Annotated in this window: 105 protein-coding genes and 2 riboswitches (2 of these 107 running past the window's edge); of the genes, 55 read left to right on the forward strand and 50 right to left on the reverse strand. The window is 68.7% G+C overall.

The annotated features are described in order from the left end of the window. On the reverse strand, positions 1 to 75 hold the start of the coding sequence (locus ACFQ9K_RS18230) for a hypothetical protein (protein WP_378722299.1). 522 nt of this gene lie to the left of the window's left edge; 75 of the gene's 597 nt are visible here — the first part of the coding sequence; the start codon lies at positions 73 to 75; its stop codon lies beyond the left edge, outside the window. Positions 76 to 240: 165 nt separating this feature from the next. Between ACFQ9K_RS18230 and ACFQ9K_RS18235 the strand changes: the two genes are divergently transcribed. Together ACFQ9K_RS18235 and ACFQ9K_RS18240 are read left to right on the forward strand one after the other, a co-directional pair. Continuing rightward, entirely contained in the window at positions 241 to 1,479 is a 1,239-nt protein-coding gene (locus ACFQ9K_RS18235; RefSeq protein ID WP_378722298.1) for a sensor histidine kinase, read from the forward strand. Beyond that, positions 1,469 to 2,170 carry a response regulator gene (locus ACFQ9K_RS18240; RefSeq protein WP_378722297.1) on the forward strand — a complete coding sequence of 234 codons (702 nt, stop codon included), beginning with the start codon at positions 1,469 to 1,471 and terminating at the stop codon, positions 2,168 to 2,170. Before ACFQ9K_RS18235 ends, ACFQ9K_RS18240 begins: the two co-directional genes overlap by 11 nt. On the opposite strand, the gene ACFQ9K_RS18245 is transcribed toward ACFQ9K_RS18240, so the two are convergent. Then, a complete protein-coding gene (locus ACFQ9K_RS18245; protein WP_378722296.1) occupies positions 2,171 to 2,821 on the reverse strand; it encodes a hypothetical protein in 651 nt (216 codons plus the stop codon). It abuts the gene before it with no gap. A gap of 18 nt (positions 2,822 to 2,839) precedes the next feature. Here ACFQ9K_RS18245 and ACFQ9K_RS18250 point away from each other — a divergent pair, with 18 nt between their 5' ends. From ACFQ9K_RS18250 to ACFQ9K_RS18275, 6 genes are all read left to right on the forward strand, one after another. Further along, positions 2,840 to 3,085, forward strand: coding sequence for a hypothetical protein (locus ACFQ9K_RS18250; RefSeq protein ID WP_378722295.1), 246 nt, complete (start codon positions 2,840 to 2,842; stop codon positions 3,083 to 3,085). Between the two features lie 90 nt (positions 3,086 to 3,175). Continuing rightward, on the forward strand, positions 3,176 to 4,189 hold the full coding sequence (locus ACFQ9K_RS18255; protein WP_378722294.1) for an NAD(P)-dependent alcohol dehydrogenase: 1,014 nt from the start codon (positions 3,176 to 3,178) through the stop codon (positions 4,187 to 4,189). 99 nt (positions 4,190 to 4,288) lie between these two features. Then, on the forward strand, positions 4,289 to 4,675 hold the full coding sequence (locus ACFQ9K_RS18260) for a hypothetical protein (RefSeq protein ID WP_378722293.1): 387 nt from the start codon (positions 4,289 to 4,291) through the stop codon (positions 4,673 to 4,675). A gap of 147 nt (positions 4,676 to 4,822) precedes the next feature. After that, complete coding sequence (locus tag ACFQ9K_RS18265; protein WP_378722292.1) at positions 4,823 to 5,965, forward strand: alpha/beta hydrolase family protein; 1,143 nt, start codon at positions 4,823 to 4,825, stop codon at positions 5,963 to 5,965. 246 nt (positions 5,966 to 6,211) lie between these two features. Next, positions 6,212 to 7,045 carry an alpha/beta fold hydrolase gene (locus ACFQ9K_RS18270; protein WP_378722291.1) on the forward strand — a complete coding sequence of 278 codons (834 nt, stop codon included), beginning with the start codon at positions 6,212 to 6,214 and terminating at the stop codon, positions 7,043 to 7,045. 78 nt (positions 7,046 to 7,123) lie between these two features. Then, a complete protein-coding gene (locus tag ACFQ9K_RS18275) occupies positions 7,124 to 7,450 on the forward strand; it encodes a hypothetical protein (RefSeq protein ID WP_150401296.1) in 327 nt (108 codons plus the stop codon). A 42-nt stretch (positions 7,451 to 7,492) separates the two neighbouring features. On the opposite strand, the gene ACFQ9K_RS18280 is transcribed toward ACFQ9K_RS18275, so the two are convergent. Then, the gene (locus ACFQ9K_RS18280) at positions 7,493 to 8,086 is read right to left on the reverse strand and encodes a GNAT family N-acetyltransferase (RefSeq protein WP_378722290.1); all 594 of its coding nucleotides are present in this window, start codon (positions 8,084 to 8,086) and stop codon (positions 7,493 to 7,495) included. A gap of 77 nt (positions 8,087 to 8,163) precedes the next feature. Further along, on the reverse strand, positions 8,164 to 8,364 hold the full coding sequence (locus ACFQ9K_RS18285) for a DUF5988 family protein (protein ID WP_378722289.1): 201 nt from the start codon (positions 8,362 to 8,364) through the stop codon (positions 8,164 to 8,166). Between the two features lie 454 nt (positions 8,365 to 8,818). On the opposite strand from ACFQ9K_RS18285, the gene ACFQ9K_RS18290 reads away from it, so the two are divergent. From ACFQ9K_RS18290 to ACFQ9K_RS18300, 3 genes are all read left to right on the forward strand, one after another. Then, positions 8,819 to 9,622 carry an IclR family transcriptional regulator gene (locus ACFQ9K_RS18290; protein WP_378722288.1) on the forward strand — a complete coding sequence of 268 codons (804 nt, stop codon included), beginning with the start codon at positions 8,819 to 8,821 and terminating at the stop codon, positions 9,620 to 9,622. A 213-nt stretch (positions 9,623 to 9,835) separates the two neighbouring features. Continuing rightward, on the forward strand, positions 9,836 to 10,951 hold the full coding sequence (locus ACFQ9K_RS18295; RefSeq protein WP_378722287.1) for a fatty acid desaturase family protein: 1,116 nt from the start codon (positions 9,836 to 9,838) through the stop codon (positions 10,949 to 10,951). Positions 10,952 to 11,195: 244 nt separating this feature from the next. Further along, a complete protein-coding gene (locus tag ACFQ9K_RS18300) occupies positions 11,196 to 12,101 on the forward strand; it encodes a cutinase family protein (RefSeq protein WP_378722286.1) in 906 nt (301 codons plus the stop codon). 41 nt (positions 12,102 to 12,142) lie between these two features. Here the strand turns inward: ACFQ9K_RS18300 and ACFQ9K_RS18305 are convergent, their stop codons facing one another. Next, the gene (locus tag ACFQ9K_RS18305) at positions 12,143 to 12,868 is read right to left on the reverse strand and encodes a copper homeostasis protein CutC (RefSeq protein ID WP_378724727.1); all 726 of its coding nucleotides are present in this window, start codon (positions 12,866 to 12,868) and stop codon (positions 12,143 to 12,145) included. A gap of 67 nt (positions 12,869 to 12,935) precedes the next feature. Between ACFQ9K_RS18305 and ACFQ9K_RS18310 the strand changes: the two genes are divergently transcribed. Then, positions 12,936 to 13,982, forward strand: coding sequence for an alpha/beta hydrolase (locus tag ACFQ9K_RS18310; RefSeq protein ID WP_378724729.1), 1,047 nt, complete (start codon positions 12,936 to 12,938; stop codon positions 13,980 to 13,982). Between the two features lie 19 nt (positions 13,983 to 14,001). Here ACFQ9K_RS18310 and ACFQ9K_RS18315 read toward each other — a convergent pair whose 3' ends face one another. From ACFQ9K_RS18315 to ACFQ9K_RS18335, 5 genes are all read right to left on the reverse strand, one after another. After that, entirely contained in the window at positions 14,002 to 15,735 is a 1,734-nt protein-coding gene (locus tag ACFQ9K_RS18315) for an ABC transporter ATP-binding protein (RefSeq protein ID WP_378724731.1), read from the reverse strand. After that, a complete protein-coding gene (locus ACFQ9K_RS18320; RefSeq protein ID WP_378724734.1) occupies positions 15,732 to 17,378 on the reverse strand; it encodes an ABC transporter ATP-binding protein in 1,647 nt (548 codons plus the stop codon). Before ACFQ9K_RS18320 ends, ACFQ9K_RS18315 begins: the two co-directional genes overlap by 4 nt. A 73-nt stretch (positions 17,379 to 17,451) precedes the next feature. Next, entirely contained in the window at positions 17,452 to 18,582 is a 1,131-nt protein-coding gene (locus ACFQ9K_RS18325) for a diguanylate cyclase domain-containing protein (protein WP_378724736.1), read from the reverse strand. 87 nt (positions 18,583 to 18,669) lie between these two features. After that, a complete protein-coding gene (locus ACFQ9K_RS18330) occupies positions 18,670 to 20,130 on the reverse strand; it encodes an FAD-dependent oxidoreductase (RefSeq protein WP_378724739.1) in 1,461 nt (486 codons plus the stop codon). Positions 20,131 to 20,192: 62 nt separating this feature from the next. Next, a complete protein-coding gene (locus tag ACFQ9K_RS18335) occupies positions 20,193 to 21,356 on the reverse strand; it encodes an aminotransferase class V-fold PLP-dependent enzyme (protein ID WP_378724741.1) in 1,164 nt (387 codons plus the stop codon). Positions 21,357 to 21,591: 235 nt separating this feature from the next. On the opposite strand from ACFQ9K_RS18335, the gene ACFQ9K_RS18340 reads away from it, so the two are divergent. Continuing rightward, entirely contained in the window at positions 21,592 to 22,512 is a 921-nt protein-coding gene (locus ACFQ9K_RS18340) for a hypothetical protein (protein ID WP_378724743.1), read from the forward strand. Positions 22,513 to 22,526: 14 nt separating this feature from the next. On the opposite strand, the gene ACFQ9K_RS18345 is transcribed toward ACFQ9K_RS18340, so the two are convergent. After that, on the reverse strand, positions 22,527 to 23,465 hold the full coding sequence (locus ACFQ9K_RS18345; protein ID WP_378724745.1) for a LysR family transcriptional regulator: 939 nt from the start codon (positions 23,463 to 23,465) through the stop codon (positions 22,527 to 22,529). Between the two features lie 75 nt (positions 23,466 to 23,540). On the opposite strand from ACFQ9K_RS18345, the gene ACFQ9K_RS18350 reads away from it, so the two are divergent. Further along, the gene (locus ACFQ9K_RS18350; protein ID WP_378724747.1) at positions 23,541 to 25,055 is read left to right on the forward strand and encodes an MFS transporter; all 1,515 of its coding nucleotides are present in this window, start codon (positions 23,541 to 23,543) and stop codon (positions 25,053 to 25,055) included. An 11-nt stretch (positions 25,056 to 25,066) separates the two neighbouring features. Here ACFQ9K_RS18350 and ACFQ9K_RS18355 read toward each other — a convergent pair whose 3' ends face one another. The 9 genes from ACFQ9K_RS18355 to ACFQ9K_RS18395 form a co-directional block, all read right to left on the reverse strand. Then, complete coding sequence (locus tag ACFQ9K_RS18355) at positions 25,067 to 26,074, reverse strand: sugar phosphate isomerase/epimerase family protein (RefSeq protein WP_378724749.1); 1,008 nt, start codon at positions 26,072 to 26,074, stop codon at positions 25,067 to 25,069. After that, positions 26,071 to 27,234 (reverse strand): Gfo/Idh/MocA family protein, encoded by a 1,164-nt coding sequence (locus tag ACFQ9K_RS18360; protein ID WP_378983383.1) that lies wholly within the window; start codon positions 27,232 to 27,234, stop codon positions 26,071 to 26,073. The genes ACFQ9K_RS18355 and ACFQ9K_RS18360 overlap by 4 nt, the downstream gene beginning before the upstream one ends. 14 nt (positions 27,235 to 27,248) lie before the next feature. After that, complete coding sequence (locus ACFQ9K_RS18365; RefSeq protein ID WP_378725104.1) at positions 27,249 to 28,295, reverse strand: substrate-binding domain-containing protein; 1,047 nt, start codon at positions 28,293 to 28,295, stop codon at positions 27,249 to 27,251. 20 nt (positions 28,296 to 28,315) lie between these two features. Continuing rightward, complete coding sequence (locus tag ACFQ9K_RS18370; protein ID WP_378725101.1) at positions 28,316 to 29,389, reverse strand: ABC transporter permease; 1,074 nt, start codon at positions 29,387 to 29,389, stop codon at positions 28,316 to 28,318. Next, a complete protein-coding gene (locus tag ACFQ9K_RS18375) occupies positions 29,386 to 30,888 on the reverse strand; it encodes a sugar ABC transporter ATP-binding protein (protein ID WP_378725099.1) in 1,503 nt (500 codons plus the stop codon). The genes ACFQ9K_RS18370 and ACFQ9K_RS18375 overlap by 4 nt, the downstream gene beginning before the upstream one ends. A 21-nt stretch (positions 30,889 to 30,909) precedes the next feature. Continuing rightward, on the reverse strand, positions 30,910 to 32,094 hold the full coding sequence (locus ACFQ9K_RS18380) for an ROK family protein (protein ID WP_378725097.1): 1,185 nt from the start codon (positions 32,092 to 32,094) through the stop codon (positions 30,910 to 30,912). A 143-nt stretch (positions 32,095 to 32,237) separates the two neighbouring features. Next, positions 32,238 to 33,323, reverse strand: coding sequence for an S-(hydroxymethyl)mycothiol dehydrogenase (locus ACFQ9K_RS18385; RefSeq protein ID WP_378725095.1), 1,086 nt, complete (start codon positions 33,321 to 33,323; stop codon positions 32,238 to 32,240). A gap of 8 nt (positions 33,324 to 33,331) precedes the next feature. Then, positions 33,332 to 34,486: an NAD(P)/FAD-dependent oxidoreductase gene (locus tag ACFQ9K_RS18390; RefSeq protein WP_378725093.1), complete on the reverse strand. Its 1,155-nt coding sequence runs from the start codon at positions 34,484 to 34,486 to the stop codon at positions 33,332 to 33,334. Next, positions 34,483 to 34,833: a bifunctional 3-phenylpropionate/cinnamic acid dioxygenase ferredoxin subunit gene (locus ACFQ9K_RS18395; protein WP_378725091.1), complete on the reverse strand. Its 351-nt coding sequence runs from the start codon at positions 34,831 to 34,833 to the stop codon at positions 34,483 to 34,485. The genes ACFQ9K_RS18390 and ACFQ9K_RS18395 overlap by 4 nt, the downstream gene beginning before the upstream one ends. A 196-nt stretch (positions 34,834 to 35,029) precedes the next feature. Between ACFQ9K_RS18395 and ACFQ9K_RS18400 the strand changes: the two genes are divergently transcribed. The 10 genes from ACFQ9K_RS18400 (at position 35,030) to ACFQ9K_RS18445 (ending at position 50,119) form a co-directional block, all read left to right on the forward strand. Continuing rightward, on the forward strand, positions 35,030 to 37,477 hold the full coding sequence (locus ACFQ9K_RS18400; protein WP_378725089.1) for an FAD-dependent oxidoreductase: 2,448 nt from the start codon (positions 35,030 to 35,032) through the stop codon (positions 37,475 to 37,477). A gap of 4 nt (positions 37,478 to 37,481) precedes the next feature. Next, positions 37,482 to 38,645: an N-methyl-L-tryptophan oxidase gene (gene solA, locus ACFQ9K_RS18405; protein ID WP_378725086.1), complete on the forward strand. Its 1,164-nt coding sequence runs from the start codon at positions 37,482 to 37,484 to the stop codon at positions 38,643 to 38,645. Between the two features lie 43 nt (positions 38,646 to 38,688). After that, the gene (locus tag ACFQ9K_RS18410; protein ID WP_378725108.1) at positions 38,689 to 39,828 is read left to right on the forward strand and encodes an aromatic ring-hydroxylating dioxygenase subunit alpha; all 1,140 of its coding nucleotides are present in this window, start codon (positions 38,689 to 38,691) and stop codon (positions 39,826 to 39,828) included. A 6-nt stretch (positions 39,829 to 39,834) separates the two neighbouring features. Beyond that, positions 39,835 to 41,316 (forward strand): aldehyde dehydrogenase family protein, encoded by a 1,482-nt coding sequence (locus ACFQ9K_RS18415; protein ID WP_378983387.1) that lies wholly within the window; start codon positions 39,835 to 39,837, stop codon positions 41,314 to 41,316. 62 nt (positions 41,317 to 41,378) lie between these two features. Beyond that, positions 41,379 to 42,905, forward strand: coding sequence for an APC family permease (locus ACFQ9K_RS18420; RefSeq protein WP_378721437.1), 1,527 nt, complete (start codon positions 41,379 to 41,381; stop codon positions 42,903 to 42,905). Continuing rightward, positions 42,898 to 44,454, forward strand: coding sequence for a GMC family oxidoreductase (locus tag ACFQ9K_RS18425; RefSeq protein WP_378721436.1), 1,557 nt, complete (start codon positions 42,898 to 42,900; stop codon positions 44,452 to 44,454). The genes ACFQ9K_RS18420 and ACFQ9K_RS18425 overlap by 8 nt, the downstream gene beginning before the upstream one ends. Before the next feature lie 7 nt (positions 44,455 to 44,461). After that, a complete protein-coding gene (locus ACFQ9K_RS18430) occupies positions 44,462 to 46,324 on the forward strand; it encodes a putative nucleotidyltransferase substrate binding domain-containing protein (RefSeq protein ID WP_378721435.1) in 1,863 nt (620 codons plus the stop codon). Between the two features lie 12 nt (positions 46,325 to 46,336). Further along, positions 46,337 to 47,122 carry an IclR family transcriptional regulator gene (locus tag ACFQ9K_RS18435; RefSeq protein WP_378721433.1) on the forward strand — a complete coding sequence of 262 codons (786 nt, stop codon included), beginning with the start codon at positions 46,337 to 46,339 and terminating at the stop codon, positions 47,120 to 47,122. Between the two features lie 209 nt (positions 47,123 to 47,331). Beyond that, positions 47,332 to 47,425, forward strand: a riboswitch (glycine riboswitch). A gap of 31 nt (positions 47,426 to 47,456) precedes the next feature. Then, entirely contained in the window at positions 47,457 to 48,752 is a 1,296-nt protein-coding gene (gene glyA / locus ACFQ9K_RS18440; RefSeq protein WP_378721432.1) for a serine hydroxymethyltransferase, read from the forward strand. Beyond that, positions 48,749 to 50,119 carry an L-serine ammonia-lyase gene (locus ACFQ9K_RS18445; protein ID WP_378721431.1) on the forward strand — a complete coding sequence of 457 codons (1,371 nt, stop codon included), beginning with the start codon at positions 48,749 to 48,751 and terminating at the stop codon, positions 50,117 to 50,119. The genes glyA and ACFQ9K_RS18445 overlap by 4 nt, the downstream gene beginning before the upstream one ends. A 2-nt stretch (positions 50,120 to 50,121) precedes the next feature. On the opposite strand, the gene ACFQ9K_RS18450 is transcribed toward ACFQ9K_RS18445, so the two are convergent. The 3 genes from ACFQ9K_RS18450 to ACFQ9K_RS18460 all read right to left on the reverse strand — a co-directional run bounded on the left by ACFQ9K_RS18450 (position 50,122) and on the right by ACFQ9K_RS18460 (position 53,002). Then, entirely contained in the window at positions 50,122 to 51,198 is a 1,077-nt protein-coding gene (locus ACFQ9K_RS18450; protein WP_378721430.1) for a PQQ-dependent sugar dehydrogenase, read from the reverse strand. Between the two features lie 118 nt (positions 51,199 to 51,316). Then, the gene (locus tag ACFQ9K_RS18455) at positions 51,317 to 52,357 is read right to left on the reverse strand and encodes a medium chain dehydrogenase/reductase family protein (RefSeq protein WP_378721429.1); all 1,041 of its coding nucleotides are present in this window, start codon (positions 52,355 to 52,357) and stop codon (positions 51,317 to 51,319) included. A gap of 75 nt (positions 52,358 to 52,432) precedes the next feature. Further along, positions 52,433 to 53,002: a TetR/AcrR family transcriptional regulator gene (locus tag ACFQ9K_RS18460; protein ID WP_378721428.1), complete on the reverse strand. Its 570-nt coding sequence runs from the start codon at positions 53,000 to 53,002 to the stop codon at positions 52,433 to 52,435. Positions 53,003 to 53,102: 100 nt separating this feature from the next. Between ACFQ9K_RS18460 and ACFQ9K_RS18465 the strand changes: the two genes are divergently transcribed. From ACFQ9K_RS18465 to ACFQ9K_RS18500, 8 genes are all read left to right on the forward strand, one after another. Next, complete coding sequence (locus tag ACFQ9K_RS18465) at positions 53,103 to 53,837, forward strand: molybdopterin-dependent oxidoreductase (protein ID WP_378721427.1); 735 nt, start codon at positions 53,103 to 53,105, stop codon at positions 53,835 to 53,837. Then, a complete protein-coding gene (locus ACFQ9K_RS18470; RefSeq protein ID WP_378721426.1) occupies positions 53,821 to 54,432 on the forward strand; it encodes a cytochrome b/b6 domain-containing protein in 612 nt (203 codons plus the stop codon). Before ACFQ9K_RS18465 ends, ACFQ9K_RS18470 begins: the two co-directional genes overlap by 17 nt. 404 nt (positions 54,433 to 54,836) lie before the next feature. Next, positions 54,837 to 55,283 carry a hypothetical protein gene (locus tag ACFQ9K_RS18475; protein WP_378721424.1) on the forward strand — a complete coding sequence of 149 codons (447 nt, stop codon included), beginning with the start codon at positions 54,837 to 54,839 and terminating at the stop codon, positions 55,281 to 55,283. A 90-nt stretch (positions 55,284 to 55,373) separates the two neighbouring features. Next, complete coding sequence (locus ACFQ9K_RS18480) at positions 55,374 to 56,834, forward strand: cellulase family glycosylhydrolase (protein WP_378721423.1); 1,461 nt, start codon at positions 55,374 to 55,376, stop codon at positions 56,832 to 56,834. Positions 56,835 to 57,000: 166 nt separating this feature from the next. Further along, positions 57,001 to 57,381: a hypothetical protein gene (locus ACFQ9K_RS18485; protein WP_378721422.1), complete on the forward strand. Its 381-nt coding sequence runs from the start codon at positions 57,001 to 57,003 to the stop codon at positions 57,379 to 57,381. Positions 57,382 to 57,392: 11 nt separating this feature from the next. Then, positions 57,393 to 58,652 (forward strand): hypothetical protein, encoded by a 1,260-nt coding sequence (locus ACFQ9K_RS18490; RefSeq protein WP_378721421.1) that lies wholly within the window; start codon positions 57,393 to 57,395, stop codon positions 58,650 to 58,652. 170 nt (positions 58,653 to 58,822) lie between these two features. Continuing rightward, positions 58,823 to 60,073 (forward strand): cytochrome P450, encoded by a 1,251-nt coding sequence (locus ACFQ9K_RS18495; RefSeq protein ID WP_378721420.1) that lies wholly within the window; start codon positions 58,823 to 58,825, stop codon positions 60,071 to 60,073. Positions 60,074 to 60,113: 40 nt separating this feature from the next. After that, positions 60,114 to 61,283: a CaiB/BaiF CoA transferase family protein gene (locus tag ACFQ9K_RS18500; RefSeq protein ID WP_378721419.1), complete on the forward strand. Its 1,170-nt coding sequence runs from the start codon at positions 60,114 to 60,116 to the stop codon at positions 61,281 to 61,283. Here the strand turns inward: ACFQ9K_RS18500 and ACFQ9K_RS18505 are convergent. From ACFQ9K_RS18505 to ACFQ9K_RS18530, 6 genes are all read right to left on the reverse strand, one after another. Further along, positions 61,270 to 61,581, reverse strand: a complete 312-nt coding sequence (locus ACFQ9K_RS18505; protein ID WP_378721417.1) for a hypothetical protein — start codon at positions 61,579 to 61,581, stop codon at positions 61,270 to 61,272. The two genes, ACFQ9K_RS18500 and ACFQ9K_RS18505, sit on opposite strands and share 14 nt — an antisense overlap. Before the next feature lie 792 nt (positions 61,582 to 62,373). Beyond that, on the reverse strand, positions 62,374 to 63,915 hold the full coding sequence (locus ACFQ9K_RS18510) for a sugar porter family MFS transporter (protein WP_378721416.1): 1,542 nt from the start codon (positions 63,913 to 63,915) through the stop codon (positions 62,374 to 62,376). 187 nt (positions 63,916 to 64,102) lie between these two features. After that, entirely contained in the window at positions 64,103 to 65,539 is a 1,437-nt protein-coding gene (locus ACFQ9K_RS18515) for an MFS transporter (RefSeq protein ID WP_378721415.1), read from the reverse strand. Next, complete coding sequence (locus ACFQ9K_RS18520) at positions 65,536 to 66,255, reverse strand: tRNA-dependent cyclodipeptide synthase (protein WP_378721414.1); 720 nt, start codon at positions 66,253 to 66,255, stop codon at positions 65,536 to 65,538. The genes ACFQ9K_RS18515 and ACFQ9K_RS18520 overlap by 4 nt, the downstream gene beginning before the upstream one ends. Further along, the gene (locus ACFQ9K_RS18525) at positions 66,255 to 67,028 is read right to left on the reverse strand and encodes a 2OG-Fe(II) oxygenase (protein WP_378721413.1); all 774 of its coding nucleotides are present in this window, start codon (positions 67,026 to 67,028) and stop codon (positions 66,255 to 66,257) included. Before ACFQ9K_RS18525 ends, ACFQ9K_RS18520 begins: the two co-directional genes overlap by 1 nt. Before the next feature lie 152 nt (positions 67,029 to 67,180). Next, a riboswitch (SAM riboswitch) is annotated at positions 67,181 to 67,299 on the reverse strand. Between the two features lie 89 nt (positions 67,300 to 67,388). Next, positions 67,389 to 67,991, reverse strand: coding sequence for a hypothetical protein (locus ACFQ9K_RS18530; RefSeq protein ID WP_378721412.1), 603 nt, complete (start codon positions 67,989 to 67,991; stop codon positions 67,389 to 67,391). Between the two features lie 122 nt (positions 67,992 to 68,113). Between ACFQ9K_RS18530 and ACFQ9K_RS18535 the strand changes: the two genes are divergently transcribed. Then, complete coding sequence (locus ACFQ9K_RS18535) at positions 68,114 to 69,295, forward strand: acyl-CoA dehydrogenase family protein (RefSeq protein ID WP_378721411.1); 1,182 nt, start codon at positions 68,114 to 68,116, stop codon at positions 69,293 to 69,295. 15 nt (positions 69,296 to 69,310) lie between these two features. Here the strand turns inward: ACFQ9K_RS18535 and mgrA are convergent, their stop codons facing one another. Together mgrA and ACFQ9K_RS18545 are read right to left on the reverse strand one after the other, a co-directional pair. Beyond that, on the reverse strand, positions 69,311 to 70,354 hold the full coding sequence (gene mgrA / locus ACFQ9K_RS18540; protein WP_378721410.1) for an L-glyceraldehyde 3-phosphate reductase: 1,044 nt from the start codon (positions 70,352 to 70,354) through the stop codon (positions 69,311 to 69,313). 39 nt (positions 70,355 to 70,393) lie between these two features. Then, positions 70,394 to 70,987, reverse strand: coding sequence for a TetR/AcrR family transcriptional regulator (locus ACFQ9K_RS18545; RefSeq protein WP_378721409.1), 594 nt, complete (start codon positions 70,985 to 70,987; stop codon positions 70,394 to 70,396). A 91-nt stretch (positions 70,988 to 71,078) separates the two neighbouring features. Here ACFQ9K_RS18545 and ACFQ9K_RS18550 point away from each other — a divergent pair, with 91 nt between their 5' ends. The 3 genes from ACFQ9K_RS18550 to ACFQ9K_RS18560 all read left to right on the forward strand — a co-directional run bounded on the left by ACFQ9K_RS18550 (position 71,079) and on the right by ACFQ9K_RS18560 (position 75,024). Then, positions 71,079 to 71,774 carry an SDR family NAD(P)-dependent oxidoreductase gene (locus ACFQ9K_RS18550; protein WP_378721408.1) on the forward strand — a complete coding sequence of 232 codons (696 nt, stop codon included), beginning with the start codon at positions 71,079 to 71,081 and terminating at the stop codon, positions 71,772 to 71,774. 286 nt (positions 71,775 to 72,060) lie between these two features. Then, positions 72,061 to 73,020, forward strand: a complete 960-nt coding sequence (locus ACFQ9K_RS18555) for a M64 family metallopeptidase (RefSeq protein ID WP_378983390.1) — start codon at positions 72,061 to 72,063, stop codon at positions 73,018 to 73,020. An 87-nt stretch (positions 73,021 to 73,107) separates the two neighbouring features. Then, positions 73,108 to 75,024, forward strand: a complete 1,917-nt coding sequence (locus ACFQ9K_RS18560; RefSeq protein ID WP_378727181.1) for a Xaa-Pro dipeptidyl-peptidase — start codon at positions 73,108 to 73,110, stop codon at positions 75,022 to 75,024. Positions 75,025 to 75,080: 56 nt separating this feature from the next. On the opposite strand, the gene ACFQ9K_RS18565 is transcribed toward ACFQ9K_RS18560, so the two are convergent. The 4 genes from ACFQ9K_RS18565 to ACFQ9K_RS18580 form a co-directional block, all read right to left on the reverse strand. Continuing rightward, positions 75,081 to 75,791, reverse strand: a complete 711-nt coding sequence (locus tag ACFQ9K_RS18565; RefSeq protein WP_378716781.1) for an alpha/beta fold hydrolase — start codon at positions 75,789 to 75,791, stop codon at positions 75,081 to 75,083. Positions 75,792 to 75,809: 18 nt separating this feature from the next. Next, on the reverse strand, positions 75,810 to 76,775 hold the full coding sequence (locus ACFQ9K_RS18570; protein ID WP_378716780.1) for an alpha/beta hydrolase: 966 nt from the start codon (positions 76,773 to 76,775) through the stop codon (positions 75,810 to 75,812). 57 nt (positions 76,776 to 76,832) lie between these two features. After that, entirely contained in the window at positions 76,833 to 77,549 is a 717-nt protein-coding gene (locus ACFQ9K_RS18575) for an alpha/beta fold hydrolase (protein WP_378716779.1), read from the reverse strand. A 104-nt stretch (positions 77,550 to 77,653) separates the two neighbouring features. After that, a complete protein-coding gene (locus ACFQ9K_RS18580) occupies positions 77,654 to 78,661 on the reverse strand; it encodes a GlxA family transcriptional regulator (protein WP_378716777.1) in 1,008 nt (335 codons plus the stop codon). Positions 78,662 to 78,740: 79 nt separating this feature from the next. On the opposite strand from ACFQ9K_RS18580, the gene ACFQ9K_RS18585 reads away from it, so the two are divergent. Beyond that, the gene (locus tag ACFQ9K_RS18585; protein WP_378716776.1) at positions 78,741 to 79,349 is read left to right on the forward strand and encodes a TetR/AcrR family transcriptional regulator; all 609 of its coding nucleotides are present in this window, start codon (positions 78,741 to 78,743) and stop codon (positions 79,347 to 79,349) included. 13 nt (positions 79,350 to 79,362) lie between these two features. On the opposite strand, the gene ACFQ9K_RS18590 is transcribed toward ACFQ9K_RS18585, so the two are convergent. After that, on the reverse strand, positions 79,363 to 80,250 hold the full coding sequence (locus ACFQ9K_RS18590) for a helix-turn-helix domain-containing protein (RefSeq protein WP_378716775.1): 888 nt from the start codon (positions 80,248 to 80,250) through the stop codon (positions 79,363 to 79,365). A 381-nt stretch (positions 80,251 to 80,631) separates the two neighbouring features. Here ACFQ9K_RS18590 and ACFQ9K_RS18595 point away from each other — a divergent pair, with 381 nt between their 5' ends. Next, positions 80,632 to 81,810 carry a sensor histidine kinase gene (locus ACFQ9K_RS18595; protein ID WP_378716774.1) on the forward strand — a complete coding sequence of 393 codons (1,179 nt, stop codon included), beginning with the start codon at positions 80,632 to 80,634 and terminating at the stop codon, positions 81,808 to 81,810. Positions 81,811 to 81,813: 3 nt separating this feature from the next. Continuing rightward, on the forward strand, positions 81,814 to 82,467 hold the full coding sequence (locus tag ACFQ9K_RS18600) for a response regulator (RefSeq protein WP_378716772.1): 654 nt from the start codon (positions 81,814 to 81,816) through the stop codon (positions 82,465 to 82,467). Between the two features lies 1 nt (position 82,468). Here the strand turns inward: ACFQ9K_RS18600 and ACFQ9K_RS18605 are convergent, their stop codons facing one another. Beyond that, positions 82,469 to 84,007 carry an alpha/beta fold hydrolase gene (locus ACFQ9K_RS18605; protein WP_378716771.1) on the reverse strand — a complete coding sequence of 513 codons (1,539 nt, stop codon included), beginning with the start codon at positions 84,005 to 84,007 and terminating at the stop codon, positions 82,469 to 82,471. 291 nt (positions 84,008 to 84,298) lie between these two features. On the opposite strand from ACFQ9K_RS18605, the gene ACFQ9K_RS18610 reads away from it, so the two are divergent. Continuing rightward, complete coding sequence (locus ACFQ9K_RS18610) at positions 84,299 to 85,141, forward strand: S1/P1 nuclease (protein WP_378716769.1); 843 nt, start codon at positions 84,299 to 84,301, stop codon at positions 85,139 to 85,141. Positions 85,142 to 85,149: 8 nt separating this feature from the next. Here the strand turns inward: ACFQ9K_RS18610 and ACFQ9K_RS18615 are convergent, their stop codons facing one another. The 3 genes from ACFQ9K_RS18615 to ACFQ9K_RS18625 all read right to left on the reverse strand — a co-directional run bounded on the left by ACFQ9K_RS18615 (position 85,150) and on the right by ACFQ9K_RS18625 (position 88,166). Next, entirely contained in the window at positions 85,150 to 85,959 is an 810-nt protein-coding gene (locus ACFQ9K_RS18615) for a hypothetical protein (protein ID WP_378716768.1), read from the reverse strand. Positions 85,960 to 86,287: 328 nt separating this feature from the next. After that, a complete protein-coding gene (locus tag ACFQ9K_RS18620; protein WP_378716767.1) occupies positions 86,288 to 86,611 on the reverse strand; it encodes a hypothetical protein in 324 nt (107 codons plus the stop codon). An 82-nt stretch (positions 86,612 to 86,693) separates the two neighbouring features. Beyond that, positions 86,694 to 88,166 carry a M1 family metallopeptidase gene (locus ACFQ9K_RS18625; protein ID WP_378716765.1) on the reverse strand — a complete coding sequence of 491 codons (1,473 nt, stop codon included), beginning with the start codon at positions 88,164 to 88,166 and terminating at the stop codon, positions 86,694 to 86,696. A 347-nt stretch (positions 88,167 to 88,513) separates the two neighbouring features. Between ACFQ9K_RS18625 and ACFQ9K_RS18630 the strand changes: the two genes are divergently transcribed. Further along, entirely contained in the window at positions 88,514 to 89,347 is an 834-nt protein-coding gene (locus ACFQ9K_RS18630; RefSeq protein ID WP_378716764.1) for an NAD(P)H-binding protein, read from the forward strand. A gap of 61 nt (positions 89,348 to 89,408) precedes the next feature. Here the strand turns inward: ACFQ9K_RS18630 and ACFQ9K_RS18635 are convergent, their stop codons facing one another. Then, positions 89,409 to 89,945, reverse strand: coding sequence for a hypothetical protein (locus ACFQ9K_RS18635; protein WP_378716762.1), 537 nt, complete (start codon positions 89,943 to 89,945; stop codon positions 89,409 to 89,411). A gap of 239 nt (positions 89,946 to 90,184) precedes the next feature. After that, positions 90,185 to 91,087 carry a DUF1206 domain-containing protein gene (locus tag ACFQ9K_RS18640; protein WP_378716761.1) on the reverse strand — a complete coding sequence of 301 codons (903 nt, stop codon included), beginning with the start codon at positions 91,085 to 91,087 and terminating at the stop codon, positions 90,185 to 90,187. A 359-nt stretch (positions 91,088 to 91,446) separates the two neighbouring features. Here ACFQ9K_RS18640 and ACFQ9K_RS18645 point away from each other — a divergent pair, with 359 nt between their 5' ends. Together ACFQ9K_RS18645 and ACFQ9K_RS18650 are read left to right on the forward strand one after the other, a co-directional pair. Next, entirely contained in the window at positions 91,447 to 92,784 is a 1,338-nt protein-coding gene (locus ACFQ9K_RS18645; RefSeq protein WP_378716759.1) for a dicarboxylate/amino acid:cation symporter, read from the forward strand. An 85-nt stretch (positions 92,785 to 92,869) separates the two neighbouring features. Continuing rightward, positions 92,870 to 93,007: a hypothetical protein gene (locus ACFQ9K_RS18650; RefSeq protein ID WP_378716758.1), complete on the forward strand. Its 138-nt coding sequence runs from the start codon at positions 92,870 to 92,872 to the stop codon at positions 93,005 to 93,007. On the opposite strand, the gene ACFQ9K_RS18655 is transcribed toward ACFQ9K_RS18650, so the two are convergent. Then, positions 92,989 to 94,248, reverse strand: coding sequence for a PucR family transcriptional regulator (locus ACFQ9K_RS18655; RefSeq protein WP_378716756.1), 1,260 nt, complete (start codon positions 94,246 to 94,248; stop codon positions 92,989 to 92,991). The genes ACFQ9K_RS18650 and ACFQ9K_RS18655 overlap by 19 nt on opposite strands. A 197-nt stretch (positions 94,249 to 94,445) precedes the next feature. Between ACFQ9K_RS18655 and ACFQ9K_RS18660 the strand changes: the two genes are divergently transcribed. The 3 genes from ACFQ9K_RS18660 (at position 94,446) to ACFQ9K_RS18670 (ending at position 96,781) form a co-directional block, all read left to right on the forward strand. Continuing rightward, entirely contained in the window at positions 94,446 to 95,102 is a 657-nt protein-coding gene (locus tag ACFQ9K_RS18660) for an SRPBCC family protein (RefSeq protein ID WP_378716755.1), read from the forward strand. Then, complete coding sequence (locus ACFQ9K_RS18665) at positions 95,102 to 95,506, forward strand: ArsR/SmtB family transcription factor (RefSeq protein ID WP_378716754.1); 405 nt, start codon at positions 95,102 to 95,104, stop codon at positions 95,504 to 95,506. The genes ACFQ9K_RS18660 and ACFQ9K_RS18665 overlap by 1 nt, the downstream gene beginning before the upstream one ends. A gap of 717 nt (positions 95,507 to 96,223) precedes the next feature. Continuing rightward, positions 96,224 to 96,781 (forward strand): hypothetical protein, encoded by a 558-nt coding sequence (locus ACFQ9K_RS18670; protein WP_378716752.1) that lies wholly within the window; start codon positions 96,224 to 96,226, stop codon positions 96,779 to 96,781. 90 nt (positions 96,782 to 96,871) lie between these two features. On the opposite strand, the gene ACFQ9K_RS18675 is transcribed toward ACFQ9K_RS18670, so the two are convergent. Continuing rightward, entirely contained in the window at positions 96,872 to 97,849 is a 978-nt protein-coding gene (locus ACFQ9K_RS18675; RefSeq protein WP_378716750.1) for a DMT family transporter, read from the reverse strand. Between the two features lie 59 nt (positions 97,850 to 97,908). Between ACFQ9K_RS18675 and ACFQ9K_RS18680 the strand changes: the two genes are divergently transcribed. From ACFQ9K_RS18680 to ACFQ9K_RS18705, 6 genes are all read left to right on the forward strand, one after another. Then, positions 97,909 to 98,439: a CGNR zinc finger domain-containing protein gene (locus ACFQ9K_RS18680; protein ID WP_378716748.1), complete on the forward strand. Its 531-nt coding sequence runs from the start codon at positions 97,909 to 97,911 to the stop codon at positions 98,437 to 98,439. A gap of 176 nt (positions 98,440 to 98,615) precedes the next feature. Then, positions 98,616 to 99,827 carry a diguanylate cyclase domain-containing protein gene (locus ACFQ9K_RS18685; protein WP_378983393.1) on the forward strand — a complete coding sequence of 404 codons (1,212 nt, stop codon included), beginning with the start codon at positions 98,616 to 98,618 and terminating at the stop codon, positions 99,825 to 99,827. Positions 99,828 to 100,047: 220 nt separating this feature from the next. After that, positions 100,048 to 100,404 (forward strand): S26 family signal peptidase, encoded by a 357-nt coding sequence (locus ACFQ9K_RS18690; protein ID WP_378716746.1) that lies wholly within the window; start codon positions 100,048 to 100,050, stop codon positions 100,402 to 100,404. A 47-nt stretch (positions 100,405 to 100,451) separates the two neighbouring features. After that, positions 100,452 to 101,021, forward strand: a complete 570-nt coding sequence (locus ACFQ9K_RS18695) for a DUF664 domain-containing protein (RefSeq protein WP_378716744.1) — start codon at positions 100,452 to 100,454, stop codon at positions 101,019 to 101,021. Between the two features lie 77 nt (positions 101,022 to 101,098). Then, positions 101,099 to 101,395 carry an ArsR/SmtB family transcription factor gene (locus ACFQ9K_RS18700; protein ID WP_378716743.1) on the forward strand — a complete coding sequence of 99 codons (297 nt, stop codon included), beginning with the start codon at positions 101,099 to 101,101 and terminating at the stop codon, positions 101,393 to 101,395. A 19-nt stretch (positions 101,396 to 101,414) separates the two neighbouring features. Next, the gene (locus ACFQ9K_RS18705) at positions 101,415 to 102,428 is read left to right on the forward strand and encodes an LLM class flavin-dependent oxidoreductase (protein WP_378716742.1); all 1,014 of its coding nucleotides are present in this window, start codon (positions 101,415 to 101,417) and stop codon (positions 102,426 to 102,428) included. Here the strand turns inward: ACFQ9K_RS18705 and ACFQ9K_RS18710 are convergent. The 4 genes from ACFQ9K_RS18710 to ACFQ9K_RS18725 all read right to left on the reverse strand — a co-directional run bounded on the left by ACFQ9K_RS18710 (position 102,425) and on the right by ACFQ9K_RS18725 (position 106,021). Then, on the reverse strand, positions 102,425 to 103,567 hold the full coding sequence (locus ACFQ9K_RS18710) for a hypothetical protein (protein WP_378716740.1): 1,143 nt from the start codon (positions 103,565 to 103,567) through the stop codon (positions 102,425 to 102,427). The genes ACFQ9K_RS18705 and ACFQ9K_RS18710 overlap by 4 nt on opposite strands. A 62-nt stretch (positions 103,568 to 103,629) precedes the next feature. Continuing rightward, positions 103,630 to 104,415, reverse strand: coding sequence for a hypothetical protein (locus tag ACFQ9K_RS18715; RefSeq protein ID WP_378716738.1), 786 nt, complete (start codon positions 104,413 to 104,415; stop codon positions 103,630 to 103,632). Positions 104,416 to 104,664: 249 nt separating this feature from the next. Then, positions 104,665 to 105,414: a PP2C family protein-serine/threonine phosphatase gene (locus tag ACFQ9K_RS18720; RefSeq protein WP_378716736.1), complete on the reverse strand. Its 750-nt coding sequence runs from the start codon at positions 105,412 to 105,414 to the stop codon at positions 104,665 to 104,667. Between the two features lie 112 nt (positions 105,415 to 105,526). Beyond that, positions 105,527 to 106,021 (reverse strand): Lrp/AsnC family transcriptional regulator, encoded by a 495-nt coding sequence (locus tag ACFQ9K_RS18725; protein ID WP_378716734.1) that lies wholly within the window; start codon positions 106,019 to 106,021, stop codon positions 105,527 to 105,529. 70 nt (positions 106,022 to 106,091) lie between these two features. Here ACFQ9K_RS18725 and ACFQ9K_RS18730 point away from each other — a divergent pair, with 70 nt between their 5' ends. Continuing rightward, on the forward strand, positions 106,092 to 107,255 hold the full coding sequence (locus ACFQ9K_RS18730) for a MalY/PatB family protein (protein WP_378716733.1): 1,164 nt from the start codon (positions 106,092 to 106,094) through the stop codon (positions 107,253 to 107,255). A 9-nt stretch (positions 107,256 to 107,264) separates the two neighbouring features. On the opposite strand, the gene ACFQ9K_RS18735 is transcribed toward ACFQ9K_RS18730, so the two are convergent. Then, on the reverse strand, positions 107,265 to 108,731 hold the full coding sequence (locus ACFQ9K_RS18735; protein ID WP_378716732.1) for an FAD-dependent monooxygenase: 1,467 nt from the start codon (positions 108,729 to 108,731) through the stop codon (positions 107,265 to 107,267). Between the two features lie 247 nt (positions 108,732 to 108,978). Here ACFQ9K_RS18735 and ACFQ9K_RS18740 point away from each other — a divergent pair, with 247 nt between their 5' ends. Further along, positions 108,979 to 110,340, forward strand: coding sequence for a M20/M25/M40 family metallo-hydrolase (locus tag ACFQ9K_RS18740; protein ID WP_378716731.1), 1,362 nt, complete (start codon positions 108,979 to 108,981; stop codon positions 110,338 to 110,340). A 14-nt stretch (positions 110,341 to 110,354) separates the two neighbouring features. Then, a complete protein-coding gene (locus ACFQ9K_RS18745) occupies positions 110,355 to 110,897 on the forward strand; it encodes a YbhB/YbcL family Raf kinase inhibitor-like protein (RefSeq protein WP_378716730.1) in 543 nt (180 codons plus the stop codon). A 51-nt stretch (positions 110,898 to 110,948) separates the two neighbouring features. Here the strand turns inward: ACFQ9K_RS18745 and ACFQ9K_RS18750 are convergent, their stop codons facing one another. After that, positions 110,949 to 112,513 carry the 3' portion of an AMP-dependent synthetase/ligase gene (locus ACFQ9K_RS18750; RefSeq protein ID WP_378716728.1) on the reverse strand. The gene runs 268 nt beyond the window's last position, so only the last 1,565 of its 1,833 coding nucleotides appear in the window; its start codon lies off the right edge, out of view; it ends in the stop codon at positions 110,949 to 110,951.

Consider the following 112,513-nt stretch of genomic DNA (forward strand, 5'->3'; position numbering starts at 1 on the left):
TGGGCGGGATAGCCCGGACCAGAGGTGATCGGCGGCGCGGCCGCGTGCCCTGGATCCGGTGTCATAGGCGTTCATGACTCAACTGTCGCCCGCTGACCTGGGCATTGTCGTCATCCTCCGGCCGCTGACCGGCCGCCCGCTCCGGGTGGATGCCGTGGCCCCTGTCCGACTTGCGGATGATTCGCGCGCTCGACCTCGGGGCGATGTCTCGGCGCTATCGGGCCGATTACCGTCTGCGGTATGGCGTTTACTACCTTGCCGCCGGAACACACCGCGCGACCGTGGCATCAGCGACTGCCGGTCCTGCGCCACCGGCCGGGCGACGCCGGGCCGGACGCGATCGATATCGGGATCGCGGTCGCCTGCTTCGCGGTGTTCACGGTGCCGCTGCTGGCGGGGACGGTCAGCGGGATCGGCTCGTTGCCCGCCATCGCGATATTCGGTGCGGCCGCGGTGCTTCCGTTGATCTTCCGTCGGCGGTGGCCGCTGGCGGTGCTCGTGACGGTGGCGGTGGTGCTGTGCCTGGCCGCGCTGCTCGGCGTTCGATTCACCCCGTGGGTGAGCAATACCGGACCTGCGTTCGGCGTCGCCGTGCTCACGCTGGCGGATCGGCGAACGCGGCGCGAGTCGCTGCTCGCCACCGGGGCGGCGCTGGTCGCGCTGTACATCGTCGGATGGGTCGCCACCGACCTGCATCCCGATCAGGAACAGGACTTCGTGCAGCTGCTGATCGCGGTTCCGGCCTGGCTGATCGGGGACATGCTGCGCACCCGGCGCGACTACCGGAACAGTCTCGCCGCGCAGCAACGGCAGTGGGCCGCGGCGGAGGAGCGCCGGATTCGCGCCGAGGAGCGGTTGCGGGTATCGCGCGACGTGCACGATCTGATCTCGCACACGTTGAGCATGGTCGCGGTCCGCTCGGGCGTGGCCCGGCTGCTGCTCGACGAGCAGCCGGGGGAGGCGCGTCAGGCGCTGGGCGCGATCGAGACGGCGAGCCGGTCGGCGCTGAACGAGCTGCGCCGGGTACTAGCGCAGACCCGCGAACCGGAGCAGCGACTCGACCAGGACGAACCGGGGCTGGCCGAGGTCGCCGCCCTGATCGACGGGCTGCGGCACGACGGTCTGGTCGTGGAGTACCACGTCACCGGCGAACCGGTCGACTGTCCCGCGCTGTTGCAGACGACGGTCTATCGCATCGTGCAGGAGGCGCTCACCAACGTGATCAAGCACGCGCATACCGACCGCGCCCGGGTCGAGATCCGGCACGCGCCGCACGAGCTGACGGTGTCCGTCGCGGACGACGGACCGGTGGCCGAGGTGGCCGAGCGGCCGGACGGCAGCGGTTCCGGCCTCGGCCTGGTCGGGATGCGGGAGCGAGTGTCATTGTTCGGCGGGCGTTTCGAGGCGGGCCCGCGCGCCGAGGGCGGCTTCGCCGTCACCGCCTGCTTCCCGATCGACGAGGACGCCGATGTCAACTGAAAGTGCCACTCCCACAGGCGATCCGGATCCGATCCGGGTACTGATCGCCGATGACGAAGCGCTCGTCCGGGCCGGGTTCCGCGTACTCGTCGACTCCGCACCGGATCTCACCGTCCTCGGCGAGGCGGGCAACGGCGGCGAAGCGGTGCGGCTCACGCGTCAACTGCGGCCCGATGTGGTGCTGATGGACATCCGGATGCCGATCATGGACGGCCTGGAGGCGATGCGGCACATCGCGGCCGGCGGCGCGGCCGGCCCACATGTGCTGATCGTGACCACTTTCGACCAGGACGAGCACGTCTTCCAGGCGCTGCGCAGCGGGGCGAGCGGCTTCATCCTCAAGGACTCACCGCCCGAGGAGCTGCTGCACGCGATCCGGGTCGTCGCCAAGGGGGACGCACTGCTGACGCCGAGCATCACCCGCCGCATGATCAGCGCGTTCGCCCGCCAACCGTCGGCGCCGGCGTCGCCGCCGGGCGCGCTGTCCGCGCTGACCGATCGCGAGCGAGAAGTGTTCGAGCACATCGCTTCCGGGCGGTCGAACGCCGAGATCGCCGCGACGCTCTTCGTGAGCGTCGCGACAGTCAAGACCCACGTCGGGCGGCTGCTCACCAAACTCGAGGTCCGTGACCGCGCCCAATTGGTCGTTCTCGCTTACGAAACCGGCATCGTGGTGCCGGGCAACCATTGATCAGTCCGGCTTCGGCGGTGTCTGGACGGCGATCTCGTCGCCGAGTTCGAAACCATTGGACAGCCGCAACCGGTCGCCGCTCCAAAACCGGCCCGGGTCATACCAATTGGGGCTGCGGTCGTTCGGCAGCAGTCCCATCGATTGATAGGTCGCGGCCACGATTTCCGCGCAGTACGCCTGCTCCAACTCCCGGGCGGAGGGCCGGCGCGACTTGCGCGGCAGGCTCACCCGCCCGCGCAGCCAGCGTCCGGCGAGACCGGCGGTGGACGGGAACGGGGTGCCGTCGAGCCGCGCGATGGTGCGCAGCAGGTTGTCCTCCATCTCCCGGGTGGCAGGCCGGTTCAACTGCCGTAACCAGGCCCGCTGACCGTACCGGTGCGCCCACACGAGCACGGCGTCGCGCAGATTGTGCAGCTGGACGCCGCGATGCGTGGTGCCCGACCACATGTCGGTCAGCGAGTGGCCGAGCTCGGCGTGCCAGATCAGCGCGGGCATATCGTCGATCACCACCGACATGCCGACATGATTCACCGGACTGTTTGTGGTCATCCGAATCGCCCGGTCGGCCGCCGAATGGCCGCGGAACAGCCAGATGTCACCCGTTCGCGTCAGCTCGAGCGCTCGGTCGAGATTGATGCTCGTCCCCGTCATGGCCGTAGCCTATGCGGTATGAGGTGGTGGAAGGCAGTGGGATTGGCGGGTGCGGCCGGTGTGGTCGCCACCGGCGTGGTGGTCGTGCGTGCCGAGCGTCGCCGCCGCGCGTACACGCCGGAGCAGGTTCGCGAACAACTGCACGTGCGCTTCGCTCAGGCGACGGCGGCGGAGCAGGCCGTCGAAACCGCTGTTCCGGCAGCACAACCGGAGGGCGGGCTCGGTGCGCTGCTGCGGCGCCTGTTCCGGCGGTCGCGCCGCTGAACCGGCGCATTCGGCTGCGCGCGGGCGGTCTCCGGTGATCTGATCGATGCACCCGGCGCGCCGCCGAGCCGGGCTCCGGAAGGCGGTGACATGCGCGCAGCGGTCCTGGCGACGGTCGGGAAGATCGCGATCGTGGAACGACCGGTGCCCGAACCGGGCCCGGCCGAGGTGTTGATCCAGGTCGGCGCGGTCGGCGTGTGCGGTTCGGATGTGCACTACTACGAGCACGGCCGGATCGGCGGGCACGTGGTCGAGCAGCCGTTGGTGCTCGGCCATGAGGCGTCCGGCGTGGTGGTCGGGCTCGGTGCGCACGCACGCAAGCATGCGGTCGGACAACGGGTTTCGCTCGAGCCGGGCGTGCCGGACTTCACCTGTGTGCAGTGCCGGGCCGGACGCTACAACCTGTGCCCGGACATGCGGTTCTTCGGCACGCCGCCGATCGACGGCGCGTTCTGCGAATACGTGGTGCTGCACGAGGAATTCGCGCACGCGGTGCCGGATTCGCTGTCCGACGCGGCGGCCGCGCTGCTCGAGCCGCTGTCGGTCGGGGTGTGGGCCTGCCGGAAGGCGCGCGTCAGCGCGGGCGATCGAGTGCTGGTGAACGGCGCGGGGCCGATCGGGCTCGTGTGCGCGCAAACGGCGTCGGCGTTCGGAGCGGCCGAGGTCGTGATCACCGACGTGAATCCGCGTCGGCTGGCGCTGGCCCGCGAACTGGGGTGCACGCGCGCCGTGGACGTCGGTGTCACCGAGCTCGGTGACACCGGGTTCGAACCGAACGTCCTGCTGGAGTGCTCCGGACATCCGGCCGCGATCGGGGCCGCGGTGCGCACCGTGGCCAGGGCCGGGCGAGTCGTGCTCGTCGGCATGGGCGGCGACGATGTGCCGCTGCCCCTGCCCTATCTGCAAGAGCGCGAGCTGGAGCTCACCGGGACCTTCCGCTACGCCAACACCTGGCCTGCCGCGATCGCGCTGGCGGCAGGCGGGCACGTCGATCTCGACAGCCTGGTGACCGGCCGATTCGGGCTCGAGCAGGTGGCGGACGCGCTGACCAGCGGCCGCGCCGACCCCGGATCGATAAAGCCGATCGTGCTGCCCGGCAGGTGATCGCGGTCCGGTCCGAATGGCTTGGGCCGCAATCTTTCACGCCACGTAAAATGGCACGGCACGCCAGATCCGCACGTCGAATCGGAAGGAGCACAGGGGATGACCACCAACTCCGAACGCCTCGCGCGAGGCGCCGCGCTGGTCGCGGTGACCGGCGCGGCACTGATGATGGGCACCGGCAGCGCCGCGGCCGACGAATGGCCGTCGAACAACGGCGGGCTCTCGGTCTACGAGACCAAGGACTTCGCCGTCCCGAGCGATCCCGATTACTGGAATCCGCTCTCCGATCGTCACCGGCTGAGCTCACCGTTCGGCACCAGCACCCGCATCGTGTGCACCGGCTTCCACGGTGTCCAGCAGGACTGCTGGCAAGCCGACCTCGACGGCAACCCGCACAAGCTCAACCGCGCCCCGCTGGACGTGCCGTGGGCCGGTTCCGCGCAGACCGGGCGTTACGGGCCGATCCACTACGTGTACCCGGGCTGAGTCACCGCGAAAGCGGTGTCGCCGCCTGACGGTTCTTACGCGCCTTTGTCATCGGCCTGAGCTCGCTTTGCTGATGGTCGCGCAGCATGGGCGCGGAACACCCGTGGCGGACGTCGGCGGGTGCGTGACGGAAGAGGAGTTCGGAAGGTGCGCGTCTTCGCCGCAATCATGCTCGCGCTGGCACTGCCCGTGGCCGGCATCGCCGCCGCCGAGGCCGAGGCGCCGCAGGCGTCGTCCGGCTCGGCCGTGGCCTCGGTCATCCATTTGCCCGCGCCCACTGGGTCTTTCCCGGTCGGCCGGAACGTGCTGCACCTGGCCGACCCGGCCCGGCCGGATCCGTGGACGCCCGCACGGTCACGCGAGCTGATGGTCAGCATGTACTACCCGGCGCGGCACGGCGGTTCGCCCGCGCCGTACGCGACGGACCAGGAAAGCCGGCTCCTGCTCGACGGCGGCGGGATGATAGGTCTTCCCGCGGAGCTGCTGAGCCAGGCGGGTACCCACGCCGTGGTGGATGCCGCGCCGGTCGCGGGAACCTACCCGATGGTGGTGTTGTCGCCCGGGTTCACCGCGCCGCGATTCACCCTCACCGCGCTGAGCGAGGAACTCGCGAGCCGGGGGTACGTGGTCGCCGCGGTCGATCATGCCGGCGAGACGTTCGGGACCGAGTTCCCCGATGGCCGGATATCCCCGTGCGCTGCCTGCGACCAGGTGACCGACGCCGCCTCGCTGAAGCGCGTGGCCGACACCAGAGCGCGCGACGTCGCCTTCCTGCTCGACCGCCTCACCGGGCCCGCGCCGGCCTGGCCGCACGCGGGACTCATCGACACCGCGCGAATCGGCATGGCCGGCCACTCGATCGGCGGGGCGAGCGCCGCCGCCACGATGGCGGTCGACGCCAGGGTGCGGGCCGGCGTGGACATGGACGGCTCCTTCCCCGGCGTCATCCCGGCAGCGGGCCTGGGCGACCGTCCCTTCCTCATGCTCGGCGCCGACGGCGAGACCAGTCCCGGCGGCGATCCGTCGTGGGACGAGGCCTGGACCCGGCTGCACGGATGGAAGCGGTGGCTGACCATCGCCGGCGCGGACCACGATTCGTTCATCGACACCGGCGCGCTGGTGGAACAGCTCGGGGTGCCGAGTCCGACCACCCTGACCGGCGACCGCGCGGTCGAGCTGACGCGCACCGTGGCGGCCGCGTTCTTCGACCGCCACCTGCGGGCCATCGATGAACCGCTGCTGGACGACCCGGTACCCGCCTACCCGGAGATCCGATTCCACCATCCGTAGGCCCGCACGGCTCGGCATCGGCGCCGACGGTGGGTGCGCTACGGCACCGCCGCTGAGCTGCGCGTTCGGAAACCGTTCAGCGGACCTCGAGGCACCGGCGACATCATCTGTGCCGCGGGCCGGACGCCCGCGCGGCCATCCCCGGCCGGATCGATTTTCGACGAATCCCCGGTCGGGCAAACGGAATTGGATATCGGCGGCACGCGAGGTCCGACCGCTGCATCCACCACGAAAGGCATATCGACAATGAAGACCAAGCGCACTCGCGTCGGCCGCACCCTGCTCATCGGCATGGCGGTCGCGCTGAGCATGGCCGCGACCGCGTGCTCGGCCAAGGCCGACGACAACCCGGTCGCCGACCAGTCGTTCGAGAAGCCGTCGGTGCTGCTCGTGCACGGCGCGTTCGCCGACGGCTCGAGCTGGAGCAAGGTGGCCGAGAAGCTGCAGCGGGACGGCTACCGAGTCACCACCGCCGCGGTTCCGCTGCGCGGGCTGACCTACGACGCCGCCTACATCCGCGGCGTGCTGGACGGCATGCCCGGCAAGACCATCGTGGTCGGCCACTCCTACGGCGGCGCGGTCATCACCAATGCCGCGACCGGCTCGCCCAAGGCCGCCGGGCTGGTTTACATCGCCGCCTTCGCCCCCGACAAGGGCGAAAGCCTCGGTGAACTCGACGGGCGGTTCGGCGGGCCGGCCAGCAAGATCGCGGGGCCGCGCGAGTACCCGCTGCCCGACGGCAAGGGCAACGCGCCCGAACTGGTCATCGCGCAGGACAAGTTCGGCGAGTTCTTCGCCCAGGACCTGCCCGCCGCCGACGCCGCGGTGCTGGCGGCCGGGCAGCGGCCCATCGCGGTGGCCTCGTTCACCGAGCCGTCCGCCGAACCGGCCTGGAAGACGCTGCCGAGCTGGACCCTGGTGGCCACGGACGACAAGATGATCCCGCCCGCCGGGCAGCGCGAGATGGCCGCCCGGATCAAGGCCACGGTCGTCGAGCACGCGGGCAGCCACGCCATCGCGCTGTCGCAGCCGCAGGCGGTCGTCGACATCATCGAAACCGCGGCGGCCAAGGCCGCCTGATCGGCGCCGGGCTCGCCGATGTGGGCGGGCGATACCGGCCGGTTGTAATAGTCTGCCGGTATCACCGATAGTCAGGGCATGAAACGAGTACTCGCGTGCGTAGGTATCGGTGCCGCTGCTCTGCTGTTCGCTGCTCCGATCGCCTCCGCTGACCCCGACGCCGACGCCACGCTTGCCAACCGGCACGACTGGTCCGGTGAATTCATGTCGCAGAACAACCTGCGCCTGTCGTCGCGGATCGTGATCAGTCCGTACGGCACCAGCCGCCCGATCATGTGCAGCGGCGGGGACGGGCACTATTCGCTGTTCCCGTACGACTGCACGCAGAACGACGACAACGGTGTTCCGCACCAGCTGGATCGCGTCATCGCCCTCGGTGGCGGAGGCGTCTGGCTGTATCGCTGACCCGATCGAACCGGAGGTTCCGCCTGTCCGCAGGCGGAACCTTCATTCTGTCCGGGGGTGGTCGGGCCGATCCGGTGCGCCGAGGTCCCCGGGTAGCAGACTGAACAGCACGGAATCGCGGCGCCCGTGCTGTGCCCGCATATGGGAGCGCAGAACGCCCTCGCGGACGAACCCGGCCCGCTCGGCGACGCGCTGGGAGGCGAGGTTGTCCGGCGAGCAGGTCAGCTCCAGGCGGGCGATGCCGAGCGCGTCGAAGGCCCACTTCGCCAGCAGGCGAACGGTTCTGGTGGCCGCGCCACGGCCGCGGGCCGGTGGCGCGAGCCAGTAGCCGACGCCGGCGCGTTGCTGGTCGAGGTCGATGTCGTACACCGAGCAGCCGCCCCAGACGTGCCGCGGATCGGCGGCGTCGACGATGGCCAGGCTGAGTTTGCGGCCGTGCTCCCGATCCCGCGTCTCCTGCTCGAAGTGCTCGCGCACGCGCGCCTCGGTGACCGGCGCGCCGGACAGCAGCGAGAACCGGCGGAACTCCGGATCGGCGTATCCGGCCAGCCGTTGATGCAGGTCGGACGTGCGCCAAAGGCGCAGCGCGACAACGTTATCGCTGAGCGGTGGGTCGGGAATCGGTAGGTCGGGCATGATTCGAACGGTAGCCGCCATCGAGCTGCGCGCCCACCGGCCCCCGGTGCACACCTCGGACCGGTGCGGGTGGCCGCTCACTCGGCCGTCCTGGTGCGGAACGACCAGAGGAAGACCGGGAAGTAATTGCCGCCGAGTTCGACGTTGTAGCCGGTCGGATCGAAGTGTTCGTAGCCGCTGAGGCGGGGTACCTTGACCGGTGCGGAGACCTGGGTTTCGTCGATCCGCCAGAGTTCCGGCTCGCCGGAAGGTCCACCGACCAGGACGATTTCGATCATCTGTGACACCGTTATCACCTGACTTGCATTGTCGAGAAGGTCGGGAAGAACCGACTTCTCCGCGACTTTAAGTAGGCCCGCCGGGAGTATCGAAGCGTCCGTTCCGAACCATGGAACATCGGCGGGGCGAACGGAATTCGACTCGCCGCTCGTGAATTGCCACGAAATCGGCTATGCGGATGGATAAACCCTGGCGTACGGAACTCGAGGGTGCGACATTGGTTGTGTAGCTGCGGTTCAGCGCTTTGCACGGTGTACGTGCAAACCCCATGCGGAAGTGCCGTTTCGCGTAGTCCGTCACGTAAAGTCCGGATTCGCGGGCTCGGGAACAGGCCTTTCATAAGGGAGTTGCGGATGTTGAATCCATCGCGGTCACAAAGCCTGCTCAGCGGTATGTGCAATTATCGTGCGCGGCCGTGGAGTGCGGCTGTTCGCCGAGCGGAGATCCGGTTCGATGCCTGACTCGCCGGAGGCCGACAATCTGGTGAGCCGGGCGGCGCGGGTGCTGGATCTGCTGGGGGATCAGGCCACCCCGGTCGCGCTGTCGAATATCGCTCGATGGGCGGGAATACCGAAGACCACGGTGTGGCGGCTGCTCCGGATTCTGAGTGCGAACGGCCTGGTCGAGCGGCAAGACGTCGGGTACGTCGTCGGACCGCGGCTGGTGCACATCGCCGCGCTGCCGGAGGATCACGAACTGCTGCGCGCCTCGGCCGTGCCGTTCCTGGTCGATCTGCACGTGCGCACCGGGGCGATGGTGTCGCTCGGGGTGCTGGCCGGCTCGGAGGTGCGCTATCTCGAACGGATCTACGGGCACCTGGCGGCGCGGACGCCGTCCTACGGGCGTTCGTTCGCGCCCGCGCACTGCACGGCGATCGGCAAGATCCTGCTGGCCTACGCGCCGGACCGGCCGTTGGAGCTGGCCCGCCCCGGTGCGCTGATCCCGGTCACGCCGCGGTCGATCACCGATATCGACGAACTGAGCGCGCAGCTGCAGGTGGCGCGCGACCTCGGGATCGCGGTCAACGACGGGGAATTCGTGCGCGGTGTGCGCTGCGTCGCCTGCCCGGTGCTGGACGGGCACCGACGCAGGCCGATCGCGGCGGTGGCCATCGGCGACGCGGCCGCGAGCCTGGATGTGGACCGGGCGAGTAAGCAGATCCGGCAGACCGCCTTCGCGGTGTCGGTCGCGGTCCGGGCGGCGGCGAACAGCAGGCGCGGGCACGGCAGGCAGGACGCCATGAGCCGGAGTTGCTGACGCAGGCCGCGTCACCCCGGGCGGAATTGTCATACAGATGTGTCGCCGATCCGGACGGGTGTTCACCTGATCGTGGCCTTGCTGCCCGATGCTGGAGAGCGGCGGGTAGGCCGCCCGGCGCCGACTTCCGCTACCCGCCGTCATCGGCCGCGGCATGGCAGGCGACAGTTAGAGCCATCAGAACACCACTGCTAGCAGGATGCGTAGGCGCCCGTGGCAACAGCAAGATCCACCGGCTCGGCGGCACCGGGACGCACCGCGACGGCGAGCCCGGTCGCGGACGTGCTGGACCTGGTTCCGGCCGAACAGAGCGTCGCGCGATCGGCGCCGAGCCGCCCGCCGAAACGGGGCAGTGAGTACGCGGTGCTGTTGCGCCGGGTGCGGGCCGCCGGACTGCTGGACCGGCAATCGCGGTACTACCTCGCGAAGACGGCGATCGTGGCCGGCGCGTTCGTCGCGGGGTGGGCGGCGTTCGTCCTACTCGGCGATTCCTGGTGGCAGCTGGTCGTCGCGGTGTTCCTGGCCGCGGTGTTCGCCCAGTTCGCCTTTCTCGGGCACGACGCGGGGCATCGGCAGATCTTCGGCACCCGGCGGGCCAACTACCTGTACGGGTTGCTCGCGGGCAATCTCGCGATCGGGCTGAGCATCGGCTGGTGGACCAGCAATCACAATCGGCATCACGCGCACCCGAACACCGAGGGCGCCGATCCGGACATCATGGGCATCCTCGCCCACTCCGATGGCCGGGCGCGCACCGGTAAGGGATTCCGGCGCTTCATCTTCCGGCACCAGGGCTGGCTGTTCTTCCCGATGCTGCTGCTGGAGGCGGGCAGCCTGCACTTCTCCAGTGTGCGGGCGGTGGTCGCCTGGCCGATCCCCCACCGGGTCTGGGAGGGCGTGCTGCTCGGCGCGCACTTCGCCGGATACCTCGCCGCGGTGTTCCTGGTGCTCTCGCCGGGGAACGCGGTGCTGTTCATCCTGGTTCAGCAGGGGCTGTTCGGGTTCTACATGGGGTGCACGTTCGCGCCGAACCACAAGGGGATGGCGGTGCTGGCCGCGGACGACGCCACCGACTTCCTGCGCAGACAGGTGCTCACCTCGCGCAATGTGCGGGGCAGCCTGCTGGTCGATACCGCGCTCGGCGGCCTGAACTACCAGATCGAGCATCATCTGTTCCCGTCGATGCCGCGGTCCAATCTGCGCCGGGCGCAACCGATCGTGATGCAGTTCTGCGCCGAGATCGGGGTGCCGTATTGCCAGACCGGGTTGTTCGACTCGTATTCCCAAGCGCTGCAACATCTGCACGGCGTCGGCAAAGCGACCCGATAGGTGTTGCGTATAGCTGCGCGACAGATCCGAAATCTGGGCGTTGGCCCCGAATACACCTCGCGTACTGTCGGAACCGCTGGCGCTGGGCGGACTTTCTGGGGACACTGTTCCCATCTGCGGGGGACGTTCCCGACGGCAACACGAAAAATATCCACCTGAAGAAAAGACAGTCAACGGCGCTCAAACGGACACCGAGCGCCATCGCCGACCGGGCTTCGGTCCGGCAGTGAACACGGAGTACACGATGTTATCGCGATGGAAGAACACCGCCGCATGCGCGGCAGCGATGGTCACGGCCGCCCTACCGGTCGGTGTCGCGTCGACCGCGCAGGCCGCCCCGCAGGACTGCCCCGAGATGTATGTGGTCGCGGTGCCCGGCACCTGGGAGACCTCCAACTCCGATCCGGGCAAGGGGATGCTCGCCGGGGTCGCCGACAACCTGCCGGGCAACGTCCGGACCGACTACGTCGTCTACCCGGCGACCGCGTTCCCGTGGGAGGGCGATGTCTACGGCCGGTCCAAGGGCGAGGCCATCGACCATGCGCGCGGCCTGATCTCCACCATGGCGCAGCACTGCGACACCACCAAGTTCGCGCTGCTGGGTTACAGCCAGGGCGCCGACGCCGCCGGTGACCTGGCCGCCGAGATCGGCACCGGGCTCGGCGTGGTGTCGCCGAACCGGGTCGCCCTGGTCGGGCTCATCTCCGACCCGCGCCGCTCGCCGACCGACACCCTGATCGGCCCGCCCGTCGCGGGCGCGGGCGCGGGTGGCCCGCGCATCGGCGGCTTCGGCTGGCTCAGCCCGCAGACCTACACGTTCTGCGCCGCGGGCGACCTGTACTGCGCGACCCCCGACGGCGACTTCGCCGCGCGGTTCGCCGGCCTCTTCGCCCAGATGTCGAACCCGAACCCGGCGCTGTTCGGCAGCTACCAGCAGCAGGCCAACTCGCTCATCGCCGACGCCCTGGCGGCCGGCGGGCTCGGCCTGTTGGCCGACCAGCTCAACAACTCGGCCTACGAGGAGCGCAAGCGTCAGGTCGACGACTTCCTGAAGTCCGGCATCCACCAGAGCTACCCCGGTTACCCCATCGGCGGCGGCGCCACCCCGCTGACCTGGTTGCGGCAGCGCCTGATCGAGGCGTCCCGCTGAGCCTGCGGTCCGGCGGTCCCGCGGCCGCCGGACCGCACCGCTCAGTCCCGGCCGCGGACCAGTTCGCACAGCGCGGCGGCCGCCACGGGATCGGTGTCGAAACGGTCGAAGCCCTGCGGCACACCGACTCCCGCGAACAGGTCCGCGGCGCCGGGCACCGGCATGCGGAGCGCGGCGTGCACCGCTGACACTCCGGTCGCGTCGATCAGCTCGCCGACGTTCGACGGCCGGATGCCGCCGCCCGCCATCACCTCGATCGACCCGGCGGCCTGCCGCACCAGATCCTTGATCACCGTCGCGCCTGCCAGCGCGGAGCGTTGCCTGCCCGAGGTCAGCACGCGCGCGAACCCGAACGCGACCGCCTGGTCCAGCGTCCGCGGCGAGGACGCGCTGACGTCGATCGCCCGGTGCAGTGTGACTTCCAGGCCCTGTGCCGCTTCCAGGAAGGCCGCGTTGATCGGATCGAGCGCCCCGGCCGAATCGAGCGCGCCGACCACGACCCCGTCCGCGCCCGCCGCGCGGGCCGCCTGGATATCGCGGACCATCACCGAAATCTCCTCGGCCGAGTAGCGGAAGTCCCCGGCCCGCGGTCGAATCAACACGTGCACTTGAGTTTTCACCGTCAACGCCACCGCCCGCTCGATCAGCGCGACACTCGGCGTCAACCCCCCGTCGGACAGGCCGGCACACAGCTCGATCCGATCCGCCCCCACCTCCTCGGCGACCCGAACCCCACCGACCGACTCGACACAGATCTCCACACGCACAGCAGCGAGTATCCACGTTCTCGCGCAACGCTGTTACCCGGCGCCCGGCGCGGCTAACGTAGGACGAATGTTGCCCTGGTCTGCCGAGCTTGCCGGACGTCTCGACGAACATGTCTTCGACAGCACGCTGCTGCGCGGCAATCCGTTGAACGACCCGCACGAACGCCCGCTATGGGTATATGTGCCACCGGGTTACGACGACGACGGCGACCGGCGGTATCCCTCGGTCTACGTGATCCAGGGCTACACCGGGCAGGTCACGATGTGGCGGAACCGGTCGGCGTTCCGGGTGCCGTTCCCGGAGGCCGCCGACGAGGTGTTCGCGGCGGGTGCGGCGCCACCGGCGATCGTGGTCTACGTCGACGCCTGGACCGCTTACGGCGGTAGCCAATTCGTCGACTCCCGCGGCACCGGTCCCTACCACTCGTACCTCTGCAACGAGATCATCCCCTGGGTGGACGCGCACTACCGCACGGTCGCCGACCGCGACCACCGCGCCATCATGGGCAAGAGCAGTGGCGGCTTCGGCGCCATGATCACCCCGATGCTCCGTCCAGACCTGTTCGGCGCCTTCGCGACCCACGCCGGAGACGCGCTCTACGAGTACAGCTACCTCCCCGAATTCCCGGTCGCCGTGCGCCATCTGCGCGCCTACGACGGCGATGTCGAACGCTGGTGGGCGGAGTTCCGGAACCGGGTGGCGTTCACCAAACCCGAGGACATGGACCTCATCTCGCTCTACGCGGTCGCGGCCTGCTTCTCCCCGGCCGCGGACGGCCGTCCCGAACTGCCCTTCGACACCCGCACCGGCGTGCTGAAACCCGAGGTGTGGCAACGCTGGCTGGACTGGGACCCGGTCCGCATGGTGCCGGCGCACGCCGAGGCCATGCGCTCGATGCGGGCGATCTGGATCGACGGCGGCACCAAGGACGAGTGGTATCTGGACATCGGCGGCGAAGCCTTCCAGCAGGCGCTGCTCGACGTCGGCGTCGGAGCGGACGTGATCAACTTCGAACTGTTCGACGCCGGCCACGGCGGCATCGATTACCGCTACCCGATGTCACTGGCCTGGCTGGCCAAGCACCTGGATTCGCCGGTAACGCAAAGCCGCTGAGCGGCAGCGCGTTTGGACGCTATCCCTGCCACGAACGCCACAGCGCCGCATAGGTGCCCTCGCGCGCGACCAGGTCGGCATGGGTGCCGAGTTCGATGATCCGCCCCGCGTCCAGCACCGCGACCCGGTCCGCATCGTATGCCGTCTGCAGCCGGTGCGCGATCGCGATCACCGTGCGTCCGTCGAGGACCACGCCCAGCGCTCGCTCGGTGGCTCGCGCCGACGTCGGGTCCAGCTGCGCGGTGGCCTCGTCGAGCACGACGGTATGCGGATCGGCGAGGACCACGCGGGCCAGCGAAAGCTGTTGTGCCTGTGCGCCGTCGAGGCGGTGGTCGTTGCCTTCGAGCATGGTGTCGAGACCGTTCGGCAGATCCTCGGCCCAGTCCGCGCCCACCGCGGCGAGCGCGGCGCGCAGCTGGGGGTCGGTCGCGTTCGGCTCGGCGAGGAGCAGGTTTGCGCGCACGGTGTCGTTGAAGACGTGCTGTTCCTGCGTGACCAGGACGACGTGGTGGCGCAGGCGCTCCGCGTCCAGGGCCGAGATCGGCACGCCCCCGAGGTGTACCGCCCCGGTCCGTGGCGCGTCGACGCCCGCGATCAGCCTGGCGAGCGTGGACTTGCCCGCGCCGGAGGTGCCGACGACGGCGAGCCGTTCACCCGGCCGGATATCGAGGTCGACGCCGTGCAGCACATCGCCGCGGTCGTACGCGTACCGCACATCGGCCAGCTGGATCCGATTGTCCGCGGGTTCCGCCGAGACGGCCGGCCTCGTCGTCGGCGCGGCGGCCAGACCTTCCACCCGGGCGTAGGACGCGACGGCCGTCTGCACGCCGTCCACCCACAGCATGACCGTGTCCAGCGGATCGACCAGCTGTCGCAGATACAGCGCGGCCGCGACGACGGTGCCGAGGCTGACCGCCCCTCGACCGTGCAGCGCGCCGCCGATCAGCAGCACCGTGACCAGTGGGAGGACGTACGAGACGTCCAGTGCCGGAAACAGTACCGTGCGTAGCCGCAGGGTCGCCAATCGTGCCCGGCGAGCCGTGGTGATGGCGGAAGCGGTTGTCGCACTGTGCCGGTCGGCCAGGCCGAGTGCCTCGATCGTGCGTGCCCCGGCGGCGCTGGTCGCGATGAGTTCGGCGAGCTGTGCACCGCTGGCTGCCTCGGTGAGATACGCGGCGCGCGATCTGCGTAGATACCAGCGCAGGACGATGGTACTGACGAACAGGCAACTGAGACTGGACAATCCGAGAAGCGGGTGCAGGGCCAGCACCGCGCCGATGAGGAACACGCACTGGATGGCGGCGACGAAAACGTCCGGCGCGGCGGTCCGGAGCATGGCCGCGATGGTCGGCGCGTCGGTGCTGCCCCGCGCGATCAGGTCGCCGCCGGAAACCCGCTCCACGACCGCGGCGGGTAACGCGAGCACGCGCCCGAGAAAACGTTCGCGAATGCGTGCCGCGGCCCGCGCACCGAATCGGTAGCCGACGTATCGCGCGTACCGGGTGAGCACGATCTGCGCGACCGTGCAGGCGAGGATGGCCAGGGCCAAGCGGTCCACGGCGGCTGTCCCCGGATGCCCCGTGCCGACGGCATCCACGATCCGGCCGAGCAGCCACGGGCCGGCCAGACCGGCGGCCACCGCGAGCGCATTGAGCACCAGGACTGCGGTGAATGCCGGTGCGTCCATACGGATCTCGTTCGCCGCGGCACGGCGGATCTGCGCGGCGTCCGCCACCGGCAGCGGGGCGGTCATCGACGTGCTCTCGCGTCGGCGCCGCGGGACACGAGGGCGCGGTAGCCTGGCTCGCTCCGGAGCAGATCGTGGTGGCTGCCGGTCGCCGCGACAACGCCGTCGACCAGGTAGATCACGGCGTCCACGTGGTCGAGCACGAGCGGGGAAGTCGTGGTGACAACCGTGGTCCGACCTCGTCGTGCCGCACCGAGCCGGGTCGCGATGGCGGCCTCGGTGTGTGCGTCCACGGCCGACGTCGGCTCCACCGCCAGCAGTATCTCGGGCTCGGCGTAGACGGCCCGGGCGAGCCGGAGCCGTTGGCGCTGCCCGCCGGAGAGATTGCGGCCCCCGGGATCGATCGTCGCGGCGAGTCCGTCGGGCAGCGCGTCGACCACGTCCGTCGCGACCGCGACGCGCAACGCGTCGCGTATCCGGTCGTCGTCGGGCTCGTGCCGGCCGGCGACGACGTCGCGGACGCTGCCGGTGAACAGGTAGGCGTCGTTGTCCGCGACCAGGATTCGGCGTCGGAGCTGATCGGGGACGATGGCGTCGACGCGGATTCCACCCCACGTGGCGTCCGACTCGAGGAACCCGCCGAGCCGGTCGATGATCGCCGCGCTCGCGGCCGGTCGATCGCCGACCAGCGCGGTCGACACCCCGGGACGTACCTCGACGCCGGAGGCGGGATCGCGCAGCATCGACGCCGTGGCCGGGGCATCGACCGTGCCGGAGTCGATCGGCTTCTCCGGCGAGATCGACAGCAACCGCGTGACTCGCCGGGCGGCCACCCTGGCGCGGGCGATGTCTCCCGCGCCCTCGATGAAGAAGGACACCGGAAAGACCAGCATCGCGGTGTACCCGTAGACGGCGACCAGGTCGCCGACCGTGATCGAGCCCGCGGCCGCCATCCGCGCGCCCAACCAGATGACGATCGCGAGAAAGGCCGCGGGCAACCCGGTGGCGAGCGCGTCCACCCAGCTCGTGGCGACCCCGACCCGGTATCCCTGGGTGACGAGCGCCCGCGAATCATGGTGGTAGCGAGCGGCGTACACGGATTTGCCGCCGATGCCGTTCAGCACCCGGAGACCGTTGAACACGTCGACCAGCCGGGTGGTCAGTGCGCCCTGCTGCTCGCGGTGGCCGGCCCCGGCTCGCTCGATGCGGCGCAGCAGCGGGCCTACGGTGAGCGCCAGGATCGGCACGCCCGCCAGCACCACCACCGCGAGCGGCGGCGAGATGGCGAACATGACGACCGCGACGACGACATAGCCGATCGCGGCGCCGATGCCGGGCCCCGTCACCGTGAGCGACTGCGCGATCACCTGCGCGTCACCGCTGCCGATCGCCACGATCTCGCCCGCGCCGATCCGGCGCGAAAGGTCGGCGCCGAGCCGGACGCAATGCTCGACGGTGGCCGACACGGTCTGCAAGGACGCCTCCATCCGGATCTTCGACATGGTCCGATGGCGGGCGATGCTCAGCGCCGCGTTCACCACCCCGATGCCGAACAACGCTGCCGCCCAACCGGACAACGCCACCATGTCGTTGTTCGCCAGGCCGTCGTCGATGGCGCGCGAGAGCAGATAGGGCGGCACCGTGAGGGCCAGCATCCACAGGCTGCCCAGCGTCGCCCCGAGCAGCACCCGCCGGGGTTGGCTGATCACCAGCCAGAGCAGAAAACGGTTGGGGCCGGAGCTTTCTCGTGGTCCGGGCGCAGCGGCGAGCGGGGGCACACCTTCACGATAGGTGGCGAAGATCGTGCAATGGCGGGATCGCGTCCTCGGGGTCGGCGATCACCACATTGTTGCCGCCCAATTGCTTCGCGCGATACATGGCCGAGTCCGAGCTGCGGAACAGCAGCCGCGGGGTCATTGTCGGGTGCGGTTCGCACTGCGGGCCGGGTGCGAATTCCGCCGCGCCGACGCTGGCGGTGATGGTGCTCGGCAGGCCGGGCATCGTCTCGATCGCGTGCCGGAATCGTTCGGCGACGGCGGCGATATCCGCGCCGTGCAGCCTGCCGATGACCATGAACTCTTCGCCACCGGTGCGCACGACGATGGCGTCGGGTGGCGCCGCCGCCCGCAATTGTTCGGCGGTCCGGATCAGCACCTGGTCGCCGAACGAGTGGCCGAAGGTGTCGTTGACGGTTTTGAACCGGTCCAGGTCCAGGGTGACGACGTAGACGCGATCGCGGCGGCGTGGACCGAAATACCGCGGCAGGTGCGAGTCGAGGCCGCGCCGGTTGAGCAGCTTGGTCAGCGGGTCGGACAGCGCGTCCACCCGCAGCAGCCAGCTACAGAACTGCACGACGGGCAGCACCACCCCGGTCACCGCGATCACCACCAGCACAACCACGATGCCGAGCGCGACGTCGCCCTTCCCGTGCCCGGTGCCGGTCGGCACGCCGAGCACCATCATCGCCGACAACCCGAAGACCGAGAGCACGGACCAGCCGACGTGCAGCGCCAGCACCGGCGGCCCGTGGAAGATCGTGATGTACCCGCCGGTCGTCACCAGCAGCACGCAGCCCATCGCGCCCAGCAGCCGGTCCTGGATCATCACGTTGTTGGCGGTGATGGCGAGGTCGACGGCGGCCACCCACAGCAGCGATTCGCGCTCGCTCGGCCACGGCAGCGCCCACCAGCGCACGGTCCACACCCCGGCCATCACGATCACGACCACCGCCTGCGCGTGCCCGGCGTGACCTGGCTGCCCGGCCTTCGAGATCAGGGCCATCATCGTGATGAACCCCAGGACGATGCCGCCCGCGCCGACCATGAACTTCAACGCGCCGAGCGCGGAGCGGGATTCGAGCGTCTCGATGAGCCAGCGATAATCGACCCGGTATCGCCACCAGGCACGAACCATCGCTCGACTGTTGGTCACCGATTCACCGCCTCGGGCCGGCATGCTCCGGATACCTGACTGTAACCAACAGTAACTGAAAGTTTGCCCTCAGGGCGTGGCCCCGGTGGCGAACCACTGCGGGATGGCGTCGCGGACGAACGAGCTGATGCATTCGGCGGTCGGACCGGAGAGGATCTCGCCGACGAAGTGGATGCCGTGCCGCCCCTGGATCTCGGCCACCCGCTCGAACCAGCCGTCGCGGACCGCGGCCGCGCTCGGGTAGGCGGGCCACTCGGCGATGGTCTCGGCGATCAGTTCGGGGTCGTCGAAGAGGAACAGGCTCTCCCTGGCGAGCGACCAGGCCTGCGCGTCGGAGATCGAGGTGTCGGAATTGCTGAAGCAGACCCAGTACGGTCCCGGGTTCTGCTTGTTCGCGGCGGTGATCCGGTGCATGGCCTGCTCGGGATCGGTGTCGGTATAGCTGCCGTACGGGTCGATCACCCAGAAGCCCAAGGGCTCAACGGAATCCGCGCGGCGAGGGAAGGCGACGCGCTCCTCGTGCGCTCGGATCAGGTAGCTGCGCGTCCAGGCGCGCGGGCAGTTCCGCTCGGCGAACAGTTCGTGAATGTCGCCCGCGGGGAACATCTGTCGAATCTGCGCGGGGCGCGCGGTCACCACCACGTGCGAATAGAGCGCGCTGCGCTGCGCGCCGTCCGCCGAGTAGGTGACCCGAACCCCTTGCGGCGGAACGGGTTCGATGTGCGTTACCCGGCTGTTCACCGTGACGGTGAGCCGGTGGTCGTCGGCGATTCGGCGCAGAAAACTGACGAACCCCCCGCGAAAGCTCAGGCTCACCGGACGTCGGGAACCCAGCTGTGCGACCAGTGACGGCGGCATCCTGGCGAGCAGGGACTGCTTCTGGGCCGAATGAAGCGAGAGAACGAGTTTGGCGAGTTGCGAGACGTGTCCGGAGATGTTCGCGTTGATGTTGATGATGGTCTCGGCGGGCTGGCGCGGCCTGCGCATGTTGGCGTAGATCGCCAGCCCCTGCAGCACCTCGCCGACCAGCGGTGCGTGGCGGGCCCGGTAGGTCTCCCAGGTCTCGCCGGGGACGCGGTCGAACATCAATCCGTGCTGCCCGGGCGCGTGCCGTTGCCTGGCCGCTCGTTCGATGATGTTCCAGGCCTCGACCAGCTGATCGGTCGCCTGCTCCGCGGTGAGACTCTGGAACAGCGGCAGGAGGTGCGGCGGCACGGCAGGCTTCGGTGTGCCGGAGTCGGACCTTCCGACGAAGTAGAGCGACTCGGTCTTCGTCGGTACCGGATGGTTGCGCAGCAGCTCGTCGATCGCGGTGCCCGCCATATCCGCGCCGAAGGACTGCTGGATGACCAGGTGTGATTGGAAATCGAAGACGTCACCGTCGACTTCCACCGTCTGGCAGTAACCGCCGAGCCGCGGTCCGGCCTCGAGCAGGTCGATGTGCTCGAACCCGAGCTCGCGCAGCTTCGCGGCGGCCAGGATGCCGCTCTGGCCGGCGCCGACTACGCACAGGGGTGCCGCGAGATCCATGAGGACTCCTACGGGGGGATAGTCATGAGTATGCGGCACCCGGCGCCCTCGGTTCGGCGGTTTCAGCCGCGGATCAGCCGCGCCACCGCGGCGATGAGGCGATCGATGTCGGCTTCGGTGTTGTAACCGTGCGGCGAGATGCGCAGCCCGCCGGCGCGCGCGGACACCGCGATGCCTTCGGCCTGTAACTGCTTGGCCAGCAGGGGGATCGGCGGGCCGTCGAGGTGCACGGCGACGATCCCGGAGCGGCCCTCCGCGGAGCGGTCCGACAGCACGGTCGCGCCGATCGAGGTGAGGCCCGCGCAGATCCGATCGCAGAGGCGATCGACGTGCGCCCAGATCGCCGGCACGCCCGCGTCGAGCAGCAAATCGATGGACGCGCCGAGCGCGGCGATGCCGGTGACGTTCGGCATCCCGCCTTCCAGACGTCGTGCGGTGTCGTCGAATACCAGGTCGAGGTTGTCCCATTCCTCGCGGTGTGCGACCGAGTTCCAGCCGGGTTCCAGCGGGCGCAACAACTCCAGCCGGGAGCCGCGCACGTACAGGACGCCGCTGCCCTCCGGGCCGAGCAGCCACTTGTGGCCGTCCGCCATGGCGAAATCGACACCCCAGTCGGCCAATTCGGCCGGGATCGCGCCGAGTCCTTGAATCACGTCCGCGCACAACAGGGTTCCGGCCGCGGCGCACGCGCGACCCAGCGCGGCGAGATCGACGCGCCAGCCGCGGCCGAACTGCACCCAGCTGGTGACAACCAGCTTCGGCGGCGGTCCGGCCTGGATCCGATCGATGAACGCCTCGGTGGTGAGTTTTCCGCTCGGGGCTTCTGGTCGCACGCGGTCGACGATGACGCCTCGATCGGCCAGGGCCAGCCACGGGTAGAGCGTCGACGGGAACTCCAGATCCGGCACGACCACCCGGTCGCCGGGGGACCAGTCGAGGCCGTTGGCGATCATTCCGAGTCCGGTCGTGGTGTTCTTGACGAACGCGACGTCACGCGCGGGCACGCCCAGCAGCCGGGCGGCCGACCCGCGCACGCGTTCGATGTCGGCGCTGTGTGCCGCGTAGGTGAACTCGCCGTCCAGCGAAACCTCGGTCGCGCGGCGCAGCATCGCATCCACCGACGGCTGCGGCATCGGGCAGATTCCGGCGTGATTCAGATACGCCCATCGGCGCGCGGCCGGAAAGTGTTCGCGGGCAAGGGGAGTGGTGTCGGCCGTCGTGGGCATCGCGTTACCTCCGAATCAAGCGGACATCATGTCCACTTATAACTGCCTGAAGGCTACGGCCTAAGTGGTCAATCCGTCCACTTATTCAGGTACGGAGTTCGCGGCGGCGACGGTTCGGGTGATCTTCGTAACTCGTTCGGCGTCGCGGAGATGCCGGTCGGCGGGACAGGAGTGAGCGGGCGTTATCTTCGGTCGTGACGAAAACGATGAGTTCGAGGTCGATGGGGGAAGTCGCGTGCTGATTGGTCTGTTCGCCGCGTTCCTCGCGTGTGCCGGGTACGGGGTGGCCTCGGTGTTGCAGGCGTACGCGGCGCGTCGGTCGGCCGCGGCGGCGCAGGCGCGGGGTGCCGAGGGGCAGCTGACCGAGACCGGTGCGCCCACCGTCGCGTCCACGGTCGCGGCGGTGCTGACCTCGTGGTTCATCATCGGCAGCGTGCTCGATGTGGTGGGGTTCGCCGGGAACGCCGTGTCGGCGCGGCTGATTCCGCTGTTTCTCTCCCAGACGATCATGAGCGCGAATCTGATCATCACCGCGGTGCTGGGGATCTTCGTGCTCGGCATCCGCTTGCACGCGCGCGACTGGGTGGCGATCTGCACGGTGATCGTCGCGCTGGCCGCGCTGGGCGCCGCCGCGGGGAACGAGGGCGGCGGCAGCGACGATCCGGTGCTGCACTGGGGCGTGCTGATCGCGTCGGTGGTGCTGTTCGCGGGCAGTCAGCTGGTGGTGCGCCGGCTGGGTTCGCGGGCAGCGGTGGCCGCGGGGTTGGCGGCCGGAATCCTCTTCGGGGCGTTGGCGATCGCGGTACGGATCGTGCAGGGAATCGATCCGTTGAACGTGGCCACCCTGCTCGCCGATCCGGCCGCCTGGACGATCGCGATCGCCGGGATCGGCGGGTTCTATCTCCATACCGTCGCGCTGCAACTGGGTTCGGTGAACGGGGCGACCGCGGCGCTGGTGGTCGGCGAGACGGTCATTCCGGGAATCGTCGGCGTGCTGGTGCTCGGCGACACCTCGCGGCCCGGTCTCGGGTGGCTGGCCGGGTTGGGTTTCGTGCTTGCCATCGGCGGCGCGGTCGCGGTGGCGGTGTTCGGCAACCTGGCGCAGCTCGAGCCCGCTGACGCGGACGAATTGGCACCGCAGCCGCACCGCCTGTGACCCGCGCACGCGGGTCAGCGCGGCAAGTCCGGTTGCGGGAGAACGGAACCGGTGCGGTTGACCTCGAGTGCGTCGCGGATCGTCGCGCGTAGCCAGCGCTGGGCCGGGTCGGCGTCGAGCCGGGCGTGCCAGAGCAGCCGGACCTCGATGTCGGGCAGGCCGGCGATGGGAAACCAGCGGAGACCGAGCGCCGCGCCGTACTGCTCGGCCAGGCGGCGCGGGGCAAGGCCCACATAGTGGCTCGTGGAGACCAGGAGTGCGGCCACGGCGGCGGTGGGCACCACCGCGGCCACCCGGCGTTGCAGGCCCGCGGCGTCGAGCACGTCGTCGAGGGGGCCGCGCGCACGACCGCGGCGGGAGGCCGAGACGTGGGGGTAGGCGCACAACTGGGCCAACGTGGGACGGCGGTGTTTGCCCAGCGGGCTGTCGGCGCGGACGATGCCGACGATGGGTTCGCGGTAGAGCGGTGCGTCGCGGATGTCGGGCGCGGTGACATCGGTGGCGCCGATATCGAGATCGACCGAACCGTCGCGCAGGGCTTCGACGCTCTCGCTGCCCTCCGCGACGAACCGCAGCGTCACGCCGGGGGCGACCGCGGCCGAGGCTTCGGCGGCGGCCGCGGCGAGCGTCACGGCCACGCCGTCGTTGATCCGAATCGTGAAGGTGCGCTTCAGTTCGGCGACGCTGACCTCGCGGTCGGCACTGATCAAGGCCGACGCCTCGTCGAGCAGCGAGCGCACCCGCGGTGCGGTGCGCAGCGCGAACGGGGTCGGCGCCATCCCGCGGCCGGCCCGGACCAGGATCGGATCGTGCATCGCGCGCCGCAATCGGCCCAGCGCCCGGCTGGTCGCCGGGATCGACAGGTGCAGGCGTTCGGCCGCGGCGGTGACGCTGCCGTCCTGGAGCAGCGCGTCGAACACGCGAAGCAGGTTCAGGTCGAGCTGTTCGGGCATAGTTGCATCGTACGCAAATGACTGTTGTTGAAGTTGCGTGGCGTGGAATCCATCCGACTCCATAACGTCGTGACCATGCCATTCAATGTCTTGACCCGTGAACGACCGCCCGCCTCGCCGCAGCGCCCGCCTCGACCGGTCGGCCAACGCGGACTGCTCGCCGTCATGTGTGCCTGTGTCGTGGTCGCCGTCGGGATGGTCGCCGCGATCAATCTCGCCGTCCCGTTGCTCGCCGCGAGCGGACTGCACCCGTCCGCCTCGACGCTGGTGTGGATCGTTGACACCTACGTCATCTTCTTCGCCTGCCTGGTGATTCCCGGCGGCGCCGCGGGAGATCGCTTCGGGCGCAAAGGCGTTCTGCTGGCCGGTCTCGGGCTGTTCGCGGCGGGCGCGCTGCTGTCGGCGGTCGCCCCGAATGTCGCTGTGCTGCTGGTCAGTCGCGCGATCACCGGGGTCGGCGCGGCCGCCGTGCTGCCCAATACGCTTGCCGTGCTGCTGCATGCGGTGCCCGCCGAACGCAAGGGCGCGACGATCGCGGCCTGGGCCTCGATGACCGGTATCGGCGGCGTCGTCGGCAATGTCGGTGGCGGAGCGATTCTTTCGGGTGGCTCGTGGCGCTGGTTGTTCATCGCCGCCGTGCCGATTTCCCTGGTGCTCGCGGTGCTGGTCGGGCGGATCGCACCGGTGTCGCCGCGCCACGATCGCGCCCTCGACCTGCCCGGCGCGGTGTTGTTCGTCGCGGCGTCGGTGGCGTTGCTGCTCGGCATCGTCCAGGGGCCGGAATCGGGCTGGGGGAGTCCGGTCGTCGTCGGTGGATTCGTTTGTGCCGCAGTGCTGTTCGCGGTCTGGACGGTGGTCGAGCTGAACGTCGAACACCCGCTGCTCGATCCGCGCCTGTTCAAGGTCGCCGGCCTGCGCAGCGCGTGCCTGGGGATGACGGCGATCTTCTTCGGCATGTTCGCGCTGTTCTACGTCAACGCGTCGTTCCTTCAGTACGGCAAGGGCTTCAGCGTCCTGCGCACCGGCCTCGGCATCATCCCGCTGACCGTCCCGATCATCCTCGGCGCCCGCCACGTCGGCCGCCTGTCCCAGCGCATCGGCCTCGACGCCACCATCGCCCTGGCCTTCGCGTTCGTCGGCGGCGGGCTGCTCGGCCTGTCCACCAGCGACGCGCGAACGCCCTACGTCGAGTACGCCGCCTGGCTCGTCGTCACCGGAATCGGTGTGACCCTGGCCCTTCCGACCCTCTCGGGTGCCATCTCCGGTTCGCTCCCGCACGCGCAGGCCGGCGTGGGCGCCGGATTACAAGCCACTACCCGCGAATTCGGCAGCGCCCTCGGCGTCGCCGTGATCAGCACCATCCTCACCGCCCGCTTCATCGCCGCATTGCCCACCGACATCCGAACCGCCCACGACCCGCACACCGTGGCCCAGGCCGTGGCCGCCACCCCCGACCGCACCAACGACATCGTCACCGCGTTCATCTCCGGCGCCGACCTCGCCCTACGCATGATCGGCAGCACCGTCCTCATCCTCGGCGCGCTGGTCGTGGGCCAGTCGCTGCTGTCCCGGCGGGGGCGGACCCGATGATTCGACACCGGTCACCAATCGGTGCTGAACGCCGCGTCGAACGAGGTGGTCGGTGGGGTGGTGGCGTTGTGGTGGCGGATGAAGGCGAGGGCTTCGGGTGCGCCGGCCAGGCGGTCCATGCCCGCGTCTTCCCATTCGATGGAGACGGGGCCGGTGTAGTGGATGGCGTTGAGGGCGCGGAAGCAGTCCTCCCAGGGGACGTCGCCGCGGCCGGTGGAGACGAAGTCCCAGCCGCGGCGCAGGTCGGCCCAGGGGAGATGGGAGGCGAGGCGGCCGCGGCGGCCGTCGCCGCAGCGGACCTTGGTGTCCTTGCAGTCGACGTGATAGATGCGATCGGCGAAGTCGAGGATGAAGGTGACCGGGTCCAGGTCCTGCCAGATGAAATGGGAAGGGTCCCAGTTCAAGCCGAAGGCCGGGCGGTGATCGATGGCGGCGAGGGCGCGCACGGTGGTCCAGTAGTCGTAGGCGATCTCGCTGGGGTGCACCTCATGGGCGAACCGGACGCCCTCGGCGTCGAACACGTCGAGGATCGGGTGCCAGCGTTCGGCGAAATCCTGGTAACCGCGTTCGATGACCGCCGCCGGGACGGGCGGGAACATGGCGACGGTGTGCCAGATGCTCGATCCGGTGAAGCCGACGATCGTATCGACGCCGAGTTGAGCGGCGGCCCTTGCGGTATCGGCCATTTCGGCGGCGGCCCGCCGGCGCACGCCTTCCGGTTCGCCGTCGCCCCAGATGCGCTGCGGCACAATCGCCCGGTGCCGTTCGTCGATCGGATGGTCGCAGACGGCTTGGCCGACAAGGTGGTTCGACAGGGCGAACACCCGTAGCCCATGCCGTTCGAGGGTCTGTTGTTTGCGTTTGGCGTAGCCGGGATCGGCGAGCGCCTTGTCCACCTCGAAATGGTCGCCCGAACAGGCGATTTCGAGCCCGTCATAGCCCCAGTCGGCGGCCAGCCGGCACACCTGTTCGAACGGTAGATCCGCCCACTGCCCGGTGAACAGCGTGATCGGCCTCATGGTTGTCCTCCTCCGATAGCGGTCCAGCGCCCGTCGTCGGCCGCGCTCGCCTCGACCGCCGCCAGTACCCGCTGCACCGCGAGCCCGTCGGCGAAGCCGGGACTCGGATCCTTGCCCGCCGCGATCGCGATGACCAGGTCGGCGACCTGGTTGGTGAAGGTGTGGTCGTAGCCGAGCCCGTGCCCGGGCGGCCACCAGGCTCCGGCGTACGGGTGCTGCGGTTCGGTCACCAGGATGCGCCGGAAACCGGCGGTCTCCGGGTCCTCGGTGTGATCGTGGAACCACAGCTCGTTCATCGATTCGAGATCGAAGGCCACGCTGCCGTGGGTTCCGTTGAGCTCCAGGCGAAGTGCGTTCTTGCGTCCGGCGGCGACCCTGGTCGCCTCGAACGAGGCCAGCCCGCCGCCGGAGAGCCGGCCGAGGAACAGGGCGGCATCGTCGACCGTGACCTGCCCGCTGCCCGCGCCGTCGGGCAGCGGGCGCTCGGTGACGAACGTGTCCAGCAACGCCGACACTCCCGTCAACGACTCGCCGGTGACGAACTGCGTGGCGTCGATGATGTGCGCGCCGATGTCACCCAGCGCCCCCGACCCGGCCCGTCGCCGATCGAGCCGCCAGCTCAGCGGAGCCGCCGGATCGGCGAGCCAATCCTGCAGATACACCGCTCGCACATGCCGCACGGTGCCGATCCGCCCCTGCGCCACCAGATTCCGGGCCAGCGCCAGCGCGGGCACGCGCCGATAGCTGAATCCCACCATCGACCGTACCCCGCGCCGGGCGGCCTGCTCGGCGGCGGCGGCCATCGCCTCCGCCTCGGCCACGGTGTTGGCCAGCGGCTTCTCACACAGCACGTGCTTGCCCGCATGCAGTGCGGCGACGGCGATTTCGGCGTGGCTGTCGCCCGGCGTGCAGATATCGATCAGATCGACGTCGTCGCGATCGAGCAACCGCTTCCACTCACCGACGGCACTGGCCCAGCCGAGCCGGTCGGCGGCGGCCGTCGCCCGGCCGATGTCGCGGCCCGCGAGCACCACCGGCACCGGCCGCCACGGCAGATCGAAGAACGCGTCCACACTGCGCCAGGCCTGCGAATGGGCGCGCCCCATGAAGGCGTGGCCGACCATTCCGATGCCGAGGGTGCGGCGGTCTGTCGAGGTCATGGGACTCCGATCGGTTAATAGCCGTTCGCCAGGTACTGTGCGGCGTTGTCCTTGGTGACCACGGCCGAGAACGTCGTGATCTTCGCGGGCACATCGTGTTCGGCGAGATCGCCGAGCGCCCGGCGCTGCCCGAGCAGCCGGGCCAGCGCGACCGCCGAGGACGCCATGGCGGGGCTGTAGAGCACGGTGGCCTGCAGCGGCGAGTCGCCGGTCTGGATCTCCTTCATCGCCTGCGCCGAGCCGCCCCCGCCGACCATGACGAACTCGCCGGATCGGTTGGCCTGCTTGATCGCGGCCAGCACGCCGATGCCCTGATCGTCGTCGTGATTCCACATCGCGTCGATCTTCTTCGTCGCCTGCAACATCTGGCTGGCCACCTGCTGACCGCCCGCCGCGGTGAAATCGGTGGATTGCCGTGCGGTGACGCGGAATCCGGCGGCGGTGACGGCGTCGTGGAATCCGCGGCTGCGCTCCTGGGTGAGCTGGAGACTGTCGATGCCGGCCACCTCGACGATCACCGGGTCGCCGAGGCCGGCGTCGCGCATCTTGCGGACGATGAAATTGCCCGCGTTGACGCCCATTCCGTAGTTGTCGCCACCGATCCAGGTCCGGTAGGCGAGGGCCGAGGCGAAGACCCGATCGAGGTTGATCACCGGAATGCCCGCGTTCATCGCGTTTTTCGCGATCTCGGTGAGCGCGTTGCCGTCGAACGGCAGGATCACCAGCACGTCGGCCTTCTGGTTGATCATCGTCTGCACCTGCTCGATCTGGCGGCTGACGTCGTTGGTGCCCTCGGTGACGTTCAGCGTCAGATCGCCGAACTTCTCCGCCTGCGCCCTGGCGTTGCGGGTGATCGCCGCGGTCCAGCCGTGATCGGCGGCGGGCGCGGAAAAGCCGACGCGCACTTGCTGTCCGGCGGCGGAGTTGTCCCCGGTGCTACCGGCCACCTGAGTTCCGGCCGTGGTGTCGTTGGCGGTGCAGGCGGCGGCGAGCACGCCCGCGCCGGCCGCGAGGCCGGACAGGAGGATGCCGCGGCGGGGGAGAGAGACTGTCTTGCGCATGGTGTTCCTTGTTGCGTGATTCAGGTGAGGGTGGGCACCGCGCGGGCGCGGCCGAACCGTTGGAACAGCAGGACGGCAACGATGATGGCGCCCTTGCCGATTGCCTGGATGGGTTGCTCGAGGTTGTTGAGAATGAACAGATCCTCGATCACGGTGAACACGAGCACCCCGAGGATCGACCCGGTGATCGTGCCGAAGCCGCCGCTGAGCAGCGTGCCGCCGATGACCACCGCGGCGATCGCGTCCAGCTCGTAGAGCTGGCCGTTGGTGCTGGTGCCGGTGGTCGTTTGCGCGGTGAGCATGATGGCGGCGATGCCGCAGCACAGCCCCGACACCGCGTACAGGAGCAGCGTGTGGCGGCGGACGTCGATGCCCGCCAGCCGGGCCGCCTCCGGATTGCCGCCCACGGCCGCGCTGCGCCGGCCGAAGGTGGTGCGCTCCAGCACGATCCAGCCGACCGCGACTACCACGAGGAACAGGTAGACGAGCAGCGGGATGCCGAGCACCCGATCCTGGGCCAAGGCGAGCAGATCGGTGGTGACCAGCTGGGATTGCCGGCCGGAGATCTGCTCGGCCAGCCCGCGCGCGGCCACCATCGTGGCGAGCGTGACGATGAACGGCACCAGCCGGCCGTAGGCGATGAGCGCCCCGTTCAACAGCCCGCAGCAGAGGCCGACGAGCAGCGCGCTGAGCACCATCCCGCCCACGCCGTAGGACTGGGTGGCGGTGGTGGTGCACCAGACCGACGCGAGCGCGATGATCGCGCCGACGGACAGATCGATGCCGCCGCCGATGATCACGAACGTCATCCCGACGGTCACCACGCCGATCACCGAGGCCAGGGTCAGGATGGTGATCAGGTTGCCGGTGCTGAGGAAGTCCGCGCCCTTGGTCAGCGCGCCGACGATCAGCAACGCGAGCAGTGCGACGATCAGCGTCAGGTGTTTGCGCAGCCCGCCGCGTCCGGTGTTGCGACGCGTGGGCGGATCGATTTCTGCCGCCGCAGCTTTCGCTGTCGCGCGCACCGCGGTCGCCCGGCTGGCCGGGTCGCCGCCGCGCTCGGTTCCGGCACGCGGTATCTCGGATTCGCTCACAGCGCACTCCCTTCCATGATCATCGCGATGATGTCGGGCTCGGTGAGCTCGGCCGCGGGGGCGGTGTGAATGATCTCGCCGTCGCGCAGGACGAGCACCCGATCGGCCAGCCCGAGCAGCTCCGGCAGGTCGCTGGAGACCATCAGCACCGCGACGCCGCGCTCGGCCAGACCTCTGATCTGTGCGTATACGTCTGCGCGCGCCCCCACGTCGACGCCGCGGGTCGGTTCGTCGAGCAGCAGCACCCGGCAGTCCTGCAGCAGCCAGCGGGCCAGCACGGCCTTCTGCTGATTCCCGCCGGACAGCCCGCGCACGGGATAGTCGGGGTCGGCCGGACGGATGCCGACGCGGGCGAGCACGGTGCCGGTATCGGCGCGTGCCCGGCGCCGATCGAACCAGCCGAACCGGGAGTAGCGCGGCATCGACGCGGCAGAGATGTTGCGGCCCAACGATTCCAGCAGAAACAAACCCTGCGATTTGCGTTCCTCGGGCGCCAGACCCATGCCGGCGGCGACGGCGGCGCTCGTGCTGCCGGGCCGTACCCGGCGACCGTCGACGCGGACCTGCCCCGCCGCCGCACGACGCGCGCCGTAGACCGTCTCCAACACCTCGGAGCGGCCGGCCCCGACCAACCCGGCGAGGCCGACGATCTCCCCGGCCCGCACCGTGAACGAGACATCCTGGAAGCGGCCGGTCAAGCCCAACCCCGTTACCTGAAGCACCTCCGCGGTGTCCTGCGCGCGCGGCGCGTGCGGTGCCGGCACCGCTTCGGCCCGGTTGCCGGTCATCAGCGAGACGACCTGCTCGGTGCCGGTGGTGCGCGCGGGCAGTCCGGCGGCGACGGTGCGGCCGTCCTTGAGCACGGTGATCCGGTCGCCGATGGTGCGGATCTCGTCGAGCCGGTGCGAGATGTACACGACGGCGACACCGTCGGCGCGCAACTGATCGATGATCCGAAACAGGTTGGCCACCTCGTCATTTCCGAGCGCGGCCGACGGCTCGTCCATCACGATGAGCCGCGCGTCGTGCGACAGCGCCCGCGCCATGCTGACCACCTGCTTGGCCGCCGCGGGCAAGCAGGCGACGACCGTGTCCGGCCGCAGCTCGCCGTGACCGAGGCGGTCGAGCAACGCGGTCGCGGCGCGCGCGGTCGACCCGCGGCGGGTGAATCCGGCGCGGGACTGCTCATGGCCGAGGAAGATGTTCTCGGCGATGTCGAGTCCGTCGCACAGATCCAATTCCTGGTAGATCGTGGCGATGCCGAGCCGCGTCGCCGCGAGGGGATTGGCCAGTCGCACCGGCTGCCCGAGCCAGGTCAGCTCGCCCGAATCCGGCTGGTGCGCACCGGCGAGCACCTTGATGAGCGTGGACTTACCCGCGCCGTTCTGGCCGAGCAGGCAATGCACCTCGCCGGCGCGGACGTCGAGATCGACGTGATCGAGTGCGCGCACGCCGGGGAAGTCCTTGACGATGCCTCGCATGGTCAGCACGGTGTTCATGGGCCGGGCTCCTAGCCGTGCTCAGGCGACGCTGAAGATGTGGTCGCTGATCAGGCGCGCCGCGCCGATCACCCCGCCGAGCTCGGCCAGTTCGGAGAGCACGATCGGTAGGTTGCCGGTGGCCAGCGGTGACGACCGGCGGTAGACCACGCTGCGGATCTCCGCGAGCAGCGGGTGCCCGAACCCGGTGAGCCCGCCGGCGATCACCACGAGGCCGGGGTTGAAGAAGCTCACCAATCCGGCCAGGGCGGTGCCGAGATGCGCGCCTGCCTCTCGAATCATCGCTACGGCCAACGGGTCTCCCGCAGCGGCGGCGTCGGCGAGGTCGGTGGCCGTGAGCGCGCCCGCCGTGGCGAGACGTTCGCTGAGGAAGGGGGAGCGGGCGGCGCGGGCGGTGGCTTCGCGGGCCAGCGCGGCCCCGCCCGCGTACGCCTCCAGGCAACCGCTGTTACCGCACGCGCAGACCGGCCCGTCGTCGGTGATCCGCAGATGACCGATATCGCCCGCGCTGCCGGACACCCCACGATAGATGTCCCCGTCGACGACGATGCCGCAGCCGATTCCGGTGCCCGCCTTGACCAACAGGAAGTCCGCCACCGAATGCGCTGAGCCAGCCTGCATTTCGCCGAGCGCCAGGATGTTCACGTCGTTGTCGACCAGTACCGGGCAGCCGAGTTCCTGCGCGATCGCCTCGCGCACCGGGAACCGATGCCAGCCGGGCATGATCGGCGGCGCGACCGGCATGCCCTCGCGGAAGCTCACCGGCCCGGGCACGCCGACTCCCGCGCCGTGCAGCCGTCCGGCCATGTGTGCGTCGGTCCGGAGTTTGCCGAGCAGATCCAGGGCGCGTTCGAGCACGGCGGCCGGTCCCTGCCGAATGTCGCACGGCTCGGACAGTTGCCCGAGCACCCGCAGCTCGCCGTCGGTCACCGCCACGTCGATGGAGGTGGCGCCGATGTCGATGGCGGCGAAACGCAGCCCCGACGCCAACGCGGCGATGGTCGACCGACGACCGCCGCTCGACGCGGCCAGTCCACCGGCCTCGACCAGTCCGAGCTCGGCGAGCCGGTCGAGCTCCACGGCCAGCTTGGAGCGGGACAGCTCCATCGGCTGACCCAGTTCCGACCGCGACTGCGGGCCGCGATCGCGCAGCAGCCGCAAAAGCCGTGCCTGGTGGGCGTTTTCCGGTCGGGCCGCGATCCGCATCAGCTACTTCTTCCTGTCCAACTGAGCGAATTCAACCGCACTTTGTCGAGTCCCGTGTGCGCTTTCGTCGGATTCGGGCAAAGTTTGTTTTGTGACAGGACAAAGTAGGGAGCGGGGTTGGTGTCTCCCGTCGCGTCAGCGGTTCACCACACCACGACCGAGCGCAGCACGTCGCCATGGTGCATGGCGGTGAACGCCTTCTCGACCTCGTCGAGCGCGATGCGTTCGGTGACAAAGCGTTCCAGGGGAAGGCGCCCCTGCCGGTAGAGGTCGATCAGCATCGGGAAGTCGCGCTCGGGAAGGCAATCGCCGTACCAGGACGATTTGAGTGCGCCGCCGCGCGAGAACAGATCGATCAGCGGCATGTCCAGGGTCATCTCCGGGGTGGGCACGCCGACCAGCACCACGGTGCCGGCCAGGTCGCGCCCGTAGAAGGCCTGCTTCCAGGTCTCGGGACGGCCGACGGCATCGATGACGACGTCCGCGCCGAAGCCGTCGGTGAGTTCCTGGATCCGCTCGACCACGTCCTCGGTGCTCGCGTCGATCAGGTCGGTAGCGCCGAATTCGCTCGCCCAGGCCAGCTTTCGCGCGTCGCGGTCGACGGCGATGATGGTGCCTGCCCCGGCGAGCCGGGCGCCGGCGATCGCGGCGTCGCCGACCCCGCCGCAGCCGATCACCGCGACGCTGTCCCCGCGGGATACGTTGCCGGTGTTCATCGCCGCCCCGATGCCCGCCATGACGCCGCAGCCGAGCAACCCGGCGATCGCCGGGTCGGCATCGGGATCGACTATGGTGCACTGCCTTTCGTGAACCAGGGTCTTGTCCGCGAAGGCGCCGATGCCGAGGGCGGGCGTCAGCTCGGTGCCGTCGGTGAGGGTCATCTTCCGACCTGCGTTGCCGGTGTCGAAGCAGTACCAGGGGCGACCGCGGCGGCACGCGCGGCATTCGCCGCAGATCGCGCGCCAGTTCAGCACGACGAAATCGCCGACCGCCACGTGGGTCACGGCCGTGCCGACCGTCTCCACGACACCGGCCGCCTCGTGGCCGAGCAGGAACGGGAACTCGTCGTTGATGCCGCCCTCGCGGTAGTGCAGGTCGGTGTGGCACACCCCGCACGACTGCACGCGCACGACGACGTCGTGCGGGCCGGGGTCGGGGATGACCACGTCGACGATCTCGACCGGCGTTCCTTGGCGACGGGCGATGACGCCGCGCACGGTTTCGGACACGAATCCTCCTACGGGGTTGCGATGGCCGCCGGCCGCCGCTCGATCTGCTTGCGGTAGCGGGTGAACAGGCGTGCGTTGTCGATGGCGAAGACGGCCACCGGCTCGCCGGCGCGTTCGTAGAGCGCGGTGCACGACGGGGTCGTCGGGTCGCCGTCGACGAAGCGCACCGCGTCGCCGGGTCGGCGGTGGCCGGCGAATTGGATCATCCGGCCGTACTGGCGGGACCAGAAGTAGGTGTTCGGGATGTGCGCGGGCGGTTCGCCGACGATGGCCGCGGCGGCGATGCGGGCCTGGGCGGTGGCGTTCGACCAGTGCTCGCTGCGGTGGTGAGCGCCCAGGGCGTCCTGGAAGGCGCGGGCGCAGTCGCCGATGGCGTAGATGCCGGGAACCGCTGTGCGGCAGCAGGAATCGGTGACGAATCCGTTGTCGATGTGCAGCGGAGAGTCCTGCGCCCATTCGGTGTTGGGGATCGCGCCGATGCCGATGATCACGGCATCGGCGGCGAGCAGGGTGTCGTCGGTGAGTCGAACCGCGCTGACGTGTTCGCCGCCGAGGAATTCGGTCACCGCCACGCCGGTGCGTAACCGAACGCCGTTGGCCGCGTGCAGATCCGCGCACAGCGCCCCGAGCTGTGCGCCGAAGACGGCGGACAGTGGGTCCGTCGCCAGTTCGACGATGGTCGTCCGAACGCCGAGAGTCGCCGCGGTCGAGGCGATCTCGGCGCCGATCAGGCCGGCGCCGATGATGACGATGCTGCGTGCGGTGCGCAATGCGGTACGGATCGCCCGCGCATCGTCGAGCGTGCGCAACGTATGGACGCCGCCGAGCCCGCGAGCGCCGGGCAGCGTGCGGGCCCGCGCGCCGGTGGCGAGCACCAGCGACTGCCCGGCGACGACCGTGCCGTCCGCCAGTGTGACGCCGGGACCGGTTGCGGTGGAGGCGATTCCGATCGCAGGCCGGCCGAGCATCCAGTGCGCGCCGAGGTCGTCGCCCAGGGTGAGGTCGACCTCGTCGTGCAGGAACTCCTTCGACAGCGGCGGCCGATCGTAGGGCGGGTGCGCCTCGTCGCCGACCACCGTGACCTCGCCGTCGTAGCCGCGTTCACGCAGATCGCGCACCAGGCAGAATCCGGCGAGCGACGCGCCGACGACGACGACGCTCATGCCGGCTCCGTCGTCACCACGATGTCGCCGTCGAGCACCCGCACCGGGTACGTGCGCACCGCGACCTTGGCCGGCGGCCCGGAGACCCGGCCGGTGCGCAGGTCGAAACATGACTCGTGCAAGGGGCATTCGACCGTGCAGTGCTCCACCCAGCCGTCGGCCAGTGACGCGTCCTGGTGAGTGCACGTGTCGTCGATCGCGAACAGGCCCTCGTCGGTGTGGAACACCGAGATCGGTGTCCCGTCGGCGGTCCGCACGGTGGCGGCCTCGCCGACCGGCAGGTCCGCGAGACGGGCGACGAACAGTTCCGTCCCGGCGGCCGCCGTGTGTTTCGCAAGGGACTCCATAAACCCTCCATGAGTTGCTTAGAGCGCAACAGATATCGCGATACGCAACAGTGTGCGACAGCGTCGAGTCGTCGTCAACCCCCTGAATTCCCCGGTAAACAACTGGTTTCCAACGGTTGACAGCGTGCCACGACAGGCGGACTATTTGTTGCGTAATACGAATTCGTTGCGCTACTAGCAACAACGGAGGCACCCTTTGGCTCACCCGAAAGTCGTCATCATCGGAGCCGGGATCGTCGGGGCATCGCTGGCCGACGAAATGACCGCACGGGGTTGGGCCGACATCACCGTGCTCGACCGCGGACCGCTGTTCACCACCGGCGGATCCACATCGCACGCACCGGGTTTGGTGTTCCAGACGAATCCGTCCAAGACCATGACCGAGTTCGCGCGCTATACCACCGAGAAGTTCGGCGCGCTGAGCCATCCGGCCGGCCCCGCGTTCGAGGCGGTCGGCGGGCTCGAGGTGGCGACCACGCCGGAGCGCTGGCGGGATCTGCACCGCAAGTTCGGCTGGGCGCAGTCGTGGGGGATCGAGGGGCGCCTGCTGGATGCGTCCGAATGTGCGGCCCGGTACCCGCTGCTCGATGCCGACCATATTATCGGCGGATTCCACACTCCGACAGACGGTTTGGCCAACGCGGTGCGGGCGGTGCAGGCGCAGGCACGGGCGGCCGTCGATCGCGGCGCGCGCTTCCTGCCGCACCGGGAAGTCCTCGGTATCACCGAATCCGGCGGCCGGGTCACCGGTGTGCAGACAGCCGACGGCACCATCGCCGCGGACATCGTCGTCTGCGCGGCCGGTTTCTGGGGTGCGGAACTGGCGAAGCGGACCGGCCTGGTCCTGCCGCTGGTGCCGATGGCGCACCAGTACGCCAAGTCGGGGTCGCTGGCCGCCCTGGCCGACAGTCTCCGCGACGCCGCGCGCCTGCCTATCCTGCGACACCAGGATCGGGACCTCTACTACCGCGTGCACGGCGACCGCCTGGGCATCGGTTACTACGGCCACCAGCCGATGCCGGTGGACATGTCCACCCTGTCCGCGGCCACCGCCGGCGAAGCGATGCCGTCGATGCTGCCGTTCACCGAGGCCGACTTCGCCCCCGCCTGGCGCGAGTCCATGGAATTGCTGCCGGCGCTCGGTGATTCGAAGCCGGAGGAGGGATTCAACGGAATCTTCTCGTTCACCCCGGACGGCTTCTCGATCATGGGTGAGCACCGCGACCTGGCCGGATTCTGGGTCGCGGAGGCCGTGTGGGTCACCCATTCGGCCGGCGTGGCCAAGGCGACCGCCGAATGGATCATCGACGGCGCGCCGGGCACCGACGTGCACGAATGCGATCTGTATCGATTCGAAGACGTCGCGCGCAGCGAGGAATTCATCCTGCGGACGAGTTCGCAGGCCTTTGTCGAGGTCTACGACATCATCCATCCGCACCAATATCGAACGGCCCCGCGTGGCCTGCGCACCAGTCCCTTCTATGCCCGCCAGCAGGAAATGGGCGCCTTCTTCTTCGAAGGCGGCGGCTGGGAGCGGCCTGCCTGGTATGCGGCCAATGCGGAACTGGCGCAACGACTTCGCGACGAGGGCATGCCGTTCCCGGAGCGCGACGAGTGGTCGAGCAGCTTCTGGTCGCCCATCTCCATCGCCGAGGCGCGCTGGACCCGCGAGCGGGTCGCGATGTTCGACATGACCCCGCTGACCCGCTACGAGGTCTGCGGACCGGGTGCGCTCGACTTCCTGCAACGACTCACCACGAACAATCTGGACAAGTCCGTCGGCTCGGTGACCTACGCGCTGGTGCTCGACGAAACCGGCGGCATCCGTAGTGATGTCACCGTCGCCCGGCTCGAGCCGCACCGGTTCCAGGTCGGCGTGAACGGCCCGATGGATTTCGACTGGTTCACCCGGCACCTGCCCGCCGACGGCTCGGTGACGCTGCGCGACATCACCGGCGGCACCTGCTGCCTCGGCGTCTGGGGACCGAGCGCGCGGGACCTGGTGCAGCCCTTGTGTTCCGACGACCTGTCGAATCAGTCGTTCAAGTACTTCCGCGCGCTGCAGACCTATCTCGGCGCCATCCCGGTCACCATGATGCGCGTCTCCTACGTCGGCGAGCTCGGCTGGGAGATCTACGCGACCGCCGAATACGGCAACGCGCTGTGGGATCTGCTGTGGGCAGCCGGGCAGGCGCACGAGGTCATCGCCGCAGGCCGGATCGCGTTCAACAGCCTGCGCATCGAAAAGGGCTACCGCAGTTGGGGAACCGACATGACCGCGGAGCACCGGCCGGCCGCCGCCGGACTCGACTTCGCGGTCCGGATGAGCAAGCCCGACTTCATCGGCAAGGCCGCGCTGGAACAGGCGGACCCACCGGCGAAGATCCTGCGCAGCGTCGTGTTCGAGCGCCCGACGGCGGTCGTCCTCGGCAAGGAGCCGGTCTACGTGGACGGCCTGCTCGGCGGATATGTCACCAGCGCAGGCTATTCGGCCACCATCGGCCGCAGCATTGCCTACGCGTGGCTGCCCGCCTCGGTCGCGGTCGGTGCTGCGGTAGAGGTCGAATACCTCGGTGCGCGCTACCTCGCGACGGTGCACGCCGAGCCGGTGGTCGATCCCGAGATGTCCAGGATCAGGAGGTAGCGAAATGGCTACGGCGACAACGGGCTACGACGTCATCGTGATCGGCGTCGGCGGCATGGGCAGTGCCGCCGCCTATCACCTCGCGGCGCGCGGCCAACGGGTACTCGGGCTGGAGAAGTTCACTCCCGCACACGATCGGGGTTCGAGCCACGGCGGTTCGCGCATCGTCCGGCAGTCCTATTTCGAAGACCCCGCCTATGTTCCGCTCCTGCTGCGGTCCTACGAACTCTGGGCCAAGCTGGCGGCGGACTCCGACCGCGAGGTCATCCGGCTCACCGGCGGCCTGTACCTCGGCCCGCCGGACAGCCTGACGGTCGCGGGCAGCCTGCGGGCCAGCCGCGAATGGTCACTGCCGCACGAGTTGCTGGACGCCGCCGAGATCACCCGGCGCTTCCCGAACTTCACCCCCGCGCCCGGCGACATCGGAATCTATGAGTCCAACGGCGGATTCGCCCGCCCCGAACTGACGGTGCAGGCCCACATCGATCTGGCCCTGCGCGCGGGTGCCACCCTGTCGTTCGGCGAGGAGGTGATCGGCTGGGCCGAAACCGATTCCGGCGTCACGGTGACCACCGCCAGAGCCACCTATCACGCGGATCAGCTGCTGATCTGCCCCGGCGCCTGGGCGCCGAAGCTGCTGGCCGAGTTCGGCATTCCGATCACCATCGAACGCCACGTCCTGTACTGGTTCGATCCGATCGGCGGCACCGCGGCCTTCGAGGATCAGCCGATCTACATCGCCGAGGACGACTCCGGCATGCAGATCTACGGCTTCCCCGCCATCGACGGACCGGCGGGCGGAGTGAAGACCGCGTTCTTCCGCAAGGGCACCGTCTGCACGCCGGAGACCATCGACCGCGTCGTCCACCCGCACGAGATCGACGCGATGCGCGACCGCGCCGCCGCCTTGCTCCCGGCCGTGGCCGGCCCGTGCGTCCACACGGCCACCTGCATGTATTCCACCACCCCCGACGAGCACTTCGTCATCGCCCGCCATCCCGGCGGCGACCGCATCACCATCGCCTGCGGCTTCTCCGGCCACGGCTTCAAATTCGTCCCGGTGGTGGGCGAGATCCTGGCCGATCTGGTCATCGACGCGACCACCAGGCACCCGATCGCCCTATTCGACCCGCAGAGGCTGGTGACCAGTGAAAACAGCATCGCATAGCGATCCGACGGAGGGTGGCGACCGGGCAGGCGGGTCCGCGGATCTGTCGCCGGTCACCCCACCGGCCCTGATTCCCACCCTCGGCGGCAAGTGGTACGTCGACGACGCCATCTTCGCGGCCGAGCAGGAACAGCTCTTCGAACGAATGTGGTTCTGCGCCATCCGCACCGGCGACCTCGCCGATCCCGGCCAGTTCAAGCGCGTCCAGGTCGGCCGCGAAAGCGTGTTGATCGTGCGCGGCCGCGACGGCGCGCTGCGCGCGTTCCTGAACATCTGCCGCCACCGCGGCGCGATGCTGTGCACCGAGGACGCGGGCCGGGTCCGCCGCAACCTGCAATGCCCGTACCACGCCTGGACCTACGGCCTGGACGGCAAACTGGTCGCCGCGCCGAACCTGGCCGCGCTGAAGGACGCCACCGGCGCCGACATCGATCGCGTCGCCTACGGCCTGATCCCGGTCGCCCTGCGCGAGTGGCTCGGCTACGCCTGGGTCTGCCTGGCCGACGAGCCGCCCTCGTTCGAGCACGACGTGATGGGCGCGGTCACCGAGCGCCTCGGCGACCCGGCCGCCATCGACGCCTACGAGATCGACACGTTGGCGGTGGGTCGCCGGGTGGTCTACGACGTCGCGGCCAACTGGAAGCTCATCGTGGAGAACTTCATGGAGTGCTACCACTGCGCGACCATCCACCCCGAACTCACCGAGGTGCTGCCCGAATTCGCGCAGGGGCTCGCCGCGCAGGTGTTCGTCGGCCACGGCGCGGAATTCGGCGCCGATATCGCGGGGTTCACCGTCGACGGTTCGCCGGGTTTCGACCGGTTGCCCGGGGTTACCCCGGAACAGGACCGCCGCTACTTCGCCGTCACCGTCCGGCCGACCGTTTTCGTCAATCTGGTCCCGGACCACATCATTTTCCACCGAATGTTCCCCATGTCGGCGGACCGAACTATCGTCGAGTGTGATTGGTTGTATACCAAGGATGTGGTTGCCGCGGGACGCGACGTGTCCCGCTCCGTCGAATTGTTCCACCGGGTGAACGAACAGGATTTCGCGGCATGTGCGCGAACGCAACCCACAATGTCGTCGCGCGCCTACCGTAAGGGCGGGGTGCTGGTGCCCGCCGAGCATCACATCGCGGAGTTCCACGAGTGGTTGTCCTGTCGGATCGGCGACGTGAGGTGACGTGCAATGAATGGTGATCCGGATCTGCTCATCGGCGGTCGATGGACGCACGCGTCGGACGGTGGCGTGCGGCAGATCATCGACCCGGCGACCGGCACCGTGGTGGCGACCGTGGACGAGGCGACGCCGGCCGACGCGCGCGACGCCGTCGCGGTCGCCCGCACCACCTTCGACGCGGGCAGGTGGCCCGCGACGCCGGTTGCCGAGCGGTCCGCGCTGCTGCTGCGGATCGCCGACCTGCTGGCTCGCGACAAGGATCGGCTGGCCAGGCTGGAGACGGCGGACACCGGAAAGACATTGGTGGAGAGCGAGATCGACATCGACGACGTCATCTCGGTGTTCCGCTACTACGCGAACGCCGTCGCCGTGCAGGCCGACCGGCTGATCGATGTGGGCGACCCGGCGGTGATCAGCCGGGTGGTCCGCGAGCCGATCGGCGTGTGCGTGCTCATCGCGCCGTGGAACTATCCGCTGCTCCAGATGTCGTGGAAGGTCGCGCCCGCGCTGGCCGCGGGCTGCACGATGGTGCTCAAGCCGAGCGAGGTCACCCCGCTCACCACCATCGAATTCGCGCGGCTCGCCGAGGAGGCGGGGGTGCCCGCCGGTGTGTTGAACCTGGTCCAGGGCAGCGGCGCGGTGCTCGGCGCGGCGCTGACCGACAACGCCGACGTCGACTTCATCTCCTTCACCGGCGGCTTGGCGACCGGCCGCACGATCAGCCGGGTCGCCGCCGAACACGTCACCAAGGTGGCGGTGGAACTCGGCGGCAAGAATCCGCACATCGTGTTCGCCGACGCGGACTGGGACAGCGCCGTCGACCACGTCCTGACCGGCGTGTTCCTGCATTCCGGGCAGGTCTGCTCGGCGGGCACCCGGCTGATCGTCGAGGAGTCGATCGCCGAGGACTTCGTCGCCGAACTGGCGAGCCGGGCCGAGCGGATCCGGGTCGGCCCCGGCCTCGATCCGGCCAGCGAAACCGGTCCGCTGGTCTCCGCCGAGCACCGAGCCAAGGTGGAAGCCTATGTCGCGCTGGGCATCTCGGAGGGCGCGAAGCTGGTGACCGGCGGCGCGCGGCCGACCGACCCCGCCCTGCGGGACGGCAGCTACTACCTGCCGACGATCTTCGATCGGTGCGATCGCTCGATGCGCATCGTGCAGGAGGAGACGTTCGGCCCGATCCTCACGGTCGAGCGATTCACCACCGAGGCCGAGGCGATCCGGCTCGGCAACGACACCGAATACGGCCTCGCCGCCGGCGTGCGCACCGCGGATCCGGCGCGCGGCGAGCGAGTGGTGCGCGCGCTGCGCCACGGCACGGTGTGGCTCAACGACTTCGGCTATTACACCGCCGGTGCGGAATGGGGCGGATTCAAGAAGTCCGGCAACGGACGCGAACTCGGCCCGACCGGCCTGGCCGAATATCAGGAAATCAAACACATTTGGCACAACACGGCACCGAAGCCGGCGGAGTGGTTCAAGGGCGTCTGATCGTAAGCAACAAATCTCGGCCGGACAGCCCGTACGGCCGCCCGCGAAAGGCACGGTAAGCAATGGTGGTTCAGGAACACGGTGTGTCCGATGACAGCGGAATGGAGGATTTCGGCTACAAGGAATCCCTCGACCGAAGTATCGGGAAGTTCGCCAGCTTCGCGGCGGGGGTCAGCTATATCTCGATCCTCACCGGCACGTTTCAGCTGTTCTATTTCGGTTTCGGCAGCGCGGGTCCCGCGTACCTGTGGTCGTGGCCGATCGTTTTCGTCGGGCAGCTGGCCGTCGCACTGTGCTTCATGGAGCTCGCCGCGCGCTATCCGGTCGCCGGATCGGTCTACAACTGGTCCAAACAGCTCGGCAGCAGAATCGTCGGGTGGTCGTCGGGTTGGTTGATGCTGACCGCGTCGATCGTGACGCTGTCCGCGGTGGTGCTCGCGCTCCAGCTGAACCTGCCCCGGTTGTGGAGCGGCTTCCAGCTCATCGGGGACGGCAGCGGTGAGCACGACTACGCCACCAACGCGGTGGTGCTCGGCACGATCATGATCATCTTCACCACCACGATCAACGCGCTCGGCGTCCGGCTGATGGCGATGATCAACAGCGCCGGCGTGTTCATCGAGCTCATCGCGGCGGTGCTGATCGCGATCATCCTGGCGGCCAACGCGACTCGTGGCCCGCAGGTGTTCTTCTCCACGCACGGCTACGGCGCGGGGGAGTCCGGCGGTTACCTCGGCGCGTTCCTGGTCGCCTCGCTGGCCTCGGGCTATGTCATGTACGGCTTCGACACCGCGAGTTCGCTCGGTGAGGAGACCGTGGAGCCGCGGCGGACCGCGCCCAAGGCCATCCTGCGCGCCGTGCTCGCGTCCTTCGTCATCGGCGGGGCGATCCTCGCCTTCGCGGTCATGGCGGCTCCCGATCTCGACGACCCGCAGATCGGCAGCTCCAGCGGCGGCCTGCAATACATTGTCGAGCAGGTGATGTGGGGTCCGCTCGGCACGATCTTCCTGTGCTGCATCGTGGTCGCGGTGACCGTGTGCTCGCTCGCCGTGCACACCGCCGCCATCCGGCTCACCTTCGCCATGGCCAGGGACAACGCCTTGCCGTTCGGCGAGAAGCTGGCCCGGGTGCATCCGAAGACCCAGACGCCGGTCATCCCGGCCATCCTGATCGGCGTGCTCGCCGCGCTCATCCTGGTGGTCAACATCGGCCAGCCGAAGATCTTCACCGTGCTCACCTCGATCGCGATCATCATGATCTACCTGGCGTACCTGATGGTGACCGGGCCGATGCTCAAGCAGCGGCTGCGCGGGCAGTGGCCGCCGAAAGAGCTTGCGGCGGGCGGGTATTTCACCATGGGGCGCTGGGGGATGATCGTCAATATCGTCGCCGTGGTGTGGGGCATCGGGATGGCCCTGAACCTGGCCTGGCCGCGCGCGTCCGTCTATGGCACGCCCTGGTACAACACCTGGGGTGCGTTCGTCTACATCGGCGCGATCCTCGGCGCCGGTCTGCTCTGGTACATCCTGAAGGGCCGCAAGCGAATCGGCACCCTGGCCGCACATGCAGCGGAGGTACGCAATGTCTGATGCCGTGTTCGACTACGTGATCGCGGGTGGCGGGACCGCCGGGTGCGTGCTCGCCGCCCGGCTCAGCGAGGACCCGGACGTGTCGGTGTGCCTGCTGGAGGCGGGACCGTCCGACGTCGGCGATCGCGCCATCCTCGAACTCACGCAGTGGATGCATCTGCTCGATTCCGGCTACGACTGGGACTATCCGGTCGAGCCGCAGGAGCGCGGGAACAGCTTTCTGCGCCACGCTCGCGCGAAGGTTCTCGGCGGCTGTTCCTCGCACAACTCGTGTATCGCGTTCTGGCCGCCCGCCGAGAACCTCGACGAGTGGGCCGCACTGGGTGCGAAAGGCTGGGGCGCGGCCGACGTGCTGCCCTACGTGACCCGGCTGGAGAACAACGACGCACCCGGCGACCAGCACAGTCGCAGCGGCCCGGTCCGATTGCGCGACGTGCCGCCGGAGGACCCGTGCGGCGTCGCGGTGCTCGCCGCGGCCGCGGCGGTCGGGCTGCCGACGGTGCAGTTCAACCGGGGCGCGACCGTGCGCAACGGGGCGGGCTGGTTCCAGATCAACGCCGCCGAAGACGGCACGCGCATGTCGACATCGCACGCATACCTGCACCCCGTGCTGGATTCGCGCCCGAATCTGGAGGTGCGCACCGGCTGCTGGGTCAGCGAGATCCTGTTCGACGACGCGCGCGCCGCGACCGGCGTGCGGTATCTGCGCCCGGACGGCGTCGGCTACGACACGGTCTCCGCGCGCCGCGAGGTGATCGTCACGGCCGGCGCCATCGATACGCCGAAGCTGTTGATGCTGTCCGGAATCGGGCCCGCCGAGCACCTGCGCGAGATCGGCGTCCCGGTGCTGGTCGACTCGCCCGGTGTGGGCGCGAACCTGGACGACCATGTCGAAGGCCTGGTGTTCTGGGACGCCGCGCGGCCGATGGTCGCGACCTCGACGCAGTGGTGGGAGATCGGCATCTTCGCCACCACCGACGAGTCGCTGCGGGTGCCGGACGTGATGATGCACTACGGCAGCGTGCCGTTCGACATGAACACGCTGCGCCGCGGTTACCCGACCACCGACAACGGCTTCTGCCTGACCCCCAACGTCACCCAGGGCCGTTCGCGCGGCACGATCCGGTTGCGCAGCCGGGACTTCCGCGACCGGCCGAAGGTCGACCCCCGCTACTTCACCGATCCGGACGGCCACGACGAACGGGTGATGCTGGCCGGGGTCCGGCTGGCCCGCAAGATCGCCGAGCAGTCCCCGCTGCGCGCGTGGATCGCCGCCGAACTCGCGCCCGGCCCGGACGCCACCTCCGACGACGAACTGCTGAGCTACATCCGCGCCACCCACAACACGGTGTACCACCCGGCCGCCACGGCCAGGATGGGCGCGGTCGACGATCCGCTGGCGGTGCTCGATCCGGAGCTGCGGGTCAAGGGGGTGTCGCGGCTGCGGGTGGTCGACGCCTCCGCGATGCCGAAATTGCCCGCGGTGAACCCGAACATTACTGTCATGGCCATGGCGGAGAAGTGCGCGGATCTCGTCCGGACCACGTGAGCCGGACATGTCTGCGGAGGGCGAACTAGCCGCGTTCCTCGGCGGGCACGCGCCGTTCCAGTCGATGACCGCCGCCGAGCTCGACCGGCTCGCCGCGGCCTCGTCCCTGCACGAGTTCGCGGCGGGCGCGGTGATCAGCGACTACTCGGCGCAGGTGCCCGACGATATCTGGATGGTGTGGACCGGCCGGGTCATCCTGCGGCGCAACGGGCCCGACTCCGCCGCCTCGTCGCTGTCGGACGACAGCCGCACGATCGACACCGTCGAGGCGGGCGGGATCTTCGGCTACGTGCCGCTGCTGACCGGCGGCAGCGCCGAATTCGTCGCGCTGGCCACCGAGACCAGCCTGTTGATCCGGCTGCCCGGCGAGCACGTTCGCGCGCAGTTCGCGCAGCCGGACGGGCTGGCCTTTCTGGCGTCGTCGGCGTGGAAGACGGTGTCCGGCAATCGAACCCCGATGGCGCAGGTGCTCGGCACCCGCCCGGCGAGCGAACTGGTCTCGGCGGAGCCCGTTTTCGTGACACCGGAGACCAGCGTGCGGGACGCGGTGATCCGGATGACCGAGCAGCACGTCTCCGCGGTGCTGATCCGGTTGCCGGACGGGGACTTCGGCATCTTCACCGATCAGGATCTGCGGGTCGAGGTGGTGGCGGCGGGGCTGCCGGTCGACCTGCCGATCGCGCGGGTGATGAGCGCGCCGGCCCGGCGGGTGAGCGCCGATCTGTCCGCCGAGACCGTGCTGATGGAGATGCTGGAGAGCGGGCTGCGGCACCTGCCGGTGGTCGGCCGGCGGGGCGAGGTACTCGGGGTGCTCGAAGACTCGGACCTGCTCGCGGCCTCCGCGCGGCAGAGCTTCGCCCTGCGTCGCGCGATCGGCGCGGCCGCCGATGCGGCGCAGCTGCGGCAGGCGGCCCGCGAGATCCCCGGCACCACGGTCGATCTGTTCCGCAACGGCACCAAAGCGTCCGCGACGAGCGGCATCCTCTCCGTGGTCATCGACTCGGTGGTGCGCAAGGCGCTCGAGCTCGCGATCGCCGAGGCCGGGGACGCACCGAACGGCGGGTTCGCCTGGCTGACCCTCGGCAGCATCGCCCGGCGCGAGGCGATGCCGTCCTCGGATGTGGACAGCGCGCTGTCCTGGGCCGATGAATTGTCCACGGCCAGCGGGCAATTGCGCGCGATCGCGGAGCGCACGCACGCCATTCTCGATGCCTGCGGGCTACCCGCGGACAGCAACGGGGCGATCGCCGCGAAACCGAAATTCGCGCGCTCCCGGTCGGAGTGGACGAAGGCGGCGACGCGCTGGTTGAACGATCCGCTCGTCGATCGCGGGTTGGTCATGTCGTCGCTGCTGATCGACGGGCGCGTGGTGTGGGGTGATCCGAGCCTGCACGCGGTGCCCGCGGCGTTCGCCCGGATGCGCGCCGACTATCCGAACGCGTTGCGCCTGCAGCTGCTCGACGCGCTGTCCGGACGGGTCCGGGCGCGCTCGCTGCGGGACGTCCTGTCCCGGCGCGGCGGCACCTTCGACCTGAAGAGTCACGCGCTGGTCCCGATCGTCAACCTGGCCCGCTGGGGCGGGCTGGCGGCCGGCGTGACGGCCGCGGCGACGCCGGTGCGACTGGCCGCGGCGGCGACGGCCGGGGTGATCGCCGATCGCGATGCCGCCGTGCTCACCGAGGTGTTCGTCATGTTGCAGCGCATGCGGATGGTGCATCAGGTCGAGCAGCTGTCGGCCGGGCACCGGCCGGGCGACGTGGTGGTGATGGCGGAATTGTCGCCCTTGAACCGGAGTTTGCTGAACGACGCGCTGCGCGAGATCGCGGCCGTCCAGCGACGCGTCCGCGGGATCGCGATGCCGTCGGCTTAGAATGACGGCGTCATGGCGAAACAGGATGGTGAGGACCAGGGCCGGGCCGCTGCGGTGCAGTCGGTCGACCGCGCACTGCTCGTACTGGAGATCATCGCCAAGCTCGGTCAGGCGGGTGTCACGGAGATTGCCGCCGAACTCGGTGTGCACAAATCTACCGTATCCCGGCTGATCGCCGTGCTGGAATCGCGCGGTTACGTCGAGCAGCTCTCCGATCGCGGCAAGTACCGGCTCGGCTTCTCCATCGTCCGGCTGGCCGGATCCACCAGTGCGCAGGTCGATTTGGTCGGGCAGAGCCAAGGCGCGTGCAACGAGCTGGCCGCGCGGACCGGCGAGACCACGAATATCGCTGTGCTGGACGGCAATCGGATCATCAACATCGTGGAGGCGGCCGGCACCGGGTCGATCGCGCTGCGCTCCTGGGTCGGGCAGAGCTGCCCGGCGCACGCCACGTCGAGCGGGAAGGTACTGCTGTCCGGCCTCGACCCGGCGGCGCTGCGCAAGCAGGTCGGCCCGAAGCTGGAGTCCTTCACCGGCAACACCCTGACCAGGGTCGCCGACCTCGCCGCCCAGTTGGTGGCGGTGCGGGAGAACGGATGGGCAAGTGTGCGTGAGGAACTGGAGATCGGGCTGAACGCGGTCGCCGCCCCCGTCTTCGACAGCAACGGGGTTATCGTTGCCGCGCTGAGCGTTTCGGGTCCGGCCTACCGGCTCGGTCCGGACCGGTTCGCGCCGACGGCCGCGCTGGCCATCGCGAGCGCCGCGGACATCAGTCACCGGCTCGGCTACTTCGGCTGAGCGGGCGGGTGCGGTTCGCCATTGACAATCCGCGCGGGCGACGACAATACTATGTTGCATATCGCGCGCCTGTTGCGCTATATGCAACATAAGTCGGTTTTCCTCAACTGAATATCGCCGCACACGCAGCGGGAGATCTCCATCCGTTCGATGGAGAGCCGAAGGAGCAACACCTCCCGGGAATCTCTCAGGCCCAGTACCGCTACGCACAAGGCAACTCTGAAAAGTAGTGCACCACGCACTCGCCGACGGGGCAAACGCGCAACGCGTGAATCTCTCAGGCCATAGGACAGAGCGGGAGGAGCCACCCCCACGCATCCGCGAAAGGCTCCCCATGGCTGATCCTGCCTCCGCCCTGCGCACCGAACTCGATGTCTCGCTGCGCGAGTTCGACCCGGTCGTCGCCGCACTGGTCGACCAGGAGACCGGCCGCCAGCAACGCGGGCTGGAAATGATCGCCTCGGAGAACTACGCCCCGCTCGCCGTGATGCAGGCGCAGGGCACGGTGCTCACCAACAAGTACGCCGAGGGCTATCCGGGTCGCCGCTACTACGGCGGTTGCGAATACGTCGACGAGATCGAAACTCTGGCCATCGAGCGGCTGCGTTCGCTGTTCGGCGCCGAATACGTGAACGTGCAGCCGCATTCGGGCGCGCAGGCGAACGCGGCGGTCATGCACGCGCTGCTGCGGCCCGGCGACGGCATCCTCGGCCTGGCGCTCGACCACGGCGGCCACCTCACCCACGGCATGAAGATCAACTTCTCCGGCCGGCTGTACAACGTTGCGGCATACCATGTTCGGGCCGAGGACCAGCTCATCGATATGGCCGAGGTGGCGCGGCTCGCGCACGAGCATCAACCGAAGCTGATCGTGGCCGGCTGGTCGGCCTACCCGCGTCAGCTCGACTTCGCCGAATTCCGGCGCATCGCCGACGAGGTCGGCGCGTACCTGATGGTCGACATGGCGCACTTCGCCGGCCTGGTCGCGGCCGGGCTGCATCCGTCACCGGTGCCGCACGCGCACGTCGTCACCTCGACCACGCACAAGACACTGGGCGGACCGCGGGGTGGATTCATCCTCGCCACAGCGGATCTGGGCAAGAAGCTGGATTCGGCGGTGTTCCCCGGTCAGCAGGGCGGTCCGCTCGAGCACGTGATCGCCGCGAAGGCGGTCGCGTTCAAGATGGCGGCCGAGCCCGCCTTCCGCGATCGGCAGGAGCGGACCCTCGCGGGCGCGCGGATCCTCTCCGATCGGCTGCTGGCCGAGGACTGCCGGGCGGCGGGCATCGGCGTGGTCAGCGGCGGCACCGACGTGCACCTGGTCCTGGTCGACCTGCGCGCGGCGGAGCTCGACGGCAAGCAGGCCGAGGATCTGCTGCACACCATCGGAATCACGGTGAACCGCAACGCGATTCCGTTCGATCCGCGCCCGCCGATGATCAGTTCCGGGCTGCGGATCGGCACGCCTGCGCTGGCCGCCCGCGGCTTCGACGCCGCGGCGTTCACCGAGGTCGCCGACATCATCGCGACCGCGCTGAGCGGCGGTGCGCCCACGGCGGCGCTGACCGCGCGGGTGGACGCGCTCGCGCAGCGGTTCCCGCTGTACCTCGGGTTGCGGAACCCGGCGTGACGATCAGCGTATTCGACCTGTTCCGGGTCGGCATCGGGCCGTCGAGTTCGCATACCGTGGGACCGATGCGCGCCGCGGCGGCGTTCGTCGAGCGGCTGAAGGACGCCGACGTGCTGCACCGGACGGCCGCGCTGCGGGTGCGGCTCTACGGTTCGCTCGGCGCGACGGGCCGCGGCCACGGCAGTGTGGAGGCGATCGTGGCCGGACTGGCCGGCGCACAGCCGGAGACCATCGATCCGGACACGATGGCCGCCACCGTCGCCACGGCGCGCGCCAGCGGCCGGTTGTATCTCGGCGGCGTGCAACCGATCGCGTTCGCCGTCGACCGCGACGTCGAACTGCTCGGGTTGACGCGCTTGGCCTTTCACACCAACGGGATGCTGTTCGGCGCGTCCGACGACGCCGGGCAGGTGCTGCTCGAGCGCCAGTATTTCTCGGTGGGCGGCGGTTTCGTGCTCGACGAGGACGAGATCGAGGGCCGCACCGTCGAAGCTCCGGTCGCCGTGGCGCACCCGTTCGGCTCGGCGGACGAACTGCTCTCGATCACCGCGGCCACCGGCAAGTCGATCAGCGAGATCGTGCTGGCCAACGAGATGTCCTGGCGCAGTGCCGATCAGGTGCGCGCGGACCTGCTCGGCATCTGGCAGGTGATGCGCGGGTGCGTCGACCGAGGGATGTCGACCGGGGGAGTGCTGCCCGGTTCCCTTCGGGTGCGGCGGCGCGCGGCGAGCCTGTTCGAGCGGCTCGGCGCCGAGGCCGAGGACAACGATCCGCTGCGCGCGATGGAGTGGGTCACGCTGTACGCGATGGCGGTCAACGAGGAGAACGCCGCGGGCGGCCGGGTCGTCACCGCGCCGACCAACGGCGCCGCCGGCATCATTCCCGCTGTGCTGCACTACATTCAGCGATTCGTCGGCGGCGCAGGCGAAGACAGCGTGGTCGAATTCCTGCTCACCGCCGGCGCGATCGGGCAGCTGATGAAGGAGAACGCGTCGATCTCCGGCGCCGAGGTCGGTTGCCAGGGCGAGGTCGGTTCGGCCTGCGCCATGGCCGCGGCCGGCCTCGCCGCCGTGCTCGGCGGCACGCCCGCGCAGATCGAGAACGCCGCCGAGATCGGCATGGAACACAATCTCGGCCTCACCTGCGACCCGATCGGCGGACTCGTGCAGATCCCGTGCATCGAACGCAACGGCATCGCCGCCGTGAAGGCGATCACCGCCGCCCGCATGGCCATTCGCGGTGACGGCAGGCACCACGTGTCGCTGGATCAGGTCATTCAGACCATGCGTGCGACCGGCGCCGACATGCTGGACAAGTACAAGGAGACCTCGCGCGGCGGGCTGGCGGTGGCCGTCGTCGAGTGCTGAGCTCAGCGGGCCGGGAAGCGGATGATCCGGTCGTCGCCGGTGCGGACGTCGCCGCGGCCGTCGGTGTTGGAGGTGGTGAGCCACAGCGAGCCGTCCGGCGCGACCTGCGGGGTGCGCAGCCTGCCGTAACGGTCGCGCAGCTGCGCCACGGGCTGGCCCAGCGTGCCGTCGGCCGACTGCGGGATCGTCCAGAGCCGCTCGCCGCGTAATGCCGCGACGTACAACGTGTTCGCGGTGATGGCCAGGCCGGACGGCGATGCCTCGCTGGTCGCCCAGGTGATCAGCGGGTTCGTGTAGCGGCCGCCCTGGGTGTCGCCCTTGCCTTCGACGACCGGCCAGCCGTAGTTGCGTTTCGGCTGGATCAGGTTGATCTCGTCGTAGGTGTCCTGGCCGAACTCGGTCGCGTAGAGCCTGCCGCTCGCGTCCCAGGCCAAGCCCTGCACGTTGCGGTGGCCGAGGCTGTAGACCGGCGAATTCGGCGTCGGATTGCCTGGCGCCGGTTTGCCGTCGGGATCCAGGCGCAGAATCTTGCCGTTCGGACTCGCCGCGTTCTGCGCCCGGCTCGACTGCCCGGCGTCGCCGGTACCGACATAGAGCATGCCGTCGGGGCCGAAAGCGATGCGGCCGCCATTGTGAATGGTGTTCTTCGCGATCCCGCTGAAGATCACCTCCGGCTGCCCGTCCAGCCGGAAACGCACGATCCGATTATCATCGCTGCTGCTGAAATAGGCGTAGACGTAACCGTTTTCGGCATACTTCGGCGAGACCGCCAGGCCGAGCAGTCCGCCCTCGCCGCGGGCCACGACGCCGGGGACCCGATACGCCTGGGTGGGCGCCGAGCCCGGGGTGATCCGCGTGATCACCCCGGTGTTGCGCTGCGCGACCAGCGCGGAACCGTCCGGCAGGAAGCTCAGGCCCCATGGCACGGAGATGTCGCGGGCGAGTTCCTCCGGTGCGTTGAGGTCGGGGACGCCGACCGGCTGGGCGACGGAACCGGGCACGGCGACGAAAAGCGCTGCCGCCATGGCGATCACAGCGGTGCCGGCGAACTGTGCCGCACTGCGAAGGGTCGGAGTCATGCCTAAGTAGAACGCCATCCGGCTGATCAACTCGACTGGCGAACGACTGGGGAGGGGCTGAACGGGCAGTGGCCGGGCGAGCGAAAACTCTCCCGGCCACTCGAGTCGATGCGCCCGATCAGGCATCCGGCACGATGACGACTTTGCCGGTGACCGTGCGGGATTCGGCGAGCTCGAGCGCCGTCGCCGCCTGGCTCAGCGGGATTCGAGCCGCCACCTGCGCGCGCAACGTGCCCTCGGCGGCCAGGTCGAAGACGGCGCTCAGGTCCTGATGGATGAGGTTGCGGAACCTGGTCGGGTTGCGCTTGCCCGCCCACAGATTGTAGAAGTGCGCACTGCGCTTGTTGGGCAGTGCGTTCCACACCATGAGCTGGGCGAACAGCTTCAGCACCGGCAGCCGCGAGTTGCCCTCCTCGTCCTTGGTCGAGGCGGTCCCGTAGGCGACCAGCGTGCCGTGCGGGGCGAGCAGCCCGAACGAATCGACGATGCCGGGGCCGCCGACGTGGTCGAACACCACGTCCACACCCTGCGGCGCGAGCGCCCGCACCTGGGCCACCACATCGCCGCGGTAGTCGACCGGGGTGGCGCCGAGCGCCTCGACGGCCGCCGCGTGCCGGGCCGACGCGGTGCCGATCACCCGGATGCCCGCGGCGCGGGCCAGCTGGACCAGGGTCGAGCCGACCCCGCCGTTGGCGCCGTGCACCAGGATGGTCTCGCCGCGCTTGACCTTCGCCGTCCGGTACAGCATCTGCCAGGCGGTAATGCCGTTCACCACAAAGGTTTCCGCCTCGGCCGCGTCGAGCGCGGCCGGCACCGGGACGAGGTCGGCGGCGTCGAGCACGACGTGGCTGGCCCAGCCGCCGATCTTGGTCAGCGCGGCGACGCGCCGGCCGACCAGCGCCTCGTCGACCGACGGTCCGGTCGCGATGACCGTGCCGACCAGGTCGTAGCCCGGCACGAAGGGGAACGGCGGCTGGTCGTAGTACTTGCCGCGGCGCATCTGCTGCTCGGCGAACGAGACGCCGGACGCGTCCACCCGGACGACGACCTGGCCTGCGCCCAACGACGGCAGCTGACGCTCGGTGACCTGCAAGCCGTCCGGCTCGACCAGGCCGGGGAGGACGATCTCGACTGCGGTGACGGGCTTGGTGCTGATCATGATGACTCCTAGTGTGTGACTGGTCAGTCACTCGATGTGCGGAGAAAGGGCCCCGTGATCGGGGGCTCGGTCTGGCTAGTGGGCGCCGGGGTGGCGCATGCCGTCGGTGAGCATCGCGGCCCAGTCGCCGTCCTGGTGGTCGAGTCCGAGGGTGACGATGAGGTGGCAGAGCTGGCCGTAGGCCATGAACCGTTGTACCGCGCTGTCCGCGGCGCCGGATCGGGTCTTGGCGAAGGTGGTCACCCCGGCGAGGCCTCGGCGCATGGCGTCGGCGATCTCCGGGATGTCCGCGGCCGACTGGGCGTGCACCTGCAGCATGAGCAGGCTCTTGTCCGCGATGAGCTGCGCGTACGCGCCGCCCATGGCGTAGAGGATCTCGTCCGGGCCCGCCCCGTCGGCGCGTGCCGCGCCGGCCGAAAGTGCTTGCTGGACAAGCTCGAAGCACCGGTCGATCGCCGCCACGAAGAGGGCGATCTTGCCGGGGAACAGCTTGAAGACGTAGGCCGGGGAGATCTCCGCCTTCGCCGCCACATTGTTGATCGGCGTGCCGTGGAAGCCGGTGCGGGCGAATTCGGTGATCGCCGCATCGACAACCGCGTCCCGCCGAACCTCCGAGGTGGAGAGTGTCGCGCCGCGCTTTGTCATGTGAGTGACTGTACACTCACTCTTCGTCGGGCGTCAACGACGGAACCTCAACCGCCGATTCGACAACGCCCGACCAGCGAATTCGGTGGATAGTGGAGACGTGCCCATTGATCAGAGTGCCGAGCCGGAGCGCGCGGGCGCGCCGGTCGGGCGGCGCGTTGTGCTGGGATTGCTCGCCGCGGGGGTGGCGGGTGTGCTCGGCGGCGCGTCGATTCAGCGTGGGTTGTCGGCCGTGCTCGGGCCGATCGGCAACCGCGATCCGACCGGGTTGGTCGGACTTCTGCCGCTGGGCAACACGTTTCGCTTCTACTCCGTGACCGGCAGCGTGCCGCGCCGCGACGCGAGCGACTATCGGCTCGACATCACCGGACTGGTCGACGCGCCCCGCAGCCACACCCTCGGTGACTTGCGGGCGATGCCGCAGCAGGAGCTGGTGCGCGACTTCCAGTGCGTCACCGGCTGGCGGGTGCCCGAGGTGCGGTGGCGCGGTGTCCGGCTCGCCGATCTGCTCGATGACGCCGGCGTGCACCAGAACGCGCGCGCCGTGCGGTTCACCTCGTTCGACGGCACGTACGCCGAGAGCCTCACGCTCGAGCAGGCCCGGCGATCCGACGTGCTCGTCGCGCTGGAGATGCTCGACGGCCCGGTCACCCACGATCACGGCGGTCCGGTCCGGCTCTATGTCGCGCCGATGTACGGATACAAGAGCATCAAGTGGCTGGCCGGAATCGAACTGACCAAGGATGTCGTGCCCGGTTACTGGGAGCGCCGGGGCTACTCGATCGACGGGTGGGTCGGCCGATCGAACGGACGTGACGATGACCCGACCGGCTGACCGCGAGCTGCACCGGTTCACCCGCGCCGAGCGCTGGGTGCATTGGCTGACCGGTGTGCTCGTGCTGATCTGCGTGCTCACCGCCGCGATCCTTTACCTCGGCCCGCTCGCCGTGCTGGTCGGCCACCGTCAGATCGTCGAGATCATCCACGTCTACTGCGGATTCACGCTGCCGGTGCCGATCGTCGCCGGCCTGCTCTCGCGCGCCTACCGCGTCGATCTGTCCCGGCTGAATCGGTTCACCCGATCCGACTGGCGGTGGTTGCGCGACAAGGGCCGCCGCCTGTCCGGCGCGGAGGTCGGGAAGTTCAATGCCGGACAAAAGCTCAACGCGGCGCTCAGCGCCGGATCGATCCTCGTCCTGCTCGGTACCGGTGTGCTCATGTTCTTCCCGGACTGGACGCGGCTCGCCTGGCGGACCGGCGCGACCCTGATGCACGACTGGTTCGCGCTGGCCTTCGGCCTGCTCGTCGCCGGCCACATCGGGTACGCGCTGCGGGACGCGGAAGCCATGCGCGGCATGCTCGGTGGAAAGGTCACGAAGGCGTGGGCCGAGCAGGAGCACGAGCTGTGGGCGGCCGAGGACGACCGGTAACCTCGCGGACCCGCCACACCAATTGCCGCAACCCTGTGGCACGCCGATTCGTGAGGCGGATCGAGCGGGCTCCGCTACCGCCCGAAGCGATTGTGCAGCAGGGCAAACAAACATCCCATGAGCTTGTCGATTAGCACAACGGCAAACTTATGGTAAATCAGGTTGGTAAATCGTGCGATCCGGCGTGTCCCTTCGTTATTCACGGTATGTTCGACCTGATTTCGGTTCGCCGACCGCGCGGGTTTCGACGCGCAGGACCGAATCGGCAGCACGCCACATGGCGGGGGGCGCTGCCTCGGAGCCGAAGGCCAGGTCAAATGTCCGTTGTTCGACCGATATCCGCAGATCCATCGCCCGTGAAACGCTGCTTCCAGCGAGGCTCTTCAGTCAAAAGGTTGAAACACTTGATCGGAACGCGCCGAGCGCGCACCTTGTCCCTGCGGCTCAATGCAGTCCTGTCGGGCTGGTTCGGCACATCGGCGACTCGATCGGGCGTGGCCGCGTCGGTCGTGTTCCGGACCGCGACCGAACCGGACGAGCTGTATCAGGCCGTCCGGAATCATTTTCCGGCCGCGCCGCAGGCGGGTCGCGCGCACGCGTACATCGCCAGGATGCGGCCCGGTTACATTGCGTTCAGCATCGGGAATGAGATGGTGCCGCAACTGCTCGCGGCCGAGATGTACTTCAAGGCCGACGGCCGGGCAACTCGCGGCACATTCAGATTCGTCGAGTGGCCGGCCGGTTATCTCGATATCTTTCAAGATGACATCGACGGACTGCGTGAATCGGTCCTTCGTTTGCTGTACGAATCAGACGCTCGCACAGCATTTTTCCTGCAATCATCGGTCTGACAACTGGGGATCCCCGGATGGGCGCGGCCGTGATCGGCTGAACTGGACGTGTGACCATTAAGTCCGTTGGTCACACGAGCGGAGATGCCGATGCGCACAGTCATAGCGAGAACGATGGCCGCGGTGCGGACGCGCGGGGTGGTCGGCGTGGCCGTGCTCGCGATCGGATGCTCCGGGTTGGTGTCGCTTCCGGTGCCCGCGCAGTCCGCTCCCGCGGCGTCGCTCGGCCGGGTGCAGGCCGAGGGGAGCTATCTGGTCGACGCGGCGGGCCGCAAGGTACTGCTGCACGGGGTGAACAACGTAGACAAGCAAGCGCCGTATGTGGAACCCGGCGACGGGTTCACGCTGACCGACGCGGACGCGGCGCTGCTCGCGAAGCACGGGTTCAACACCGTCCGGCTCGGCGTGAGTTTCGCCGGGCTGATGCCCACGCGCGGCGCGATCGACACCGCCTACCTCGACCGGATCGGCCGGGTCGTCGATACGCTTGCGGCACAGGGCATCTACACCCTGCTCGACAACCATCAGGACGGTTTGTCGAAGATATGGGGCGGCAACGGTTTTCCCGAGTGGTCGCTGCGTTCCCGGCCGGCCGCGTGGGAGCCGAATCCCGGCTTCCCGCTCTACTACCTGATGCCGAGCATGAACCGCGGCTGGGACGAGGTGTGGGACAACAGCAATGGGGTGCTCGACTATCTGGGCCAGGCCTTGGGCGCGCTGGCCGCCACGGTGAACGGACGCCCGGGCGTGCTCGGCATCGAGCTGATGAACGAACCGTGGCCCGGCTCGGCCTTCCACACCTGCTTCCCGAACGGCTGCCCCGGCTTCGACGCCAAATATCAAGCGGCCATGCAGAAGCTGACCGACGCGGTCCGGGCGCGCAGCGCCGGCCTGCCGGTCTTCTGGGAGCCGAACGTCACCTGGAACGAGACCATGCCGACGAACCTCGGCAAGAACCCGCCGATCACCTCACCGGACATCGTCTTCGCGCCGCACGACTACTGCATCCCCAGTCAATTGGCCATCTACCTCGGCCTGCCCGAACAACTGCGCGGCGTGTGCCCCGTGCAGCAGGACAAGACCTGGGGCAACATCGACGCTTTCGTCCGGCGTACCGGAATTCCCACGCTGGTCACGGAATTCGGCGACGGCGACGCCACAGTACTGCGCAACACCCTGGTCCGCGCCGACGAACGCTTCATCGGCTGGCAATACTGGCACTACGCCTCCAGCTTCGGCCCCAACGGCCCCAAGCCCGATCCGTTCCTCGGCGACATCGGCCGCGACCTGGTCCGCACCTACCCCCGCGCCACCGCGGGCACCCCCGTCCGCCTCGCCTTCGACTCCACCACCGGCGATTTCACCTACACCTACACCCCGCGCCCCCTCGCCGCCCCCACCGAAATCTACGTCTCCGACCTGCACTACCCCAACGGCTACCAGGTCCACGCCGAAGGCGGCACCATCACCTCGCCCCCCGAATCCCGCATCGTCACCGTCGAAGCCAACGGCGCCGCCACGGTCACCGTCCGAATCAGCCGCCGCGCGTAGGTGGCACGATGCGCCCGGCGGCGGATCGGTGCGGTGATCCCGCGGACTATCGAACTGTGTCGGTCGTGTCCGTCGAACGATCTATATTTCGCGTGAGCTCGCAGGGGTTACGCTGCCGGTCACCAAGATACGGTGGCGACCCCGGCGAGCAAAGGAGGGGTTCGGCATGGACCCACTCACCATCATTGTCACAGCGCTCGTGGCCGGCGCCGCCGCCGGGGGCAAGGATGCCGCCTCGTCAGCGGTGAAAGATCTCTATCTGGCGATCAGCAGCCGAATCGCCGAACGGGCAGGACGTGACGCCGAGACGGTTCCCGCACTGGCCCGCAACGAGTCTGTTCCGGGTGGCAATATCCCGGCGCTCGAGGCGTTGATCAGACGTAACGAGCTGGCGCCGGATCAGCAGCTCAACCAGGCGGCGCGCAGGCTGCTGGCGGAAGTCGACGGCGCCACTCTCGCGCATGTTCGAAATCAGCTGGATCTCGCTCACGCGCAAGGGGTTCAGGTCGGTGACGGCAACACGCAAACCAACACGTTCAACGCATAGGGGGATTGCTGATGCACGTTCCGCACCAGGGGCCGGTGCGTTCGCAGGGAGTTCAAGTCGGAAATGACAACCTGCAATTCAATCTTTTCAAGGGCGCGCATCGAGCGCTCCTCATTGCCGCCACCGCCGTTGTCCTCGTTGCGGTTTTCGTGTCGACGTATCTGCTGTGGCCGGCCGACCCTCAGCCGAAGTTGGAACTTGCCAAGCTCGCGGTCGACGATCCCGCCGACATCAGCGCCGACCGGCATATCGCCGGCGAGCAACCCGATATGGTCGACGCCAAGCAGAAGGTGAAAGCCAGCGCCGTCGATATCACACTCAAGAACAACGGCAACGCACCTGCGGTCATCCTGGGCGCGAAGGTCGACATCCTGTACGCGGAGCAGATGCAGAACTGTCCGCATTCGGGCGGGGAGGTATCGGTCTCGGCGAACTACGATCTCCGGTTGCCGACACCTTTGCCGCCGCGGCCGTTCGGCATCGAGCGGGAGATGCGCTTCGAGGTTAAGGGCGGGTCGACCGATCGCATGACCTTGACCATCGGTCCTGACCGGCAGACTTTGTCGAGTTCGATCCCGTATCTGTTCGCCGCTCACATCCGGCTCGTACAAGACACCGGTGCGGTCCTCGACGTCGGAGCAGTCGCGTTGGCTGCGATGCCGGGTCAAGCGTCGTCGAACCTGAACGGGTCCGACGTGCAGGAGCCGCAGTGCATCGCCAACAATGCGCAGATTGTTCGCACGCTCTTCGAGACCCAAGCGGTGCCCGCGCCTGAGCTGATCGAACTCAGGCGCCGGTATGACGAACTGACGACCCCTGATTCAGGTCCGGCCACCAGGGTGTGCACCCGCGAATCGGCGCCGGGCCTGGAAAGCGTTTGCGCGACCTACACGCGGCAGGCCATAGTCACCGAAATCAAGCTGACGGATCCGCCTACGCCGGGGCTCACGAAGCTGGCGGTTCTGGTGTCGCCGAGCAAGGGAAATCGATCCTATCGAGTCAGTACTCCCTACGCGGATTTCGGCACCGGCCCGAGATGGTCGGCGGCGCCGAGTACCGAGGGATCGTCCGATGAGAACATCCGGCGATCACGGTCCGAATTCGCGGTTTCGACGAACACCCTCACAATCGAGATCATTCCGTCGGTGAAATTCCTGGACACACATCTCGGCATCTATGTCGAACTGGGCGACGCGATCACCAGTAAGCAATTCGTGGTGAAATCCAGACTGCCCGCCAGCGGGGAAATATCGGTGGACCGCGGGAACTGACTTCGGCTGGGCCTGACGTGCGACTACCGCCCTTGCCTCCGGTTGCGAATCCGTCAGTCGCGCAGGAAGTTCGGGCGGTCGGTTCGGTACGGTGGGTGGGGTGGGCCGCTTGCCGGTGGTTCACGGGTGGGCGCGATCGAGGTGCGGTCGCGGAATGCAGGGAGGGCGGCATGGTCGAGACCGAGGCGCAAGACCGGATCGAGCAGGTGGGTGCGGACTTCTTCGACGACCCGCAGGTGTACTACCGGCGGTGGCGCGAGCGCGGGCCGGTGCTCCAGGTCCAGTTCACCCGCGGCCTGCCGCAGTGGGTGGTCATCGGATACGCGGAGGGGCGGGCGGTGCTCGCCGATCCGCGCATGCACAAGAGCCTGGCCGGCATCGTCGAGCTGTTCCGCAAGAAGATGCCGACGGCAGACCAGGATTCGCTGGCCATCAGCGCGGTCAGCGGGCACATGCTCAACACCGACCCGCCCGACCACACGCGACTGCGCAAGATGATCAACAAGGCATTCACCACCCGCCGGGTGGCGGCCCTGCGATCGCGCCTGGAAGAGATCACCGCCGGCTTGCTCGACGCGATGGCCGGGCAGGACGAGGTCGATCTGCTGGAGGCGTTCGCGGTGCCGCTGCCGGTCACGGTGATCTGCGAACTGCTCGGCGTGCCGTTCGGCGACCGTGAGGATTTCCAGCGCTGGACGAAGGTGATGGTCGGCGTGGGCGGCGACCCCGCCGACCGGCAGCGCTGCGCGGACGAGATGGCGCAGTACCTGGCCGCGCTGGTGCAGACGAAGCGAACCGACCCGGGCGACGACCTGCTCTCCGGCCTGGCGCAGACGCGCGAGGACGGCGACGAGCTCACCGAGGACGAACTGATCGCCATGGCGTTCCTGCTGTTGATCGCGGGACACGAAACCACGGTGAACCTCATCGCCAACGGCACATATGCGCTGCTGCACAACGAATCCCAGTTCCAGCAGCTGCGCGAGGACCCGTCCGGGATACCCGCCGCGGTGGAGGAGTTCCTCCGCTATGGCAGCCCGGTCGACTGGGCCACCGTGCGCTACACCTCGGCGCCCGTCCAGGTCGGCGACGTGGAGATTCCGGCGGGCGAGTTCGTCTACGTCTCCCTGGCCGCCGCGAACCGCGACCCCGCCCGCTTCCGCGACCCCGACCAGCTCGACCTGACCGGCGACCCCGCCGGGCACCTCGCCTTCGGCCACGGCATCCATTTCTGCGTCGGCGCTCCGCTGGCCCGCCTGGAGGCCGAGATCGCGTTCTCCGCACTGCTGCAACGCTTCCCGAAGCTCGCCCTGGCCCCGCAGCCCGCCCCGCTACCCTGGCAGCCCAGCCTGCTCATCCGCGGCCTGGTCACGCTGCCGGTGCGGTTGCACGGGGAGGTGCCGGTCAGCGCGGGGGCGTGATTGTCGCTGATCGTCCCCGGCACGTGATGGAGTGTCCGGTATGACGGACGATGAACAAGCGGTGGGCGCGCTGGCCGGGATCGTGGTCGCGGACTTCGGGCGGATTCTGGCCGCGCCCTACCTGACGATGATGCTGGCCGATCTGGGGGCCGAGGTCATCAAGGTGGAGCGGCCGGAGGCGGGGGACGATACGCGGGGGTGGGGGCCGCCGTTCGCGGGCGGGCAGGCTACCTATTTTCAGTCGGTGAATCGGAACAAGACGTCGGTTGCGCTCGATCTGCGGAGCGCGGAGGGGCAGCGGTACGCGCGAGAATTGGTGCGGCGGGCCGACATTGTGGTGGAGAACTTTCGCCCGGGCACGATGGCGAAGTTCGGGCTGTCGTATGCCGAGGTCCAGGAGCTGAATCCGCGGGCCGTCTATTGTTCGCTGTCGGCGTTCGGCGCGGGAAAGGGCGCCGAATTGCCCGGCTACGATCTGCTCATCCAAGCCACAGGCGGGTTGATGAGCATCACGGGGGCGGACCAGCCGATGAAGACCGGGGTCGCGGTGGTCGACGTGCTCGCCGGTCTGCACGCGACGGTGGGAGTGCTTGCGGCGCTTCGGCATCGGGACGCGACCGGGGAGGGGCAGTTGGTCGAGGTGAACCTGCTGTCGAGCCTGCTGGCCGGAATGGTGAACCAGAGCGCGGCGTACGCGCTGGCCGGCGTGGTGCCGGCGATGCTCGGCAACCGGCATCCGTCCATCGCCCCGTACGAGGTGTTCGCCACCGCCGACCGCCCGTTGGCGCTGGCGGTCGGCAGCGACGGCCAGTTCGGCACGCTGTGCCGGGCGATCGGAGCCGAGCGGCTGGCCGACGACCCGCGGTTCGCCGACAACACCACGCGGGTCGCGCATGCCGAGGTGCTGGCGGCCGAGCTCGGCGCCATCCTGACCACCAGGTCCGCCGCCGATTGGGCGGCGCTGCTCACTCCGCTGGGCGTTCCCTGCGGGCCGGTGAACGACATGGCGGGTGCGTTCGCGCTGGCCGACCGGCTCGGACTGTCGCCGCGGATTCCCGCGGACACCGGGCTGCCGCCGCTGGTCGCCAACCCGATCACGTTGTCCCGCAACCCGGTTCGGTACACCGACGCGCCGCCCGAGCTGGGTTCGGGCACCGATCGAATCCGCGCCTGGCTGGACGCGGATCCCGGTGGAGTCAGCTCGCTTTGAGTGCGACCGGCAGCCGCGCCGCCATGCGCCGGGCCAGCAGGATCACCACGTGCGCGCGCAGCATCCCGAGCGTGCCCGCGCAGGCGTCCGCCCTGGCCATGGCGGCGTAGTCGGTAACGTTCTCCGGATCGCTCAGCAGTTCGTCGAGTTCCATTCCGGCCCTGGCCTGTTCGAGGGTCAGCACCCGATCGGGCAGCCAGCTCAAGCGCCACGCGGGCCGCCCTCGATGGGTGATGCGCGACGCGCATTCCGGACTGGCATCACTGGTGATCGACCATTCGGTGACATAGAGCGCCATACGAATTCCTCCGGGCAGCATCGTCTAATTCGACAGAAGGGAAGTTCGAGGAGGTTAGACCTCCGACGATCCCACGTCCAACGTAGAACCTTTGGTGACATTCCACGAGCCGGAAGGCGAATTCTAAAATCGAGTTCAGATGGCGTTAACTGGCATATCACGATCAATCACGGGCTGATCACGTCCGGATCATGGTCGGTGCCTGCACGGTTCGAGCGTTGTGCCCGTCATGCCTGCTCACCTGCGAACCTGAACGGCTGTCGCGACGTCGTCGGCTCGGTGCGAGCAGCTGGCCGGCCGGCCGCGGCAGCCACCGGCGGTGTATGTCAGGTTGCTGTCGATCTCCGAACGCCTTGATCGAATAGACCTCCCTTGGTATTTCCTCGGCCCGTCGCGAATATCAGCGCTCCACACCGATTTCGGACTGCGTCGCCGCAGACGCTTTGCGCGCCATACGCCTCGGCCAATCCCTGCTGTCCCAGCAACCGGAATTGATTCGCGCCGATGAGCTGGATCGGGCCGACCGTGCGCGGCAACGACTAGAGACGTCCGCGGAATCATCCGGGCACACGAACGCGCCGAGCAAGCCGAGGCGCGAGAAACACCAGCGACCGAGCGTGAACAAGCCGAACGCAAAGCAGCCGAACTGATTGCCCAGCTCTACCCACCGCCGGGACGGGAACCCGATCCCGAACGCTTCGAACGAGACAGAGCCCATGCGCGATGGCTAGAAGACGACCCCCGAAAAGGTACGCGTGGCGCACGAATCATCTTGCGGCCGTGCGGACTGCGTTATGGCGACGAGGGGGCGGTTGGGGTGGTGCCGATGTTGCCGCGGAGGGGCATGAAGGTTCCGTTGCGGAGGGATTGTTCGATGTCTTCCAGGGAGTGGCCGTTGGTTTCGGGGACGAAGAAGTAGACGAAGATCAGGGAGAGGAGGTTGAAGAGGGCGTAGAGGAGGAAGGCTGGGCCCAGGCCGAGGGCGTCGATGGTGCTGAGGGCGGTGAGGGTGAGGACGAGGTTGGCGCCCCAGAGGGCCACGGCGTGCAGGCTGGTGGCGCGGTCGCGGATGCCGAGGGGGTAGAGCTCGGAGCCGAGGAGCCAGCCGACGGCTTGCAGGCCGGCGGCGTTGCAGGCCATGTAGGCGAGCATGAGGGCGAGGGTGAGGTAGCGGTTGGGGTGGTCGGTAAGGACGAAGAGCAGGCCGAAGCCGAACAGGAATGTGGTGGCGCCGGGGATCAGCAGCAGCATCAGGCGGCGGCGGCCGACCTTGTCGACGAGGCGTTCGCCGACCGCGGTGAACAGGAGATAGACGGCGGCGATGCCGAGCCCGGACCAGACGACCAGCCCGGTACCGAAACCGGCTGCGCTGCCGAGGATTGTGTGCGAGTAGTAGATCATCATCTCCAGCCCGGAGAGCTGGGTGAAGGCGGCGATGCCGAGGCCGGCGATCAGCGCGGGCCGAACCCAGCGCTGGGTCAGGTTGGCCCAGCCCCCGCGGGAATCCCGGTGCTCCTGTTGCGAGATCGCCCAGATTTCGAGGGTTTCGTCGACGGCGGCCGAACGGTTGGGGCGCATCCAGCGCAGCACCACCCTGGCCTTGCCGACCGTGCCGTTGTCGATGAGCCAGCGCGGCGTCTCCGGCAGGCGCAGCATGGCGGCGGCGAGCACCAGCGCGGGAATGACCGCGATGCCGATCATCCAGCGCCAATCGTCGCTCGGCTCGAAGGTCCCGTCCCCGGCCGCGACGACGCTGACCAGATTGGCGAGGAAGATGCCGAGGCCGATGGCGATGTTGAAGAACGTGACCATCGCGCCGCGACGGTGCGGTGGCGCGAGTTCGGCGATGTAGGTCGGCACGATCTGCGAGCAGGCGCCGACGGCGAGGCCGAGGAAGAGGCGGCAGGCGGTCATCATCCAGGCGTCGACGGCGAGCGCGCAGGCCAGGACGCCCACGGCGAAGACGCAGGCGATGATGAAGATGGTCTTGCGCCGGCCCAGCGCCTTCGACAGCGAACCGCCGGCCAGCGCACCGATCACCGCGCCGGCCAGGATCGCGGCGGTCAGGATCTCCTGGCGGGTGTGGTCGATGCCCCACTGCGCGGACATCTTGGGCAGCGCGCCGGAGATGATGCCGGTGTCGTAGCCGTAGAGCATGCCGCCGAGCGCGGCGAACAGGGCCACGAGGACGATATTGCGGTCGGCGTTCTGGTTTTCGTCCGCCGTCGGCTGCTCCGGTGCGGAGACGACCATCTCGTAGCCGTCGAGGTTGCGACGGCGCAGCCGCGGAAGGAAGCTCCGGCGCCTGGTTATCGTCGTATTCTCGGTGGGCATGCGCTCCAGTGGATAGTGCCGGAACTCGCCGCGCAAACTTATCGGTCTTGTTTGTGAATAGAATTACTTTCACGTTTGGCCGAATGTGTGATTTATCGGATTTATGCGTTTTACCTGGTCTGGGTGTGGAATCAGTTGCGGTGCAGCGGTTCTCGCGCGTCCACGAGAACCGCCGAATCCGGGTGGGCTACGTTGTCCCCGCCTCGGCGGGAATTGGCAGATCGACCACCGCGCGGCCGTCAGCCGCCTTTTCCCCGCGTCCCGCGGTCAATGCGACCACGACTATCCCGGCCACCAGACTGGTGATCGCGATGATCGAGGCCACCCGGCCGGTCGCGTCGCCGACCTCCTGCGCGCGGTCGAGGTCGATATGCCCGAACACCACGGTCGCCACGGCCGCCCCGATCGCGCCGCCCAGATTGTGGAACGTCCACGAGGCGCCGACCGCGAATCCGGACCGCGCAGGCGGCACGGTCGAAATCGCCAGCACGGTCGCCGGACCGAGCACCAGAGCCCAGCCGCCACCGAACAGGACCAGCGCGACGAACAGCACCGCAGGCAGGTCACCGAACGCCGACCACGCGATGCCCGCGCCCGCCAGCGCCAGCGACCCGAACCCCCACGGCAGCAACGAATGCGCGCCCAGCCGGTCGACGAACCGGCCCGCGACCGGCGAGGCGAGCGCGAGCGTCCCGCTGACGAGCAGCAGCACGAATCCCGCCTGCCGCACGTCGAATTCCCGGCCCTGCGTGAGATACGTCGGAATCACCAGCAGCGCAGCGGCATAGAACAAACCCAGCGAGAAATCCGACACGATCGCCGCGACGAATCGGCGATTGCCGAACAGCGCGGGATCGATCAACGGATTCGCCGCCCGCCGCTCCGCGACGATCCCGGCCGCCACGGCCGCGACCAGCACGGCCGCGGCGATCAGCACCCATGGCGACAGCCAGCCGCGCAGGTCGCCCAGCACGAAGATGCCGACCGCCGACACCACGGCGAACGCGACCACGACCTGCCCGGCCCAATCGGTCCCACCGCTGGTGTCGGGCTGCACCCGCGGGACCGCGAACGCGATCGCGATCAGGGCGGCCACGCCGAGCGGAATGTTGATCCAGAAGATCGACTGCCAGCCGAGACTCGGCACCAGCAGGCCGCCGAGCACCGGACCGATGGCCAGTCCGAGCCCGTTCACCGAGTACAGCCAGCCGATCGCCTTGCCCCGATCACCTTGCGGGAAAAGCGATTCCACCAACGTCGAGGTGCTCGTGTACAGCACGGCGCACGCGCCGCCCTGCACGAACCGTGCGACGAGCAGCACCCCGATCGACCAGGACACCGCGGCGCCCGCGGACGCGACCACGAACAGCCCGAGCCCGACGAGCAGCACCTCCCGCCGGCCGAGCCGATCGGCCACCCGGCCGGCCGTCACCATGAACATCGACAGCGCCATCAGGAAGACGCCGAGCGTCAGCTCCGTATTCGACGCTCCCGCGTGCAGATCCGCGCCGATCGCGGGCAGCGCGGTGGTCACGATGGTGAGGTCGATGCACCCGAGAAACGACGCCACCGCCAAGCCGGTGAACCCGATCACCCGCCGCCGCGGGGGCGGCTCGACGGTCACTGGACGCCGTCCGCGGTGGGCAACGCCGACTTGCGCTTCTTGAACCGCAACGGCAGCCAGGCGACCCGGTCCGGATGCTCCGGCACGACGAAGAGTTCCCGCGTGCGTCCCATCGCGGCGGAGATCTTCTGCGGGTAGATCACGTAGTCGAAACCCTCGTGCGCCCACAGCGGCATGATGATCGGGCACTCCTCCAAAAGGTATGCGCGGCAGGACTTCCGGACCGCTTCCTGATCGACGTCCGGTTCGCGCGAGAGCCGCCGCTCGATGAACCGGTCGATGGTGGTGTCGATCGCGTGCCGATACGGTTCGTCGGTCTCGTAGGCATGCTCGATCGCGTCGTACAGATCGCCGTAACGCGGATGGGACAGCGCGAAGTCCCAGCGCAATATGTTTGTCGGGCAGTCGATCTGGTCGAGGTAGCCGATATTGCGGGCGATCCACTGGTCGCCGGCGATGCGCGCCCGCGCGTGCCGATCGATATCTGTTCCGCCGCTGAGGTTATGGCGTTGCAGGGTGTCCGCGACCGCGATCGCGCAGCGACCGAAGTTCGACCGGTTGATCAGATCGATAGTGGCGGCGAGCTTCTCGCCCTCGTGATAGTCCGCGCCGACGCTGACCAGCAGCACGGTGGAGCGTCCGTCGGTGGTGATGCCGTCCGAGCGGAGGTCGTAGGCTGCCTTGTGCGAGGCGGAGAGCAGCGTGGTCGTCGTCATCAGCTCCACACCTTCAACGACTCGGCCGGATCGCTGACCCCGATGAACAGCCCGATGGTGATGCGCGGGCGGTCCTGCGCGGGCGCGACCGCGTGCACCCGGCGCGGATCGATGAAGATCGCGTCGCCGACCCGCGGCGTGATGACCAGCGCCGGCTCGCCGACGGCCGCGCGGTCGATGCCGTACACCCGGTCGCCGGAGCGGTCTCGATACTCGCTCTCGTCGGGATAGTCGTCCCAGATCTGCAATTCCCCGCCGCGGTCCGGCACATCGAGGTAGACGTTGACCGAGAGCTGGCGGACGATCCGAATCGCGAAGTCCTCCGGCAGGTTTCGGCTCACGTTGTCGGTGTGCGGCTCGAGATCCACCCCGGCGAGCTGGTAACGCGCGACGCCGGCGAAGAAGGCTCGCCCGTCGCGCCGGAGCAAACTCGCTCCGGCAGGCCAGATCTCGTCCAGCAGCAGCCGGATGTCATCCGCCGGATAGGAATACGGCGAGGCGATGTCGCGCAGCCGGTCGATATTGTGCCGCGCCTCGTCGAAGTACGCCGTACGTCCGGCCTCGGTGCCGGTCTCGGAGAACGCGTGCCCGATCCGCCGGAACTGCGGGTCGGTGGCCAGCGGCCCGTGATCCTGCCTGCCGACGAACGCCGTGCGTAAGTGGTCGAGCGCGTCGGGCCGGACGAATCCGGCCAGTCGTACTGCGTGCACGTCGCCGTTCAACAGCGCGGTCAACGACGCGTGGTCGAATTCTTGCCTGGTGGTGTCCAACACGCGGTCTCCGAGAGCTGGCGTGGCCGTAGTCATGTCGATCCCCTCTGGTTGTCGCTCGATGGACCGGGCACAGGCCCAGGCGTGAGAGGGGAGTTCGCATTTCGGACATGGCTCGCACCCCCATCTCTCGGGAGGGCTCCAAAAGTCCGTGGAGCCCGCGCTTGCCCGGGCCGCATTACGCGGCTCGGCCTGGTCTTGACCCGGGGCACCCCGCCGCGGTTGGAGGGTTGCCGGCCAGCTAGCCGGGGACTTGACGCTGGCACTCTTGACCTGACTCGAGCGTGCCGCACGCCAGAAGCGTTGTCACGCTTTTGAATCGTGCTGAGTTATGTACCTGGTCCGCCCGCGTGGCTGCCGAATTCAGCTGCCGCGCAGACCCAGTCCGCGCAACTCCAGCGCGGCCAGTGCGCGGACCGTGTCGTCGTCGCCGCGCCGCCACGCGGCCACGACATCCGCATCGATCCGATTGAGTGTGCGCAGTGGTTGATTGGTGAGCGCGCGCAAGGCGAGCAGGTCTTGCCCGCCCGGCAGGGTGCGCAGCGATACCGCCGCCGCGGCTCTTCGGATCCAGCGCACCCGCAGGGGGAGCCAGACGAACAGGACGAGCCCGAGCGGGACGATGAGCAGGCCGATGGCGAGGGCCAAGGCGAGATCGTTGGCGAGCGCCTGCTGATCCTGTCCGGCCTCGGCCATCGAGCGGGCTGCGCCCGCGGCCCGTTCGAACGGGGAGGTCAGGTCGTCGCCGACCACCGGGACCCGGCCCACCTTGCGGCCGACGTCGCCGAGGCTGTCGGCCAGGCCGCCGCCGGCGCCCGCCAACTTCTGCCCGGGAACCGCGAGTGTGCGTACCAGGTCGTGCAGCCAGAGCGCGGCCCTGATCGAGCCGTACACCCACGCCGTCACCAGGAGATCCGTGACCAACTGCCGGGCGGCGACGGGCGCCCGATCGGCGTAAATCTTCACCGATTCAGAATCCTCGGTCCGCTCAGTGAAAACCGGGCTTTCGCGTTCGATCGAGCGGGGGAGACGCTGAACCGGAAATCTGCCCCGGCGCGGCGCGCGCCCGACGTCGAAGGAGTTCGCCGATGGTCATTCGGTCGCTGGACGACGCGCTCGGTGCGGTGACCGAACTCGCGCCGATCGCGCGGCAGTACAGCCAGAAAGCCGAGGACGCGCGTGGTCTTCCGGCCGCGGTGGTCGACGCGGTCACGGCCGCGGGGCTGTGGGGCGTGTTCACCCCGGCCGGGGTCGGCGGCAGCGGACTGATCGGGCTGGACGAGGCGTTCGAGATCGTGCGGGCGCTCGCCTACGCGGATACGAGCACCGCGTGGAGTCTGTTCATCTGTGCGACGACACCCGCCATCGTGGCGTCGAAGCTGCCCGCCGAGGGCGTCGACGAGGTCCTGGCCGAGGGGATCGGGCCGATGTCGCTCGTCTTCGGCCCGAACGGCCGGAGCACGCCCGCCGAGGGCGGGTTGCGGGTGACCGGGCGGTGGCCGTTCGCCAGCGGAATCGGTTATGCCGGTTGGGTTATGGCGAACACCGTGCTGCTCGACGCGGACGGCGCGCCGAAGGCGGGCGCCGGTGGGCTCCCCGAACTCGTCTCGGTGGTGGTGCCCGCTGAGCAGGTGAGCGTCATCGACGACTGGCACGTGGCCGGCCTGCGCGGGACGGGCTCGATGAGTTTCGCGCTCGATGACGTGTATGTGCCCGCGCGGCGGACCTTTCCGTTCTTCGCGCCCGGCAGGCTCACGGACGCGAAGTATCGGCTCCCGCTGTTCAGCCTGCTCGCGCCCGGATTCGCCGGGGTCGCGATCGGCACCGCCGAGCACGCCCTCGACGAGGTGCTCGGCGTGCTGCCGACGCGGGTCGGGCCGCCGAAGTTCCGGCCCGCGTCCGAGGATCCGGTGATCCAGCGGACGGTCGGCCGGGCGCAGGCCGCGATCCGGGCCGCCCGCGAGTCGACGCGGGCGGTGTTCGATACCTACGTCGAGCGGCGGCTGCGCGGCGCGGACCTGAGCCGGCTCGCGGTGGCCGACCGCTGCGAGCTGCACCAGCAAGCGGTGTGGGCCGCCGATACCTGCCGCGCCGCCGTCGACGACCTGTTCCGGATCGCCGGTGCGAGCGCGATCTACGAGTCGAGCCCGGTGCAGCGGCTCTGGCGCGATATCAACGTGCTCACCCAGCACCTGTACCTGCGCGACACCCAACACGAGCACGCGGGCGGACTCGCCCTCGGCCTGGAGGTGGTGAATCCGACGATCTGAGCCGGGGCACACCTTTCAGAGCGTGCCCTGCCGCGCCGCCCGCCACAGATCGACCTCGCCGTCGTGCTCGAGCAGCGCGTCGATCTCGGCCAGCTCGTCGGCGCTGAATTCGAGGGCGCCCAGCGCCGCGACGTTCTGCTCGAGCTGTTCGGTGGTGGACGCGCCGATGACCAGCGAGGTCACCCGCTCGTCGCGCAGCGCCCAGGCCAGGGCCAGTTGCGCCAGGGTCTGCCCGCGCTTGTCCGCGAGCGTGTCGAGCTTGCGCAGCCGGTCGATCATCTCCGGGGTGAGCAGCTCGTTCTGGAACGACTTGGCTTGTGCGGCACGCGATTCCGGCGGAATGCCGTCGAGGTACTTGGACGTGAGCAGGCCCTGCGCGAGTGCGGTGAACCCGATGACGCCGAAGCCCTCTTCGGCGGCGGCGTCGAGCAGGCCCTCGGTCTCGATCCAGCGGTTGAGCATCGAGTAGGACGGCTGGTGGATGAGCAGCGGGGTACCGAGCTCGCGCAGCAGCCTCGCCATCGTGCGCGAATCCTGCGCGGTGTAGGAGGAAATCCCGACGTAGAGCGCTTTCCCTTGGCGGACAGCGGTATTCAACGCGGCCGCGGTCTCCTCCAGCGGGGTCGTCGGGTCGAACCGGTGCGAGTAGAAGATGTCGACGTAGTCGAGTCCGAGCCGGTTCAGCGATTGATCGAGGGAGGCGAGCACATATTTGCGCGACCCGCCGCCCTGTCCATACGGACCGGGCCACATGTCCCAGCCTGCCTTGGTGGAGATGACGAGTTCGTCGCGGTACGCGGCGAGGTCTTCGCGCAGGATGCGTCCGGCGTTGATCTCCGCCGAGCCGTACGGCGGGCCGTAGTTGTTCGCCAGGTCGAAGTGAGTGATGCCGAGATCGAAAGCGCGCAGGGCGATCTCGCGCTGCACGAGGTAGGGGCGATCGTCGCCGAAGTTGTGCCAGAAGCCGAGCGAGAGCAGCGGCAGGTCGAGGCCGCTTCGGCCCGAGCGGCGGTAACTCATCGTGCCCTCGTACCTGGTCGGTTCCGGAACGTATGTCATGCGGACCTCCTCGTCTTCGCGAAATCGGTTGTACGGACGTCAGTTCGAGCGGGGCGCGAGCAGGTCCTCGACGAGGGTGTCCACCAGGCCGCGGGGGATGGGGGAGCCGGTCAGGGCGCAATAGACGATCGGGCCGACGAGTGCGTCGAGCGCGGCGTCGGGGCTCAATCTGGGTGCGATCGTCCCGGCGTCGATGCCGCGCGCGAGCAACTCGCGTTCCCTGGCGCGGCGCGGACCGAGGTAGCGCTCGCGGAGACTCGCGGCGGTGCCCGGATCATGCTGGGCCTGGGCGATGAGCGCGAGCAGCACCTTGCCCGCGGGATCGCGGGTGAGGAATCGGGCGAAGGCGCGCAGATAGTCCCGGATGCTCTCGGCCGTCGGCGTTTCCGTCGGAACCGGCAGGTGCTTGCCGGTGTCCTCGATGATCGTGTCCAAGAGGATGTCGACCTTCGACGGCCACCAGCGGTAGATGGTCTGCTTGGCGACGCCGGCCCGGCGCGCGATGGCCTCGACGGTCAGCGCGCTGAAGCCGTGCTCGACGAGCAGATCGTCGGCGGCGTGCAGGACCGCCAGGCGCGCGGCCTCGTCGCGCCGAGGACCCGAGCGCGGTCGCGGGGTGCTCGTGGCTGGCATGCGAAACACAATACCCATCGGCCGTCGATGTGGATTAGTCTAGACGCAACGTCTAGTCTAGAAAACATATCCGCAGTTAGAAGGAGTTTTCGTGTCCGACACGTCGAATCGCCGAGCCCTCGTCATCGGGGCCTCCCGTGGGCTGGGCCTCGTTCTCGCCACCGAACTCGCCGGCCGCGGCTGGCAGGTCATCGCCACCGCGCGCCGGGACGGCGGCGAGCTGCCGGCGCACGCGGCGGCCTCGACCGGGCGGCTACGGGTCGAAGCACTGGAGATGACCAGCCGGGAGGAACTGGCCGCGCTCCATACGCGCCTGACCGGCACTCCACTCGATCTGCTGTTCGTCAATGCCGCCATCGATCGCGGTGATCTGCCGATCGGCGAGGTGCCGACCGAGATGTTCACCGAGGTGATGATCACCAACGCGCTGAGCCCGCTGCGCACCGTCGAGGCGCTGCGCGATCTCGTCGCGCCCGGCGGCACCGTCGCGGTCATGTCCTCCGAGCAGGGCAGCATCTCGCGGAACACCGAGGACGGCTACGAGCTCTACAAGGCCAGCAAGGCCGCGCTCAATCAGCTGATGCGCAGCTACGCCACGCGCAATGCCGACGACGGGCACACCAAGCTGCTCATCGACCCCGGCCACAACCGGACTCGGCTCGGTGGACCCGACGCGCCGCTGGAGCCGAAGGAGAGCATCCCCGCCGTCGTCGATGTCCTGGAGGCGCAGGCGGGCGCGCCCGGCCTGCAATTCCTGGATCGGCACGGCGAGACCGTCCCGTGGTAGCGGCGGTATTGGTCTGGGCCCGAATGGCTTTCGCGTCGGGTGCGGGTGAGTCGCCATTCGACGGATCGGCGACGGCCGGAAAGGAATCGGTGGAGCCGATCGATTTCCGGACGCCGGGCGCGGCGCACCGGACGCGGTAACCGCTGGTCGGGGCCGTTCGTATTCCCCAGTTATTCCTCAGTCGAGATGGCTGCTCAAATGTGGTTCCTTGGTTAGGAATTCGACAGACCGAAGATCGGCACGCGCCGTCCGGTTCGAATTCGCGAACCACTCGAGGAGCTCCGTCATGCCCTTGTTACGACGCATGTTCGCAATCATGCTCGGCGCGTTCGTCATTGCCGCGATGTCGGTCGCGGTCGGCTCGGCCCAGCCGACCGAGGAACGGGAAGTGTTCGCGCCGGACGGCACGATCAGCCGGGTGGTCGCCCCGGTGCCCGACCGGTCGCCTGCACCGCGGTCGGCGGTGCAGGCGGACGTGATCGCGATCCAGCAGACCGGGCCGTCGAATCAGCGGTTCGATCTGGTGTTCGTCGGTGACGGATACACGTCGAGCCAACTGGGCACCTACAAGCAGCACGCGGTCAACCGGTGGAACGAGATCACCCAGGTCGAGCCGTTCAAGACGTACAAGAACTCGTTCAACGTCTGGGCGGTCAACGTGGTGTCCCAGGAGTCCGGCGTGGACAACGATCCACGCGGCACCATGCGAAATACCGCGCTGGACATGACCTTCTGGTGCGGCGGCACCGAACGCCTGCTGTGCGTCAACGAGACCAAGGCATTGCAGTACGCGCGCCTGGCGCCCGAGGCCGATCAGGTGATCGCGCTGGCCAACACCACGAAGTACGGCGGCGCGGGCGGCGGCGTGGCGACCTCGTCCGGCGGGAACGCCCAGGCGGGACAGATCGTGCTGCACGAGCTCGGCCACTCGGTGGCCGGCCTGGCCGACGAGTACGACTACCCCAACGACCGCTACACCGGGCGGGAGCCGCGCGAGGCCAATGCCTCGGTCTACACCAGCGCGCAGATGCAGCAGAACCGCACCAAGTGGTACCAGTACCTGGGCAAACAGTCCCCGGACGGCGGTGTCGTCGGCACCTATGAGGGTGCGGTCTATTACAAGCGCGGCGTGTACCGGCCCACCGAGAACTCGTTGATGCGTTCGCTCGGCCGCGAGTTCAATCTGATCGGGCTGGACGCGATGAAGTCCGCGATCGAGCGCAAGGCCCCGCCGCGTCGTCCCTGATCCCGCACCGGCAATTCCCCTGAGCCAGCAGCTATTTCGAGTCTCACACGGGAGTGCCTCGTGCTGAGCGGTGACAAGGAGAAGGCAATGGCATCCAGACAGCACCAACACAGACCCGATCGGCGAGGGCCGCGCACCCGCGTGGTCCGGGCCGTCGGCTGGACCGTGTCGACCCTGCGGCGGCTACCGCGCCTGGCGCTGCTGGCCGTGGCCGCCGCGCTCCTGCTCGCCGGCGCACCCGCGATGGCCGAACCGCAGGCCGGACCCAGCTTCTCCGGGGGTGAGGCCCAGCCGGTGTTCAACCCGGCCGCGGCTGTCCGCCAAGACCTTTGGGTGCGCGCGCCGATCGACAGCGACGCCGACGGCAAGGACGACGAGGTGCACGTCCAGGTGGTCCGCCCGGCCGATGCCACCGGCAAGCTGCCGGTTGTCTACCAGGCCAGCCCGTACTTCTCCGGCGGCAACGACGTCACGAATCATGGTGTGGACGTCGAGCTCTACGTGCCGGACGGTGCGGAGGCGCGGATGGCGCCCGCGCCCGGCGAACTGCGCGCGCGGGTGGCCGAGGATCTCCGGGCCGCGGGCATCACGCTGAACAAGGGCCAGATCACCTGGCAGTACGAGGAATACTTCCTCGCCCGCGGCTTCGCCGTGATGTACGGCGAGTCGCTCGGCACCGGAACCTCCACCGGCTGCCCGACGTCCGGCGCCCGCAACGAGACCATCGGCGCGCGGGCCCCGATCGACTGGCTCAACGGGCGTGCGAAAGCCCGTGACGCGCAAGGCAAAGCGGTCACCGCCACCTGGGCCAGCGGCAAGGTCGGCATGATGGGCGTGTCCTACAACGGCACCCTGCCCAACGCGGTCGCCTCCACCGGCGTGCCCGGACTGGAGGCCATCGTGCCGATCGCCGCGATCAGCAACTGGTACGACTACTACCGGGCGGGCGGCGCGGTGGTCGCGCCGGGCACCTACCAGGGCGAAGACACCGACGTGCTGGCCAAGTACGTCTACACCAGGGCCGATCGCAAGATCTGCGCCCCGATCATCGACAAGATCGAGCAGGACCAGAACCGGGTCGACGGCAACTACACGGCATTCTGGAACGAGCGCAACTACCTCAACGACGTCGGCAAGGTGCGTGCCGCGGTGCTCGCCGTGCACGGGCTCAACGACTTCAACGTCAAGACCAAGAACGTCGCCCAGTGGTACGACGCGCTGAAGAAGGCCGGTGTGCCGCACAAGATCTGGCTGCACCAGTCCGGCCACACCGACCCGATCGGCCTGCGCAGGGACGAGTGGCTGCGCACGGTGAACCGCTGGTTCAGCAAGTATCTGCTCGGCCAGAACAACGGGATCGACCGCGAGCCCAAGGCCACCATCCAGCGCGAGGACAAGTCCTGGGTGAACGAGGCGGAGTGGCCCGCCCCGGCCACGGCGGCCGCGACGGCGGTCTTCCAGCCCGGCGGTCGTGCCATCGGCGGGCTGGCCTCGACCGGCGCCGGGCGGGTCACCGAATCCCTCGACGACGACGCGACCAAGGTGGCCGCCGAGCTCGTCGCCGCGCCGAGCTCGCCGAACCGGCTGGCGTACTTCTCCAAGGCGACCGCGACCCCGTTGCGGATCAGCGGTGCGGTGGACGTCGCGTTCCGGATGACGTTCCAGCGGCCGGCCGCGAATGTGACCGCGCTGCTGGTGGATCGCTCGCCCGACGGCAGCTCCCGGATCGTCACCCGCGGCTGGGTGGACCCGCAGAACCGGGAGTCGCTGAGCAAGACGAGCCCGATCACGCCGGGCAAGGAGTACGCGGTGAACCTGTCCATGCAACCGCACGACTACCTGCTGGCGCGCGGGCACAAGCTCGGCGTGGTGGTGTTGTCCAGCGACAACGAGTTCACCCTGCGGCCCAAGCCGGGCCCCGGTTTCGGGGTGAACCTCGCCGAGACGAAGGTGTCGTTCCCGGTGGTCGGTGGCCAGGCGGCGCTCACCGCCGCGATCGGCTGACGCAGGAGAATCCGGTCCCGCCCGAAAACCTCGGGCGGGACCGGATTCTCGGTGTCCTACTTCTCCGCGGCCAGGGTGATCAGGTCACTGACCACGCCGGGCATGGAGACGCTCACCGCGTGCGAGGCCGGAACCTCGACGGTGTGCGCGGACGCGCGCTCGGCCATGAACCGCTGGACCTCCACCGGAATGTTCTTGTCCTCGGTGGTGACCAACGCGAAGGCCGGGATAGATTGCCACGCAGCCGCTTTGGCGGGCTGCTGCAAAGCGTCCAGGGCGACGGGCCGCTGTGTCACGGCCATCAGTTCGGCCGCGGTGGCGGGGACGTCCGCGGCGAACTGGGCGGGGAACTCGTCCTGGCGGATGTAGAGCTCGGTGCCGGTATTGCCGTCCGCGAGCGGGTAATTCGCCGGGCGGGTGGTCGGCCCGAGGGTGGATCCGGGGAACTTGTCGGTCAGTTCCAGCGCGCTCTCGCCCTCGGCCGGGATGAAGGCGGCGATGTAGACCAGCGCCTGTACGTTCGCCTTGCCCGCCGCGGCGACGGTGATGACGCTGCCGCCGTAGGAATGGCCGACCAGGACAACCGGGCCGTCGACGTCATCGAGGACCGAGCCGACGTAGGCGGCGTCGCTGTCCAGGCCGCGCAGCGGATTGGCCGCGGCGACGACCGGATATCCCTGGGCGCGTAGCACTTCGACGACGCCGTTCCAGCTGGAGGAGTCGGCGAACGCGCCGTGCACCAGCACGATGGTGGGGGAGGTACTCACGAAGGATCCCTTTCTGGATTACGCGGGGTACAGGGCGTTGCGTAGGACCGCGACCGCCTGGGCGACAGCGGCTTTGGCGGCGTTGGTGTCGTGCATCGAGTTGACCATCACGAAGTCGTGGATGATGCCGCCGTAGCGCGCCGCGATCACCGGCACGCCCGCGGTGCGCAACTTCGCCGCGAACGCCTCGCCCTCGTCCCGCAACACGTCGTTCTCGGCCGTGATGACCAGCGCGGGCGGCAGGCCGGACAGCTGCTCGGTGGTGGCCCGCAGCGGCGACGCGGTGATCTGCGCGCGATCCTCCTCGCTGGTGGTGTACTGGTCCCAGAACCATTTCATGCCGTCGCGGGCCAGGAAGTAGCCCTCGGCGAAGCGCTCGTAGGAGCCGGTGTCGAAGTTGGCGTCGGTGACCGGATAGAACAGCACCTGCTGCACGAACGAGACGTCGCCGCGCTCCTTGGCCATCAGGGTCAGCGCGATGGCCATGTTGCCGCCGACCGAGTCGCCTGCCACCGCGATGCGCGACGGGTCGAGGTTCTTCTCGGCGCCCTGCGTGCGCACCCACTGGGCGACGCGGTAGGACTGCTCGTTGGCCGCCGGGTAGCGCACGTCCGGCGAGCGGTCGTACTCGGGGAACACCACCGCCGCGTGCGCGCCGACGGCGAGGTCACGCACCAGCCGGTCGTGCGTGTGCGCGTCGCCGAAAACCCAACCGGCACCGTGGGTGTAGAGGATGACGGGCAGCGTCTCGGTGGCGCCCTTGGGCTTGACGATCCGTGCGCGCACCGAGCCGGTCGGGCCGCCCTCGACGGTGATCCACTCCTCGTCGATCTCCGGCTTGAAGATGGGGGTGTCCTGCACCGAATCGACCGCCTTGCGGCCCTCCTCCGGTGCGAGCTGGTACAGGAACGGGGGAGTCGAGGTCGCGTCCACGAACTCCTGTGCGGCCGGCTCCAATGCGACGCCGTGTGGGTTTCCGGTCATGGTTGTTCCTTTCGATAGTGGTGGAGAAACAGTGCGGCACGGTTGGATTCGGAGATCTCAGGCCAACGCGGCGAGCGCTTCGCCGATCACCGCGGCGACCTCATCGGGGTGGGTCTGCATCACGAGGTGCGGTGCATCGAGCTCGACGATCGACCGCAGGGCGGCCCGCTGGTAGCCGAAGCGTTCGACGTCGGGATTGATGGTGCGGTCCGCACTGGAAACGATCCCCCATCCCGGCTTGGTGCGCCAGGCTGTCGCGGTCGCCGGCTCGCCGAACGCGGCCGCGGACAGCGGCCGCTGGGACACCGCGAGCACCTGCGCCCTGGTCTTGTCCAGGCCCGCCGCGAATACCTCGGGGAAGGCGGCGACCTCGACCGAGACGTCGGTGCCCGGCTCGCCGCCGGCGACCGGATACGGCGCGTAGACGAGGTGGGCGGCCAGGTCGGAGTCCGGGAAACCGCCCTGCAATTGGCCGAGGCTCTCGCCGGTTTCCAGCACATAGCCCGAGACGAAGACCAGGCCGACGACATTGTCGGCGACCCCGGCAACGGTGATCACCGCGCCGCCGTAGGAGTGGCCGCACAGCAGAACCGGCCCGTCGATCTGCTCGACGAACGACTTGATGTACGCCGCGTCGGCCGACAGGCTGCGGTTGGACACCGGGGGTACCACGACGCGGTGCCCGCCGGCGAGCAGCCGCTCGGTGACCGGGCCCCAGCTGGACGCATCGGCGAACGCGCCGTGCACGAGAACGATGGTGATCGCGGAAGACATGGAGTTCCTTTCTCGATCACGGGGATCGATGGCGTTGTGCCGCACTCAGTTTCCGGTGCGCGACCCCTTCGGCGCCCCTCCGGACGGGCCGCAAAAGCCCCCGTTCAGGACACGGCCGCCGTCATCGGCTCGAACGCGGAGCCGGTGGAGCGGAAGCGCTGCTGATACTTGCGCGGCGAAATACCGAGCCGGGCGACGAAGGCTCGCCGTAACGCCTCGCTGCTGCCGTATCCGGCGCTCATCGCGGCCTCGGTGACGCTGTGCCCGGCGTGCAGCAGGTCGCGGGCGACGCCGAACCGGATGAACGCGACGTACTCGGCGGGTGAGCGTTCGAGCTCGGCGCGGAACAGCCTGGTCAGGTGCCGGACGCTGACCATGGCGTGCGCGGCCAGCGTCTGGACGGTGTGCGGGAACGCCGGGTCCGCGCAGATCAGATCGACGACCTTGCGCACGAGCGGGCTGCGCGGCACCGGTCCGCTCAGTGACGCCGAGAACTGCGACTGCCCGCCCGCGCGCTGCATGTAGACCACGAGCAGCTGGGCGACCCGGCGGGCGGCGTCGGCGCCGTAGTCCTCCTCGACGAGGGCCAGCGCCAGGTCGATGCCGGCCGCGACTCCCGCTGAGCTGTACAGGTTTCCATCACGCACGAAGATCGCGTCGGCGTCCACCAGGATCGCCGGATAGCGCCGCGCGAGGTCCGCGGTGAACTTCCAGTGTGTGGTCGCGCGGCGGCCGTCGAAGAGTCCCAGTTCGGCCAGGACGAACGCGCCGCTGCAGATCGAGGCCAGCCTGCGGGTGTTCCAGGACAGGTGCCGGACCGCGGCGATCAGCTCGGGTGTGACGAACCTGGCGGGCGGCAGCTCGCTGCCCGGGATGACGACCGTGTCGAAGCGGCCCGCGTCGGCCGCCGCGGCGCCCACCTCGATCCGCGCGCCGATCGAGGTCTGCACGTCGTTGCCGTCGGCGGAGATCAGTACCACCTCGTAACCGGGCACGGTCTGGTTCGCCTCCACGAAAACCTCGGCCGGGCCGACGAAGTCGAGCATCTTCACGCCGTCGAAGACCAGGATGCCCACCCGTCGGCGGGGCTGCTCGGTGGAGTTAGGGGCCATGTCAACCATTGTTGTGGAGTGACGCCTCCAGAAACAAGTGGTGTGGGTTATCTCGCACTTCGGTTGGTACGGTGAGCGCATGGGACGCCCACGACAGTTCGACGAATCGGGGCTGCTCGACACCGCCACCGAGCTGTTCTGGTCGCACGGTTTCGACGACACCTCCGTCGAGGACATCTCGCGCGCCACCGGCGTCGGCAATGGCAGCGTGTATGCCGCGTACGGCAGCAAGCAGGGATTGTTCCTCGCGGTGTTCGAGCGCTACTGCGAGCGGCGCGCGCGATTCGTGCGCGACGTGGTCGCCGCCGCGCCGGGTTCGGCCAGGGCCGCGGTGCGCGCGCTGTTCCACGCGGTCATCGATGACTGTGCGGCACAACCGAATCGGCGCGGATGCCTGATGATCAACAGCATCGCGCAGCTCGGCTCGCGCATCCATGAGGTGGTCGACATCAGCACCAGGACCACCACGGCCATGGAGCAGGGCGTGGCCGAACGGCTCTATCCCGCAGCGCGTCTCGGCGGCGCGGCCGACACGGCCACGCTGTCGGCGCACAGCGCGAACATCGTGGTGGTGGCGCAGGGGCTGATCCAGTTGAGCCGCTTGGGTGTCGACCGGTCGCGGCTGGTCGAGATCGCCGACATCTCGAGCGAGGCGTTGCCCGCGTGGGCGGACAAAGTCGCCGGCTGAGCGTCCTCCGCGATTACAGTTCCGCGGCGGTCGCGGCGAGCAGCGCGCGGGTGCGCTCCGGCGTCTCGGCCTGCACCGCGATCTTGTCCATCACCTCGCGGTAGAGCTGGAGATCCTCCTTGCGATCCAGATACAGCGCGCTGGTCAGCTGCTCCAGGTAGACGATGTCGGGTAATTCCCGCTCGGCGAACCGGAGCATGGTGAACGAACTGCCCGCGGCCGCGTGGCCGCCTGCGTCGTAGGGCAGCACCTGGATGGTCACGCCGGGCTTGTGCGAGATCTGGACCAGGTGCTCGATCTGTTCGCGCAGCACCTTCCGGCCGCCGATCGGCCGGTGCAGCACCGCCTCGTCCAGCACCGCCCACAGCCTGGGCCCGTCCGGTAGGTCGAGGATCTCCTGGCGTTTCGTGCGCAGTTCCACCCGCCGCGTCGCCTCGGCGTTCTGGTGGCTGACGGCGATGACCGCGTGCGTGTAGTCCTCGGTTTGCAGCAGCCCGGGGATCAGTTGGCCCTCGAACGTCCGGATCGTCTGCGCGGCGCCCTCCAGCCCGAGGTAGGTCTCGAACCAGGGTGGGAGCAGGTCGTTGTAGCGGTGCCACCAGCCCGGTTGGTTGGCCTTGCGCGCCAGCTCGAGGAACATCTCGCGCTGGTCCGGCTCGGTGACGCCGTAGAGGGTCAGCAGGTCGAGGATGTCGCGATCCTTGTAGCCGGTCCGGCCGAGCTCCAGCCGGCTGATCTTGGCGTGCGAGCCGCGGATGTGCTCGCCTGCCTCGATCGGTGTGATGCGTTTTTCCTCCCGAAGCTTGCGCAGTTGACCACCGACCGCGATGCGCAGAGCAGTCGGACCGCGATCCGCGACCCGCGCGTCGATCCCGGTGATCCGGACCGGTTCCGTGACCATGCCTGCTACTCCGCTTCTCGAAGACCTTGCCGGTATCGCGCCCGTCGCTGTGACGAACCACACCATGCCTACCCTGATGGTATCGCTGGAACGATCCAATTCAACCGAACTTGCACCTGAACGTGCAGATGTACCGGCGCCACTGCCGCCGAGCCGGCCGCCCGCGGCGCTGTGGCCGTCGCCCCCGATTGTCCTGCGAAAATGAAACGCGCAGAGCACGAACAGGATTCGGTCGAGCGAACGGCGGCCCGTCCGCACGCCGCCGAATCCGACTGGACGTACGCTTTGTCCCCCGCTATCCCGGAAGTCGCACGTGTCGGGGCCCGTGTGTCATCCCTGCGGCAGACGTGTCGGCGTTGGCCGGAGCCCTAAGGTGAGCGGGTGGTCGACGAGCGGGTGGTGTTCTGGTTGCGTCGGCGAACGTCAGTGGTGGATGCGGGGACGACGGGGATCCTGATCCTGGCGTGCGTGCTCTTCGGCGTGCTGGTGGGCGCCGACGCGGCGTATTACGGGCTGTCGGTGGCGGTGCTGGTGCCCCTGACGTTCCGGCGGCGATGGCCGGAGGCGGCGGCGGTGCTGGTGGCGTGCGCGGCGTTGGTGCAGTGGACGACGGTGCGGCATACGACGGGTGCGCTGCCGGCCGACGTCGCGGTGCCGATCGTGGTGTACACGCTGGCCGCGCACAGCGGGCGGCATTGGAGTCGCGGCGGGCTGATCGCGGGACTGGGCGGTGCGGCGCTGGGCGGGTGGAGCTGGCCGCAGTTGTCCATGCCTGCACTGGCGCATGTGCTCGTCGGCGCGTTCCTGGCCAGCACGGTGATCGCCGCATGGCTGGGCGGCGCCTGGCAGCGGGCCCGGCGCGGGGAGTTCCTGGCCATGGCCGAGCACGCGGCGCTGCTGGAACGGACGCGGGACGAGCGGACCCGGTTCGCGGTGCTGTCCGAGCGGACCCGGATCGCGCGGGACATCCACGATATCCTCGCCCACTCCCTGGCGGTGATCGTCGCGCAGGCCGACGGCGGGCGTTACGCGGCCCGGACCGACCCGGCGGCGGCGGCCGGGGCGTTGGCGGCGATCGGTGATCACGGCCGGCGGGCGCTCGACGAGACGCGGCGGGCGATCGGGGTGCTGCGGGAGGAGGCCGAGGGTGACGCATCGCCGGTGCCGCGGGTCGGCATCGCCGACCTGACCCGGCTGGTCGACGAGGTCCGGGACGCGGGACTGCCGGTGGACCTGGCCGTCGACCTGCCGTCCGGGCTGCTCGACTCGGGGGTGGGTCTGGTGGTCTATCGGATTGTGCAGGAAGGGTTGACCAATGTCGTGAAGCACGCCGGATCCGGTGTGCGCGCGGAGGTTTCGGTGCGGCACCGAGACGACTGGTTGCTGGTCAGCGTCGGCGACGACGGCCGGGCCGAACGGGCCTCGGGTCAGGGCGGATTCGGTGTGGTCGGCATGCGCGAGCGGGTGGGAGCCTACGGTGGCGATCTCGAATTGCGGCGGCGGCCAGGCGGATCCGGGCATATTCTGGCGGCGCGGATTCCGCTGCCTGCCGAGGTGTAGCCGGTGATCACGGTGGTGCTGGTCGAGGATCAGGCGTTGGTGCGGGCCGGGTTTCGGATGGTGGTGGACTCGCAGCCGGATATGCGCGTGGTCGGTGAGGCGGGGGACGGGCTGACCGGCGTGGCCGAGGTGGTGCGGGCCGCGCCGGAAGTGGTCGTGATGGACGTGCGGATGCCACGACTGGATGGGCTCGAGGCCACGCGGCGGATACTGTCGCTCGATCGGCCGCCGAAGGTGCTGGTGCTGACCACCTATGACCTCGACGACTACGCGATGGCCGCGGTGCGCGCGGGGGCCAGCGGGTTCCTGCTCAAAGACGCACCGGCGGAAGACTTCTTGTCCGCGGTGCGGCACGTGCACGCGGGCGACGCGGTGTTGGCGGCGTCCACGACGCGGCGGTTGATCGACCGGCTCGCGCCGCCGGTCAACCAGGCCGCGCGACAACAGGTCGCGGGCCTGACCGAGCGGGAAACCGCGGTGCTGCACGAGCTGGCGAGCGGGTTGTCCAACGCGGAGATCGCGGCCGCGTTGGCGGTGGGGGAGGGAACCGTGAAAACCCATGTGCGACACATTCTGACGAAACTCGGGGTGCGGGACCGGGTGCAGGCGGTGATCGTGGCGCACGAGGCCGGGCTGCGCAGGCCCGGCGCTCGCTAGGTCAGCTCGGATCGCGTTGGCAGGTCGAGTCTTCGGCGGGAAGCGCGCCGTTCAGCAGGTACTGCTCGACCGCGCTGTCGACGCAGCTGCCGGCCTCGATGAGATAGACGCCGTGCCGGAACGCGCGGGCCAGGGTGATCGATCGGGAGCCGGAAAGTGCTCGGCGCAGTGCTAGTTGGCCCGCGGCGGGGGCGACCGGATCACCGGCGGCGCCGATGAGCAGGGCGGGGACCCGGTTGCCGATCTCGGTGGCTGGTTCGGCCGGGGCTACCGGCCACACCGCGCACGGGGTGAGGTGCCGGGCCAGCGGGCCGAACAGCGGTTCGGTGTCCCGGTGGCGCTGGATGTCGGCGAAGTAGGCCTCGATCGGGCGCGCCGCGCGGTCGGCGCACTGGTTGGCCACGGTTGCGCTGAAACCGAATTCGGGCACGGTGGTGGGGTCGGTGTAGAGCGCCAGTTTGCTCGCCATGGCCGGCGTCGGCTCGGTCCCGTCGCGCAGCGCGCGCACCTGTTTGCCGAGTTCGGCATAGGACGCCGCGGAATCGTCCACGGTCAGCAGCAGACCGGGGATCATGTCGGCGGTGATCGTGAGCGTACCGAGCGGTATCGGGTCGGTGGCGGCCCGGCGGAGGACGTCGTCGACGGCACCGAGGACGGCGTCTTCCGTTGTGCCCAGGTCGAATTCCGCGTCGCGATCGGCGACCCAGCGGGCCCAGTCCGCCAGCGCCGCCGCATCGGCGGAAGCCGTGTCGCGGGTCAGGTCCGGGCCGGGGGCGCGCGGATCGAGTGCGCTGTCGAGCACGACCCGATCGACGTGATCGCCGAACATCTGCGTGTACACCGCGCCCAGATAGGTGCTCCAGGACCAGCCGATATACGACATCTTTCGCTCCCCGAGGAGTATTCGCAGCAGGTCGGTGTCCCGCGCGACGTTGCGCGTCGAGGCGTGCGGCAGCAGTGCCCGATTCGGCGCGCAGCGCCCGGCCAGCTCGCGCGCGGTGTCGACGCTGCGGTCGAAGTCCGCGCGAGTGTTCGGCGCGGACTGGGCGAGCCCGAGATATGTGCCGGTGGGCCAGCCGCATTCGAGTGGCGTGCTGGCGCCGAAGAATCGCGGATCCATGCCGACCAGGTCGTAGCGTTCCGCGAGGGCCGGTGCCGGATGGCCGCCGTCGGGGCCGTCGACGATCATCGTCACGCCGTCGCGGGACGGTCCAGGTCCGCCGGTCTGCACCAGCAACGTTCCGAGCCGGTGCGCGCTGTCGGTCGCGGCCCGGCGCGCGACGGCGATCGTGATGGTCGGTCCGGCGGGGTCGGCGTAGTTCAACGGCGCTTCGAACTCCCCGCACTGCGCGCCTGCCGCGGCCAGACGGTCGCCGACCTCGTCCGTCGCGCCGGTCCGGCAATCGTGCCAGGTGATCGATTGGTTCTGGAGCCGGCTGGGCAGTAGTGCCGCCGGTTCCTCCGGCGTCGACGCGCAACCGCCCAGCGACAATGCCAGTACGGCGGTGGCCGTGCAATGGTGGAATCGGAGTATTCGCATGAAACCCTCGCAGACAGTGCGGTGTTCGGCACACCGCCGGTTGATCGCGTACCCCGCGGCAGCGGGTGCGTTCCTGGACGGTACGGGCCGGAACCGCAGGTCAGCATCTACCTGGCGACCGACTTTCGGGCAATCCGGCTCGGCCGGAAGGAATACCTGGCGCACGAAGATTTATCCCGAAGTTTGTTCGGCATATGCCACTTGTCGTCGATACTCGAAACAGCAAGAGGCGAAACATAACTCAATCCATGCCCCGCGACGGCGGGTGCGCTCGGAAGGGATTTGTTCTTGATGCTAGGTAAAGCAGCCGTAGTCAGCATGTGCGCCGCCGCCGCGATCCTGCTGTCGGTGCCCCCCGCCGCCAATGCCTGGGGGCCGCAGGGCCACAACACCACCGGTGCCATCGCGGACCTGCGATTGAGCCCACCGGCCAGGGCCGAGGTCGACCGGCTGCTGGCGGGCGAGCCGGACCCGACGCTCGCCGGGGTGGCCAACTGGGCCGACACGGTACGCAACAACGATCCCGAGCTGGGGAAGATCTCCGCGCCGTGGCACTACGTCAACATCGCCGAGAACGGCTGCGTGTACGACCCCGCGGTGAACGGCAACGACGGCCAGAACGTGATCGAGGCGCTGCGGCGGCAGACCGCGATACTCGCCGACCGGGCGCGTCCGGTGGCCGACCGTCGTCAGGCACTGAAGTTCATCGTGCATTTCGTCGGTGACATCAACCAGCCGATGCACGCCGGGTACGCGCGCGACCGCGGCGGAAACGAGATCAAGCTCCAGTACCTGGGCCGCGGCACCAACCTGCACGCGGTGTGGGACAGCGGCCTGCTCAACACCCGGCACGCGAGCGACGCCGAAGAGGTGCAGCGGCTGCTGGCCCTGCCTGCGCCCGCGCTGCCGCCGGCCCAGCCGGATACCGATCCGATCCGGTGGGCCGAGGCCAGCTGCCGGATCGTTCTGGAGCCCGGCGTCTATCCGGCCTCGAACACCATCGGCGACGAATACACCGGCCAGTTCCTCCCGGTCGCCGAATCCCAGCTCCGCCTGGCGGGGGAGTCGCTCGGTCAGCTGCTCAACGCGGTGCTCGGCACACCGACCGGGTCCGCCGGATCGGCCACCGGCTAGGTCACCGCTCAGAACTGGTCAGCGAGAACCGGTCCCGTGTACATCAGCGCGTGGTTGCCGCCGTACACGCGGACGGTGAAGTGGTCGAGGGTCTCGTCGTTCTCGCCGCGGCCGTCGCTCTCGAACACCAGCGGCATCTGGTCGTCGGGGGTCGCGTAGGCCCGGCGCAGCTGGTTCAGCCTGCGTTCACTCGGCAGATCGATGGTCACCGCGAACGTGTGCGCCACCACATCGGCCGGGAAGATCGTGCCGTTCTCGCTGATCAATTCGAGTTTCGCCGCGCCGGGCGCGAGCACGCCGCACAGCCCCGAGTCGATCACCGTCTTGATCGCGAACGGGCGCGCGGTGAAGTCGCCGCCGAGGCCACCACAGGCGAACGAGTCCAGGTGTCCCTCCTCGAAGATGAGCGTCGCACCGTCGCCGGTCTCGTGGCGGGCCAGCAGGACGGACTGCGCGACGGCCGTGTGCGCCCCGATGCGCGCGCCGGGACGCCAGCCCGCGTGCGAAATCGACTGCACCGGTACGCCGTTGACCTCCGCCGCCTGATAGGCCTCGGCGAAGGCACGGATCTCCACGGTCCAGTCGGTGTCCACCTCGTCCGCCTGCCCGTCGCGCGCGGCGCGGAAGGCCTTGGTGAAGGTCTGGAGCTCGGCCATCAGCTGCGGATCGCGGCTGGCCTCCGCGACCAGATCCGCCTCGTCCAGGCCGGCCTCGAGCTCCTTGGTCACCTGCGCCAATTCGGCTTCCGCGGCGAGGTATTCGTCGGCCACGGTATGCAGCCGCGCCATGATCTCCCGGAATTGTTCTGCTGTGGTCACAACGCTTCGGCATCCCTTCGCGCACTCGACAACCGACGTCGCCAGCCTGGCACGTCGACCGCCGAACACTACTGCGGCGGCATCATCGGTCGATAAACGAATCGTAAGCGCTGTCAGCGGGTGCGGGTGATCGCGCTGGTGCGGGGCGGGGGCCGGGTCGGCAGGGTGTGCGGATTGTCGACCACGAGCAGGCCCGCATCGCCGGTCGCAGTGCGGATTCTCCGGTGGGCGGGCCAGCTCGTCGAATTCGGTTGCGCAGGTGCGCAACCCGCGCTCGATGCGGACGACGTGACGATCCGGCCGAGCGCGAGCCGGGCGCGAATCGCGGTCAGTACAGTCGCGCGCCCGAGTCCGCGGCGTGCACGGCGAGCCGGTGCAGGCGCCAGCAGTAGCGCAACTCCTCGGTGTCGGTGAGCAGGGGCAGCACCTGATCCAGGTCCGCGATGCGCTTGCGCAGGATGCGGAGCAGTTCGTCGTCCAGGTGGCCGCCGTTGTCCTGCCAGGTGGATACGCAGCCCGCGATGGCCGCGTCGAGTAACACCATTTCGACGCCCGCCGGTTCCGCGCCGCGTAGTCGGTCGGGGAAATTCGCGCGCAGGTGTTCCTCCCACAGCCGGTCCAGGACGGCCGCGCGCTCACTGGTTTTACTCATGCGGTTCATTCTTGTCGATCGAAGGTGGATAGATCGGCAACGCCGAGCCCGTGTTGCCACGGGCCCGGCGTCGATTCCACAATTACTGCTTCTGGGTCACCACCGCGTAGAGGTCGTCCCATACTTTCGGCTTGGCCGGTGTCGGGGTTACCGACCTCGGAGCGCGTTTTGCATTGGCGTCGAAAGTGGCGTCGGTCGGCTTGTAGGCCGGCTTGCCCTTATCGGTCAGCCAGGTCTTGAACAACGCGTTCGTGCTGCGGCCGGTCACGGCATTGGCCATATCGATGAAATCCGTGACCTTGGCATTGCCGTACTGGTACTTGGTCAGCCACTCCCGGATCAACCGGAAGAAGACGTCGTCATTGTTGATCGCGCTGCGCAAGGCCTGGATGGCCAATGCGCCGCGGGTGTACAGCTCGGCGGGCAGTACGTCGGCCGGCCCCGGATCGGTCAGCACGACATTCCAATTGATCCGGGTCGAGTTCGCGTAGGCGTAGTCCGCGATGTCGGCCGCGCTGCCGGTGTCGTTCTTCTCCGACCAGAGGTATTCCATATAGCTGGCGAAGCCCTCGTTCAGCCAGCCGTCCTTCCAGGTGGCGACGGAGGTCGAGTCGCCGAACCACTGGTGCGCGTTCTCGTGCACCACCACCGAATCGTTCTTGCCGCGGCGGAAGAAGCCGTCGGTGTAGGTCGGCCTGCTCTGGGTCTCCAGGGCGAAGCCGCCCATTCGCGCGTCCACGACGCCGCCGGTCGCCTCGTACGGGTACGGGGTGAGGGTGCCGGCGAGCCAGTCCACGATCTCCGGGGTCCGCTCGATGCTGGCCTTGGCGTTGGCCCGGATGGTCGGGTCCAGGTCGGTCGCGTAGGCGTTCAGGTTGGGGCGCGCGGGGGTGCCCGCGTCCTGACCGCTGCGCTCGTATTTGCCGATGGCGAGGAAGGTGGCGTAGGTCATCTGCGGCGCCTTGCTCAGCCAGTTGTGCCGCTTCCAGCCCGGAATGTTCTGGGTGACACTGGTTTCGACGCCGTTGGACAGGACGTCGCGATCCTCGGGTGCGAGCACCGACACCGCGTAGGTCGCCTTGTCGGTCGGGTGATCGTTGCTCGGGTACCACCATTCGGCGGAGAACGGCTCGTTGGAAATCAGTGCGCCGCCCGCGTTTTCGATCCAGTTACGGGCGCCCGCCGCGTTCTGTACCCGGGACGGGATGTCGTTGTAGGCGACCACGGTGGTGAATTCGGCGCCGGGCGCCAGATTCACCGGTACCGTCACCGCCAACTTGTCTTTGCCGAGGGTGTATTTGGCCGGCTTGTTCTGGATCAGCACCGACTGGGTCTGGAGCAGGAAGTCGAAACCGATCGCGGTGCCCGCCTTCAAATCCTGCTTGGCCTTCGCGGTGATCGTCGTTGTGCCGGAGAGTCTTCCGGAAGACGGATCGAATTTCAGGTCTATGCTGTAATTGGAGACATCGTATGCGGCGCTGCCGATATTCGGGAAATTGGGGTCACCGATTCCGTTCAGGGTCGCCGCGGAGGCCGTGCCTGCATTCGAAGCCAATGCCGCGACCACTAGCAGTGGAACAGCTCGTGCCGAGGTCGTGCGCAACAAGTGAAAACGTCTCATGGTATACGAACTCCAATGTGTCAGACACAGGGGTCATTTCGAGCAGATACCCAGAGAATCACAGTGGAGTACCCGTTCTCCAGAGGAGATCAACTGGGGATTTCGATCATGTGACGACGTCTTCCCGCCGGCCTCGGAAATTCTGCGCAGAATGCCTAGTTGCGCCGTGTCGGAGGGGCTTTCGGCTGCTCATCTCGGGCGGAGTGAGCCGGAGACGCTGACGTATGGAACTGAGCTTTTCGTCGATGGTTCGTCGACGCGCCGACGGCTTGACTAGGAGCATGACAACAACGAAGAACGACATCATCCTCGTCACCGCGGGCACCGGCAAGGTGGGCCGCCGAGTGGCCGACCGTCTGGCCGCCGCGGGCTTTCCGGTCCGGATCGGCGCCCGCTCCGCGGCGCTTCCGTTCGACTGGACGGACCGCGGCACCTGGGCGCCGGTGCTCGACGGCGTGCGCGCGGCGTTCGTGATGTATACCCCCGACATCGGGGATCCCCTTGCGGGAGAAACCATTCGGGCATTCAGCGAGCTGGCCGTGGCGAAGGGGGTACGGCGGCTGGTGCTGCTGTCGGCTCGCGGTGAGGATCAGGCCGCAGCGGCCGAAACGGCAGTGCGGGACAGCGGTGCCGAATGGACTGTGCTGCAAGCGGCTTGGTTCAACCAGAACTTCGACGAGGGCGTGTTCACGGATATGGTGCTGGCCGGCGGGGTGGCCTTTCCAGCCGGCCAGGTGCCGGAGCCGTTCGTCGACTCCGCTGACCTCGCGGACGTCGCGGCGATCGCGCTCACCGAGGACGGGCATGTGGGACAGGACTACGAACTGACCGGCCCGCGCCTGCTGACCTTCGGCGACGCGGTGGCGGCGATCGCGAAGCAGAGCGGGCGCGACGTGCAGTACATCCCGGTCACCGGTGCGGAGTTCGGGGCGGTGCTGACCGCGGAGTTCGGGATGCCCGACGAAGAGGTGGCGGGGATGATCGAGATCTTCGCGACGCTGCTGGACGGGCGCAACGCCCACGTGACCGACACCGTTCGCCGGCTGCTGGGGCGGGAGCCGATCGACTTCGCCGATTACGTGCGCGACGCGGTCGCCGCGGGCGCGTGGAAGTAACCGGAGATGCCGAAAGCGCAAGCCAGGTCCGCTGATTCAGACCTGGCTTGGCCGGCCGGGATCAGGCGAACGTCACCTGCGCGGTGACGGCGAGGGTGGACAGGCCGCTGGTGCGACAACCCTGGTTGGGCGTCGCGCTGCGCGGCGCGATGGTGATCGCGTCACCCTTCAGCTGGCCGCCGGTGACGGTGGCGCCGAACGCAAGTCCGGTGATCGGGTCGGGGGAGATCCGCCAGTCGAAGGTGCTGTCGGCGCCGGACACCCAGGCGATCGTGCCGTTGCCCTTCGCCGTGACCAGCAATCCGCACGGGTTGAAGCCACCGGCGGTGGCGGTCGCCGCGCCGGTGCCGGTGAGCTTGCCGGCGCGCAGGTCGGGGTGCCGGCCGTTGCGCGAGGCGCAGCCGCTGAGTTCGCCGCTGACCGACACGTTCGCGTTGCCGCCGGCCCGCAGCGGCGGTGTCAGTGTGAGGTTCAGGGTCGCCGAGCAACTCAGATCACCGTCGGCGGCCTGGGCCGGAGCCGCCGGAAGAATCGCCAGCGCCGCCGCGAGGGGTGCCGCCGCGGCGATCATGGTCAGGAATCGGAAACGTCGGGCCATCTTCGTGCCTCCTACTACTGTGCTGTTCACACGCTGCTTCAGGGGACGAGCATGCCGCCGGTGGAAGGTGTCTCCGCCGAAGGCGCCACCACCCTACGATTCCGTCCCGGTCAAGACCCGAAAACGTTTGTCCCCCAATGCGTGACGTGCGAAAACCGGCAACTGGGGAAAGCCGGCCACTCGACGACGACCCCGGCGCTGTGGCCGGGGTCGTCGTGGTGTTCGTGGCGGCGCCGGGGTCAGACCGGGACGCCGCCGTAGGTTCTGCGGTGCTTGGCCTCGAGGAAGGACAGGACTCCGAAGGCCATGAGGCCGAGAGAGATCAGGATGAGCAGCCATGGGCCGAACGGTTTTCCGACGAAGTCGCGCAGGACAGCATCGATACCCTTGGCCTCCGCGGGGTCGTAGTTGAGGCCCGCGACCACCGCGGCGATGCCGATGGCAATGACGATCGCGCCGCGGGCGAGGTAGCCGATGCGGCCGAGCCAGATCACGGCCTCGCGCGCGCCGTGGGTCATCCAGCCCATGCGCAGGTCATCGACGAACTGGAGGCTGAGGCCGAGGATGGTCTGCCAGATGCCGAAGGCGATGATGGCGAGGCCGATCAGCAGCACGACCACCTGACCGCCGTCCCAGCTCAGGATGCGGGCGGTCAGATCGCGGGCGATGGCGTCGCTCGGCGTGGGTGTCCGGCCGTGCACCAGATACCGGAAGGTGCCCAAAAAGGCCAGGGCGTAGACGATTCCGGAGACGATCGCGTAGAAGCGATGCCCGCCCGAGTACGTCCTTCGCGCGCCGGCGATCTGGGTGACTCGCCAGACCACCAGTGCGGCGAAGCCGAACAGCAGGATCCAGAGCAGTAGGTAGCCAAGGGGTTTGGCCGCGATGGCGGCCAGCGCGCCGCCGCCGTCCGGTTCATGCTCGGCGGTGCCGATGGCCAGCATGAAACCGATGATGCCGATGGTGATGTAGGCGATGCCGCGCGCGACGAAACCGAATCGTGCGGCGGTTTCCACCCCGCCCGAGGTGGCCGACCGCCGCCTGCGGTAGTCGCTGGCCCGGCGGCCCCAGCCGGACCGGCCGCGCACGGTGCCGACTCGATCGCGTCGTCGATATCTGTTGGTGTTCCGGAAGATACTCATGGTTGTTCCTCATCTCTCGACGGCCGTAATGCCCACTTCTCGTCGATTGACACCACGTGTTCGAGCCGAGATCCGGTGTGCGGCCAGGGGAGTCGCAACTGGCGAGCCGATCTCGACTGGGGAAGCCCGATCTGTGCACGAACAGCCCTGATCGGAAAAGGTTGTGACGCAGGTCATACCGCGATCGATCGACCCCGAGGGAAATTGATCGGACGAATCGCTTACGGTTGAGCACGCTATGAATCTCGCTATGACAGTCGTGCACCTGGTCGCCAGGTTGCATGTGGATCTCGGCCGGCTGGCCGCACAGCTGTGTCGCTGACGCGCGCTCAGCTCACCAGATCCCCTGATTGTCTTGGATGGTTCTCTTGTCTTCACCTAGTTCGCGCAGCCGTGCCCTGAATCCGGCGCGCTGGTCGTTCGGCGTACAGATCCTGCTCGGTTTGGTGGTCGGTATCGCGGCGGGCTTCCTTGCTCGCGCCACCGGCTCCGCCTGGCTCACCAGCACCCTGACCCAGGTCGGCGGCATCTTCGTGCAGCTGCTGAAGCTGGCGGTGCCGCCGTTGGTGTTCACCGCCGTGCTGGTCAGCGTCGCCGGACTCCGGCACGTCACCAATGCCGCCCGGTTGGCCGGGCGCACCCTGCTGTGGTTCCTGGGGACCGCGCTGATCGCGGTGGCGGTCGGGATCGTCCTCGGCCTGGTCACCAATCCGGGGCGCGGCGTGGAGCTGACCCTGGTCGGCGCGAAGACGCCGGACTCGAAGGGCGGCTGGACCGACTTCCTCACCGGCATCATCCCGACGAACGTCGTCGGCGCGTTCACCAATGGCAATGTGCTGCAACTGGTGTTCCTCGGCGCGGTGCTCGGCGTCGCCGCGCTCAAACTCGGTGAGCGGGCGAAACCCTTTCTGACGCTGGCTGAATCGGTGCTGGAGCTGGTGCAGAAGGCGCTGTGGTGGGTGATCCGGCTCGCGCCGATCGGCACCGCCGGACTGATCGGCAAGGCGATCGCCAGCTACGGCTGGAATCTGTTGCGGCCCTTGGCCACCTTCACCATCGCGGTCTACCTTGGCTGCCTCATCGTGCTGGTCGTCGTGTACCCGATCCTGTTGCGCGTCGTCGGCGGCGTGAACCCGGTCCGGTTCTACGCGAAGGCGTGGCCCGCGGTCGAATTGGCCTTCGTGTCTCGGTCTTCGATCGGCACCATGCCGCTGACCCAGCGGATGGTCATCGAACGGCTCGGTGTGCCACGCGAATACGCGTCGTTCGCGGTCCCGTTCGGTGCGACCACCAAGATGGACGGGTGCGCCGCCGTCTACCCGGCCCTGGCCGCCATCTTCGTCGCCCAGATCACCGGCACCCAGCTCGACCTGCGCGACTACCTGCTGATCGCGTTCGTCTCCGTGGTCGGGTCCGCCGCGACCGCCGGGCTCACCGGCGCGATCGTCATGCTCACCCTCACGCTGTCCACCCTCGGCCTCCCGCTGGCCGGCGCCGGACTGCTGCTGGCCATCGACCCGATCCTCGACATGATCCGCACCGCGACGAACGTCGCCGGGCAGATGGTGGTTCCGGTGCTGGTGGCCAAGCGCGAAGGCATCCTCGACCAGGAACTCTTCGACGGGCCGTCCGCGCCGTTGACCGCACCCGAGCCGGAACCGGAACGGGACGAGGAAGAGGTCCCGGCGGCGGCCTGACGACGCCGATCACGTGGTGACTCGTTGTCGCCTGGTTGACCGAGGTCGCGGTGGGTATTGCGACGCGACGACGGAAGGAACTGCCATGTCAGGTGCGAAGGACGACGACGAGCCGAAGGGCGGCCGGCCCGGGCCGACCGATCAGGGGCGCGAGGGTGGGATGGCGACCCGGGAGGTGGCGGCGGAGCTGGATGCCGACGATGATCAGGAGCCGTCGGACTGAGTTGGTCGGCCCGGTTGGCGGTCGTTGGGGTGGTACGAGCGGGCGATCAGGGCCGACCGCAAGTACCACAGCCCCGAGGGCTGCGATGGGTCGAAGCCGGTGAGCTGGCCGATGCGCTTGAGCCGGTAGTCGACGGTGTTGGTGTGCACGTGCAGCGCGCGGGCGGTGCGCTGGCGGTTGAGGTTGTTGCTGATGTGCATCTGCAGGGTCTCGAGTAGTTCGGTGTGCTCGTCCAGCGGAGTGAGGACGGCGCCGAGGTATTCGCGGCCGGGCCCGGGTCGGGTGAGCTGGTATTCGAGGGCGAGTTCGTCGAATCGATAGAGGCCGGTGACGCAATGCAGGCGGTGCACCATGTCGAGGAGTTCGTGGGCCTGATCCACGGCCCCGGGGATCTGTTCGGGGGTGGCCTCCACCAGGGTGGCAGTGATACCGACCTGCGCGGCCTGGGACAGGCCCTCGATGAGCGCGTCGAGTTGCTCGTCGGGGTGCTGGTCGGCGGGCAGGAGGATGGTGCCGCCGTCGATGCTGAGCAGGGACAGGGCGTTGCCGCCGCAGCGGGTGGCCAGTTCGGCCTGGGTGCGGCGCAGCTTGCGGCGCGCGACGACCTGCGTGTCGAGGGCGGGGTTGCGTTCGTCGCGATGGCGTGGAATCGACACGGCCAGAACGGCATACGACTCGGCGATGGCGATGCCGCACTCGCGGGCCATGGTCGACGTCGGCCGCCCGCCGAGCAGTGCGGAGGTGAGCGTGTGGACCGCGGTGTGGTGCTCGCTGACCGCGGCGCGCAGTTCGCGGAAGTAGGCGCGGGAGATGGCCGAGGTCAGCGTGTGCAGGATCTCGATGTTCAGCTTGGAGCCGTCGACGAAGTTGTCGAGGTCCTTGACCGTCAGGTTCGCGACGACGAGGTCCATGCCCATCTGGAAGCCGGCGTGAATGGCGTTGTGGATCGCGTCGATCGGCACACCCTCGCGGGCCCAGCCGGCCGCGGCCTCCTCCAGCTGTTCGACCTTCGCCGGAATGTTCTGCCCGTCCAGCATGCTGGCGGCCAGCTCGAGGCAGACCCGGGTGATGGTGGTGACATCGCCGTAGATCGCCTCGCCGGGCAGCGTCGCGCACGGCACCACATTCTCGACGAAGTGTCCGACCATTTGCCGGGACAGCGCACGAACGTCACGCAACGGAGTGGACATCGGTTTCCCGGAGATCGTCAGATTCGGCCGGATCGGACTGTCGACAGCCATGACAACTCCTTTGTCAGCATTAGCTATGTAGCAGGTTCACAGTAATGGTGGAGTTGCCGTTTGCGGCCTTTACCAGCCGATTTGTGAGAACAGGAGGGTGTGGAGCGCTGGTAGCTGTGATCGATCACAGCGGGGGTCGAGTGCGCGACCGCGTGACATCAGATAGTATAAGTAAAAACTTATAGAAGGAGGTCGCTATGCCACTGCTCACCGACCCTGCGGCTATCGCCGGGCTTGTCGTTCGTGAGGTTCGCACCGGATCGCGCGACGGCGCGCCGACCCGGATCGTGATCGCGCGCCGTACGTACGCCACCGATCAGGCCGACCTGTGGGACGCGCTGACCGATGCCGAGCGGATACCGCGCTGGTTCCTGCCGGTCAGCGGCGAATTGAAGGTCGGCGGAAGGTTTCAGACCGAGGGCAACGCGGGTGGCGTCGTGCAGGAGTGCGATGAGCCGCAGCGGTTCGCCATCACCTGGGAGATGGGTCCGCAGATGTCCTGGGTGACGGTCACGCTGACCGCCGACGACGAGAACACCGTGCTGGAATTGGCCCACGAGGCGCACATCGTGCCCGAGTTCTGGGACCAGTACGGTCCCGGCGCCGTCGGGGTCGGCTGGGATCTCGCGCTGATGGCGCTCGGCCTGCACGTCGCGACCGGCGAAGCGGTGGACCCGGCCGCGGGGATGGCCTTTCCGACGACGCCGGAAGGACGGGTGTTCGTCGAGGTGGCGGCGCGGGGCTGGGCGGATGCGGCCATCGCCGACGGCGACGATCCGACTGCGGCGCACGAGTCCGCCCAGCGGACGATCACGTTCTACACGGTCCAGCCCGAGGGCGATCCAGAGTCCTGATGGCGGGTTCGGCGGAGAAGATTTTCGAGGCGCTCGCCGATCCGGTGCGCCGGTACATCCTCGAGCTGGTCGCCAACGGCGAACAAGCCGCAGGCACGGTTGTCGCTGCGGTGCAACGGTATACGCGAATCTCGCAGCCCGGGGTCTCCCAGCACCTCAAGGTGCTCCGGGAGGCCGGGTTGGTGCGCGTCCGTGCGGAAGGGACGCGGCGGTTCTACCTTCTGGACGCCGAAGGCGTGGCGGCGGCACAGTCCTGGCTGGCCCACCTGATCGACCCGATGGCGCAGTTCGCTCAACCGCTGGACGCGCTGGCCACCGAGGTCGCGCGTGGCCGGCGCGCGCGGAAGGGGGAGCCTGGCCGGGGCACGGGGGAGTCGTCTGGACGGGATGTTCGGCCGGCGTGAGTGGTGGAGGGCCGAGTTCTGTGGCGGACTGCCCCGCCCACCGCAACCGAATCCGTGATCCGAACGCGCGCACGCCTGCAACGCAAACCCCTGCGGGCCAACGGGTTCCGGCCGACCCGCCGCCCCAGCCAAACACAAATCGACGTTGCCGCACACCTCTCGATTTCCCGCACACCGAATCGCATGCAATTAGGTATGCGGGAAATCAGGAAGTGTGCGGCGAAGCGATGCACCCCGGAGACCCACCCGCCGACCCGGTCCGTCCAAGATCTGCACTACCTCTCGGGAGCCGCACCGAGAATAGGACCCTCAAGCCGGTGGGTAGCTCGATAGTCAGTGCGGCTCCTGGGAAGAACAGCGGGCAGGACCGCTGTGCTGAGAATTGCGCCCTCGAGCAGTGAGGACCGAAGCACTGTCTTACCTAGATATGCGCATCTATATATGCGCCTGTCCTTCATGCACTACACAAAAAGAAGGCCTTGATGCCGGTGCGTATCTCGCGAGTCGGTGTGACTTCCGAGATGTCCAGCAGGCAGGGCCGGTGGCGATCACGGGTACCGACAGTGTGCTGTGTTAAGGCCGCGTCGCATGCGCAACTGGTTCTGTCGCCTGGTGTTCGACGTGGTCGACGCAGGATCGAGGAGATCGAAACCGGTCGCAGCCCTGCTGGGCGAAATCGCGCTGAGCAAGCTGAGTTGACCTGAAAGAATGCGGTTTGTGGGATCGCAGCCGGAGGGCTACTACTCGACAGCGAAAATTGTCGTGCGTTCGTTCGAGGAGACTGTTCGAGCCCGGCCGCAGATGTTCTTCGGGTGCCACCGTGAGGACCCCAGGCTCGCCGGTGCCGTTGTCGATGCGGCAGTGCGGGATACGCTGCGGGAACCGAATCGACAGACCGTGCCGGCCGATGTGGCCGTCGAGGTGGTCATCGAGTCGGACCACCGGTTCACCATCACGGACAACCTGGTCAACGAGATGGGCAAGCTCGACGCGAATGGCTTGCCACTGAGCCGATGGGCACTCGGCGCGCTGCTCGCGGTCAGCGCACGAACCTCGATCGAGATCCGAACCACGGATCGGCAATGGCTGCTGGAGTTTGCGGGAACAACGCCCACCGAGTCGCCTCGCGAACACGTGTCGACGGGGAGCCCCGGCACTCGAATCACGTGCGAGCTCGACCGCGACTATCTTCCGGCGACGGCAGTGCTGCCCGCTGCTGCAGATCTTCTGGACGTGCGGGACGACCGGGTGATCGTCATAGATCTTCGGGGATAAGCGGCCGACCCTCGCGACCGCGGCGGCACATCGTTCGGGAGGCCGGCGCGGAGCGTGGGCTGTTCCGCGTTCCGCACTACGGTCGAACTTTCACCGCTCGGCGCCGAACTCGGGTACCGGTGTTTCGCTCGCACCGGACTCGGTAGTGGGAGCGGCGCTGGTGTCGATCTCGCCGCGGCGGACGACGATGACGCCGGCGAGGATCAGTGTGCCGCCGAGTAGTTGGATGGGGTGGGGCGCTTCGCCGAGTAGGGCCCAGGCGAAGAGCAGGGCGGCCAGGACTTCGAAGAGTGCGACGAAGGAGGCCAGGCGGGAGCCGAGCAGGCGGGTGGCGGCGATGCCGGAGACGTAGGCGAGGGCCGCCGTCACCACGCCGAGCACCAGGACCGGCGGCCACCAGGACAGGGTGAAGTGCTGGAAGACGACCGGGTTGGTGGTGGCATGCAGGGGGACGATGCCGACCGCGCCCGCGGCGAGCAGGCCGAGTCCGCCGATGAGCAGTCCGCCCGCGGCCAGAACGGTGCCCGGCAGCGTGCCGTCGCCCTGCGCGGAGAGCACGAAGTAGCCGGCCGCGCCGATCATGGCGGCGAGCGCCCAGGCGAGGCCGATCCAGCTGGTGCTCATGCCGGAGCGCAGGTCGATGACCAGGAACAAACCGGTGATGCCGAGCACCGCGCCGGCGACCGTCGCGGCGCCGGGGCGCTGGCGGTGTCGCAACCAGAGCCAGGTGACGACCGCGATCGGTGCGGTGTATTCGATGAGCAGCGCCACGCCGACGGCCATGTGCGCGACCGCGTTGAAATAGGCGAGCTGGGTACCGGCGACGGCGACGAGCCCGTACGCGACGATCAGAGACGCGTTGCGGCGCAACAACTGCCAGTCACCGTGTAGCTGCCGCACCGCGATGGGCATGAGCACGGCCGCGGCGACCAGCACCCGGACCGCGACGACCGAGGCCGCACTCCAGCCGCCGTTCATCAAGCCGCGGGCCAGCGAACCGGACAGGCCGAACGACGACGCCGACAGCACCGCCAGGATCAGTCCGGACCGGAGCCGTTGAACGGTCATGTCATGAGTCATCGTCGCCATGGGTAATGACGCTATGGGCGAGTATGTAATATGTCAACATGATTTTTGCTCATGACACCGAGGAGTCGCTGCTGGCTGCGGTGGAGCTGGTGAATTCGGCCGAGGAGCCGGATACGCTGACCGAAATCGACCAGCTGGACGCGTTTTTCGCCGAACACGTCTACACCGGCGTGCATGCCGGCGACGCCGCCGAACTGGCGGCGGTCCGCGCTCTGCGCGCACCGCTGCGCCGGATGCTGACCAGTGATCGTGATACGACGACCCGCCTGGTGAACGAGACCCTGGCGAAGCACCGCGCGGTGCCCCAGCTCGTCCGGCACGGCAAGGTCGACTACCACATCCACGCGGTGCCGGCCGACGCCCCGTTCCCGGTCCGGATCGCCGTCGAGACGGCGATGGCGCTGATCGATCTGATCCGCGCCGACGAGCTGAGCAGGCTGTCGATCTGCGCGGACAACGCGTGCGCGGGGATCGTGCTCGATCTGTCCCGCAACCGATCCCGCCGCTATTGCAGCACGGCGTGCGGAAACCGGAATGCGGTCGCGGCCTACCGCGCACGGAAGAAATGATCGCGGACCGGGTAAAACGACCGTTAGGATAGGCTTTTCCGCTCGAAATGGATAGCGCCGATCTCACATTGCGCGATGCACACACGAGTTTTACTGTCGATTTGCACGCCAAGCTGGATGACCAGGGGGGACCCGGGCGATTGCCCGGACCGTAGTCGACCGAAGGCGGTAATTCATTGACCGACGACCGATCGATGTTTCGAACCTGGTGGCGCGACCCGGTCGATTACCGCGCGCTGGTCGAGACGTTCGAATCGCATGGCGCGCTCGGTCGGTTCAAGTTCATGCTCGGCGCCGGTGGGCTGGTCATGCTGATGATCGCGGTGCTCGCCTCGATCGCGCAGGGTGATGTCGCGGGGTGGGTCGGTCAGGTGCAGGGTGCGGTGGAGGCGACGGTCGCCGGACTGTGGACGTTGCGCTGGTGGTTTCTGCCGTGGCCGCGTGAAACCGAGTCACTCGTCTGGATTGTGCTCTTCGATATCGACACCACTGCCAATGATTTGCTGGTGCACGATCGCGTCGTCGGAGTTCTGGGCGTGGTGCTGCTGACCGCGATGGGCGCCTACGTCACGGTATTCCACGGCCCGCGCATTCTCGCGCTGCACGTGGGCTGGACCCTGCTCACGAGTGTGGTGCTGGCCTTCCTGATGTTCCACGGCGAGTTGGCGGGCGGCGCGCCGAACCACCAGTGGGAGGATCTGGCACTCGGCTTGGCGGTCGTCCTGGTCATGCTGGTGGTGGTCGGCGTGATGCTGCCGTTCGTGCAGTTCTGCCACTGGCTGCTGCGCGCGGACGCGCTGTCCGATCCGCTGACCGGGCTGTTGAATCGCCGCGGCCTCGACGCCAGGCTGTCCGCGCACATCGCGCACTGCCGACGCGAATCGGCGTTCGTGGCGACGGTGGACATGGACCGGTTCAAGGCGGTCAACGACACCTTCGGCCATCCGTTCGGCGACGAGGTGCTGATCCGGACGGCGCAGCGGATCCGGGCAGCGGTCGACTCCGACGCGCTCATCGCCCGCACGGGAGGCGAGGAGTTCGTGATCGTCGGCTGCCTGCGCGAGGACGCCGCCGCCGTCGGTGAACGCTTGCGCCTCGCGATCGAGTCCATGCCCGGCCTGCCGCTGGCCATCACCGCGAGCGTCGGCATCGCGGTCCTCGACGACTCGCGTACCGGCGGCCCGTACGACATGGCCACCTACCATCGGCTGCTGCGTGGCTCCGATTCGGCGATGTACCGGGCAAAGCGTCGCGGCGGCAACGCCGTTGCCGTCGCGGGACAGGACGAACCCCTGCCCCGTTCGCGCCGCAAACCCTCCGGTGTCCCCGAAATCCACCCCGCGACGGCTACCGAGGAGCTCGGGCTACGTATGCGCCCGCCGGTATAACTCGCATAGTTGCCGACCGTGCCGCCAAAGGCTCTTTCATAGTTGCCGACCGTGCCGCCAAAGGCTATTTTCATCGATCTCGAGTGTCGGAACCGGCGACGGAAAGCGCCGTGATGTTCTTCGCCAAAATCGGCCGCCTGCCCCATGCGATCGGCATGTAACGGCCGCGCATTGGTCAAAATAGGTTGCGGCGCAGAATATTTGACGAGACACTACCTGGATGGGCGCATTGGACGCGGCTGCCGCGCGGGTGGCGGGCGGGGCAACGGTGCGGATCCGGCCCGTCGGTTCCTCGATGGTGCCGTTGATCCGCAGCCGTGAGCTGGTGACCATCGCGCCGGTCGATGCGGCGAAGGTCGAGGTCGGCGACATCGTGCTGGTCCGGGTTTCCGGAACCACCTATCTGCACCTGGTGACCGCGATCGCCGGTGAGCGGGTGCAAATCGGCAACAATCACGGCCGGATCAACGGATGGACCAGCCGGGCAAGGGTTTTCGGTCTCTGCACCGAGATCGAAGGGGTGCCGCGCAAGAATATCGACGGCAAGGTGCTCGGTCCCGCGTCCCCGGCCGAGTGAGTCGCGCGTCCCTTCCGGAGCCAGGTGCCGCGATCTACCGTGGCCGCATGACCGCCAGCGATACCCCGTGGGAACCGCCCGTCGCCGGGACCGAGGCCGAGCAGTTGATCGGCGCGCTCGAGCGTTTGCGAGCTACCTTCCGATGGAAGGCCGACGACCTCGACTCGGCCGGATTGCGGGTGCGGATCGGCGCCTCCGCGCTGACGCTCGGCGGGCTGCTCAAGCACCTCGCGCGGGCCGAGGACGAGATGTTCGGCCGCAAACTCAGCGGCACCCCGGTGGGCCCACCCTGGGACACCGTCGATTGGCGGGCGCACCCCGACTGGGACTTCGAGTCGGCCGCCGATGACCCTCCGGAAGCGCTCTACGCGATCTGGGACGACACTGTGGCCCGCTCGCGCGCGAGGCTGGACGCCGCGCTCGTCGACGGTGGTCTCGACCAGCTCGTCCACCTGGCCTGGCCCGACGGGCGCCGGCTCAATCTGCGCCGCCTGGTCTGCGACCTGATCGAGGAGTACGGCCGCCACACCGGGCACGCCGATCTGCTCCGAGAGGCCGTGGACGGGCGCGTCGGCGAGGACCCGCCGGCCGGCTGGCGTCCGCGTCGCGCCGGCTAGCCGCACGTGAGCAGGGTCATGGTGCCGCCCGGACGGATGCGGCGTAAGTTCGTTAATTAGCGAAATACCGAAGGGTGGTGAGCGTGCTCGACGAGTGCAAGGCGTTGGCGAACGAGACCCGCTTGCGCGTTCTGGAGTGGCTCAAGGAGCCGGAGGTGCACTTTCCCGGGCGCGGCGACACGGCCGAGCTCGGGGTGTGCGTCGGACTCATCCAGCAGAAGGCCGGCACGTCGGCCTCGACCATCTCGGCGCACCTGGCGATCCTGCAACGCGCCGGGTTCCTGTGCGCTACCCGGCGCGGCCAGTGGATCTACTACCGCCGCGACGACGCCCGCATCCGAGCCTTCACCGAACAACTGCACCGCGTTCTCTGACCTACGAAAGGCATGTCCTATGTCGACTGCACTGTCCATCCTCGACCTGGCGCAGATCGCGCCCGGTCAGTCCGCGCGCGACAGCTTCGACAACAGCGTCGCCCTGGCGCGGGCCGCCGAACGTAGTGGCTATCAACGTGTTTGGTATGCCGAGCACCACAACATGCCGTCCATCGCGTCGAGCGCCACCAGCGTGCTCATCGGGCATGTCGCGGCGCACACCGACACCATCCGGCTCGGCTCCGGCGGCATCATGTTGCCCAACCACTCGCCGCTGGTGATCGCCGAACAGTTCGGCACGCTGGAGACGTTGTTCCCCGGCCGGATCGACCTCGGCCTGGGCCGGGCGCCGGGCAGCGACCAGAAGACGATGCTCGCGCTGCGCCGCAACCCGTCGTCGGCCGACTCGTTCCCGCAGGACGTGCTGGAGCTGCAAGGGTATCTGAGCGGGCATTCGCGTATCTCCGGCGTGCAGGCCGTGCCGCGCGCGGAAGGCATTGTGCCGCTGTATATCCTGGGTTCCTCGTTGTTCGGTGCGCAGCTGGCCGCGCAGCTCGGCCTGCCCTACGCGTTCGCGTCGCACTTCGCCCCGGACGCGCTGCATCAGGCGGTCGCCGTCTATCGCGAAACCTTCCGGCCGTCGGAGCAGTTGGCCGAGCCGTACGTGATGGCCGCGCTCAACGTGTTCGCCGCGGTAGACCGCGAGGACGCGCTGGAGCAGAAGAAGATCGCCTGGCGTAACCGGGCACGGATGTTCATCAAGCGCGGCGCCGCCGACGTCGACTACAGCGACGCGGAGATCGACGCGTTCCTCGCCTCGCCGAACGGGCGTCAGCTCGCCTCGATGACGCAGTACACCGCCGCGGGCACGCCCGCCGAAGTCGTTGCCTACCTTGACGATTTCGCCGCAGACATCGCCGCCGACGAGCTCATCCTCTCGCATTCCGCGCTGCAGATCGACGATCGCGTGCGCTCGGTCGAGCTCACCGGCGCCGCCATGGCCGCGGCCGCGCGCGAACCGGCCATCGGTTAGCCCAGCGGTCGTGGCGGGCGCCGCCTGGTGACCTCCGTTGTGCCCTGGTGGGTGAGGATGACGAGCACCACGAGCAGGGTGACGATTTCGAGGGTGTTGAAGGCGAACTGGTCGGCGGCCGGGGCGGTCGCGTCGTCCGCCAGGGGCGGGGTCGCGGCTACGCCGAATCCTTCTGACGCGGTTGCTGTTTCGGCTTCCGCGGGTGCGGCGACGGGTGCGGATACCGGCCGGAAGCCGGAAAGCGGCGGGCTCAACACCGGGGACGGGATCAGGAGCGGAAATGACGGTGGGGGCGGGGTCGGGGCGGTGGAGAGGGCGAGCAGGCAGGTCAGCACGGCGCTGCCGGTGACCGCGCTGCCGACCGCGGCGCTGCCGAGGGCCGACCCGCTGGAGCCGAAACCCGGTGGGATGACCACGGATCCGGCCGAGCCGACGAAGGCCCACCAGGGCGGGGCCAGCATTCCCGGCCCGATCAGACCGGAGCCGGCGGCCGATCCGAGGAACAGCAGGGCGCCCGCGGTGACCGCGCTTCCGGCGCAGGCGGTGACGACGCTGCCGCTGTCGAGGCCGAGGACGGCGGGGTTGGCGGTGGCTCCTGTTGTCGGCGTGGCACTTCCGGTAGCGTCCGCGTCCGCGTCGGCGGCGGGACCGAGGTCGAGAATCGCGTTCGTGGTGGGCAGTGCCGGTGGCTCCAGCGACAGTTGACCGCCGTCGGCGCTTCCCGTCGAGGCCTCCGGGATGACGGCGCTGCCGGTCGCGATGTCTTCGTGGCCCGCACTGCCCGTGGGAACATCCTGCGCTGCCGGGCCTCCCGACGCGGCGGTGTTTGCGCCGGTGGTGTCCTCCGTGGCGGTGTTTCCGGAAGGAGCATCGGGCGTGGATGGGCCGCCGGGTTCGGCCGGTGTGCTGGTGCCATCGCTCGGCGCACCGGGCGCAGCCGCACCGCCGGTTCCGTACGTGGTGACCGGCGAAAGTGGAGGTCCGAACGGAATTGCCGTCGTGTCGACTTGCGAGTTCTCCTGCGGCGTCGCACTTTCCGTTGCGACGTCGGCGGTAGGCGACGGACTCGGTAGCACGTCGTCGGCGGTGCACGGACCGCCGAACAGCACGGCGGCCGGCACGAACGCGCTCGCGACCATCAATCCGCGTGCGCCCCTTGCGATTCTCGGTGCAGCGCCACCGAACGTCCTCCGGGTGCGCTTCATTCGTTGTGGGTGACCGGTCCGAGGGGACCCTGCTCGTATTGCGATTGGGCATAGGTGAAGGCGTCTTTCGGAATGCCGAGCACTCCGGAGAACGGTCGCTCCAGGTCGTGGATGGCCAGCAGGGACGAGCCGATCACGATGCCGAGCAGCGCGGTCATCGCGAGGCTGCGCCGGGTCACCTGCATTCCGGTGAGCACGGGGTTGAGCAACACCAGCGCGGCCCCGAAACACAAGGCGATGTACAGGAATTGGGGGACGGTGCGGGACGCGTCGATGGCGCGGTCGTGGCGGGCCTGGGTCACCCGGTCGATGCCGGCCAGCGCGCGCGAGCGGGCTTCGATCACGATCGGATCCGTCGACCGCACCGACACCACCGCGTCGCGGAGGGAGTCGAGCGTTTTGCCGGTGGACTCGCTGAGCCTGCTCTCGCGTTCCATCACCGGCCACTCGGTGGTGAGCACCTCGTCGGTGTAGGCGAGCACCTTGTCGTGGATCCGCTGCTGGTCCGGTCCCGGCATCGCGTGGATGGCCAGGTGGGTGTCGACCAGGCCCTTGGACTCGGTGATCGTGTGGTTGTACGCGTTCTGGTTCTGGTTCCAGCAGGCCACGAAGACGAACGCGAGGACCGCGGTGAAGATGGTCTTGGCCAGGTCGAGCGCGAGGTGACTGGACGACTCGTCGCTGTTCTGCCGCCAAGATTTCGGCCGAACCCGATCCCCGACAACCAACACCCCCACCGCGATCGCCGCGGCGCAGATCGCGACCAGCAATTCCTGAGCCATCTCGCTCCACTTTCCCGGGCAAAGTCGGTACAACTGATTTCCGAGTGCATGATCGAGCGGCCGGAACAACCCCGGCATGGGGATATTAGAACAGTAACGGTCGAAGGTTAGCCCTGGTGAGGTGCGCTAAGTTGGCGACGTTACCGAACTGTGATCAACGAAGAATGACTCGAGCGAATTTGCAGCAAATAGCAGTTGATCGGCGTCCTATTTCGAGGAAAAGGCACGTGAGAGGGCGCGCTGCGGTATTCAGATCAACGGGCGGCAGTCCGCGACGAGGGCGGTCGTATTGTCGGTTCCGCCGGTGCGCAGGGCACTGTCCACCAGCGTGTCGGCGGCGTTCGCCGGCGACGCCTCGTCGGCGAGTACCGCTTTGATCGTCGCGATGTCGAGGCGCTTGTGCACGCCGTCGGTGCTCAGCAGCAGCCTGCCGGTGCTGGAGCCGGTGGTGGCGGTGCCGATGTCGGCGGCCCGCACCGTGCGCGCGGAGGTGATGACGACATGGTCCAGACGGGGCGCGGCGCCGTAACCGCGGGTGCGCCAGAATTCGCCGACGGTGTGGTCGGTGGTGATCTGGTGCAGCACCCGGCCGTTCCAGCGGTAGGCACGGCAATCGCCGACCCAGGCGATATCGCCCGGTCCGTCGGGCTGTCCCGCGGAGGGCAGCACGGCGACGACGAGGACGCTGTCGGCCTCGCTCTGCGGAAACTGGCGGAGCAATTCCGCTTGCGCGCCAAGGATTCCCGCGTGCGCTCCGGCACGCGCGCCGATGCGCGCGGCGAACTCGGCCGCGGTACGCGCCGCCCGGGCGGCGGCCAGGTGGTCGCCGATGCCGTCGGCGACCACGAACGCGGTCCGTCCGGTCACCGGATCGCTGGCCGCGGCCGCGGCATCGGCATTGAGCGAGCGAGAACCGCGTCTGCTCAACGATTCCCAAGTGGTGCCGGTCAGTCGCACTACCTCGGGGTCAGGGCCATCGGTGACAGGTGCCGAGCACATGGCCTGACCTCCTTGGGCGGGTTCTTGCTGCGTGCCGATCGGCACTACTCCAGTAAACCGCTGAAACCCGTGGCGTCGGCAACAGTTTGCCGTGCAGTTCCTGTGAAGCCCATTACGTTTTGGTCTCTTGGCGTGATCCCGACAACGGTACGGCGAGTTGGACTTTGATTCGTTCGTAGGTCGGCAACGTCTCGTAACGGTGCACGGACTTGTCCCGGACGAAGAGATCGTTCGACAGGTGACGATAGGCGGCGAGGTCCTCGGTGATCAGCACCACGAGGTAATCCCATTGACCGACAACGGAATAGCACTGCTGCACGGCGGGCTCGGCGAGCATGCGGTCGCAGAACGCGAGATAGTGCTCGGCGTTGTCCTCGGCCAGCTCGACGAGCACCACGCTGGTCAATCCCATGCCCACCGCCCGCGGGTCGATCACGGCGACCTCCGCGGTGATCACGCCGCCGGTGCGCAGGCGGGTCAGGCGGCGCTGAACGGCGCTGGGGGAGAGGCCGACTCGATCGCCGAGTTCGTGCAGGGGCTGGGACGCGTCGACCTGGACGAGCTCCAAGAGCCGGTGGTCGATGTCGTCTAACGGTAGAACGGTCACGCAAAATCCTTGCGTACGGGCGGGAAAATTGTCAATCGTGTCCGGTGCCGTTACTTCTATGGTTCAGCCCATGAGTGATCTGGTCGACATCGAGGTACTGCGGCAGCGGGTGGGGATCAAGTGGGCACGGGCGGGGGCGGATGTGCTGCCGGGCTGGATCGCGGACATGGACTTTCCGGTGCCGGAGCCGGTGCGGGCGGTGTTGCGCCGGGCGGCGGAGGGCGATCTGGGCTACCCGGCGTGGGAGGACCGGCCCGATCGCAACCCGCTGCAGGAGGCGTTCGCCGAGCGCATGCATGACCGGTACGGCCTGGCCCTCGACCCGGATGACGTGTACGTCTTCACCGAGCTGATCCAGGTCCTGCAGATCGTGTTGCAGCTGATGACCCGGCCGGGCGACGCGGTCGCGGTGCACACGCCCGCGTACCCGCCGTTCCTGAAGACGCTGGAGGTGATGGGGCGGCGGCTGGTGCCCATCCCGATGATCGAGGGGCCCGACGGGTGGACCTTCGACGCCGAGCGGATGGCGCGGGACATCGCCGAGAACCAGTGCCGTGCCTTGATACTGGTGAACCCGAACAACCCGACCGGGCATATGTTCGATCGTGACGAGCTGTCGTCGATCGCGGAGATCGCCTGTCGGCACGACCTTTTCGTGGTCTCCGACGAGATCCACTCCGAGCTGACGCACGAGCGACGCAGGCACATTCCGATCGCCTCGCTCGGGGCCGAAATCGCCGGGCGGACGGTCACTTTGAACTCCGCGAGCAAGGCGTTCAATCTGGCGGGGCTGCGGTGCTGTGTCGCGCACGTCGGGGACGGCCGGGTACGGGCGGCGTTGGACGCGCAGCCGCCGTTGATGTACGGGCAGGTCAGTGCGCTGAGCGTGCTCGCGACCTGCACCGCGTGGCGGGAGGGCGGCGAGTGGCTGGCGCGGACCCGGCGCGCGCTGACCGCGAACCGCGACCTGGTGGCCGAGTCGCTACCGCCCGGGATCGGCTTCCATCGGCCCGAGGCGAGCTATCTGGCCTGGCTCGACTGCCGCGCACTCGAACTCGGCCAGGATCCGGCGGCGTTCTTCCTCGAGCAGGCCAGGGTCAAACTGCTGCCCGGCCCCGACTTCGGGCCTGGCGGTGCGGGTTTCGCGCGGCTGAACTTCGCGACCTTCCGTCCGGTGCTCGACGACATGCTCGGGCGGCTGCACGCCGCGGTGGACCAGCACGCCAATCGTTGAGGGTGCGGGTCAATCGGACATGCCGAACCAGTGCGTCAGTGCGGTCGAGATCGCCGAGGGGTCGTCACTCGACGCGCAGACGTAACCGTCCGGCCGGACCAGTACCGCCGCCGCGGCCAGCGCGCCGGGATCCACGCTGACGCACCGGATCCGCGTCTGCCAGCCGTCGGCGAGCGGGGCGAATCGACGGTCCGGGCTGCTGTCCAGCAGCAGCCCGTGCCCGTCGCGCGCGTGTTCGGCGAGGCGGGTGCCGTCGGCGAGATCGAGATCCGGCATCCGGTGGCCGAGTCCAGGACCGAGCTCGTAGCGAATGGCCAGACCGGAAATGTCTTGGGCCACCTGAAGGTTAGCCTCCGGTATCTGCAGCAACCCGCTGATCATCTGGCGCACCACCCTGGCGTCGGGATGCGGCGCGGTCAGGACGCTCTGCGCCTGGGTGTTCGCCAGCACGGCGGCCGCGACCGGGTGCCGCTCGATGTGATAGCTGTCGAGCAGATGCGCCGGGGCCCAGCCGTTGATCGCGGCGGCGAGCTTCCAGCCGAGGTTGAACGCGTCCTGCAGGCCGAGGCTCATGCCCTGACCGCCGAGCGGCGCGTGGATGTGTGCGGCGTCGCCGGCGAGAAACACTCGGCCCGTTCGGTATCGGTCGGCCTGCCGGGAGGCATCGGTGAACCGGGAGCCGGCGCGCACCTCGTCGAGTTCGATCTCCGGTCCGTAGACGCGGGTCAGCACACCCTGGATCTCCGCGGCGGAAATCGGCGTGTCCTTGCCGACTTCGGGCTGATCGAGGGCGTTGAACGTGAACCGGTACACCCCGTCGCGCAGCGGCAGCAGGAAGGCGAAATCGGCGCGGTCGGTGTCGAATTGGGGCAGCGTCCAGGACTCGGCCACGCCCGCCGGTTTGCTGCGCAGGGTGATGTCGCAGACCGTCGCGGGCGCGTTGCCGTCCCGGCCGGGGAACGCCACGCCGCTCAGTTTGCGTACGGTGCTGCGCCCGCCGTCGGCGCCGACCAGGTAGTGCGCCGTGATCCGCTGCTCGCCGTCCGGCGTGGCGACGATCGCGACGACCTGTTCGTCATCGGGCGCGAGCCCGGCGTCGATGCGAACCAGCTCGTGGCCGCGGCGCGGCGTGCTGCCGAAGCCGGCGAGATCGGCCTCCAGCGCCCGCTCGACATCGGCCTGCACGATCCCGACCTGATAGGCGAAGCGGCTGTCCAGCGCCCCGTAGTTGAGCGGGATGCCGGAGAAATGGCCCCATTCCACGTTGGCGAAGGCGAACTCGCCCATCCGGTCGAGCCGGCCGCGCCAATCCAGGATCTCCGCGGACCGCGGCTGCAAGTTCAGCGCTTTGGACTGCCTGTTGCGGGTCGGGTCACGCTCTATGACAATGGCCCGCACCCCCGCCAACCCCAACTCGTTCGCCAATAACAGACCAGTCGGTCCGCCGCCAACAATGACCACATCGGTATCCGGCACGTCTCAACCCTGCCAACCGTATGCCGGTCGCGCCACCGGTTTTCGCGCCCGAGCGGCCCACCGGTGAAGATCGAGCCGGGCCGATAGCCGTGTGGCCCTCGCTTCGGCGATGCGTTGCGATCATCGTGATGCAGACCCCTGCGGACGCGGTGATCGGCACCGTACGCTGTGCCGCCCCGCGGTCATGCGGGGCGTCGGCAGGAGGGACCGGGCGGCGCGGGTGCGGGTAGGTGGTAGGAAAGGGTACGTGTCCACAACTGTCGAAGGATCAGTCCCCAACAGCAGCTCTCGCGCGGTCGACGAGGTGGTGGACCTGGTCAGCGCGCTGATCCGGTTCGATACCTCGAACACTGGTGAGCTGGCGACCACCAAGGGGGAGCGCGAGTGTGCGGAATGGGTGGCCGAGCAACTGCAACAGGCCGGGTATACCACCGAGTACGTCGAGTCGGGGGCGCCAGGGCGCGGGAATGTGTTCGCGCGGTTGACGGGCGCGGATTCGAGCAGGGGCGCGCTGATGATGCACGGGCACCTGGACGTGGTGCCCGCGGAGGCGGCGGACTGGAGCGTGCATCCGTTCTCGGGCGCGGTGCAGGACGGTTACGTGTGGGGGCGCGGCGCGATCGACATGAAGGACATGGTCGGGATGATGCTGGCCATCGCCCGGCAGTTCAAGCTCGAGGGGACCGTGCCGCCCCGCGACATCGTGTTCGCGTTCCTGGCCGACGAGGAGAACGGCGGCAAGTGGGGATCGCAGTGGCTGGTGGACAACCGGCCGGACCTGTTCGAGGGGATCACCGAGGCGGTGGGTGAGGTCGGCGGCTTCTCGCTGACCGTGCCGCGGCCCGACGGCACCGAACGCCGGCTGTATCTGGTGGAGACGGCCGAGAAGGGGCTCGGCTGGATGCGGTTGCGCGCCAAGGCCCGTGCCGGTCACGGCTCGTTCCTGCACGAGGACAACGCGGTCACCATTCTGGCCGACGCGGTCGCACGGCTCGGCAAACACACCTTCCCCGTGGTGATGTCGGAGTCGGTGACCGCGTTCCTGGCCGCGGTCGCCGAGGAGACCGGGCTGGAGTTCGACCCGTCCAGCCCGGACATCGAGGGACAGCTGGCCAAGCTGGGCACCATCTCGCGGATCATCGGTGCCACACTGCGGGATACGGCGAACCCGACCATGTTGCAGGCCGGGTACAAGGCGAACGTGATTCCGCAGACCGCGGAGGCCGTGGTCGACTGCCGCGTGGTGCCGGGCCGGCAGGCGGCGTTCGAGCGTGAGGTGGACGAGCTGATCGGCCCGGACGTCGAGCGCGAGTGGATCACCAAACTCGACTCGTACGAAACGACTTTCGACGGTCACCTGGTCGACGCGATGAACGACGCGATCCTCGCCCATGACCCGCGGGGGCGCACCGTGCCCTACATGCTCTCCGGCGGCACCGACGCGAAGGCGTTCGCCCGCTTGGGCATTCGCTGCTTCGGCTTCGCGCCGCTGCAACTGCCACCGGATCTCGACTTCACCGCGCTGTTTCACGGTGTGGACGAACGCGTTCCGGTGGAAGCGCTCGAATTCGGCACCCGGGTGCTGGAACACTTCCTGCTGAACAGCTGACGAAAGGACAATCAGTGCCCGATTACTCCTACAACCCGTACGCCGCGCTGCCGCAGTTGCCGTCGTTCACGCTGACCTCCGACGACGTCACCGACGGTCAGCCGCTCGGCAACGATCAGGTCAGCGGCATCTTCGGGGCCGGCGGCAAGGACCTCTCGCCGCAGCTGTCCTGGTCCGGATTCCCCGCGGAGACAAAGAGTTTCGCCGTGACCGTGTACGACCCGGACGCGCCGACCGCGGCCGGATTCTGGCACTGGGCGGTGGCCGACATTCCGGTCGGCACCACCTCGCTGCCCAGCGGGGCGGGCAGCGGTGAGGAAGGCGGCGCGCTGCCGACCGGCGCGATCAGCCTGCGCAACGACGGCGGGTTCGCCGGATTCGTCGGCGCCGGACCGCCGCCCGGACACGGTTACCACCGCTACTTCATCGTGGTACACGCGGTGGACGTGGAGAGCCTCGGCATCGATGCCTCGGCCACGCCCGCCTATCTGGGCTTCAATCTGTTCTCGCACGCCATCGCGCGCGCGACGATCGTGGGCACCTTCGAGCAGAAGTAGGTTCGGACGCGACGGTGGCCCTGAGCGAAATGCGCAGGGCCACCGTCATTGTCACTGCACGTTGATGACCCGGTCCGAGGCGTCTTTCGCGTAGAGCGCCTCGACCTCGGCCGCGTACTTCCGCGCGATCGGAGTGCGTTTGAGCGACATCTTCGGGGTCAGCTCGTCGCCGCCCGGCTCCCACACCGCGCCGATGATGGTGAAGCGCTTGATCTGCTCCACCCGGGACAGCTTGACGTTGCCCGCCTGTACCGCGGCGAGCACCTCGTCGACGATCTCCTGCCTGGTGGCCAGCGTCGCCACATCGGCGCCGGTCGCGTCGAATTCCTTGGCGCGCAACGCCGCGACGTCGGGATCGAGCACGATCAGCGCCGCGATATAGGGCTTCGCGTCGCCGAACGCGACCACCTGACCGACCAGGGAGGACACCGCCTTCACCGCGTTCTCCACGTTGCTCGGCGCGATGTTCTTGCCGGCCTCGTTGATGATCAGTTCCTTCTTGCGATCGACGATGCGCAGGTAACCGTCGGCGTCCAGGGTGCCGATGTCGCCGGTGTGCAGCCAGCCGTCGGCGTCGATCGCCTCCGCCGTCTGCTCCGGCATGTTGCGGTAGCCGCCGGTGACGATCGCCCCGCGCACCAGGACCTCGCCGTCGGTGTCGAGTCGCAGCTCCAAGCCGTCGACCGGGCGGCCGACCGAGCCGGGGCGCGGCTTGGCCTTCTCGGTGAAGGTGCCGACGCCGGTGGTCTCCGACATGCCCCACACCTCGCTCATCGGGAAGCCGAGGCCGAGGAAGTATTCGAGGGTCTCCGCCGGGATCGGCGCGGCGCCGGAGGCGGGCACGGACAGCTCGTCCAGGCCCATCGCGTGCCGCAGCTTCGACAGCACCAGCGCGTCGGCCAGTTTGTGCTGCACCGAGAGGATCGGCCCGCGACCCTTGCCCGCGAGATCGGCCCTGGCCGCGGCCATGCCGGTCTCGATGGCCCAGTTGGCGAGCGACTTCTTCACCCCGCTCGGCTCGGCGGCCAGCTTGCCCTCGATGCCCACCTTGATCTTCTGCCACACCCGCGGCACGCCGAAGAAGGTGGTCGGACGGGCGTCGGGCAGCGCGGCGGCGACCTCGCGCGGGTCCGGCACGGTGGTCACCTGGACGCCGGTGACCAGGTTCATGGCATGGCAGGAGATGCGGTCGGCGACGTGCGCGGCGGGCAGGTACGACACGGCGCGGTCGTCCAGGCCGACCGGCAGCGGCCCGTTGACCAGCGCGATCACCTGGGCGAGCACGTTGCGATGGGTGACCTCGACGCCCTTGGACGGGCCGGTGGTGCCCGAGGTGTAGATCAGCGTGGCCAGGTCGTCCGGCTTGACCGCGCGCCAGGCCGCCTCGAAATCGAAATGCGGAGCCGGGTTCGCCTCGACGTCGGCGAGGGTGATGGCGCCGGTGGCCGGTCCGTCCACCAGCACGATGTGCGCGAGTTCGACGCCCGCGCCGGTCACCTTGTCCAGGAAAACCTGTTCTGTCACAACGACTTTGTTCGCCGCATTGGTGAACAGGTGGGTGATCTGCTCGGACGAGCTGGTGTTGTAGATCGAGAACGGGGTGGCGCCGAGGTGCA

This window comes from Nocardia sp. NPDC056564, from assembly GCF_042793755.1.
Taxonomy (GTDB): domain Bacteria; phylum Actinomycetota; class Actinomycetes; order Mycobacteriales; family Mycobacteriaceae; genus Nocardia.

Excerpts from the sequence above, each read along its gene's own strand:
- ACFQ9K_RS18235 (WP_378722298.1), top strand. The coding sequence starts at position 241 with ATGGCGTTTACTACCTTGCCGCCGGAACACACCGCGCGACCGTGGCAT.
- ACFQ9K_RS18240 (WP_378722297.1), top strand. The coding sequence starts at position 1,469 with ATGTCAACTGAAAGTGCCACTCCCACAGGCGATCCGGATCCGATCCGG.
- ACFQ9K_RS18245 (WP_378722296.1), bottom strand. The coding sequence starts at position 2,821 with ATGACGGGGACGAGCATCAATCTCGACCGAGCGCTCGAGCTGACGCGA.
- ACFQ9K_RS18250 (WP_378722295.1), top strand. The coding sequence starts at position 2,840 with ATGAGGTGGTGGAAGGCAGTGGGATTGGCGGGTGCGGCCGGTGTGGTC.
- ACFQ9K_RS18255 (WP_378722294.1), top strand. The coding sequence starts at position 3,176 with ATGCGCGCAGCGGTCCTGGCGACGGTCGGGAAGATCGCGATCGTGGAA.
- ACFQ9K_RS18260 (WP_378722293.1), top strand. The coding sequence starts at position 4,289 with ATGACCACCAACTCCGAACGCCTCGCGCGAGGCGCCGCGCTGGTCGCG.
- ACFQ9K_RS18270 (WP_378722291.1), top strand. The coding sequence starts at position 6,212 with ATGAAGACCAAGCGCACTCGCGTCGGCCGCACCCTGCTCATCGGCATG.
- ACFQ9K_RS18275 (WP_150401296.1), top strand. The coding sequence starts at position 7,124 with ATGAAACGAGTACTCGCGTGCGTAGGTATCGGTGCCGCTGCTCTGCTG.
- ACFQ9K_RS18280 (WP_378722290.1), bottom strand. The coding sequence starts at position 8,086 with ATGCCCGACCTACCGATTCCCGACCCACCGCTCAGCGATAACGTTGTC.
- ACFQ9K_RS18285 (WP_378722289.1), bottom strand. The coding sequence starts at position 8,364 with ATGATCGAAATCGTCCTGGTCGGTGGACCTTCCGGCGAGCCGGAACTC.
- ACFQ9K_RS18290 (WP_378722288.1), top strand. The coding sequence starts at position 8,819 with ATGCCTGACTCGCCGGAGGCCGACAATCTGGTGAGCCGGGCGGCGCGG.
- ACFQ9K_RS18300 (WP_378722286.1), top strand. The coding sequence starts at position 11,196 with ATGTTATCGCGATGGAAGAACACCGCCGCATGCGCGGCAGCGATGGTC.
- ACFQ9K_RS18310 (WP_378724729.1), top strand. The coding sequence starts at position 12,936 with ATGTTGCCCTGGTCTGCCGAGCTTGCCGGACGTCTCGACGAACATGTC.
- ACFQ9K_RS18315 (WP_378724731.1), bottom strand. The coding sequence starts at position 15,735 with ATGACCGCCCCGCTGCCGGTGGCGGACGCCGCGCAGATCCGCCGTGCC.
- ACFQ9K_RS18325 (WP_378724736.1), bottom strand. The coding sequence starts at position 18,582 with ATGGTTCGTGCCTGGTGGCGATACCGGGTCGATTATCGCTGGCTCATC.
- ACFQ9K_RS18330 (WP_378724739.1), bottom strand. The coding sequence starts at position 20,130 with ATGGATCTCGCGGCACCCCTGTGCGTAGTCGGCGCCGGCCAGAGCGGC.
- ACFQ9K_RS18335 (WP_378724741.1), bottom strand. The coding sequence starts at position 21,356 with ATGCCCACGACGGCCGACACCACTCCCCTTGCCCGCGAACACTTTCCG.
- ACFQ9K_RS18345 (WP_378724745.1), bottom strand. The coding sequence starts at position 23,465 with ATGCCCGAACAGCTCGACCTGAACCTGCTTCGCGTGTTCGACGCGCTG.
- ACFQ9K_RS18350 (WP_378724747.1), top strand. The coding sequence starts at position 23,541 with ATGCCATTCAATGTCTTGACCCGTGAACGACCGCCCGCCTCGCCGCAG.
- ACFQ9K_RS18355 (WP_378724749.1), bottom strand. The coding sequence starts at position 26,074 with ATGAGGCCGATCACGCTGTTCACCGGGCAGTGGGCGGATCTACCGTTC.
- ACFQ9K_RS18360 (WP_378983383.1), bottom strand. The coding sequence starts at position 27,234 with ATGACCTCGACAGACCGCCGCACCCTCGGCATCGGAATGGTCGGCCAC.
- ACFQ9K_RS18365 (WP_378725104.1), bottom strand. The coding sequence starts at position 28,295 with ATGCGCAAGACAGTCTCTCTCCCCCGCCGCGGCATCCTCCTGTCCGGC.
- ACFQ9K_RS18375 (WP_378725099.1), bottom strand. The coding sequence starts at position 30,888 with ATGAACACCGTGCTGACCATGCGAGGCATCGTCAAGGACTTCCCCGGC.
- ACFQ9K_RS18380 (WP_378725097.1), bottom strand. The coding sequence starts at position 32,094 with ATGCGGATCGCGGCCCGACCGGAAAACGCCCACCAGGCACGGCTTTTG.
- ACFQ9K_RS18390 (WP_378725093.1), bottom strand. The coding sequence starts at position 34,486 with ATGAGCGTCGTCGTCGTCGGCGCGTCGCTCGCCGGATTCTGCCTGGTG.
- ACFQ9K_RS18395 (WP_378725091.1), bottom strand. The coding sequence starts at position 34,833 with ATGGAGTCCCTTGCGAAACACACGGCGGCCGCCGGGACGGAACTGTTC.
- solA (WP_378725086.1), top strand. The coding sequence starts at position 37,482 with ATGGCTACGGCGACAACGGGCTACGACGTCATCGTGATCGGCGTCGGC.
- ACFQ9K_RS18415 (WP_378983387.1), top strand. The coding sequence starts at position 39,835 with ATGAATGGTGATCCGGATCTGCTCATCGGCGGTCGATGGACGCACGCG.
- ACFQ9K_RS18420 (WP_378721437.1), top strand. The coding sequence starts at position 41,379 with ATGGTGGTTCAGGAACACGGTGTGTCCGATGACAGCGGAATGGAGGAT.
- ACFQ9K_RS18425 (WP_378721436.1), top strand. The coding sequence starts at position 42,898 with ATGTCTGATGCCGTGTTCGACTACGTGATCGCGGGTGGCGGGACCGCC.
- ACFQ9K_RS18430 (WP_378721435.1), top strand. The coding sequence starts at position 44,462 with ATGTCTGCGGAGGGCGAACTAGCCGCGTTCCTCGGCGGGCACGCGCCG.
- ACFQ9K_RS18435 (WP_378721433.1), top strand. The coding sequence starts at position 46,337 with ATGGCGAAACAGGATGGTGAGGACCAGGGCCGGGCCGCTGCGGTGCAG.
- glyA (WP_378721432.1), top strand. The coding sequence starts at position 47,457 with ATGGCTGATCCTGCCTCCGCCCTGCGCACCGAACTCGATGTCTCGCTG.
- ACFQ9K_RS18450 (WP_378721430.1), bottom strand. The coding sequence starts at position 51,198 with ATGACTCCGACCCTTCGCAGTGCGGCACAGTTCGCCGGCACCGCTGTG.
- ACFQ9K_RS18455 (WP_378721429.1), bottom strand. The coding sequence starts at position 52,357 with ATGATCAGCACCAAGCCCGTCACCGCAGTCGAGATCGTCCTCCCCGGC.
- ACFQ9K_RS18460 (WP_378721428.1), bottom strand. The coding sequence starts at position 53,002 with ATGACAAAGCGCGGCGCGACACTCTCCACCTCGGAGGTTCGGCGGGAC.
- ACFQ9K_RS18470 (WP_378721426.1), top strand. The coding sequence starts at position 53,821 with ATGACCCGACCGGCTGACCGCGAGCTGCACCGGTTCACCCGCGCCGAG.
- ACFQ9K_RS18480 (WP_378721423.1), top strand. The coding sequence starts at position 55,374 with ATGCGCACAGTCATAGCGAGAACGATGGCCGCGGTGCGGACGCGCGGG.
- ACFQ9K_RS18485 (WP_378721422.1), top strand. The coding sequence starts at position 57,001 with ATGGACCCACTCACCATCATTGTCACAGCGCTCGTGGCCGGCGCCGCC.
- ACFQ9K_RS18490 (WP_378721421.1), top strand. The coding sequence starts at position 57,393 with ATGCACGTTCCGCACCAGGGGCCGGTGCGTTCGCAGGGAGTTCAAGTC.
- ACFQ9K_RS18495 (WP_378721420.1), top strand. The coding sequence starts at position 58,823 with ATGGTCGAGACCGAGGCGCAAGACCGGATCGAGCAGGTGGGTGCGGAC.
- ACFQ9K_RS18500 (WP_378721419.1), top strand. The coding sequence starts at position 60,114 with ATGACGGACGATGAACAAGCGGTGGGCGCGCTGGCCGGGATCGTGGTC.
- ACFQ9K_RS18505 (WP_378721417.1), bottom strand. The coding sequence starts at position 61,581 with ATGGCGCTCTATGTCACCGAATGGTCGATCACCAGTGATGCCAGTCCG.
- ACFQ9K_RS18510 (WP_378721416.1), bottom strand. The coding sequence starts at position 63,915 with ATGCCCACCGAGAATACGACGATAACCAGGCGCCGGAGCTTCCTTCCG.
- ACFQ9K_RS18520 (WP_378721414.1), bottom strand. The coding sequence starts at position 66,255 with ATGACGACGACCACGCTGCTCTCCGCCTCGCACAAGGCAGCCTACGAC.
- ACFQ9K_RS18535 (WP_378721411.1), top strand. The coding sequence starts at position 68,114 with ATGGTCATTCGGTCGCTGGACGACGCGCTCGGTGCGGTGACCGAACTC.
- mgrA (WP_378721410.1), bottom strand. The coding sequence starts at position 70,354 with ATGACATACGTTCCGGAACCGACCAGGTACGAGGGCACGATGAGTTAC.
- ACFQ9K_RS18545 (WP_378721409.1), bottom strand. The coding sequence starts at position 70,987 with ATGCCAGCCACGAGCACCCCGCGACCGCGCTCGGGTCCTCGGCGCGAC.
- ACFQ9K_RS18555 (WP_378983390.1), top strand. The coding sequence starts at position 72,061 with ATGCCCTTGTTACGACGCATGTTCGCAATCATGCTCGGCGCGTTCGTC.
- ACFQ9K_RS18560 (WP_378727181.1), top strand. The coding sequence starts at position 73,108 with ATGGCATCCAGACAGCACCAACACAGACCCGATCGGCGAGGGCCGCGC.
- ACFQ9K_RS18570 (WP_378716780.1), bottom strand. The coding sequence starts at position 76,775 with ATGACCGGAAACCCACACGGCGTCGCATTGGAGCCGGCCGCACAGGAG.
- ACFQ9K_RS18575 (WP_378716779.1), bottom strand. The coding sequence starts at position 77,549 with ATGTCTTCCGCGATCACCATCGTTCTCGTGCACGGCGCGTTCGCCGAT.
- ACFQ9K_RS18580 (WP_378716777.1), bottom strand. The coding sequence starts at position 78,661 with ATGGCCCCTAACTCCACCGAGCAGCCCCGCCGACGGGTGGGCATCCTG.
- ACFQ9K_RS18585 (WP_378716776.1), top strand. The coding sequence starts at position 78,741 with ATGGGACGCCCACGACAGTTCGACGAATCGGGGCTGCTCGACACCGCC.
- ACFQ9K_RS18590 (WP_378716775.1), bottom strand. The coding sequence starts at position 80,250 with ATGGTCACGGAACCGGTCCGGATCACCGGGATCGACGCGCGGGTCGCG.
- ACFQ9K_RS18605 (WP_378716771.1), bottom strand. The coding sequence starts at position 84,007 with ATGCGAATACTCCGATTCCACCATTGCACGGCCACCGCCGTACTGGCA.
- ACFQ9K_RS18610 (WP_378716769.1), top strand. The coding sequence starts at position 84,299 with ATGCTAGGTAAAGCAGCCGTAGTCAGCATGTGCGCCGCCGCCGCGATC.
- ACFQ9K_RS18620 (WP_378716767.1), bottom strand. The coding sequence starts at position 86,611 with ATGAGTAAAACCAGTGAGCGCGCGGCCGTCCTGGACCGGCTGTGGGAG.
- ACFQ9K_RS18630 (WP_378716764.1), top strand. The coding sequence starts at position 88,514 with ATGACAACAACGAAGAACGACATCATCCTCGTCACCGCGGGCACCGGC.
- ACFQ9K_RS18635 (WP_378716762.1), bottom strand. The coding sequence starts at position 89,945 with ATGGCCCGACGTTTCCGATTCCTGACCATGATCGCCGCGGCGGCACCC.
- ACFQ9K_RS18640 (WP_378716761.1), bottom strand. The coding sequence starts at position 91,087 with ATGAGTATCTTCCGGAACACCAACAGATATCGACGACGCGATCGAGTC.
- ACFQ9K_RS18645 (WP_378716759.1), top strand. The coding sequence starts at position 91,447 with ATGGTTCTCTTGTCTTCACCTAGTTCGCGCAGCCGTGCCCTGAATCCG.
- ACFQ9K_RS18650 (WP_378716758.1), top strand. The coding sequence starts at position 92,870 with ATGTCAGGTGCGAAGGACGACGACGAGCCGAAGGGCGGCCGGCCCGGG.
- ACFQ9K_RS18655 (WP_378716756.1), bottom strand. The coding sequence starts at position 94,248 with ATGGCTGTCGACAGTCCGATCCGGCCGAATCTGACGATCTCCGGGAAA.
- ACFQ9K_RS18660 (WP_378716755.1), top strand. The coding sequence starts at position 94,446 with ATGCCACTGCTCACCGACCCTGCGGCTATCGCCGGGCTTGTCGTTCGT.
- ACFQ9K_RS18665 (WP_378716754.1), top strand. The coding sequence starts at position 95,102 with ATGGCGGGTTCGGCGGAGAAGATTTTCGAGGCGCTCGCCGATCCGGTG.
- ACFQ9K_RS18675 (WP_378716750.1), bottom strand. The coding sequence starts at position 97,849 with ATGACCGTTCAACGGCTCCGGTCCGGACTGATCCTGGCGGTGCTGTCG.
- ACFQ9K_RS18680 (WP_378716748.1), top strand. The coding sequence starts at position 97,909 with ATGATTTTTGCTCATGACACCGAGGAGTCGCTGCTGGCTGCGGTGGAG.
- ACFQ9K_RS18690 (WP_378716746.1), top strand. The coding sequence starts at position 100,048 with ATGGGCGCATTGGACGCGGCTGCCGCGCGGGTGGCGGGCGGGGCAACG.
- ACFQ9K_RS18695 (WP_378716744.1), top strand. The coding sequence starts at position 100,452 with ATGACCGCCAGCGATACCCCGTGGGAACCGCCCGTCGCCGGGACCGAG.
- ACFQ9K_RS18705 (WP_378716742.1), top strand. The coding sequence starts at position 101,415 with ATGTCGACTGCACTGTCCATCCTCGACCTGGCGCAGATCGCGCCCGGT.
- ACFQ9K_RS18710 (WP_378716740.1), bottom strand. The coding sequence starts at position 103,567 with ATGGTCGCGAGCGCGTTCGTGCCGGCCGCCGTGCTGTTCGGCGGTCCG.
- ACFQ9K_RS18715 (WP_378716738.1), bottom strand. The coding sequence starts at position 104,415 with ATGGCTCAGGAATTGCTGGTCGCGATCTGCGCCGCGGCGATCGCGGTG.
- ACFQ9K_RS18720 (WP_378716736.1), bottom strand. The coding sequence starts at position 105,414 with ATGTGCTCGGCACCTGTCACCGATGGCCCTGACCCCGAGGTAGTGCGA.
- ACFQ9K_RS18730 (WP_378716733.1), top strand. The coding sequence starts at position 106,092 with ATGAGTGATCTGGTCGACATCGAGGTACTGCGGCAGCGGGTGGGGATC.